Consider the following 113,791-nt stretch of genomic DNA (forward strand, 5'->3'; position numbering starts at 1 on the left):
TAAACGGCTGCTCGTCCACGCTGGGCAATATCGGGCTCGGCTTCGGCCTCGGCGTTGCGGGCACGGTCGGCGGGCTCTATTGCGCGCTTGTCTGCCGCAAAAACTACTGATCTGCTCCCGGTATTCGTCCGGATCACAGGCAGAGTCCGAGGTTAACCATTGCTGAGTTGCCTCATGCGCCAGGGCGAACTGTTCGGGCGTCAAGTCGTCGAGCGAACTACGAGACGCTCGTGCTACGGTCTTCGAGCCCCGCAAATGCGAGGCTTTCCTTCGATCAGAGGCTTGTGTCTTGGGTAAGCGTAGCGTCGACCGCGTCTTGACTGGGAATCTACTTTCCGCCCCAACGATTCCAAGCCATGCGTAAGAGCGTCGCGTTAGCGGCGCGCCGGTCGAACAATTCGGCATCGAAGTCGTGCCCAGCCCAGCGCTTATAGCCATTGGCCTCCTCGCTTTCGGGGTGTGCACGCAGCGTGTCGAGGAACGCCTGATATCCGAACGGACCGCCGACATCTTCGGGTGGGCATGCCCGAGCTCCGGCAATAACGTGTGGACAACCGCTCGGCTCGCCTTCGATGATCTCGACTTTCTCCACAACGATGTCGTGTTCCCAGCCGTCACCGAAGTCGTATTTGTAGACGAACCTCATGCCGGGGTAGGCAGCTTTCTCCAGCTTGGTCTTGCGATCATCGAAGGTGTTGTCCGGGTCCATCGATTCGAGCACGTCGTCGAGCTCGAACATGGCATAGGTCTTGTCGTCGATCTCGAACTCGTGCTGATGCGAGTCGGTCCAGCCGAATGCGGCCTGGAGGGTGTGATGTAGTCTGCGTAGCGAGTCGAATCCCTCGATCTGGATGCGGCGCCAGATGGGTGGGTTGATGTCGCGAATCTGAGCGTGAAGGGTATACAGTCGAAAGGACTTGGCCATGAGGTCAGCGAGAAGCGCAGGGGCGAACGGTATTATCGCCTCACTCCCTTGAACCCTCACGTTCCATGGCAGCAGTTCACCGATGCGATTGATCGGGTGCTCTGCGATGCGCGCAAGCACGTGGCGCAGATACGCCTCGGGGTCGACATCGTTCAGCTTTGCGGTGCCGATTAAGCTATAGATCGCGGCGGCACGTTCACCACCGGAATCGGCACCCGCGAAGAGGTAGTTGCGGCGGCCGATGGCCACGCCGCGCAGGGCACGCTCGACTGGCAAATTATCGATCTCAAGTCGTCCGTCATAGCAATAGCGCGTCAACGCCTCCCAGCGATTGAGCGCATAGAGAATCGCCTTGCTCGTATCAGACTTGCGCGAGAGTGTAGCGAGCACCTCGCTCAGCCAGGCATGGAGCTGATCGAGTAACGGCCTGGCGTGCACCTGGCGATAGGCCCGGCGTTCATCGGGAGGCTTGCCGCGGATGGCCTCTTCGACTTTATAGAGTGCCCCAATTCGCTCAAGCGCTTCGGTGTTGAAGGCGTTTGGCCGAGCCGCGTGAAGTTCGTAGACCTGTCGTCGCGCATGCGCCAGCAGGCCGCCTCGACTACGCGCCCCGTGTCGTATATCGCTTGATATCCGCTATACGCGTCGGCCTGCAGCGTGCCGGCAAATGACTCGAGATGTTGCTGCGGATGAATGCCTTTGCGGTCAGGCGTGTAGGTGAACCATACGGCAGCCGGCGTTGCATCGCCTGATGGCCGATCGTCGCGCACATACACCCATAGTCGTCCGGTCTTGGTCGTGCCGTTGCCGGGGGCGAGCACCGGTACGGGTGTGTCATCGGCGTGCAGTTTCGAGGCCGCCATCACGTGGCGCCGGATCGCTTCGACGAGGGGTTGCAGCAACGCAGCGCTATGGCCAACCCACCTGGCCAGCGTCGAACGCTCGAGCTCGACGCCTTCGCGCGCATAGATGACCGATTGCCGATAGAGCGGCACATGATCGCCGAACTTGGAAACGAGCACATGTGCCAGCAAGCCCGAACCCGCTAGGCCGCGTTCGATGGGGCGGCTCGGCGCGCTCGCCTGCGCGATGTGATCGCAGCACGTGCATGCGAACTTGGGCCGTACATGCCGGATCACCCTGAAGCTTGCCGGCACGTATTCAAGTTGCTCCGAAACGTCTTCGCCGAACTGCTTCATCGTGGCACCGCACTGCACGCACACTTCGGCTGATTCGGGGAGATATGTTCGCGTATCGCGCGGCAGATGTTCAGGTAGTGGTTTGCGTTGCGGTACCTGCGGCGCGCTGCGCGTCGTCTTCGGGATCTCGACGGGAGCGGCGCCTTCGTCGGCCTGCAGGTCCTCCAGGCGTAGCTCAAGTTGCTCGATCTGGCGATCCAACTTCTCCGACTTACGGCCGAACTGCATGCGGCGCAACTTCGCAATCAGCAACTTCAGGTGCTCCACTTCGGCAGCGCGCGAAGCGAGCGCAGCCTTCTGCGAGTCGACCGTCTCTTGCAGCGTGAGCACTTGCGCGTTGCGCTCGCGCAGCACCGCTTCCTGTGCGAGCAGCATGGCCTTCAGAACATCAATGTCGTCGGGAAGTGTGCTCGCGCGGGTCATGTCGGCAGTTTACGTGCCGGCCGAGAAGTTTACAACGCCGATGTGGGGCGTGCTGTCCGTACGGGCTGACGCCAGTCGATGCCTTCGAGCAGCATCGACAGTTGCGCCGGACTCAGACAAACGGTGCCGCTATCGGCTTGGGGCCATATGAAGCGTCCCTTCTCGAGTCGCTTCATCAGCAGGCACATGCCATCGCCACTCCACCACAGCACCTTGAGGAGATCGCCGCGCTTGCCGCGAAACACGAACACGTGGCCACAGAAAGGATCGCGCTCCAGCACCGTCTGGATCTTGGCAGAGAGGCTGTTGAAGCCGGCTCTCATATCCGTCACGCCGGCAGCCAACCAGACGCGCGTTCCGGCGGGCAGGCCAATCACGATGCTGACCGCAACGTCGCCAGCACCGTCCTGAGTACACCTAGGTCGAGCGGCCCGTCGAAGCGAACCCGCACGGCGCCGCACTCGACGATGAGACTTGACGTCACTTGAGCCGGCACGGGCAACTGCACGGGAATGAACGTTTCGGTGGGTTGAACTTGCGTGGTCGATTGGCGGCGCTCGTGCGCGCGACGCCAACGCGCGATCATGTTGGCATTCAAACTGTGCTCGTGCGCTACTTCCGCAATTGAGCGCGCCGGATCGTTCGCTTGCGCAACGACCATTGCCCTGAATTCCTTCGAGTAGTTCTTGGAGCCGCGTCGGCGTCCCGGTGCCTTCTCTTCCATCGTTCTAATTCCCACTAGATCTGGTGGGAATCAGATTGCCGACTTCCGGCCCTCACGAACAGACGGTGATGGCGCAACGCTTACTGTCTTGGCAGGGTGCCACTGCTGACTCAACCGCGCCGTGCATGCCCCTATTTTTGCAATTCAGGCGCCTTCGCCAGCGCCGACTGCAGTTTCGACACCGCATCGGCCGTTGCAAGCTGCCCAGCAAGGCCGAGGTTGTGCTTGAATTCACTAAACTCCGCGTGGCCGGTACCCGTCACGTCTTCGGTGACCAGAGTCTGACCGCTCGGGTCTGCAACGGTGCAGGCGAGCGTGACCGAGAAATCCGTGGGCGGCCACGTGAGGAGGCTAGGGGACGACGACGTCGTCGTGATCGTCGGCGTAACCACGTAATCAAGATGCTTGGCCTGAATCGTTGCTGCGTCAGGTGCACTCTTGAGCTTCGTCACATTCTTGAACACGTGACCGAGGCCGACGTACATCGGCAATTCAAGGTCGTGGTAGGGGTGATAGCTCACCTTGTCGCCTCCCCCGCCGGGAGTAATCACTTCTTTCGACAACTGATCATCCGTGATGACCAGCCCCACCGTCTTGTCGAGTGGCTGTGTCGATAGGGTCGGAATTTTGCTCGCGTCGCCGGTCAGCGAAATTTCGTGCGCGCAGCCTGATAATGCTGCGACTACGCTTGCTGTTGCGATCAATCGAATCACTGCCATGGTGTTTTAGCCCTCGTGGTGTGGTTGGTATGGTTGGTAACGTTATTGAATTGCCTCAAGGAAGGCGGGGTCGGCGTATAGCTCACCGAGTAACTTTTGTACGGCGAGCGGATATTCTTCACGCGCTTTTGGTACAGCAATCATTGCCGCGAACGCCGAATCCCATTGCGTGTGTGCGGATTTGATTTGGTCGTAACGCACGGTGCCGGCTCGCATCACAATGAAGCGTGCCGACAGTCGCGCGGCGCCGTTTGCAACACCGACGTCGATGTCGTTTTCCAATAACGTCGCCTTGATCTCGACATCGCCTTGCGGAGAGAGCTTGCCGGCCATCAGCAATTCCTTCGTCATTGCATCGGCAAGATATGCGCCGAATGAGTCCCCAACCGGGGACTTCATCATATTTGCGCGCAAAGGGACCGGGTACGGATTTTTGGCATCCGCATGGGATTCGAAAGCGCCGATTTTCGCGTGTGCGGTAGTGGCGTTCTTGAGCGATTGAATGTTGTCGACATCAGGGGAATACGGCGGAGCGACCATAGAGCAAGCGGTCAATAGCACAATCGGCGTGATCAGGCCGACTGCGCGAACAACGTTGGGCATATTTTATTTACCTCGTAATTGTTGAAGTCGGCGTCCCCGGGGATCCCGGAAACGATTTCGCCCGGTGCGCGATTGGCGGGGGGCGTAAAGTCTTGTCTGGTGGGGGCCGATTTAGCCTCCATTCGGGATATCGGCACGGAACTTCGAATCTTGAGTCGTGTAGAAACGAGCCACAGGATCTGATGCAGGTTGGCTGTCCGAGGCAGTTTCGGCTCGATGTCAAATCTTTATGCCGAGAAGTTGCGGGCTTGGGAGGCGTTGAGGAAGTGGTTGCCGGTGTAGTTGTGCGACCGCAATCCAAGCTGCGTCGCGGGGAACTCACTTCTGCTGGAGTCGGGCGCGTGCGGCTTCGATCGATTGATGAAGCTTTGCTTGCAGTGTTTCGCGCGGCGGCAGCACGGTCAGATATTCGGCCACAGGGATTTCAGATGCGTCCAGCTCAATTCTCTCCGCACCGCGGAGAGAATTGCTTCGTCGGGAAATACATCCGCCGCGCGCACACAATGCCGCAACTGCTGCTCGCTCCATCCCCGCCCGTACTCCGCCGTCAGTTGCCGCGCGAGCGACGGAATCAGTTGTTGGCCGTACTCGGCTCTGTCGCCGCGCAGCAATTCCTGCCGGATGAGGCGGCCGACGTGTCAGTACAGTAGCGTCAACTCCGCGTTAACCGCGGCGGCCGTCCGCTCCCGCGCTGAATCGATCAGGTGCCGGACTTCAGTCAAGAGGGCGGGTGGGGTTAGTTCAGTCATGCTGTCGGGCTGATGGTAAGCGGGCGAAGCGTCGGCGACATTTGCAGGGGAAACACCTTACAGCAAAAGGACGGGTTCGGGAAAAGGTCGCGCAAGAGCCGCGTTGGATGCCCCTTGAGCCGATTCTCTCCGCAGTGCGGAGACAAAGGGGGGCTGAGCGCACTTCAAGCTTTGGCTTTTGGTGGACAACTAGCCCCGCAACCGCGGCACCGCCCGCAAGCTGCGCAACGTCAACACCGTCAACGTCCCCGTCACGATCGCCGCAAACAAATACAGCCCGCGCGGCCCGACGAGCGCCATCGCCGCCGACGCGAGCGTCGGTCCGCCGCTCGCGCCAAGCGAAAAAATCAGCAGCAACGCCGAACTGACCGGGATGCGTTGATCGGAAGGCGTGCCATCGTTCACATACGACGTGACGACGCCGTAGAGCGAAAACACCACGGCGACGTAGAGATAGTCGATCGCGACCGCGAGCCCCCCTTTTTGCAGCACGAACAGCAGCACGCAGCACGCGGCGGTGAGCGCCGAGACCGCCGCGATCACCGCTCGGCGGTCGACGAGATCCGCCAGGCGCGCCACAGGCCATTGCGGCAACAGGGCGGCGAGCAGCGCAAAACCCATGAAGTGGGACACGTCGACGACCGAATAGTCGAGCCGGCGCATGAAGATCGGCTGCATCGTGTAGAAGCTGCTGTTGAGAAGCCCCGCCGCGAGGCAGCCGAACACGCCGAGCGGTGCCCACCGGTACACGATGCCGAGCCCGGATAGCCCGCGCGCAAGCTTCGACGGGCCGTCCTGCGCGACGGATTCGCCCGACGCCGTAACGGGAGAGTGGGCGGGAGAATGAGCGGCACCATGAGCGGACGCCTGAGCCGGCGCACCGCCCGCCAACGCGACCGGTATCAGCGACGCCGAGAACAGCGCGCTCACGACGCTGAATAGCTCGAAGCCCGCCGGGTCGGCCAGGCCGAGCAGAAACTGCCCGATGCCGACGCCCAGATAGTTCGTGATCAGATAGGCCGAAAACACCCGCCCGCGGTGCGCGTTGCTCGCCACCTGATGCAGCCAGCTCTCGATCACGGTGAAGATGCCGACGAGCGAAAAGCCCATGACGAAGCGCAGCGCGACCCAGACCGGCGCGGCACGCCACACGGCAAAGCCGAGCGCGCAGCAGGCCGAGAAGGCCGCGAACGCGACGAACGCGCGATGGTGTCCGACGCGCCGGATCAGCCCGCCGCCCCACAGCGCGCCGACCATGAAGCCCGCGTAGTACGCCGACTGGACGACGCCGACCACGAGCGCGGGCGTTTGCTGCTCGATCAAGCGCAGCGAGATCAGCGTGCTCAGCAGGCCGTTGCCGGTGATGAGGATCGCGTAGCCGAACAGCAGGATGGCCGTGGCTTGCAGGCTGTGGCGCGGCGTTTCGTGACTGGCCGGCGCGCTCGGCAAGGGTGGCAGGGGTGGCGTTAGCGTGGCGCCCGACAGCGGCGTAAGCGTGGGCAGCGTCGGCTCGAGGGAATCGGCGTCAGCCGCCGCAGTGACTTGAAGCGCGGGGGCTTGGCTGGGCAGCGCGGAAAGCCCGGCTGACTCGCGGGTCCACGGTTCGTTGGCCGATTTCATGGTGAGTGTCGGTGCGGGGTGGCCGGGAAGGCCGTCTCCGGGTGTTGGGTATTGCCGCGTAAGCCATGTTGTAGCATCTCCAACGCTTCGCGCAACGGACTCAATTTACTGAATTGACGTGGCCCGTGCACGGTGAACCGGTCCCGCGCAATGCTATCCTCTCGTTCGCTCAAAAATAGCGCCTCTGGCACGACATCCTGACATGACTGAATTGATCAAACGCGCTTCGGCCGAAGCGCGCGCCTTCCGCAAATCGCGCCGCGACGACGACTCCGCCTCGAAGCAGAAAATCTCGCGCACGAAGGGCACGAAAAAACGCTTCGCCGACGGCGCGGATCTCGACGACGCGCCCGTCATCGAAGCGCCGCGCAAGCCGCGTTTCGCGCCTGTGACGTTCTCGGAAGAGAGCGGGGTGCGCTACCTGCACTTCGGAACCGAGTGGGTGCAAGGCGCGATGCGCATCAACAAGCCGCATCACATCGAGCTCGAATACGCGCAGCAGATGATGGCGTGGCTGCTGTTCCTCGAAACGCCGAAGCGCGTCGTGCAGCTCGGCCTCGGGGCGGCGGCGCTCACCAAGTTCGCGCACCGCTTCCTGAAGCGCGCGCACGTCGAGGCGGTCGAGCTGAACCCGGCGGTCGTCGTCGCCGCGCGAACGATGTTTGAGCTGCCGCACGACGACGCGCGCCTGACCGTGCACGAAACCGACGCGTGGGACTTCGTCAATGACCGCGCCAATCACGGCACGATCGGCGCGCTGCAAATCGATCTCTACGACGCGACGGCACGCGGTCCGGTGCACGACACCCTCGCGTTCTATCGCGCGGTGCGCGCGTGCCTCGCCGATGCCGGCATCGTCACGATCAATCTGTTCGGCGACCACCCGAGCTTCGTGCGCAACATGAAGCACTTGAACGCGGCGTTCGACAACCGCGTGATCGCACTGCCCGAAGTGCATGAGGGCAATCGCGTCGCGCTCGCGTTCTCCGGTCCCGCGCTCGACGTGCCGTTTGCCACGCTGCAGCAGCGCGCGAAGCTGATCGAAGAGAAGCTCGGCTTGCCCGCGCGCAAGTGGCTCAAGGGTCTCGAAGCGTCGCTCGGCGGCAAGCGCGCGCGGTTCACGATCTGAAGTCCGCGGTGTGCTGGCGCCTCTAAGCGCGACCTAGGTACGACCTAAGCGCGACAACACACCGCTCCCTCGCGCAATCAACTTCGGCGAAATCCGCTTGACAGGGCCATCCCGCCTCGGGTTGGCCCCGCTTGACCGCGCCGCTCTCGCTCTTATACTCTTGCGAAGCTTTCGGGGGGTCCGTGGGCTGCCCGGAAGCGGGCGCTCGCCAGTCACGACAACGGGCCACAATTTCAATAAGGTACAAAGGAGACGTCATGGCTCAAGACGCCGACGCCAACCGCGCCGCCAAACGTTGGCTCTGGCTGCTGGTATTGCCCTGGATCGCGATGATCTGGGTGCCGTCCTACAACAAGATCGATCCGCAGCTCTGGGGCTTTCCGTTCTTCTATTGGTATCAGCTGCTGTGGGTGCTGATTAGCGCGGTCATCACGGCGCTCGTCTACTTCAAGACCAAGGCGCGTTCGACGAAGGGTTCGCAAGGAGGCGCACGATGAACGCCACCGCAACCTTCGTTTTCGTCCTCTTCTTTATCGGCGTCACGATTCTCGGTTTCATCGCTGCGCATTGGCGTCGCGGCGACCTCGCGCATCTCGAAGAGTGGGGCCTCGGCGGCCGCCGCTTCGGCACGATCGTCACGTGGTTCCTCTTGGGCGGCGACCTGTACACCGCTTATACGTTCGTCGCGGTGCCGGCGCTCGTGTTCGGCGCGGGCGCGACCGGCTTCTTCGCGCTGCCCTATACGATCCTGATCTATCCGTTCGCGTTCGTCGTGTTCCCGAAGCTGTGGAGCGTCGCGAAGCGCCAGGGCTATGTGACCTCGGCCGACTTCGTCAGCGCGCGCTACGGCAGCCGCATGCTCGCGCTCGCGGTAGCGGTAACGGGCATCGTCGCGACGATGCCGTACATCGCGCTGCAGCTCGTCGGCATCGAAGTGGTGATCGGCGGCCTCGGCTTCGATACGTCCGGCTTCGTCGGCGACCTGCCGCTCATCATCGCGTTCGCGATTCTCGCCGCGTACACGTACACGTCGGGCCTGCGCGCGCCGGCGATGATCGCAGTCGTCAAGGACCTGCTGATCTACATCACGATCGCGGTGGCGATTATCGTGATCCCTGCGCAGATGGGCGGCTTCGGCCACATCTTCAGCGCGGTGCCGCCGGCCAAGCTGCTCCTGAAGGCGCCCGACGCGGCGAGCCTGAACGGCTACAGCGCGTACGCGACGCTCGCGGTCGGCTCGGCGCTCGCGCTGTTCCTGTATCCGCACTCGGTCACGGCGATCCTGTCGTCGTCGTCGGGCAACACGATTCGCCGCAACATGGCGATGCTGCCCGCGTACTCGCTCGTGCTCGGCCTGCTTGCGCTGCTCGGCTACATGGCGCTCGCCTCGGGCGTGAAGGACATGCCCGAGTTCGCACCGTACTTCAAGGCATTCGGCCCGAACTTCGCGGTGCCGGCGCTGTTCCTGCACTTCTTCCCGTCGTGGTTCGTCGGCGTCGCGTTCGCGGCGATCGGCATCGGGGCGCTGGTGCCGGCGGCCATCATGTCGATTGCGGCGGCGAATCTGTACACGCGCAACATCCATCGCGAGTTCGTGAACCGCAACATGTCGCACGAGCAGGAGACCAACGTCGCGAAGCTCGTCTCGCTGATCGTCAAGGTGGGCGCGGTGGCGTTCATCCTCGGCCTGCCGCTCACGTACGCGATCCAGCTGCAGCTGCTCGGCGGGATCTGGATCATCCAGACGCTGCCGGCGATCGTGCTCGGTCTCTACACGCGCAAGCTCGACTACCGGGGCCTGCTCGTCGGCTGGGCGGCCGGTATCGCGCTGGGCACCTGGATGGCGGGGTCGACCGGTTTGAAGAGCTCGATCTATACGATCCATCTCGACGGCATGGCCATTCCGGGCTATGCGGCGCTGTGGTCGCTCGCGATCAACCTCGTCGTGGCGATCGTGGTCAGCTTGATCGTGCGCGTCGCCGGGATGAAGTCGGCCGAGGATCGCACGCGCCCGGAGGACTATCTGGACGTAGTCGAAAGCTGACCGGCGCATGGAGTGGCGTTGCGCTGGGTCAAACCCGGCCCAGCGCAACATCCTTGGTTGACCGGCGAGAGCAAGCCCGCAACGATTGTTGCGGGCTTTTTTCTTGCGCGCGCGATATGCTCCTATCTCGAATTCCCACGCATCCAACTTGACCGCGAGCCTTTCATGGCTTCCACCGAACCGGACCGTCTAGTCTTCGCCAGCAAACGCTTCGCGCGCATCTGGCGCTCGGTCACGTCGCCGTATTACCGGTTCAAGCACGCGCGGATGCTTCACAGCATCCGCGTCGGCCTGGCGATGCTCGCGTCGATCCTGCTCACGACCGGCGTCGACTTTCCGCACGGCATTTGGGCATCGGTGACGGTGCTGGTCGTAATCGGCGGCCTCCAGCATTCGGGCAATATCCGCAAGAAAGCGGCCGAGCGCGCGCTCGGCACGATGCTCGGCGCGCTCATTGGCCTCTTGGTGCTGATTCAGTTGCGTTTCATCGGTTCGTTGCCGCTCACCTATGTGCTGATGTCGGTGGTGGCCGCGATCTGCGGCTACTTCGCGATCGGCAGGCCCGCGTATATCGCGCTGCTGACCGCGATCACGATGTGCATCGTCGCGGGCCATGGCGACAACACGATCGACACCGGACTGTGGCGCACGTTGAACGTGTTGATCGGCATCGCGGTCGCGCTGGCGTTTTCGTTCGCGTTGCCGCTGCACGCGACGTACTCGTGGCGCTACCTCCTCGCGCGCAATCTGCGGGAGTGCGCGCATCTGCTCGGGCGCATCGCAAGGGGCGAGCCGTTCGAACCGGGAGCGCAGATCGCGACGTTCGCGGCGCTCGGCGAGCGGCTCGTGAAGGGGCGTGCGCTGATGCCGTCGGTGGCGAAGGAGATTGGCGTATCGACTCAGCGGATCGAAGCGATCCAGCGCGTGCATCGATCGCTATTGAGCGCGCTCGAACTCATGGCGACAGGCTCGCTCGCGCACGCGAACGCCGAGCAGCGCGCCGAGTTCGCGCGCCGCTGCGGCGTCGATGCGCGGGAGGTTCGCTCCGGGCTGCTTTCGATGTCGCGTGCGTTGCGCTTCGGTTCCTATGTCCGCTTGCTCGCGCCGGTGTGCGCCTGGGAGCCGGGCCAAGCGCCGTCCGTGGCCCCGGCCGATTTGCGCGCCGATCTGCAAGGGCCTTACTGGCTGAGCCAGCGGTTTGCCGAGCAGGTCGAGCAGATGCGGGTGCTGCTGTTGGAGCTCGAGCCGCACTGGAATATCGAGCGTCAGTCGCAAGTGCCGCGCGAAGTATAAGGGCCTGCCACTTGCGTGGTCAGGCCCTGTCGGAACAACGTGCTGCGCGGGCGGCGCGAATGCCGGCCGGCCGCGCAGCAGAGTCGATGAAGTGCTACTGCTGCTGCGGACGTTCGACGTTCACCATCCAATGAACGCCGAACTTGTCGGTCACCATGCCGAAGCCCAGCGCCCAGAACGTCTCCTGCCACGGCATGCCGATTTCGCCGCCTTCCGCCAGGCCCTTGAACAGCTTCTCGCCCGAGGCGACATCGTCCGGCGCAATCGATAGGCTGAAGCCCGAGTACGACGCCGGCTTCGACATATCGCCGTCGCTCGCCATCACGATGCTCGAACCGATCTTGAACGACACGTGCATGATCTTGTCCACGTGCTCGGGCGCGCACGCCGGCATATCCTTGGGCGCGTCGCCAAAACGCATCTTGAACAGCACTTCGGCGCCGAGCTTGCTTTGATAGAACTCGAGCGCTTCGTCGCAGCGTCCGTAGAAAGTCAAATAAGGCTGGACTTGCATCACTACCTCCTGGGTCTCTTTCTCGGGGATTGAGCGCGGCGCACGGGAGTGTGCGCCGCGATTGGCAGCATCAGCGCAGTGCGTCGATCAGCTTTTCGAGTTTCACGGCGTCCGCTGCGAATGCACGAATACCTTCAGCGAGTTTTTCGGTGGCCATGGCTTCGTCGTTGACGAGGAAGCGGAACGACGGTTCGTCGACGGCGATGCGCTCGATCGACTCGTTGGTCACGGCGTCCGGCGACAGCTTGCGTTCGACCGCGGCCGTGCTGTCCTGCAGCTTTTGCAGCAGGTCGGGGCTGATCGTCAGCAGGTCGCAGCCGGCGAGCTCGACGATCTGGCTCGTCGTGCGGAAGCTCGCGCCCATCACTTCGGTCTGATAGCCGAACTTCTTGTAGTAAGCGTAGATGCGGCGCACCGACTGCACGCCCGGATCGTTCGCGCCGCCGTTCTTCACTTCGTCCCAGTCGGCGCCGGCGCTCTTCTTGTACCAGTCGTAGATGCGGCCGACGAACGGCGAGATCAGCTGTGCGCCGGCCTCGGCGCACGCCACGGCCTGCGCGAGCGAGAAGAGCAGCGTCATGTTGCACTTGATGCCTTCCTTCTGCAGCGTTTCTGCCGCGCGGATGCCTTCCCAGGTGGACGCGAGCTTGATCAGCACGCGCTCGCGGCCGATGCCCGCTGCCTCGTAGAGCTTGATGAGTTCGTGCGCTTTGTCGATCGAACCCTTCGTGTCGAACGACAGCCGCGCATCGACTTCGGTCGACACGCGGCCCGGAATGATCTCGAGGATTTCGGTGCCGAACGCGATCAGCAGGTGATCGATGATGTCGCGGACCGGCTTGCTCGCGTGATCGCGCACGGTTTTTTCGAGCAGCGGCTTGTAGTCGTCCTTCTGGACGGCCTTGAGGACGAGCGACGGGTTGGTCGTCGCGTCTCGCGGCTTGTATTGGGCGATTTGCTGGAAGTCGCCGGTGTCGGCGACCACGGTCGTGTACTGCTTCAGTTGATCGAGTGCGGTTGTCATGGCTGATCTTCCAGGCGCCTGAGCGCGGTTGTCCAGAGAAAGGGTGATGCCGCTATTTTATTGCGGATCGAATGACTCGGTTCTGACAAATTCAGTCACGCCATGCGTTCAGCACGACTTGCGTGACGACGCCCGCGACGAGTCCCCAGAACGCCGAGCCGATCGACAGCAGCGTGAGGCCCGACGCGGTGACCATGAACGTGACGAGCGCCGCCTCGCGCTGCGTCAAGTCGTGCATCGCGTTGGTGAGGCCGCCCATGATCGAGCCGAACAGGGCCAGCGCCGCCACCGACACGACGAGCGCCGTCGGCAGGGCTGCGAACAACGCGGCGATCGTCGCGCCGAAGATGCCCGCGATCAAATAGAACGTTCCGCACCAGAGCGCGGCGGTGTAGCGCTTCGTGCGGTCGTCGTGCGCCTCGGGGCCGGTGCAGATCGCCGCGGTGATCGCAGCAAGATTGATGCCGTGCGAGCCGAACGGCGCGAGCACGAGCGACGCGATGCCGGTGGTGGCGATCAGCGGCGCGGAAGGCGTCGTGTAGCCGTCGGCGCGCAGCACGGCGATGCCGGGCACGTTCTGCGACGCCATCGCGACCACGAACAGCGGAATGCCGATGCTGATCGCCGCGGCGAACGAGAAGCTCGGCATCGTGAACACGGGCTTCGCGAGCGCGACGTGAAAATGGCTGAAGTCGAGCAAGCCCAGAGCGCCCGACGCCGCCGTGCCGACGATCAGCGTCGTCACGATCGCATAGCGCGGCGCCGCGCGCTTCGTCACGAGATACGCGGCGAACATCGTGAGCACGAGCGCCGTCTGATACTGCGCGGCGCGAAAGATCTCGATGCCGATCTCGAACAGGATGCCGGCAAGCAGCGCGGCGGCGATGCCGGCGGGGATCTTCTTCATCAGCGTGTCGAACCAGCCGGTCAGCCCGACGATCGTGAGCAGCACCGCGCAGACGATGAACGCGCCGATCGCCTCGGGATAGGCGACGTGCGGCAGCGAAGAGATCAACAGCGCCGCGCCCGGTGTCGACCAGGCAATGACGATCGGCGCGCGATAGCGCAGCGAGAGGCCGATGGTCGTGAGCGCCATGCCGATCGACAGCGCCCAGATCCACGAGGAGATCTGGGCGTCGGTCAAATGCGCGGCACGGCCGGCTTGAAACATCAGCACGAGCGAGCTCGTGTAGCCCGTCATCATGGCGACGAAGCCGGCGACGACCGCGTGCAGCGAAGTATCGGCAAAGGGACGCAGCGCGCCGTTGCGGGCGGCAGGCGACGGGGAAAACTCGGGAGTCGACGGGGGGTTCATGCGTGGAGGGCCTGGGGCAGGGAAGCGCCCAGGCAGGCGTGAATGGTTGTTTAGGTCGTTTGGTCTTCGAGGGAAAGCTGGCGGACTACTTGCTTAGCGTGCGCATCGCGGTTTCGAGCCCGGCGAGCGTGATCGGATACATCCGTCCGCCGAGCACCTGCCGGATCGCCGACACCGATTGCCGGTAGTCCCACAAGCCTTCCGGCTCGGGGTTGAGCCACGCGTAATGCGGGAACTGATCGGCGAGACGCCGCAGCCACACGGCGCCGGCCTCGGCGTTGTTGTATTCGACCGAGCCGCCCGGCTGCAGCACTTCGTAGGGGCTCATCGTCGCGTCGCCGACGAAGATCAGCTTGTAATCGGGCGTGAACTTGTGCAGCACGTCCCAGGTCGGCGTGCGCTCGGCGTGGCGCCGGCGGTTGTTCTTCCACAGGAAGTCGTAAACGCAATTGTGGAAGTAGTAGAACTCGAGGTGCTTGAACTCGGCCTTTGCTGCCGAGAAGAGCTCTTCGGTGCGCTTGATGTGATCGTCCATCGAGCCGCCGACATCGAGCAGCATCAGCACCTTCACATTGTTGTGCCGCTCGGGGACCATCTTGATGTCCAGCCAGCCCGCGTTGGCGGCGGTGCTGCGGATCGTGTCGGGCAAATCGAGCTCTTCGGCCGCGCCTTCGCGCGCGAAACGGCGCAGCCGCCTCAACGCGACCTTGATGTTGCGCGTGCCGATCTCGACCTGGTCGTCGTAGTCCTGATAGGCGCGCGCTTCCCACACTTTCACCGCGGTGCGGTTGCCCGCCGACTCGCCGCCGATCCGAATCCCTTCCGGGTTGTAGCCGCCGTTGCCGAACGGCGACGTGCCGCCCGTGCCGATCCACTTGTTGCCGCCTTCATGACGGCCCTTTTGCTCCTCGAAGAGTGTTTTCAGGCGCTCCATCAGCTTGTCGAGGCCGCCCATCGCCTCGATCTGCGCTTTTTCCTCGGGCGTGAATTCGCGCTCGAGCTTCTTCTTGAGCCAGTCGAGCGGCACGTCGAAGGCGAGCGCCGCCGTGCTTTCGACGCCGTGAAAATACGCGCCGAACGCCTTGTCGAACTTGTCGAAATACTGCTCGTCTTTCACGAGCGTCATGCGCGAAAGATAGTAGAACTCGTCGAGCGACGGGGCGATCACCTGCGCCTTGAGCGCCTCGATCAGCGTGAGGTACTCCTTGACCGAGACCGGCAGCTTCGCGGCGCGCAGCGAATAGAAGAAGTCGATGAGCATGCGGTTTCCTTCGCGGGTTCGGTCGATCGAGCGTGGCCGGCGATCAACGGTTATGGCGATTCATGAAGATGAGCCGCTCGAACAGGTTCACGTCCTGCTCGTTCTTCAGGAGCGCGCCGTGCAAGGGCGGAACGATCTGCTTCTGGTCGGTCGAGCGCAGCGCTTCGGGCGGGATGTCCTCGGCGAGCAGCAGCTTGAGCCAATCGAGCAGTTCCGAAGTCGACGGCTTCTTCTTCAATCCCGACACGTTGCGCAATTCGAAGAAGCTCGTGAGCGCCGCCGACAGCAGCTCCTGCTTGATGCCGGGGTAATGGACCTCGACGATCTGCTGCATCGTGGCCGGTTCCGGGAACTTGATGTAGTGGAAGAAGCAGCGGCGCAGGAACGCGTCGGGCAGCTCCTTCTCGTTGTTCGATGTGATGATGACGAGCGGCCGGTGCTTCGCGCGCACGAGCTCGCGCGTCTCGTACACGTAGAACTCCATGCGGTCGAGCTCGCGGAGCAAGTCGTTCGGGAATTCGATGTCGGCCTTGTCGATTTCGTCGATCAGGAGCACGGTCTGCTGGTCCGATTCGAACGCCTGCCAGAGCACGCCCTTGACGATGTAGTTGGCGATGTCTTTCACGCGCTCGTCGCCGAGCTGCGAATCGCGCAGGCGCGACACCGCGTCGTATTCGTAGAGGCCCTGCTGCGCCTTCGTGGTCGACTTGATGTGCCACTGCAGGAGCGGCATGCCGAGCGCGGCCGCGACTTCCTCGGCGAGCATCGTCTTGCCGGTGCCCGGTTCGCCCTTGATGAGCAGCGGGCGTTTCAGGGTCATCGCGGCGTTGACCGCGAGCTTGAGGTCGTCGGTGGCGACGTACTGCGAGGAGCCTTCGAAACGCATGTCGGACGCTCTTTCAAAAAATTTCAGTATAAGTCAGAAGCCCTTTTGTCTCTTGGGCGGGCGGCGTATCGTGTAGGCCGCTCGCAAGGGAGTGCGGCTTGTGGACGCACCGCGCGGCGACGCGGTACAATTGGGCCGATTTTTTTGGCCTGCGTGGCAACCCTATAAGTAGAACGGCGCAGGCCGTTGCCTTTTTGGGCGCCTGTTTCCCCTCAAGCTAGGTTACAAGAGCTATGAACAAACTCGTCGGCAAACACGTCGTGATCGCAGCGCTGGCCGCGTTCGCGGGCTTCGCGGTGAGCGCGCAGGCAGCGGATGTCGTCGGCAACGCGAAGGCGGGCCGGGGCAAGGTTGCGATGTGCATCGGCTGCCACGGCATTCCCGGCTATCGCACGGCGTTCCCGGAGGTCTACCGGGTACCGATCCTCGGCGGCCAGAACCAGCAATACCTCGAAAACGCACTGCACGCCTACAAGAAGGGCGACCGTCATTTCGACACGATGCACGCGATCACCGCATCGCTCTCCGACCAGGACATCGCCGATATCGCCGCCTACTACGCGGCGCAGACGCCCACCTCGAAGGACAATCCCGACAAGTGATGAAGGCGCGTTGCCAAAGGCATTCGAACCATCACTGAGCTATCTAATTTCGCGGGATAGGAGAATTCATGAACAAGCCTAATCAGGCACTCCGCACGGTGTTCAAGGCTGCGAGCGCAGCGGCCGTGCTCGGCGCTTTCGTCGCGTTCAATCCGGCAGTCGCCGCCGACGCCGGCAACGGCAAGGTGCTTTCCGACGCTCACAACTGCGCCGCATGCCACGGTCCGGGCCTCAACAAGCCGGTGAGCCCGGAGTATCCGAAGCTCGCGGGCCAGCACTCCGACTACATCTTCTTCGCGCTGCGCCAGTATCAGATTGGCACCGGCAACCCGCGCTTCGGCCGCAACAACGCGATCATGGCCGCGCAGGTGCAGAGCCTGTCGCCGAGCGACATGAAGGATATCGCCGCGTACATCGAGTCGCTGCAGGGCGATCTGGTCGAGAAGAAGTAACGCGACCGCAGGAACCGGCAGCGTTGCCGGTCCCGCAGCAAAACACCCCGCCTCGAGCGGGGTGTTTTGTTTGGTGCGCTGGTTTTCGAGCGCTTGCGCTTGATCGCGCTGCCGTTGCGGCGCGCAGTCGGCTGTCAGTCGCGTGACGCGCGCCGTTCGATGCGGGCGAGATACGCGTCCGAATCGGGCGGCGTGTTGTTGCGCTGCGCTTCCCAGATCGTCTCGCCGAGGCATTCCATGATCGCGTGCTGCGCATCGTGGGTCGAGCCGAGGCGCGCGGCAAGGCGCTCGTGCGCGGCGCGGATGCCGGGCGGCTGGTCGATCGAAAGCTGCTCGCTGATCGCAAGGTGCATCGACAGATGCAGGAACGGGTTGGTCTGGCCGCGCTCGGGGGCGTAGTCCGCGGCGGTCGCCGATCCTTCCGTATCCGCCAATGCGTCGTGGTACTCGGGGTGCTCGACGATCCAGTCGGCGGCAATTGCCTCGAGCGGGGTGAGAATCTCGCCGGCGCGCTGCTTGCGCCAGGTGTCGATGAAAAAGCGTCGGACTTCGTCGCGGCTGGGGTTGAACATCGTGTGATTGCGTTTTCGGTGGAGGCGGACGAGCGCCGCGTGAGCAATCCGGCATTTTACGCCGGGCGGGTTAGGGGCGCTTGTTGGGCGCCGCCGTGCCCGGCTAGAATCGCGCGGTTGCGCTTTTTCGTCGCTTCCTCGTTTTTTCCGTCCAACGATGACTTCCCACCCACACCCCCGTGCCGACACCGTGCGCGGCGCCGCGTTTGTCGCGCTGTCGGCGATGGCGTTCGGCGCGATGGCCATCTTCGGGCGCTACACCTATGCGGGCGGAGCCGACGTGCTCGGGCTGCTCATCGTGCGCTTCGCGATCGCCGGGGTTGTGCTGGCGCTGATCGCGATCCGGCGCAGGGTCGTCTGGCCGCGCGCTCGCGCGGTCTGGCCGATCATGGGAATGGGCGGAATCGGTTATGTCGGGCAGGCGTTCTGCTACTTCACGGCGCTCGAGCATGCCCAAGCCAGCCTCGTCGCGCTGCTGCTGTATCTGTACCCGGCGTTCGTCACGCTGCTCGCGGCCTGGTGGCTCGGGGAGCGTCTGACCAAAGTGAAGGTGGCGGCGCTGGTGCTGTGTGTCGCCGGGTCGGCGGTGATGGTCGGCGGCGGTCGTGGCGAGCCGCTCGGGATCGGGCTGGCGCTCGCGGCAGCGGTGATCTACTCGCTCTATATCGTGATCGGTGCGCGCTTTACGCGCGGCGTCGATCCGCTCGCGACGTCGGCCATCGTGTGCCTTTCGGCGACGGCCGTGCTGACCGTGCTCTGCGCGGCGCGCACGCTGGCCGGTGCGCCGCCGCATCTGCCGGGCACGTCCGGCGGCTGGGCCGCGGCGCTCGCGATCGCGCTGATTTCGACGGTCGCCGCGCTGCTCTGCTTCTTCGCGGGGCTCGACAGGCTGGGGGCGGCGCGCACGTCGATGCTGTCGACGCTGGAGCCGGTCGTCACCGTCGCGCTCGCCGCGATCACGCTCGGCGAGGCGCTGACGCCGCTCCAGTGGGCGGGCGGGGCGTCGATCCTGATCGCGGTGTTGTGGCTCGTGCGCGCCGGCGGCGGGGCGCACGACGATGAGGCGGTGGCGCTCGAAGCCAATCAATAGCGCGCCACGCCGCTCACATCTCCGGCGGCGGTGTTTTCGGCTTGAACTCGCAGAGCGGCTCGATCACGCAATGCCAGCATTCCGGGCGCCGTGCCTTGCACACGTAGCGTCCATGCAAAATCAGCCAATGATGCGCGTCTTGGCGGAATTCGGCGGGCGTGAACTTCTCCAGCGCGGCCTCGACCGCGAGCACGTCCTTGCCGGGCGCCAGGCCCGTGCGGTTCGCGACGCGGAAGATGTGGGTATCGACGGCAATCGTCGGATGGCCGAACGCGGTGTTGAGCACGACATTCGCCGTCTTGCGGCCGACGCCCGGCAGACCTTCCAGCGCTTCCCGGTCGGCCGGCACCTCGCCGCCGTACTGGTCGAGCAGGATGCGGCACGTCGCAATCACGTTCTTCGCCTTGGTCCGGTAGAGCCCGATCGTCTTGATGTAGTCGGCGACGCCGGCTTCGCCTAGCTCGAGCACCTTCTGCGGCGTGTTGGCGACCGGGAACATCCGGCGCATCGCCTTGTTCACCGACACGTCCGTCGCCTGCGCCGACAGCATCACCGCGATCAGCAGTTCGAACGGCGTCGAGTATTCGAGCTCGGTGGTCGGATGCGGGTTGAGGCTTTGCAGCGTCTCGTAGATCGCGCGGCGTTTGTTCGCGTTCATGCGGTCGGTTTCAGCGCTTAGGCGTCGTTTGAGGGGAAGGGGCGTCGGGCGCGGGGGGGCCGCTCGCGCCTTCCGGCGCGATGCCGAGCCGGCGGCGGCGCGCCTCGGCCGCATCGATTTGGGCTTGCACATCGTCACTGACCGCATCGACGTTCTTCGGTCCCTGGCCAAGTGCAGCCAGCTCTTCCTTCTTCTTGCGCGCGCGTTCGAGCGCGGCCTGGATGATGGCGCGCTTCTTGGCCTCGGCGTCGTCCACGGCTGGCGCAGTCGATGCAGGGGCGCCCGCGGCAGGGGCGCCCGCGGCGGCCGTGTGGTTCGCCGCCCGCCGCGCCGCGGCGCGCGCTTCGGCCGCTTCGCGTTCGCGCGCAAGACGCGCCGTGTGACGGTCGTGCCGCATGCGCGCGGCGTCGGCCTGCGGCTGTGTCCAAGCGTCCCAGCCCGTTGCCGCGCCAGTGACCGGCACCATGGCGATGCAGTCGACCGGGCAGGGTGCGACGCACAGATCGCAGCCCGTGCACAGCTCGGCGACGATCGTGTGCATTTGCTTCGGGGCCCCGACGATTGCATCGACCGGACACGCCTGCATGCAAAGCGTGCAGCCGATGCAAAGTTGCTCGTCGATGACGGCGAGCGGCCGCGGCCGTTCGACGCCGTTGTCCGGATTGAGCGCGATGACGGGCTTGCCAAGCAGCGCGGCGAGCCGCGCCACGCCTTCCTCGCCGCCGGGCGGACATTGGTTGTAGCCGGCCTCGCCGCTGGCGATGGCCTCGGCATAGGGGCGGCAGCCGGCATAGCCGCACTTCGTGCATTGCGTCTGGGGAAGCAGATCTTCGATGCGGTCTGCGAGGGTCTGGGGATGGGTCACGGTGAGGACGTCTGGGGCGGCTGGCGGTGAGGTCCGCCGCGCTTGTAGTCTTGTTTGCAGCCGGGCCGCTGGCGCTTGAAACGAGCCGGCTCGCGTCTCGGCTTGCCGCTTGGTTTGCGGTTTCGGCGCACGCGGCGCGGATTTAGTCAAAGGCTACATTATCGCCGATTTCCCCGATTGCCATTGACAAACCATGTGCCATAATCGAAGCGCTTTTTCGCACGACCGCAGGAGAGAGTCTCCCAATAACGGCGCGAGCGTCACGACTAGCCGGTGCAGGTCATGCAGTGCCGGCGGCGCGCTTCCGGTAACGCGGTTCAAGAAGCAATTTGCCACCATGAATCAGCCGAAAATCAAAAGAGATCCTGAAGGCACACGGCGCCGAATTCTGCTGGCGGCGGCCGAGGAGTTTGCGAATGGTGGGTTGTTCGGCGCGCGCGTCGATCAGATCGCCCGCCGCGCCGAAACGAACGAGCGCATGCTCTATTACTACTTCGGCAGCAAGGAGCAGCTTTTTACCGCAGTGCTCGAGTACGTGTTCAGCGCGTTGACTGAAGCGGAGCGGGCGCTCGATTTGAACGGCATCGCGCCGGTCGAAGCGATCACGCGGCTCGCGCACTTCGTTTGGGACTACTATCGCGATCACCCCGACTTGCTGCGGCTCGTGAACAACGAGAACCTGCACGAAGCGCGCTACATCCACAAATCGACCCGCATCCGCGAAATGATCTCGCCGATCGTCGCGACGCTTTCGTCGATTCTGGAGCGCGGGCAGCGGGCTGGGCTCTTTCGCTCGAACGTCGATCCGCTGCGCTTTTACGTGGTGCTGTCGGGGCTCGGCTACTACATCGTGTCGAACCGCTTCACGCTCGAGGCGACACTGGGGCGTGATTTCAGCGCGCCCGCCGAGCGCGGCGAGATCGTCCAGATGAACACGGAGCTGTTGCTCGCGTACTTGATGCGGCGTTGAGGCCGCACACGCGTTTTATCACCTAAAACGCAAAGGGCGCATCGCGAACGATGCGCCCTTTGCGTTTCCTGCTTGAATGCCGACCGCGTGCCGGCCGCGCTTACGCTTCGACGGCAGCGCGCTCGGTCTTCGGTTCCCTGTTGTGCGCGAGGATGAAGTCGCGCAACTGCGGATAGATGATCGTGCGCCAGCGTCGACCGGAGAAGATGCCGTAGTGGCCGCACTTCTCCGCCGTGAAATGGCGCTTGTTCTTGGCGGGAATGCCGCTGCACAGATCTTGCGCGGCGCGCGTCTGGCCGTCGCCGGAGATGTCGTCGAGCTCGCCTTCGATCGTGAAAAGCGCGGTCTTCTTGATGTCCTGCGGACGCACCGGTTCGCCGTCGATCACCCAGGTGCCTTCGGCCAGGCGGAATTCCTGGAACACGATGCGGATCGTGTCGAGATAGTATTCGGCGGCCATGTCGAGCACCGCGTTGTATTCGTCGTAGAAGCGGCGGTGTGCTTCGGCATCCTCTTCATCGCCGCGCAAGAGGCTTTGATAGAAGTCCCAGTGCGAGGCCGCGTGCCGTTCCGGATTCATCGCGACGAAGCCCGTGTGCTGCAGGAAGCCCGGATACACGTGGCGGCCGACGCCCGGATAGTTCGACGGCACGATGTGAATCACGTTGTTTTCGAACCACTCGTACGAGTGCTGGACGGCGAGCGAGTTGACCGACGTCGGGCTCTTACGCGCGTCGATCGGGCCGCCCATCATCGTCATCGTGCGCGGGGTGTCTTCACCGCGGCTCGCCAACAGCGAGATTGCCGCGAGTACCGGTACCGTCGGCTGGCAGACCGAGATCACGTGCAGGTTCTTGGCGCCGATGTGGCGGATGAATTCCTGGATGTACGCGACGTAGTCGTTGAGATGGAACTCGCCCTCTTCGAGCGGCACCATGCGCGCGTCGATCCAGTCGGTGATGTAGACCTTGTGGTCCTGCAGCAGCGTGGTCACCGTGTCGCGCAAGAGAGTGGAGTGGTGGCCGGAGAGCGGCGCGCACACCAGCACGACGGGTTCGTCCTTCAGTTGCGACACGGCGCCGCTATCGTCGGCGTAGCGCTTGAAGCGCAGCAGGCGGCAAAACGGCTTTTCGATGATCGTCTGCTCGACGATCGGAATGTTGTGGCCGTCTTTAACGATCTGATGAATGCTGAATTCGGGCTTTTCGTAATCCTTGCCGAGGCGGTACAGCAATTCGTAGGCGGCCGACAGGCGCGTCGCGCCGGGCACGTAGGCGAGCGGGCTCGCCGGGTTTGCAAACGACTTCGACGCCGCCTGAGCCCAGGCCGTCATGGGGCTCAGCAGCGCGCGCTGGAATTCGTGAAACTGGTAAAGCATGGTGGGAGGCTCCCGCGTGTGGGGACGGTTCGCGTGGGGCGGCGCGTGGCGTCGCGGCGTGCCGTGTTAACTCGTTGTTTCCGGGCCGGTCAAACGTGTCGATAATATAGGACAACACCTAATTGTGCAATGCAGCAATTTTGCGTTTTCGGGAGTGTTTTCCCGTATTTAGGATTGCTCCGTCCCTGCCGATGTAAGCCGTTTACAGTTGCCTTTCGATGCGCCGCCGGGTGGCACTGCGCCGCACCAATTTCACCGGCAATCGAGCCTCGGCCGACCCTTCGTCGGCCCGTCACTGGCCCTTTTTCCGCTCACGCGTTTTGGCGTCCCGCTTCCTCGGATTGCGCGCCGTTCTGCGCAGGGTGGCCGGTCGCGCGAGTCATCCCCTGTTCGTGCCGCATCAGGTTCAAGCCGGTATGCACGAGCGCCACGTGCGAGAACGCCTGCGGGAAGTTGCCGACGAGCCGCTTCGTCGCCGGATCGTATTCCTCCGATAAAAGACCGACGTCGTTGGCGAGCGCCAACAAACGCTCGAAGAGCGCGTGTGCATCGTCGAGACGTCCTTGCAGCGCCAGGTTGTCGACCAGCCAGAAGCTGCAGGCGAGGAACGTGCCTTCGCCGGGCGGCAGGCCGTCGTCGACGTCGCCGGTGTGATAGCGCAGGACAAAACCGTCGCGCATCAGGTTCTTTTCGATCGCATCGACCGTGCCCGCGATGCGCGGATCGCTGGGCGGCAGAAAACCCAGCAACGGCATCAGCAGGGTGGATGCATCGAGGTCGTCGCTTCCATAGGCTTGCATGAACGCGTTGCGCGCCGGGTTCCATCCCTTCGCGCAAACGTCGGCGTGAATCTGCTCGCGGACTGCGCGCCAATGCTCGAGCGGCGCGGGCAGGTCGAACTTTTCCGACGAGCGGATCGCGCGATCGAAGGCCACCCACGCCATCACCTTCGAGAACGTGAAGTGCTGGCGGCCGCCGCGCACTTCCCAGATGCCTTCGTCGGGCTGCTGCCAGATCGTCTCGAGATGGTCGAGCATCGCGCATTGCACCGACCACACGGTCTCGTCCGTCTGCAAGCCGCCGACGCGCGCGAGATGCAGCGCGTTCATCACTTCGCCATACACGTCGAGCTGCAGCTGACCGACCGCGTTGTTGCCGATACGCACCGGCTTCGCGCCCTGGTAGCCGGGCAGCCAGTCGATCTCCGATTCCGGCAGCCGGCGCTCGCCGGCCAAGCCGTACATGATCTGCACTTGCGACGGCGAGCCCGCCATCACGCGGCCGAGCCAGGCCCGCCACGCGCGCGCCTCGTCGTAGTAGCCGCCGCGCATCAGCGCGAGCAGCGTGATGGTGGCGTCGCGCAGCCAGCAATAGCGGTAGTCCCAGTTGCGCGTGCCGCCGAGGTGCTCGGGCAGCGATGTGGTCGGCGCCGCGACGATGCCGCCGGTCGGCTCGTAGGCGAGCGCCTTGAGCGTGATCAGCGAACGGCGGATCGGCTCGGCGTAGCGGCCGGTTACCACGCAGCGCGACGACCAGTCGCGCCAATGATTTTCGGTGCGTGCGAGCGACGTATGCGGATCGCGCGCAGGCGGGATGCGCAAGTGCGAAGGCGCGTACGCGAGCGTGAACGGCACGCGCTCTCCCGCCGACACCGTGAACTCGGAGACGGTGCGCATGTTTTGGCCGCGCAACTCGACCGGCGTGCGGAGCACGACGGTGTCCGGCCCGACGATCGCCTTGATGCCGTTGTCGCGCGAAAGGCTCGTGACCCACGGCACCGAAAAGCCGTAGTCGAAGCGCAGCACCAGCTCCATCCGCATGCGCACGGTGCCGCGCTTGCCGACCACGATGCGCGCGAGTTCGGACCAGCCGTTGCCGGGCGGCATGAAGTCGACGACGGTCACGGCGCCCTCGGCCGTTTCGTAGTCGGTTTCGAGGACCAGCGTCTCGCCGCGATAGCGGCGCGTGATCTTCGGCACCTCGTCCGTCACGGGCGCGAGCAGCCAGCGGCCGTGCTCGGGTGCGCCCAGCAGCGCGGCAAAACAGGCGCCGGAATCGAAGCGCGGCCAGCAGAGCCAGTCGACGGAACCGTCGCGGGAGATCAACGCGGCGGTATGGCCGTCGCCGACGAGTGCGTAGTCTTCAATGGGTGCGGGCATGGGCAAGTCGCGGGTAAAAAGTGCTGAAACGTGATCAGGGCAACAGACTAATGGTAAATAATGGTCAAAGACGGCAAGAAGACAGGAGAAACTAATCGGCAATCGGCAGATAACGGCAAAAAGAATGCATCTTTCGTTGCCATGGCCGGATCGGCGTCGCTACAATCAGGCTTCGAACTATGCAGGCCCACGTGCGGTATCCGTCGCGATGCCATACGAATGCGGCCATTGACACGCTCGTGTATTGCACCCTTTGCGAGGATAAGACGCCATGCTGAATCCGTCGAAAGTCGACTGCATCACGATTCTCTCCGCCGCCAGCGAACTTGGCGACGGCGCATTCCTGCCTCTCGAGCATCATCGTCTCGGACTCACGCGCAACGGCCTGGAAACGGCAGCTGTGTTTCTCATCGAACGTGCATGCTTTACGGGCCACCGTCGCGAAGACGATGGCCATTATGCGGTGGGCGGTCTGTCGTTGCAGGGGCGGCTGCGTCTCGAGCAATTCGTGAACGGCTGACGGACCACGGATCGCGCCTGCGCGGCGTAGCGATGAGCCGAACTCGAACCGGCCGGCATTCGTGCCGCCCGGTTGCGCTCGTCACAGGTGATGCGGTCCGCCCGCGCCGAACAGCCCGATCACGCCGATGATGATCAGATACAGCGCGACGATGTAGTTCAAGAGGCGCGGCATCACCAGAATCATGATGCCGGCGATCAGCGCGACGAGCGGTCCCAGGCTCAGTGTGATGTTCATTGTTGGCTCCTTGGGTGGGTGACGTCAGGGGACGGCATCATGTTTCGCAGTCCTTGCGCAATGCGTTCCCGGCACGACGAGCCCGCCGCTTTGGCCCGCGCATCGCGGCAATAAAGGCGGCAGCAATAAAAACGGACCCGCACGACAGAGCGTTCGCGCGGGCCCGAAACTGCCGTCCCACGGGGGGCGGGGGCGGCAGGGAACGAAATCGGCGATTCGGCGATCTCTTGCTTCAAGAGAGCGGCATTGTTCGACGTCCGCGCACTCGGCCCGCCTGCTTTCAAGCAACGCCTATGCCTAGGCTGGCCGCCATGCCGCGCACATCGAGTGCTTCGATCGATCCTCTCCGCTAACGCAGTTTCGTCACGACGCGCTGCGCTCGCGGCCGGCTATCGATCCGGCGTTGCGCGATGACTAACTCTTGCAATCGCCGCGCACGATTTACGCGCGGAGCGTGCCCGGAGAGTCATAAGATGAAATCGGCGCTGGCCCTTATCGGCTTCGCAACGACGCTCGCAGTGTCGGGCGCGATGGCGCCAGCGTAGGGTTTTGAGGGGCATCGCCCCTAGCATCTTTTACGGCCGCCGGCACGCCAGATTGACGGATCGACTCACCCGGCCTGGGCGGCGACGATGAATAACATAGAATCGAAAGCGCATGACCCGGTCCGTCCGGCGATATGCTCGCCTTGTCCGGCAAGGCCGAGCGGTGTGCGGCCCTAGCGTTACACGGAAAGTGTGGAGTGCGCAATTTCTGCGGGGGCGGTAGTGCTCTCTTACAACACATGATTGGCGAAAGCGGTATAGACTCCCACACCGCAACGCCTGAAGAAGCGCAGTTGCATCGAGTACCAGTAGTCACAGTTCGTCCAGCGGTCCCCTTCCTGTGCGACTTCCATAGGGATCGTCGCCAACTATGAAAAAAGGAGAATGTGAATGAAGGCTATTCAGGCAATCAAGCTGGCTAGCGGCGCGCTGATCATCGCGGCATCCGTGAGCGCCTTTGCGCAAGCAAGCGGTACGGACATGGCCTCGGCTCCCGCAGCAGGCATGTCGAAGCATCATCTCAAGATGTCGCCGGCTGAACGCGCATTGAGCAAGAAGGTGCGCGCGGCCCTTGCCAAGGCGAAGGGCGTGTCGGCTGCGAACATCATTGTGCGTGCCCAAAACGATGCCGTGATCCTGGAAGGCTCGGTGCCGGATCAGGGACAATCCGACAAGGCCACCACTGTCGCGCAAGGCGTCGCCGGTGTGGGCTCGGTCAAGAACGACCTGACCGTGAAGGAAGAGGGCCAGTAATTCCGGTCCGCGGCGAGGCCCCCTCCGTTTGCGAGGGGGCTTTGCTTTTTCTGCTTCTGCTTCTGCCATTGATCGGCATCTGCTTCACTTCCCCCCGCTCGTTTCCATTCCCGACTATTCCGCCGGCCCTGGCGCCAGCACTTCGCGGCTGCCGTTGATGCCCATCGACGACACCAGCCCCGCCGCCTCCATCTGCTCGACGAGCCGCGCCGCGCGGTTGTAGCCGATGCGCAACTGACGCTGCACCGACGAGATCGACGCGCGCCGCGTGCGCACGACGAACGCCACGGCTTCGTCATAGAGCGGATCGGCTTCCGGGTCGGGCGCATCGCCGAACAGATCCTGCGCAGCGCCTTCGCTTGCCGGCCCCTCGAGAATGCCTTCCTCGTACTGCGGCTCGCCGAATTGCTTCAGATGGTCGACGATCCGATGCACTTCCTCGTCCGCGACGAACGCGCCGTGCACGCGCTGCGGGTAGCCGGTGCCGGGCGGCAGGAACAGCATGTCACCCTGGCCGAGGAGCGACTCGGCGCCCATCTGATCGAGGATGGTGCGCGAATCGATCTTTGACGACACCTGGAACGCGACGCGGGTCGGAATGTTCGCCTTGATGAGACCGGTGATCACGTCCACCGAGGGACGCTGCGTCGCCAGAATCAGATGGATGCCGGCCGCGCGCGCTTTCTGCGCGAGCCGCGCGATCAATTCTTCGATCTTCTTGCCGGCGACCATCATCAGATCGGCGAGCTCGTCGATCACGACCACGATGAGCGGCAGCGTCGACAGCGGCTCGGGCGCCTCGGGCGTGAGCGAGAACGGATTGGTCAGCTTTTTTTCGGCGCGCTCGGCGTCACGCACCTTCTGGTTGAAGCTCGCCAGATTGCGCACGCCGACCGCCGACATCAGCTTGTAGCGCTTCTCCATTTCGCCGACGCACCAGTTGAGCGCGTTGGCCGCGAGTTTCATGTCCGTGACGACCGGCGCAAGCAGATGCGGGATGCCCTCGTACACGGAAAGCTCGAGCATCTTCGGATCGATCATGATGAGGCGCACGTCCTCGGGCGTCGCCTTGTAGAGCAGCGACACGATCATCGCGTTGATCGCCACCGACTTGCCCGAACCGGTCGTGCCGGCCACGAGCATGTGCGGCGCTTTCGCGAGATCGGTGACGATCGGATGGCCGATGATGTCCTTGCCCATCGCGAGCGTGAGCTGTGACGCCGAGTTCTGGTAGGCACTCGATTCGAGGATCTCCGAGAGGCGGATCGTCTGCCGCTTCGCGTTCGGCAATTCGAGGCCCATGCAGGTCTTGCCGGGGATCGTCTCGACCACGCGGATCGACGTGAGGCCGAGCCCGCGCGAGAGGTCCTTCATCAAGCCGACGATCTGGCTGCCGCGCACGCCGAGAGCGGGCTCGACTTCGAAGCGCGTGATGACAGGGCCGGCGGACGCGCCGACCACCGTCACCGGCACTTTGAATTCCTGCAGGCGCTGTTCGATCAACTGACCGGTTTCGGCGAGACGCTCTTCGGGGATCGTCTCGATGTCGCCGGAAGCGCGCTCGAGCAAATCGAGCGAGGGCAGCTCGACCGACGATGCCTTCGGCGCGTGGAATTCGAACTCGGTCGGCGCATGGCCGCGCAGGGCAGGGCGCGGGGCGGAGGGTTCGGATGTGTCTGCGGCGGCAGGTGCGGCGTTTTCGGCTTGCGCTGCCGGGACCGCAGCGGGTTCGGGCTGCGTTGCGCCGGGGAAGCGGACGACGTTTGATGGCGCGGCGTCGTTGGCGGCCGGCTCGGGGTGCGCGCCGGACTGCAATGCGCTCGCGGGTTGCGATGTGTTCTCCTGCGCCTTCTCGCTAAGGTTGCCGGAGGGTGGCGCCGGTTCTTCCGGTGTCGCTACTGACGATGCCGACGGTTGCATTGCGCCCGTCGCCGCTGTCGGTGCGGCTGGTGCGGTCGCCGGCGCATTGCCGGGGCGCAGCAACGCATCGAACGTGATCGACGCAGCCCAGCGCGGCGCAGGCGCCGCGACAGGGACGGCCACGGGCGGCACCGGTGCCGCCGCGGGCGGATTCGGCGCTTGATGAGACGGTGCGGCAGGCAGCGCCGGTTCGTCGGCTGCAGCCCAGGGCGCAAGCGGCTGGGGCGGTTGGGGCGTTTGCGGCGCTTCCACATCGGCTTCAACGTGGGCGGCAAGCTCAGGCGCGACGGTGGCGGCTGCCTGATTCTCCACGGCGGGTTCATCGGCAACGGCATGCGCATGGGCTATCGGAGCCGATTCGCCAAGCGTTGCCGGTGTCGCATCGTCTGATGGAGAACTCGCCGCTGTGCTGCCGCGGCGGGCGAGGCTCGCGCCTGCAAGCGTCGTCCAGCGCGCGGCGTTTTCCTCGATTGCGCGCAGCGTCTCCTGCACGCTCGCGGACGGCACCGGCGGCGCCGCTTTCGGATAGTCGGGCTGGTGAGGCGTCGTGACCGGATAGCGGCGAGTCACAGGGCGCGGTGCTGCCGGCGCAGGGCGAGACCCGACGGGCGGTCGCGGCGGCGCGGTTCGCCGCGTTGCCTCCGCGGCTTTCGATGCGGTCGACCCGAGCGCAACGGGGCGCGAATTCGATGCGTTCATCGGCGTGCGCGGCACGCCGTTCGCCATCGCGCCGAATCCGGTGGTCGTATCGCCTGGCGCTGCGCTCGTGCCGGCGGCCGAGCCGCGCCTGCCGATCAGCGCATCTGCGTCCAGTACGCCGGCGCCCGGCATATCAGGGCCCAGCGCGCCCGCATTCGCGGATGCCGCCTGATCGCGCAGCCAGCCTGCAGGTGCTACGGGTTCCGCCGGCGCACCGTGGCGCGCGCCGCTGCTGCCGCCACGCGAAACCGCCGGCGGACGCCAGACGGTCGGCCGCGCGTATCGGCCAGTTTGCTTGGGCGCCATCGGATTCGCGCTCGCGCCGGACACAGCAGATGCCGCCGCCGCGCTGGACGCAACCGACGCGGCAGAGGCGCTCGCCGCTTCGGCAACGCGCCGGGCGCGCGGCTCGTCGTCGCGTTTTTTCCCGTCGAGCGGCAAGCCGAGCCCGAACGCGACGTTGGCCCAGCGCAGCACGCTAGTCCAGCGAAAGCCGATGAGCCACGGCACGCTCACGAACATCAGCGAGAGCATCGCGAGCGGCGTGCCGATCCGGCCGAACAGATGCCCAAAGCCGGAGGCGAGCGCGTGGCCGAGCCCGTCGGCGCCGCTCGAAGCGAAGCTCGCCTCGAGCGTGCAGCTTGCGAGCAGCACGCCCGCGAAGCCGAGCCACAGACGGATCGTGCCGGGACCGCGCAGCCCGCTGCCGCCCGGCAGCGCGGACTTCGCAAGGCGCCAGAAAAGAGGAAGGAACCAGACGGCGGAAACGCCGAACCAGCCGAGGACTACCGTATGCAGCATGCTAGAGCCAGAGACTGACGATGGACGGACACGCGCTTTTCGCGCAACCCGCCGAGTTTAACCGGTGAAGCGAGGCGCTTCTACGACAGCGGCGGGCACGCCGGGTGCCCAAAAGAGGCGAGCAAGGGGCTTCGCCGCCGCGCCCGGCAAACCGCCGCGCGCGTTCGATGCGCGCCGGCGTCGCGACGGAACATGGCATGAGCGCTGCGCGCTGCGATCATTGGCCGCGAGGATGCGAAAAAATCAGCGTCTCACCGTTTTCGAACACGATCTGCAATTGCTGAGGCGGCTTCATTTGCACGCCCGCTTTCGCGACGTGCGCGAGCCCGTCGAGATACGCGCCTTCCAGATCCCCCGCCGGAGATTGACACGCCTTGCGCGTGCTGGCGAGCGGGCCGAACGACAAGCTGCCGTTCTTGAGCGTGTAGCTGCCCATATAGCGGTTGCAGCCCGAGAAGCCGCTCACGCGGCGCTGGCCGCCGGCGGTCGAGAAGTCGAGCGTGAGCGCGTCGCCGCTCGCGCCGTTTGTGCCGTTCCCGGCTTGCGGAAGCGCGCGCGTGCTGCCGTCGGCGTTTTTCCACTCCGCCAATTCCCAGCTCGTGTCGTCGAGCAATTGCGTTGCCGCGGGATTGAACGGGTCGCTTGGCGGCGCGGACGAATCGAGGTGCTTCGGCATCGCGCAGGCGGCGGCGAGCGTGGCTAAGGTCAACGCGCTCAATGAGATCCTTGCGCGCGCAAAAACGGTGGCGCGTCGCGGCGCGGTTGACTGATTCGGCATGGCCTCGTTCCTCTTCAAGCTGGCGAAGGCGTAAGGGTAACGCACTCCGCGGCCTCTGCGTCGCGAGTCTGGGGTCTGCCGTTCGGGAGATGTGTCGTGCCGATGCGTAGTGTTAACATCGCGGCTCCATCGCTTCATCTCTTTCGATATTTCGGGAATTCTCATGCAGATCGGTCAACGCTTCGGCACGCCGCTGTCGAAATCGGCCACCCGCGTCATGCTGCTCGGCGCCGGCGAACTGGGCAAGGAAGTCATCATCGCGTTGCAGCGGCTTGGCGTCGAAGTGATCGCCGTCGACCGCTATCCGAACGCGCCCGGCCATCAGGTCGCGCATCGCGCGCACGTCATCGACATGACGGACCGCAACGCGCTCATCGATCTCGTCAAAGCGGAGAAGCCGCATTTGATCGTGCCGGAAATCGAAGCAATCGCCACCGACGCGCTCGCCGAGATCGAAGCCGCCCGCCTCGCCGAAGTCATCCCGACCGCGCGCGCGACGCAGCTCACGATGAACCGTGAAGGCATCCGGCGCCTCGCCGCCGAGGAGCTCGGCCTCGCGGCGTCGCCCTATGCGTTTGCGCAATCGCTCGACGAGTTGAAGGCGGCGATCGCGAAGATCGGCTATCCGTGCGTCGTGAAGCCGGTGATGTCTTCGTCGGGCAAGGGGCAGTCGGTGCTGAAGAGCGAAGCCGATGTCGAGACCGCGTGGCAGTACGCGATGGCGGGCGGCCGCGTGAACCACGGGCGCGTGATCGTCGAGGGCTTCATCGACTTCGACTACGAGATCACCCAGTTGACCGTGCGCGCGATCGATCCCGCAAGCGGCGACACGCAGACGTATTTCTGCGAGCCGGTCGGCCATGTGCAGGTGGCGGGCGACTACGTCGAATCGTGGCAGCCCCAGCCGATGAGCGCGCTCGCGCTCGAACGTTCGCGCGACATCGCGCACAAGGTGACGGCGGCGCTCGGCGGCCGGGGCCTGTTCGGCGTCGAGCTGTTCGTGCGCGGCGACGACGTGTGGTTCTCGGAAGTGAGCCCGCGCCCGCACGACACGGGGCTGGTCACCTTGTGCTCGCAGCGCTTTTCCGAGTTCGAGCTGCATGCGCGCGCGATTCTCGGCCTGCCGGTGGATACCTCGCTGCGCGCGCCGGGCGCGTCGGCGGTGATCTACGGCGGGCTCGAAGAAGCGGGCATTGCGTTCGAAGGCGTGCGCGACGCGCTCGCCGTGCCGTTCACCGACCTGCGTCTGTTCGGCAAGCCCGAGAGCTTCAAGAAGCGCCGCATGGGCGTCGCGCTCGCGACCGGCGGCGACACCGATGAGGCGCGCGAACGCGCGAAGACCGTTGCGGCCAAGGTTCGGCCGGTATCGGCGGGCTGACGGTTCGATCGACGCAAGAGGTTGTGAATGAAACCATCGACCATCGCGCGCGGCGTCGCTGCTGCGCTCGTCGCCTGCGCCGCGGCCGGCGCGAGTTCCGCGGCTTTGGCGGCGTCGCTCACGTTCCCCGAGATTCCGGCGGTCAAGCCCAAGACGTCGACCTATACCTGCTCGGGCGGCAAGACGCTGAAAGTGTCGTACTGGAATACGGCCAACGGGCAGAGCTTTGCGCTTGTCCCGGTCAAAGGGCGCACGCTCTTGTTCGTCAATACCTTCGCGGCGTCCGGCGCGAAGTACCAGGCCGAGAACTACACCTGGTGGACCAAGGGGCCGCAGGCCAATCTCTATGACGAGATGGCGGGCGGGAACGCGCCGCCCATCCTCGCCGGCTGCGTGACGCTGCGCTGAAGCCGCAAGCGGGGCGCTTCGCCCGAAGCGCCCCGAGCACCCGGACCGTACCGCTTCCCCTCCTGCGCAACTCGCTGCGCGTCGCGTCTCAATCCCCTAGAATCAAACTTCGCTTCGCCGTTTTCGGCCCGCTCCCGGCCGCAAAGGCCAAGCGTGCTTCTCCTATCGATGGGCCGCGAACGGCCCGCGTGCGTTGCCTCGCGGCGCACGCGTGGCGTCTTCGTCCGGCGTGGCGGGTCGGCACGCTGCCGACGTCGGGTTTTCCGGTCCGGTTGCGCGGGGCCGTGCTCTGCGCGTAGCGTAGTTCTAAGCGAGGCCGCTCATGAAAGCATCGGATCTATTCGTCAAGGCGCTGGAGGCCGAAAACGTCGAGTACGTGTTCGGGATTCCCGGTGAAGAAAACCTCGATCTGCTCGAATCGCTGCGCCGCTCCAGAATCAAGCTCGTCCTTACGCGCCACGAACAGGCGGCGGGCTTCATGGCCGCCACCTATGGGCGCCTGACCGGCCGCACGGGCGTTTGCTTGTCGACGCTCGGGCCCGGCGCCACCAACTTCGTCACCGCCGCCGCCTACGCGCAGCTGGGCGGCATGCCGATGCTGATGGTCACGGGCCAAAAACCGATCAAATCGAGCAAGCAAGGGCATTTTCAGATCGTCGACGTCGTGCGGATGATGGAGCCGCTGACGAAATACACGCGGCAGATCGTGTCGATCGGCAATATTCCCGCATCCGTGCGCGAGGCGTTCCGGCGCGCGGAGGAAGAGCGTCCGGGGGCCGTGCACCTCGAACTGCCCGAAGACGTCGCGCACGAAGAGGGCGACGGCAAGCCGATTCCGAAGAGCTACAGCCGCCGTCCGGTCGCCGAGGACAAGGCCGTGGCGCGCGCCGTGGACGCCATCCTTGCCGCCAAGCGGCCGCTCCTGATGGTGGGCGCGGGCGGCAACCGCAAGACGACGCGCACCGTGCTCGGCGAATTCGTCGACCAGATCGGCATTCCGTTCTTCACGACGCAGATGGGCAAGGGCGTGATCGACGAATCGCATCCGCTGTGGCTCGGCAACGCGACGCTCTCGGATGGCGATTTCGTCCACCGCGCGATCGATCACGCCGATTGCATCATCAACGTCGGCCACGACGTGATCGAAAAGCCGCCGTTCTTCATGCGCAGCGCCGATGCCGGCGACAAGACCGTGATTCATGTGAACTTTCTCGGCGCGCAGGTCGACCCGGTGTATTTCCCGCAGATCGAGGTGGTCGGGGATATCGCAAACGCGGTCTGGCAAATGAAGGAAAGCCTGAAACCGAAGCGCGAGGCCGCCAAGTGGGACTTCTCGCGCTTCATGGACATCAAGGCGCACTTCGACGCGCATCTCGCGAAAGGCCAGGACGACGCGCGTTTCCCGCTCTATCCGGTGCGGATCGTCCACGACGTGCAGGAGGTGATGCCCGAGGACAGCATCATTTGTCTGGACAACGGCATGTACAAGATCTGGTTCGCGCGCTACTACCGCGCGCACGAGCCGAACTCGCTGCTGCTCGACAATGCGCTAGCGTCGATGGGCGCCGGACTGCCGTCGGCGATCGCGACCAAGATCGTGCATCCGGACCGCAAGGTGATGGCGGTCTGCGGCGACGGCGGCTTCATGATGAACTCGCAGGAACTGGAGACGGCGGTGCGCCTCAAGCTCGATCTCGTGGTCCTGGTCCTGCGCGACGACGCGTTCGGGATGATCCGCTGGAAGCAGGAGAACATGAATTTTCCCGACTACGGCATGACGCTTGCTAACCCGGACTTCGTCGCCTACGCGCAGAGCTACGGCGCGCAAGGGCATCGCGTCGAATCGGCGGACGCGTTCGCGCCCCTGATGCGTGAATGCTTCGCGACGCCCGGCGTCCATCTGATCGACGTGCCGATCGACTACTCCGACAACGAGCGAGTGCTCAACCGCGAGATCAAGCGCTTGAGCGCCGCTTTGACGATTTGAGGCCGGCGCGTGGCTGGGCTCTCACGATGCCCGGCCACGCCTGGTTACGCCCAGTCACGCGCACTGCGCCAAGGAGAACGAGTCATGCTGCAGAAGACTTACCCGTACTACCTCGCGAACCGGCCCGTCGAGGCCAATACGGACCTCGAAGTCACCGACAAATTCAGCGGCGAAGTCGCGACCCGCGTCGCCATGGCCGACGCCAAGGCCATCGACGAAGCGATCGGCCACGCGGTCAGCGCGCAGCATGCGTTGCGCGAATTCCCGCCGTACGCGCGCCAGGCGGTGCTCGAGCACTGCGTGAAGCGCTTTCGCGAGCGCTTCGACGAGTTGGCGATGGCGCTTTGCATCGAGGCCGGCAAGCCGATCAACGACTCGAAAGGCGAAGTGACACGCCTGATCGATACGTTCAAGGTCGCAGCCGAGGAAGCGGTGCGTATCGACGGCGAGATCCTCAATCTGGAGATTTCGCCGCGCGCGCGGGGCTATCACGGCTACGTGAAGCGCGTCCCGATCGGACCGTGCTCGTTCATCTCGCCGTTCAACTTTCCGCTGAATCTCACGGCGCACAAGGTGGCGCCCGCGATCGCGGCCGGCTGCCCGTTCGTGCTGAAGCCCGCGAGCCGCACGCCGATCGGCGCGCTGATCATGGGCGAGATCCTTGCGGAAACCGACTTGCCGGAGGGCGCGTTCTCGATTCTGCCCGCGCATCGCGACGGGGCGGACCTCTTTACCACCGACGAGCGGTTCAAGCTGCTGTCCTTCACGGGGTCGCCCGCGGTCGGCTGGGAACTCAAGAAGAAAGCCGGCAAGAAGAAGGTGATCCTCGAGCTGGGCGGCAACGCGGCAGCGATCGTCGACGGCGATCAGCACGAGCGGCTCGACTATGTGGTCGAACGCCTCGCGTTCGGCGCTTACTATCAGTCGGGGCAGAGCTGCATCGGCGTGCAGCGGATTCTCGTGCACGTCGACATCTACGACGCGCTGCGCGAAAAGCTGATCGCAAAAACGAAGTCGCTCAAGATGGGCGACCCGAAAGACCCGCAGACATTCGTCGGACCCATGATCTCCGAATCCGAATCGAACCGGCTCGCCGGTTGGATGGAGCAGGCCGTGCTCGCGGGTGCGAAGATCGTCGCGGGCGGCAAGGTGGACGGCGCGATGTTCGAGGCAACGCTGCTCGAAGGCGTGCATCGCGATCAGGACCTCTACCGCAAGGAAGCGTTCGGTCCGGTCGCGATCCTCGAGACATTCAGCGATTTCGACCAGGCGCTGATGACGGTCAACGACAGCGATTTTGGCCTGCAGGCCGGCATCTTCACCGATTCGCTCGCGCACGCGCACCGGGCGTGGGACGTGCTCGAAGTGGGCGGTGTGGTGATCAACGATGTGCCGTCGTTCCGCGTCGACAACATGCCGTACGGCGGGGTCAAGGATTCGGGCCTCGGGCGCGAGGGCATCCGCTACGCGATCGAGGACATGACCGAGCCGCGCCTCATGGTGATGCGCGATCTGCGCTAAAGCCGCGCTGTCATGCCGTTGCCGTCTGCCGAGGCTACGCTGGTGGGCGTTTGTGCCGCTGGCGCCAGCGTCTGCGGGCGCTAGCGGCACGGTGATACAATACCGGCCTTTCCGGCGGGGATTGCGCGCCGCTGCGGGCTTGCCCGCGGCGGGCGTCCGCCGGCCCGGAGCCGTCCACACATTCGGTTCGTCACATTGGGCAACCGTGGCTCCGCCTTCATTTCGATGCCTTCGAGCGGCTGTTGCCGCTGCCGTCCGCGCTTCACCGACACGACGCCCCACGGCGCATTTTTAGCGAAAGCCACCATGTCCGATCCAGCTGTCACGCCTGTCCAACCGACCTTCGATCAGTTCGGCCTCGCCGCCGATATCCTGAAAGCCATCGCGGAGCAGGGCTACACGACGCCCACGCCGATCCAGGCGCAGGCGATTCCGGTCGTGCTGTCCGGCCGCGACGTGATGGGCGCGGCGCAAACCGGCACCGGCAAGACGGCGAGCTTCTCGCTGCCGATCATCCAGCGGCTGCTGCCGCAAGCTAGCACGAGCGCGTCGCCGGCGCGCCACCCGGTCCGCGCGCTGATCCTCACGCCGACGCGCGAACTCGCCGACCAGGTTGCCGCGAACGTGCAGTCCTACGCGAAGCACACGCCGCTGCGCAGTGCCGTGGTGTTCGGCGGGGTCGACATGAATCCGCAATCGGCCGAGCTGCGGCGCGGCGTCGAAATCTTGATCGCGACGCCGGGGCGTTTGCTCGATCACGTTCAGCAGAAGACCGCGAATCTCGGCCAAGTGCAGATGCTCGTGCTCGACGAAGCCGACCGCATGCTCGACATGGGCTTCCTGCCCGACTTGCAGCGCATCCTGAACCTGCTGCCGAAAGAGCGCCAGACGCTGCTCTTTTCCGCGACGTTTTCGGGTGAAATCAAGAAGCTCGCGTCGACCTACCTGCGCAACCCGCAGACGATCGAAGTCGCGCGCAGCAATTCGACGGCCACCAACGTGACGCAGATCGTCTACGAAGTGGCCGAAGGCGACAAGCAGCCGGCGGTCGTGCAGTTGATCCGCCAGCGCGGCTTGAAGCAGGTCATCGTGTTCTGCAACAGCAAGATCGGGGCGGGGCGTTTGGCTCGCCAGCTCGAGCGCGACGGCGTCGTGGCGACGGCGATTCACGGCGACAAGTCGCAGCTCGAGCGGATGCAGGCACTCGATGCATTCAAGCGCGGCGAGGTCGAAGCGCTGGTGGCGACCGACGTCGCCGCGCGCGGGCTCGACATCGCCGAGCTGCCGGCCGTCATCAACTTCGATCTGCCGTTCAACGCCGAGGACTACGTGCACCGGATCGGCCGTACCGGCCGCGCGGGGGCGTCGGGCGACGCGCTGTCGCTGTGCAGCCCGAACGAGAAGAAACAGCTCGCGGACATCGAAAAGCTCATCAAGCGGCCGCTCGACGTCGAGCGTTTGACCGTCGATGCGCCGGTGCGCCACCACAGCGAAGCGCGGGGACGCCGCGACCGCGACGACCGCGACGAGCGTTCCAGCCGCCGCCGCACGGGCACCTTCGAGCGCACGCATCATCGTCATGCGCCGATCGACGATTTCTTCCTGAAGCCCTACGAGCCCTCGCCGTCGGCGCTCAAGCGCGACGAGGCGCCGGCGCCCGAGCCCGCAGCCAAGCCGGCGACGAAGCAGCCGCTCGCGGCATTGCTGGGCGGGTTTGGGATGCCCCGCAAGACGACTTCGTCCTGACGCTCAGGCGAAGCGTTTTGCCCATAGCGCCGTCGCTTCCGCGTAGAACGCGTCAAACGAAGTCTCGGCCGAGGCGCCCAGTGCAAGGCCAAGATGGCGCGCCGCGGCGCCGAGCGTCGCCAGCGGATCGCGAGCGTCGAGCGCGGCCGCGCCAGTCTGCTTGCTGAGCTTCTCTCCTTCCTCGTTGACGACCACTGGCACGTGCAGATACGCCGGTGTCGGCACACTCATGCAACGCTGCAAATAAATCTGACGCGCGGTCGAATCGAGCAGATCCGCGCCGCGCACGACATGCGTGATATCGCTGTCGGCATCGTCGACGACGACCGCCAACTGATACGCCCACTGCCCATCCGCACGCTTCAAGACGAAATCACCGACTTCGGTCGCGAGGTTCTGCGTTTGCGCGTGTTGCCAGCGATCGTCGAAGGTCACGATGGCCGCATCACCGTCCGGCACGCGCAGACGCCAGGCGCGCGCGGGCTTGCCGTTCAGGCCGTGGCGGCACGTGCCGGGATAGGCGAGCGTGGTGTTGCGCGTGCGCGCGTTGAGAAGGGAGTCGGCGATTTCCTTGCGTGTGCAGCCGCACGGGTAGATGAAGCCCGCTCGATCGAGCGATTCGAAGGCTTGCTGGTAGCGCGCGGTGCGCGTGCTTTGCCAGATGGGCGGTTCGTCGGCGCGCATGCCGAAACGGGCGAGCGTGGCGAGGATATCTTCCGCGGCGCCGGGCACGTTGCGCGGGCCGTCGATATCTTCGATCCGCACGAGCCAGGCGCCGCGATGGGCGCGTGCATCGAGACAGCTCGCCAATGCGCCCACGAGCGAGCCGAAGTGCAGCGGCCCGGTAGGCGAGGGCGCGAAGCGGCCGCGGTACGGCTTGGACGCGCGCATCGGCCCGTTGTCACGCCGCGCGCGCGGCGTCCTTCTGCGGATGGCACGCGGGGCACGTCTTGCCCGGCGTATAGAGCGGCGACTGCTGATCCTCGGGCGTGACGACTGCACGGCAGCCGAAGCATTGTGCGGTGGCAGTCGGTTCGAGCTGCGGATTGAGCGCGGTGCGGTAGTCGAACACGAAGCATTCGCCGTGATAGTGCGCGCCGCCGACTTCCTCGAAGTACTTGAGAATGCCGCCTTCGAGCTGATAGACGTTCTCGATGCCGACATCCTTCATGTGGATGGCGGCCTTCTCGCAGCGAATCCCGCCCGTGCAGAACGACACCACGGTCTTGCCTTCGAGGTCCGCGCGGTTCTTCTCGATCACGTCCGGAAACTCGCTGAACTTCGTGATCCGGTAGTCGAGCGCGTGGTTGAACGTGCCGACGTCGACTTCGAACGCGTTGCGGGTGTCCAGCATCACGACCGGGCGGCCTTCGTCGTCGTGGCCGCGGTCGAGCCATGTCTTGAGCGTGGGGGCGTCCACAAACGGCGCGCGGCCCAGTTCCGGCTTGATCGCCGGCTTTTTCATGGTGATGATTTCGCGCTTGATCTTGACGAGCATGCGCCGGAACGGCTGCGTTTCCGACACGCTTTGCTTGAACTGCAGGCCGGCGAATTTGCCTTCGAAGAGCGGATCGTGGCGAAGGTAGTCGATGAAGGCTCGCACGTTGTCCGGCGTGCCGGCGATAAACAGGTTGATGCCCTCGGGCGCAAGCAGGATCGTGCCGCGCAGCCCCAGCGCCATGCATTTTTCGGTAACGAGCGGGCGCCATTCCAGAATGGCGTCGAGCGTGGCGAATTGGTAGGCCGAGAGATTGATGATGCTCATGATGGTCGTGCGGAAAAAACGCGTAGCCGAGGCGTCGCGGCGGGCGCGAGGTGGTGTCAGGCGGGCGGCGGCGCGGCAGCGGAAATGACGAAAAACCGTATTATCTCGCAAACGGCCGATCAGCCCGCATTAGGCCGAATGGCTAATCGCCGCAGATCGCTTCCCGGTTTCCGCCGTGCGCCGATACATGCTCCGAGGGAGCCTTGTCCGAACGGCCAACGCAGCGTTTTCGGCGCGTTTCGCTCAAAGGGCGGATGTACGGCGGATGTACAATAGCGCCCATGTCAGATCCCCGCTTCGTCCATCTTCGCGTCCACTCCGAATTCTCGATCGCCGACGGCATCGTGCGCCTTGACGACATCGTCAAAGCCGCCGCCGACGACGGCCAGGGCGCACTCGCACTGACCGACCTCGGCAACGCGTTCGGTCTCGTCCGTTTCTACAAGGAAGCGCGCGGCAACGGGGTCAAACCCATTGCCGGCTGCGACGTCTGGATCACCAATCCCGATGATCGCGACAAGCCTTCGCGTCTGCTCCTGCTCGTCAAAGATCGCCGCGGCTACCTCAATCTGTGCGAGCTGCTCACGAAGGCGTGGCTCACGAACCAGTATCGCGGGCGCGCGGAGATCGAGGCCGAGTGGCTCGAATCCGGCCTCGAACAAGGCTTGCTCGCGATCTCGGGCGCGCAGCAGGGCGATATCGGCTTGGCGCTTGCCGCCGGCAACGAGGAAGCAGCGAAGCGTTGCGCAGCGCGCTGGGTCAAGCGCTTCCCGAACGCGTTCTATATCGAGTTGCAACGCTGCGGTCAGCCGGGCGGCGAGGCATACGTGCAGCAGGCCGTTGCGCTGGCCGCATCGTTGAAGCTGCCGGTGGTGGCGACGCACCCCACCCAATTCATGACGCCCGACGACTTCACCGCGCACGAAGCGCGCGTGTGCATTTCGGAAGGCGACATGCTCGCGAACCCGCGCCGTCAGAAGCGCTTCACGACCGAACAGTTTTTCCGTACGCAGGAGGACATGGCCGCGCTGTTCGCGGACATTCCGTCGGCGCTCGCGAACACCGTCGAAATCGCAAAGCGCTGCAACCTGACGCTCGAACTCGGCAAGCCGAAGCTGCCGCTCTTCCCGACGCCCGACGGCATGTCGCTCGACGACTATCTCGTGCAGTTGTCGAAGGAAGGTCTGGAGGAGCGGCTCGAGCAGCTCTATCCGAACCAGGCCGAGCGCGACCAGCAGCGCGACACGTACTACCAGCGTCTCGACTTCGAGTGCGGCACGATCATCAAGATGGGCTTCCCCGGCTACTTCCTGATCGTGGCGGACTTCATCAACTGGGCGAAGAACAACGGCGTGCCGGTGGGTCCGGGCCGGGGTTCCGGCGCGGGCTCGCTCGTCGCCTACGCGCTCGGGATTACCGATCTCGATCCGCTGCGCTACAACCTGCTGTTCGAGCGTTTCCTGAATCCGGAACGGGTGTCGATGCCCGACTTCGACATCGACTTCTGCCAGCACGGCCGCGATCGCGTGATCCAGTACGTGAAGGAGAAGTACGGCGCGGACGCGGTCTCGCAGATCGCGACGTTCGGCACGATGGCTGCGAAGGCGGCGGTGCGCGATATCGGCCGCGTGCTCGATCTCGGCTACATGTTCACGGATGGCGTCGCGAAGCTGATTCCGTTCAAGCCCGGCAAGCACGTGACGATTGCCGACGCGATGAAGGAAGAGCCGCTCCTGCAGGAGCGCAACGACAACGAGGACGAAGTGCGGCAGCTTCTCGAGCTGGCGCAGCGCGTCGAAGGTCTCACGCGTAACGTCGGCATGCACGCGGGCGGCGTGCTGATCGCGCCCGGCAAGCTCACCGATTTCTGTCCGCTCTATACGCAGGGCGACGACGGCGGCGTCGTAAGCCAGTACGACAAGGACGACGTCGAAGCCGTCGGCCTCGTGAAGTTCGACTTCTTGGGTCTGACCACGCTCACGATTCTCGATTGGGCCGAGCGCTACATTCGCCGGCTCGATCCGTCGAAGCAGGATTGGTCGTTGGCTCAAGTGCCGCTCGACGATCCCGCCTCGTTCTCGATCCTCAAGAAAGCGAATACGGTCGCCGTGTTCCAGCTGGAAAGCCGCGGCATGCAGGGCATGCTGAAGGACGCGCAGCCCGACCGCTTCGAGGACATCATCGCGCTCGTGGCGCTGTACCGCCCAGGCCCGATGGACCTGATTCCGAGCTTCTGCGCGCGCAAGCACGGGCGCGAGGTGGTCGAGTATCCCGATCCTCGCGTCGAACCTGTTCTGAAAGAGACCTACGGCATCATGGTCTATCAGGAGCAGGTGATGCAGATGGCGCAGATCATCGGCGGCTACTCGCTCGGCGGCGCGGACTTGCTGCGCCGCGCGATGGGCAAGAAAAAGCCCGAGGAGATGGCGAAGCACCGCGAGATCTTCGCCGAGGGCGCGGCGAAGAACGGCCTCACGCGCGAGAAAGCCGACGAAACCTTCGACTTGATGGAGAAGTTCGCGGGCTACGGCTTCAACAAGTCGCACGCGGCCGCGTATGCGCTGCTGGCGTACCACACCGCGTGGCTGAAGGCGCACCATCCGGCGGAGTTCATGGCAGCCAACATGAGCTTGGCGATGGACGATACCGACAAGGTCAAGATCCTCTTCGAAGACTGCCTCACGAACGGGATGGCCGTGCTGCCGCCGGACATCAACCGTTCGGCGTACCGCTTCGAGCCGGTGGCCGAAGCCGACGGCAAGCGCTCGCGCACGATCCGCTACGGGCTCGGCGCGGTGAAGGGCAGCGGCCAGAACGCGATCGAGGAAATCCTGCGTGCGCGCGAAGAAGGGGCGTTCCAGGATCTGTTCGATTTCTGCGCGCGTATCGACCGCCGCGTCGTCAATCGCCGGACGGTCGAGGCGCTGATCCGCGCGGGCGCTTTCGATACGCTCCACGACAACCGCGCGCAACTGATCGCCTCGGTGCCGCTCGCGATGGAGGCCGCCGATCAGGCCAGCGCGAACGCGATGCAGGCCGGCTTGTTCGACATGGGCGATGCGCCCTCGCAAGGCCACGAGCTCGTCGCCGAACCCGCGTGGCATGAGAAAAAGAAGCTGCAGGAAGAAAAGAGTGCACTGGGCTTCTATCTGTCCGGTCACTTGTTCGACGCCTACAAGGACGAAGTGCGCCGCTTCGTGCGGCAGAAGCTCGGCGAGCTCAAGGAAGGCCGCGACAAGCTGGTCGCCGGCATCATCTCGTCGCTGCGCACGCAGATGACCCAGCGCGGCAAGATGCTGATCGCGCTGATCGACGACGGTACCGGGGCGTGCGAAGTCACGGTCTTCAACGAGCAGTACGAGGCACATAAGGAGCTGTTCAAGGAAGACGAGCTGCTCGTCGTGTCGGGGCAGGCGCGCAACGATGCGTTCACGGGCGGCATCCGCTTTACGGTCGATACGGTGATGGATCTCCAGCGCGCGCGCAGCCGCTACGCTCAGGCGGTCAAGCTGCAGGTGAACGGCAATGCGGACGCGGTTGCGCTGCGGCGCGTGCTCGAAGCGCATTGCGCGGGCCCGGCTGTGGTGGCCGAACCGGCGGCGGTTTCCGCTCCGGCGCGGCCGGCGCGCGGCGGCGGCCCGGCGGGCCGCGGAGGCCAAGGTGGCGATAGCCGGCAGCGCGCCCCCGTGAATATTCCGAACGGCCTCGCTGTGCAGATCGTCTATCGCAGCGATCACGCAGAGGGTGAGGTGCGCCTCGGCGACGCGTGGCGCGTGAAGCCGACCGACGAATTGCTGGCGGCATTGCGCGGCGAATTTGCGGGAAGCGCGATCGAGATCGTTTATTGAGTCCCCGAACGTGGCCGCATTGTTTTCCTCCTCTCGTCCGCCGCGCAACATTCTCGTCGTCGTCACGCGGCGTATCGGCGACGTGCTGCTGACCACACCGATCGTGCGCTCGCTCAAGGCGCGATGGCCCGACACCCCGATCGACATGCTCGTGTTTCGCGGCACGGAGGGGATCCTCGAGCACAATCCCGACGTGCGGCGCGTGATCGTCGTCGCGCAGCGCGCGCGATTCTCCGAGCGCCTCGCTGATGCGGCGCGCCTTTGGCGTCGTTACGATCTCGCCTGCGCGGCGGTCAGTTCCGACCGGCCGCGCTTTTACACCTGGTTTGCGGGCAAGAAGCGTATCGGACTGGTCGATCCGAACCGCGTCACGTGGCTCGTGCGATTCATGTTGCATGGCATCGCCATCAACCATCACGAATCGGTTCATACCGTGAACAGCACCTTGGCGCTGGCGCCGCTCGTGGGGATCGAGCCGCGCGCCGAGGTCGTCGCTCCCGGCATCGGCGACGACCCTGAGCGTCGCGCGCAGTTCGACGCGCGCATTCACACGCCGCCCGGCGTGCTGCCCGGGCAGCCTTACGTCGTCCTGCATCCGTACCCGATGTTTGCGTACAAGCGCTGGCATATCGAGGGCTGGGTCGAGCTGATCGGATGGTTGCGCGCGCAGGGTTATGCCATCGCGTTGAGCGGCGGGCCGGCTGCGGCCGAGCGGGAGTACGCGGAGCGCGTGGCCGCCGCGGCGGGTGGTCCGGTGCTGAATATGGCGGGGCAGTTGTCGCTCGGCGAAAGCGCGGAAATGATTCGGGGCGCCAAGCTCTACGTGGGGCCCGACACGGGTGCGACGCATATCGCGGCCGCCACCGGCACGCCGACGATCGCGCTCTTCGGCCCGTCCGATCCGGTCCGTTGGGGCCCGTGGCCGTGCGGCTGGCCGGCAGGCGTCGACCCTTGGCCCTTGGTCGGATCAGGGCGCCATGCGAATGTCTATCTCTTGCAAGGGGAAGGCGATTGCGTGCCGTGCAAGGGCGAAGGGTGCGAGCGCCATGTCGAGAGCCACAGCGAGTGTCTGACGACGCTCAGCGGGCGGCGCGTGATTGGCGCCGCGGCGGAAATGCTCGGTTTGCCCACTCCGCCGCTCGAAGCCGAGCATGCTTCACAACCCGCCGAGGCGATCGTCGATACGTCGCTGCTCGGCCGCCAGCGCGGTCAGTGATGCCGCGGCGCTAGGCTTGCCGCGGTGCAGGCGCGGCGCCGCCTTGCGTGGCTTTCACCGCGCTGGGCGCGCGATACCCGCACCCAAGCAGAATGCCGGCGAGCAGGACCAGCAAGTGTCCTTCCGCGAAATCCAGCAGGAGCGAGTTCGCCAGGCAACTGATGGCGAACGCCGTGAGCCAGCCGAGCAGCAATTGTTTGGAGCGCGGATCGAGTGCGAATGCGCCGCGTGCGATCTGCACGAGCAGATTGACGAACAGCGCCAGGCCGATTGCGCCGAGCTGCACCGCCATCAGCAGATATTCGTTGTGCGGATTCGCCGTGAGCAGTCCTTGCGCCTCGGTCTTTCCTGCGCTCAATTTCGCGAATTCGACGCCGAGGCCGCCTGCGCCATAGCCGATCAGCGGCCGTGCGCGAATCAGTTCAAAGCACTTGTGGTACCACTCGAGCCGCAGCCCCGTGGACGTGATCGCGTCGGTCTGCCGGTATTCCTTCACTTCGGTGGCCACCTGCAGCAGGCGTCCGCCCTTCATCGTGCACGCGACGCCCACCAGCATTCCCGCGGCGGCGATCACGGCGCAGACGTAGAGCGCGGCGCGCATGGGCGATTCTTGATGCTTGCGCCATGCGAAGCGCAGCGCCGTGTACAGCATGAAAATCAACGCGATGATTTGCCCGGTGCGACCTTGCAGCATCACGAAAACGTTGACCAGTGCCAGCGCCGCGATCGCGGCGAACAGGATGCGGGCCCGGGCATTGCGCGTCGTCAGCGCGAGGTCGATGGCCTGATGAAACAGCAGGGCGCCGAAGAGGCCCGCCGCGATATGGTTCTTGAACACCCAGGCGCGCGAGAGCGGCAGTTGCGTGGCGTGCGCGGGGCCGATCGCGGTCAGGCCGAGGTAGTTCGTCGTCGACAGCAGCAGGATCACGCACAGTGTCACGAACCAGCTCCAGCGGACGATGCCGTCCCACTTCGAGTTCTTGAACGCGATGACCGCAAGCGGCAGCAGCAGCAATTTGTCGTACTTGCCGACCCACGACCAGGCTTCGTGATTCGGCGCGACCGTATACGCGACGCTCGCCATCAGCGCCGCGAGCAGCAGCAGCGCGGAGACTGCCGCGCCGTGACGAAGAAGCGAAGGCAGATTGCGCCAGAATTCCGGCGCGCTCAGGAGCGCGAGCGCGAAAAGCGCGCAGGCGATATTGGTGAATGCCGTCGAGACGGGCACCATGCACAAGGCCGTGACCGCGAAGACGCGTGCAGCCGTCAAGCGGTGCGAAGCGTTTTGCATGACTGTAGACATTGACGTTCGGTGGGGCGAAGCGTGGGTTGGCGCATCGCTTTACGCTGAGGTAAGCGATGCGTCCCGAAAATCGGCCGGGGCTGCGATCCAGCCGGGGCTGCGGTCCGGAAAGCGCACAAGTATACGCTATGCGGCTGCCCTATCTCGTTTTGCCGATCGACCATCTGCCCCTTTGATGCCGGCGAAGCGCGGTGTTGTGCCGTGTTGTGCCGTGTTGCGCATTAGGCGCGCTAGCTGAACGCGCGCTTGATGCGCGACTTCAGCAGCGCGCGCTTGAGCCGCCCCGTTTGCTCCGGCTCGGCCACCTCGAGCCGCTGATCGACCGGCTGTCCGCGGCGCAGGTAGTAGCGGTCGAAAGTCGCCTGCGTCATGCCCCACTTGTTCAGGAACTGGCGGCGTCCGTCGTTCTTGACGATCTTGCCCGTGCTTTTCTGCTGGAAGTGATAGACGAGACTGTCGCCGACGCCGAGGAACACGCGGCAGCCCGCGTCCCACAGCTTCATCGAAAAATCGTTGTCGCTGCTCATGCCCGGGCTCAGCTCGCTGCTGTACCCGCCCACCTTGTGCCACCAGTCGCGGTGCACGAGCGTCGGCGGCCAAGTGGCGCCGCGCCAGTCGGCGCGTACGAGCTGCGGGGCGGCGGCGACCAGGTCGGCGGCGCGGAACGCGTCCGCGTCGCGTCCGAAGTCCTTCACCACGACGCATGGATTGCCGGTATCGACCGGTTCGATCATCGTGCCCGACAGCAGGAACAGGTCCGATGGCATCTGCTCGATGCGGCGCGCAAGTGCGGCGTCCCAGCCAGGGCAGCAGTACATGTCGTCGTTCATGTAGACGACGTATTCGCGCGTCGCGCGCGCCGCCGCGATATTCACCGCGTGGCAGATGCCGATATTGGCCGGCGACGCCGTGTGTTCGATGCCCTGTTCGCGCACCCAGGCGAGCGTGCCGTCCGAGCCGTCATTGACGTGGACGATGATCTGATGCTCGTGCGTCGAGTTTTGGCGGAGGCTCTGGACGACGCATTGCAGATAGGGAAGGTTGTTCCAGGTCGGGATGATGATTGAGAACATCGAGATCGGGTGTCGGTTGTCGTGGGCGCGTCAATGCGCCGGGGCATCGAGGCGCTGAGCTGCCGGAGCGCCAAAAAAACAGGCTGAATTGTACCGCCCGCCGTCGAGCCGGCTCGTTTGCGGCGAGACTCGGTCGATTCAGGTCGGGTCGTTGCGCTGCCCAGTCAAACCGAGCTTGAGGAACCGGTAGTAGACGGTCTCTGCGTTGAAGACGGCGATCATGAACCCCGCGCGGCCGTCCAGAAAGCCGCGCCGCAGCAGGTAGGTGCGGATGAAGGCCCACGCGCCGCGCCCGAGCGCCTTGCCGAAACCGCCGCGCTGGCCCGCCGTGCGGCGTTGGCGGGCGCCGGCAGTCGAATAAGCGTCGAGCTTGCGCAGCACGGTTTCGAAGTCTTCGTACGAGTAGTGCATCAGCTTGCCGGTCAGGCGCGCGGCCGGTGCCTCGAACACGAGGCGCTCGTGCACGAGGTCGTCGGAGAAGCGCGCCGCGCCGCGCTTGAAGAGGCGCGGCACCCAGTCGGGATACCAGCCGCTGTGGCGCACCCATTGGCCGCAGAAGCTCGAGAGACGATCGACCGCGAAGACCTCGACGCCGGGTGCGCCAGGGGTGCTGATCGCGGCGAGAATCGATGCCGCCAGCTCGGGAGAGACGATTTCGTCGGTGTCGATCGAGAGAATCCAATCCGTCGACAGCGCCGCTACCGCGCGGTTCTTTTGCGGGCCGAAGCCGGGCCAGTCGGGTTCGGCGATCACGCGGGCGCCGTGCGCTTGAGCGATCGATACCGTGTCGTCGGTGCTGCCGCCGTCGATGACGACGACCTCGTCGGCAAAGGCAAGCGCCGCGAGGCATTGCGCAAGCCGCCCCGCCGCATTGTGCGCGATGAGGGCGACGCCGAGGGTCGGGGCGGCGGGGGAGGCGGTGGTCGTTGGCTGCACGTCGGAATCGGGTCGCATCGGGATTGGGTGAGCGCGAGTATACCGGGCGGCCAAGTTCGCCCGGCCACACCGTTTGGCCGCCGGGCGAAGAAGGGCGGGACAGCTATAATGCTTCGATTTTTCGCACTGTCCGAATACCCCCGCTTACCTTCACGAGAAATGGGCGTAAGCGGGAGTTAAAGGGAATTCCTTGGAAACCCAATCCACTCTGAGAAAGCCCGCCGACGCCGCGCGGGCGCCGACGTCCGCGGTGATGAAGCGGCTTTGGCCGTACATCCGGCCGCTCATCGGCGTGCTGCTGCTCGGCATTGTCGCGATGGCGGTCAGCGCCGCGACCGACGCCGGCATTCCCGCGCTCCTGAAGCCGCTGCTCGACCACGGCTTCGGCTCGAACGCGAGCAAGCACTCCGTGTGGTTCGTGCCGATCGCGGTGATCGGCCTCGCGCTCGTGCGCAGCGTCTCGTCGTACGCGTCCAATTACCTGTTGCAGTACGTGTCGAACCGCATCCTGCTGCAAATGCGGCTCGACATGTTCAACCGCATGATCCACACGAGCACCTCGTTCTTCCAGCGCGAAACGGCGAGCACGATCATCAACGCGATCGTGTTCGAGGTGAACCAGATCCTGAACGTTTTGATCAGCGTGCTGATCACGCTCGTGCGCGATTCGCTCACCGTCATCTTCCTGCTCGGCTACCTGTTCATTCTGAATTGGCGCCTGACGCTGATCGTTGCGGTGATCCTGCCCGGCATCGGCTGGATCACGAGCAAGATCAGCCGGCGTCTGCGGCGGCTCGGCCGCGAGCATCAGTCGCTGACCAACGACCTGTCGTACATCGTCGAGGAGACCGTGGGCGGCTACAAGGTCGTGAAAGTGCACAACGGCGAGGACTACGAGACTCGCCGCTTCACGGCGATGAGCAAGCGCCTGCGCGGCTATCAGATGCGGATGACCGTGGCCGGCGGCCTGGCGCAGCCGCTCACGCAGTTCCTCGCATCGATCGCGCTTGCGATCGTCATCACGATCGCGGTCGTGCAGTCGGTGCACGATCAGACGACGGTCGGCGGCTTCGTCGCGTTCGTCACGTCGATGCTGCTGATCATTTCGCCGCTCAAGCACCTGATCGACGTCAATCAGCCGCTGCAGCGCGGGATGACCGCGTGCGAGCTGATCTTCGGCCTGATCGACGAGCCGCTCGAACCGGCCGGCGGCGACCGCAAGCTGGAACACGCGCGCGGCGACATCGAATTCCGCGACGTGTCGTTCAACTATGGCGCGACCGACCGTCCGACGCTCGACCGCGTGTCGTTCACCGTGAAGCCGGGCGAGATGGTCGCGCTTGCCGGGCCGTCGGGCAGCGGCAAGACCACGCTCGTCAATCTGCTGCCGCGCTTCTTCTGGCCGACCGGCGGGGAGATTTTGATCGATGGCGTGCCGATCGACGAGTACGGCGTGCACGACCTGCGCAGCCAAATGGCGATGGTGAGTCAGGATGTCGTGCTGTTCAACGATACGATCGCCGCCAACGTGGCCTACGGGCAGGCGCCGGACCGCGAGCGCGTCGAAGCCGCGTTGCGGGCTGCGAATCTCGCCGATGCGGTCGCGATGATGCCGCAGGGCATCGATACGCTGATCGGCGGCAACGGCATGCGCCTGTCGGGCGGACAGCGCCAGCGTCTGGCGATCGCGCGCGCGATCTACAAGGACGCGCCGATCCTGATTCTCGACGAGGCGACTTCGGCGCTCGATTCGGAATCGGAGCGCCATGTGCAGGCCGCGCTCGAAACGCTGATGAAGGGGCGCACGACGCTCGTCATCGCGCACCGTCTGTCGACGATCGAGCGCGCGAACCGCATTCTCGTCATGGAAAGCGGGCGCATCGTCGAGCAGGGCAGTCACGACGAGCTGCTCCAGCATGGCGGGCTCTATGCGCACCTGCATCGCATTCAGTATCAGCAGCAGGCGGCGTAGCGCGCGGGTCCCCGCTTAGCGTCCGAGCTGGCGCAACCGGACGCCATCATGCAAAGGGCCTCGTGACGAGGCCCTTTGCTTGTGTACCGCTCAGACGCCCCCCGTCACGAGCGGCAGTACGGTCAAATCAGGGTGCGTCCCGTCGACGATGCTGCGCCCGATATGAACGCCCTCGTACAACGCGTCGGCCGCGCTCTTGAACGTCTCTTCGCCGTCGGCATGAAACGGCACCGAATGGCCGGGGAGCTTCGGGTCCGCGCCCGGGTGGCAGACGTAGCCGATGTAGGTATAGCGGTCGCCGGGCTGCGGCGCCTGATTCTCAGGCTGGCCCTTCACAAACGGGGCCACATGGATTTCGAATCCTTCGTATGCTTCCATTTGCCACTGCGCGTGTTCGTCGGACATGCTGGTCTCCGTTCTCAGTCAGTGCCGATGCCACATCCGGTCCCAGAGGCGATGCCCGTCCAGCCGCGAGAGCAGCCGTTCCCTATGATGTTCGCGCCGGTAGTGCGAGGTCACGAGGATCGCGGCCACGATCAGCACGATCAGACCTACCACTGTGCTTTCTATCGATACAGCCATGGCAGCCTCCATCGAAGTCACCTGCATCTAAAAATTCTAGGTGATCCTCGCGGGGAACAAAGGGGGGCGGAGCGGTCAGCCGGGAAGGGGAGATCTGCGCTCGATGCCGCGCCTATCGTCCGACGGAAATAAATATGCCGTTACGCAAGTCACAATTCGCCCTCGAACGGCGGGCCGCCCGTGTCTATCTAATACAAACAACGACTGGGAGAGCGACTATGGGCAGACTTCTGATCGCCGCCGTGCTGCTCGGCGGACTGTCCGGCTGCGTCGTGGCGCCGCCACCGCCGGGCTACGGGTACGCGCCGGGCTACTACTATCCGGGCTACTACTATGGACCGACGGTCAGCGTGGGCATCGTCGGCGGCTGTTGCTGGCATGGCGGCTGGCACCACTGACGCCGCAAGCGTAACCAAATGTAAGAGCGGCGCTGCTCCATGGTCCCATGAGGCAGCGCAGCGGTTCAATCGATCCGTGAACGGATGTCTAGCGGAGCCCTGGCGCCGCACGTTTCATGCATCGACTCACGCATCGAGATAGGCGACTTCCCCGTGCAGTTCGGTATCGAGCCCGCGCTGCGCCGCCTCCGCGCCGACCTTCACGCGCGTCACGCGATCGATCAGCCACAGCATGCCCCAGGTGAACGCGAACGCCCAGATGCCGGAGACGATCACCGCGACGCATTGCTTGAAGAAAAAGTCGGTGCCGCCGAGCAAGAGGCCGTCGGCGCCGTTGGCATTCCACGCCTTCGACGCGAACACGCCAAGCAGGATCGTGCCCGTCAGGCCGCCCACACCGTGCACGCCCCAGACGTCCAGCGCATCGTCGAGACCGAGCTTGTTCTTCAGCGCGACCGCGTAGTAGCAGATGAGCCCGGCGGCCACGCCGATGATCGCGGCGGTGTCGAGCGAGACGTAGCCGGCGGCCGGCGTGATCGTCGCGAGACCCGCGACCGATCCGGTCAGGAGCCCGACGAACTTCGGTTGCCGCGCGTTCAGCCATTCGATCAAGAGCCATGTGACGGCCGCGAACGAGGCGGCGACGTCGGTGTTGAGGAACGACGAAGCGGTCACGGCATCGATGCGCAGTTCGGAGCCCGCGTTGAATCCGTACCAGCCGAACCAGAGCAGGCCCGAGCCGAGCGCGATCAGCGGCACGTTGTGCGGCTTGTGCTCGACGCTATGACGACGCCCGACGTAAAGCACCGAAGCGAGCGCCGCGAAGCCGGCCGTGTTGTGCACGACGATGCCGCCGGCGTAGTCGAGCACGCCCCACTTCGCCAGCAGTCCTTCCGGACTCCATACCATGTGCACGAACGGGAAGTACACGAGCACGAGCCAGCCGGTGAGGAACAGGAAGTACGCCTTGAACGTCACGCGGTTCGTGAAGGCGCCAGTGATCAGCGCCGGCGTGATGATCGCGAACATCATCTGATACGCGACGTGGACGACGAGAGGAATGCCGGCGTCGTTGCCCTGGAACATCGTTTGCAGCGTGATGCCGCGCAGGAACGCGTAGTAGGTCGGATCGCCGACGATGCCGTGCCACGTCGGGCCGAAGCACATCGAATAGCCGAACGCGAACCAGAGTACGGTCGTCCAGGCGAGCGAAATGAAGCTCTGCATCATGATCGCGAGCACGTTCTTGCGCTCGACGAGGCCGCCATAGAAAAACGCGAGCCCCGGCGTCATCAGCATGACCAGGCTCGCGCACAGCAGCATGAAGGCGGTATTGCCGACGTTGATCGGCATCGAAGCGGGTAGCACAGCGCGTCTCCTTAGTTTGTGGGTGACGAAAAATATGCTGTGGAGGGAGGGGGCGCAATACGCCGTGCGTCTATAGTCGGGTTCAGCGCTCGGGTATGGGTCCCGCGCGACAAGGGGAGCGCGCGAGGGCAACGGGTAAACGTGTAGGCGGACGCATCGCCGATCAGCGGCTTCCTGGCCGCTCAGCGCCATGCGCCGACGCCGTTCAGCGATCCTGTCACCGATGTCGCCGATTTGTATCTGATCCCGAGCGCGCCGACGCATGACGAAAAGCTGCTGGCGCTCGCGGGGAGTGCGGCCGCTTATCTGGGGTATGCGGCGGCGTGAGACGAACCTCGGCGGCATGCTGCAAAAAACACGGCATATCGCAGTCAGCCGCCATACCGCCCGCGCCGTTCAACGCGGCTTCAATTCCACTGGCGGATCGGCACGATAGCCGCCGCCCAGCGCCTTCGCCAGCGCGATTTCCTGGCTGAGCCTTTGCCCGTTGATGTCGAGAAGCGCCGCCTGCTCGGCGATGACGGGCAGGCGCGCTTCCATCGCCGTGAAGCGGCTGCCGAGCCCGCGCGCGTAGTGCGCCTCGGCGCTGTCGCGCACGAACGTCACGGCCTGCACCTTTTGCGATTGCAATTGCGCTTCGGTATCGAGATCCTGCAGCCGGTTGCCGGTCTGCGCGACATCGCGCACCGCGTCGAGCACCGCCTGGTTGTATTGCTCGATAAGCGTGTTGCTCACCGCGCGCGTGCCACTCAAATTCGCGTTGAGGCGGCCGCCGTCGAAAATCGGCAGATACAGCCCGGGAATGAAGTTGATCTGCTGGCTCGCATGCGTGAACAGGTCGCCGAGATGCAGCGCATCGACGCCGAAGAACGCCTTGATGTCGAAGCTCGGATAGAACGCGGCTTTGGCGGCGTCGATCCGGTGGAACGACGATTCGACGTACCAGCGCATCGCCTGCAAGTCGGGACGCCGCGCGAGCAAATCGTAGGAGAGCGTCGCCGGCAAGCTCGCTTGCGATTGCTGCGGCAGCGGCACGGGTTCGATATCAGGCAACGTGTCCGGCCCGGCGCCGATCAGCGCGCGCAGCGATTCGCGAAACTGCTTGACCTGCGTCTGCGCCGCAACGATCTGCCGCGTGACGGCAAATTGCTGCGCGCGCGCTTCTTCGACCCGGGTCCGCGGCTCCAGGCCGCGCGTCGCGCGCGCTTCGTGGGTCTCCACCGCGAACGCCGCGACTTGCCGGGATTGATCGAGCAAGTCGATCAGCGCATACGTGGTTTGGATGCCGTAGTAGAGCTGCGCGACATCGGTCGAGATTTCGAGTTCGACCGCCGATTCCTCCGCGAGCCGCGCGTTGTGCTCGCCGAGCGACGCGGCCACCAGCGCGCGCTGCTTGCCCCAGATGTCGACGTTCAGGCTGGCGCCGAGTCCGACGATGCCTTCGGTGTACCAGGGGCCGGAAATGCCGAGCGCCGGGTTGTTCCCCGCGAACGGCCCGATAAAGCCATTGGCCGACACGTGCTCGCGATCGAGCAGGGCGAGCGCGGTCACCTGCAGGCTGGACCCCGCCTTGACCAGTTCGACGTTCGATTTCGCCTGCGCGACCCGTGAGCGCGCGATCACCATCGTCGGCGCATTGGCGAGCGCGCGGTCGATCAGGGCGTCGAGCTGCGGGTCGCCGTAGACCGCCCACCAGCGCGCGGACGGCCAGCCTTCGCGCGCGAGATGGATGTCGTCGGCGAGGCGGATCTGGTCGGGCTGAATCAGCGCGTCGGGCTTGCCGTTCGTGTGGATCAGCGCGCAGCCCGCTAGCGCGCCGAGCAAGCATGCGGTCAATAAGAGGAAGCTCGCAGTCAGTACGCGGCCGCGATAGAACGTAGACCCCCAGGGACGCTGTCGCTTAATCATGTTCGGCGGACTCGCGCAGGGTTGCGGGCGGCGGCGGGGCGAGGTTCCAGTCCGGCAGGCCCGCCACCTCGCGTGCGAGGTGGCGCGCGCCGGTCAGCAGCACGGTCGGAGAAGCGTCGCCCGGTCGCGCGGGAACGTCGATGAGGCGCGGAGCGAGTGCGATGGGCGGGTGCGAGGCCAAGTCGTCTGCGTAGCGGTCGAGCTGCGAAGCCGCCTGCTCCTGAACCGCGCGCACGGTATCGGACATGTCTTGGCTTGCGCGCGCCTCGGGCGTATCGAGCGCATTGTGAAGCGCGTTGCCGGCCAGCATGATTTCGCGCCCTTGAGCGAGCACTGCTTGCGCGCGAAATGTCATCTGCGCCTGCTCGCCTTCCTGCCAGCCCGGCTCGAGCGCGACGCGTGTGAGCGTCGCTTCGCAGTCGGTCAGCACGGCCCAGGTCCGCAATTGCTGCTGCGCATAGGCGAGTTGCTCGGGCGTCCCGGCGCCGGTCACCGGCGCGCGCAACGACGCGGCGATGGGACGCAGCATCGACGCCAGCTTCTGGCGCAGCACGTCGCTTTCGCCTTCCCGCCAGAACGCGACCTGGACGACCGTCGAAACGCCGACGCCCAGCAGAATCCCGACCATCCGGTCGCGGATTTCGGTGAGATTCGTGGTCGGTCCGAACTGCGCGAGCAGCGACAGCGAGAACGTGAAGAGGACCTGAAGGCCCGCGTAGCCGATGCGCTCCGATCCGGCCGCGATCCACGCGGCGAACGCGACGACCGGCAACACGACGAGCAAGAGCCCGACGATGTCGTCGAGATGCGGGATCACGAAGACCACCATGAAAAGCGCAAGCGCACTGCCGCCGAGCGCGCCGCCGATGCGCAGCAGCGCTTTTTGCGTCGACGCCCCGAGGCTCGGCAGCGCGACGATCAGGCAGGTCAGCATGATGGTGTGGATGCCTTGCCAGTCGACCGCGTTGTAGAAGACGTAGCCGATCAGCACGGCGAGCAAGGTCTTTAGCGAAAAGCGCGCGTAGACGGGATTGGTGAACGCGTCCGGGACGACCATCGGCTCTTTCGCGGGCGCATTGCCTGCGGCGTCGCCGCGCGCGCCGAAATCGCCGAACGCACGCAGCGCACGCTGCATTTCGCCTGCGGCGGCGGGCGCGTCCGTGACGTCTTGCGGTTGCTGTGCGGTGGTGGCGGTGATTCGATAGGGGTGGCCAGAGGCGATCGCCTCGTCGAGCGCGCGACACTCCGCGCGCAAGGCGCTCAAGATCCGCAATTGCGCGGCAGGCCTGTCCTGGTGGTCCATCGGCAGCTCGCTCGCGCCGTGATACACGCGCGACACCGTCGCGATGCACGCCAGCTGATAAGCCTGCTCCTCGCGAGACGCGGCACCGCGCATCCCGACGAATTTGAGCAGCTTCTGCAATGTCATCGCGCCTTGCTGGATCGCGAACGGCGTGATGGGCTCGGGCCGCCCGCCACCGTCGATCAGATAGGTGAGGCGCGCATCGACCGCCGCCAGTTGCCGGTGCATGGCCGCCTTCAATTGCTCTGCCGGCTCGGCGGGCAAGAGCAGCGTATTGATCACGAGCGTCACCGCGATCGGATAGTTCACGGCGACCCAGACCCACAGCACGGCGCGGACCAAGAGCTCCGCCTGATCGGTCTGGTCGACGAAGCTCTGCACGTAGATGACGACGATCGCGACGATGAAGAACACGACGCCGATCTTCAGAACCCGCATCAGATAGACGCTGCAGAAGAGCAGCACGCTGGCCACGACGATGCGGATCAGCGGGTAATCGAACGTGAACTTGAGAAGCAGGATCGAGCTGCCGATCGCGAGCGTCGATCCGAGGATGAACATCACGCCCACGAGCTTCGTCAGCACCACATTCGATTGCGTGACGTAAAACACGACCAGGAGCGACAGCGCGACTTCGGGCACTTCGAGCGTCATCGACGCCACGAGCACGATCGCGCTCGTCAACACCGAGCGCAGCATGACGTTCGCGCGCCCGGGAAACGGCGCGAATTCCGCCTGCAGAAACCGGCCTGCATCGAGCACCGGGTCCGGAACGTAGTCGGATAGGTTCATGCCGGCGGCTCAGTGATGGGCGTCGTCGCTGCTTGAACGGTGCAGCACGGCAACGGCCGACGTGCCGACGCGAAACAAGTCCGGGTTCGGATTCTCGACGAGAATCTTGACGGGAAAGCGTTGCGAAACGTGCACCCAGTTGATCGTGCGCTGAATGCGCGGCAGCTCGCCGGGCAGGGCGAGGCCGCCTTCGTCGGACGACACGCCGTAGCTGATCGAGTCGACCGTGCCGCGAAAGCGCTGGTCCGTGTCGCTCATCAAATAGACGGTCGCGGGCGTGCCCGCGTGGACGCCTTTCAATTCGGTCTCGCGAAAATTCGCGACGACGTACCAATGGCGGGTGTCGATCAACGTGAACACCGGCTTGAGCGCGGAAGCGAATTGGCCGGTCGAGGTTTTGAGCGAGACGATGCGGCCGTCGAACGGCGCGCGCACCGTCGAGTATTCGAGGTTGAGCTCGGCAATCGCGATTTCGGCCTCGACGACCGCGCGCTGCGCGACGAGCGCATCCACGCCGCTGACCGCCGCCGCGGCCTGCTGCGCTTGCAGTTGGGCGGCGCTGAGTTCGGCGGCCGCGGCGCGCTGTGCGGTGCGCGCCTGGTCGACGTCTTCGGCGGACACGTAGCCCGGCTTCAAGAGCGGCTCGGTGCGGTGCAGCGTATCGGCCGCCTGGTTGGCGGCCGCTCGCGCGCGCTCGACCGCGGCGCGCACCGATTCGGCGTTGTACTGCTGCGCGTTGACGCTGCGCTGAGTGAGCTCGATTTGCCGGTCGAGCGCGACGAGCGAGGCTTTCGCGCGCGTCAGCGCATCCTGGTACGGGCGCGGGTCGATCTGAAACAGGAGGTCGCCTTGCTTGACCGCCTGATTGTCGTGCACGGCGAGTTCGATGATCTTGCCGTTGACCTCGGGCACGACGTCGATCGTGTCCGCGTAGGCGTAGGCGTCGTCGGTGCGCGGTGCGCGATCCAATAGCCAGATCACGAAGATCAGGAGCGCCAAGGTGACCACGACCAGCACGATGGCCGGCCATGTCTTCTTAGGTGGCTTGCTGACGGTTGTCGCCATCGAATCTGCCCATCACGGGTTCAACGTTGAAAGAAAATCAGCCAGACAACGAGTGCGAGGAAGGTCACGAGGGTTGGGTAGACCACCCCGGGCGGACTCAGCCACTGCGTGTTGCGCGTCCGCGCCAGAACGACATAAAGAATGACCGCAAGCACGACGCTTGCGACGATGCAGAACAGCCAATCAGGAAAGTAAGCGCCGAGCACGCTGATGGACGGCGCATTGGCGCATCCGCCGGTGAGGAGGGCCGTGACGACGACAACCCCGGTCGTCACGGCCGCGCCCCCCGTTCTGAAGAGCCGCATAGATTTGCTCCACAGTCGTCAAGATCGTTCAAATCAGGGCGCGCGTGGCGCAGGGTCGATGAATTCTGCCTGAGTTATTCGGAACGTGACAAAAAAGGTGACGCTGATCTTACATGTGCTTTACATCAGCACAATGTCGTACTGCTCCTGACTCAAATTCGACTCGACTTGCAGCGACACCGGCTTGCCGATGAAGTCGATCAGCATCGCGAGATGCGGTGACTCTTCGTCGAGAAACAAATCGATGACTTGCTGCGAAGCGACCACGCGAAACTCGCGCGGATTGAACTGGCGCGACTCGCGCAGGATTTCGCGCAGCACGTCGTAGCAAACCGTGCGCGCGGTCTTCACTTGGCCTTTGCCCTGGCAAACCGGGCAGGGCTCGCACAGCACATGCGCAAGCGATTCGCGCGTGCGCTTGCGCGTCATCTCGACGAGCCCGAGCTGCGAGAACCCATTCACCGTCACCCGCGTGCGATCGCGAGAGAGCGCCTTCTTCAGCTCCCCAAGCACCGCATCGCGATGCTCGGCGTTTTCCATATCGATGAAGTCGATGATGATGATGCCGCCCAGATTGCGCAGCCGCAGCTGCCGCGCGATCGTGTGCGCGGCCTCGAGGTTGGTCTTGAAGATCGTGTCGTCGAAGTTGCGCGCGCCGACATAGCCGCCCGTATTGACGTCGATCGTCGTCATCGCCTCGGTCTGGTCGATCATCAGGTAGCCGCCCGACTTCAGATCGACGCGCCGTGACAGCGCGCGCTGAATCTCGGCTTCGATGTTGTACAGATCGAAGAGCGGCCGCTCGCCGGTGTAGTGGTGCAGCTTCGAGCTGACGGCGGGCGTGAACTCGGAGGCGAACTCCGCGAGCATCTGATGCGTCTCGCGCGAATCGACCTGGATGCGCGTGGTCTCGTCGTTGACGAAGTCGCGCAGCACGCGCTGCGACAAGTTCAGGTCCTGATACAGCAGGCTGGTCGGCGGCAGGCGCTGCGCTTGCGCCACGATCGTCGTCCAGGTCTTGCGCAAGTAGGCGACATCGGCCGCCAGCTCTTCGCTGGTCGCATCTTCGGCGATCGTCCGCACGATGTAGCCGCCTTTCTCGTCGACGGGCAGCACGGCCGTCAAGCGGGCGCGGATCGCTTCGCGCTCGGCTTCGCTCTCGATCTTCTGCGAGATGCCGATATGCGGCTCCTGCGGCAGATACACGAGCGTGCGGCCCGCGATGCTCACTTGCGTGGATAGCCGCGCGCCCTTCGTGCCGATCGGATCTTTCACGACCTGCACCATCAGCGTCTGTCCTTCGAAGACGATCTTCTCGATCGGCTGATGCGGTGTTTGAGCCTGCGATTCGCCCGCGATGCGCGGATGCCAGATATCGGCGACGTGCAGGAACGCGGCGCGCTCGAGCCCGATGTCGATGAACGCGGACTGCATGCCGGGCAGCACGCGCACGACCTTGCCGAGATACACGTTGCCGACGCGACCGCGCGCGACCGTGCGCTCGACATGAAGCTCTTGCACGGCGCCTTGCTGGATCAGCGCGACGCGCGTTTCCTGCGGGGTGACGTTGATCAGAATCTCTTCGTTCATGTCTGTTAGAACTCGACGCGAGCCGTGCGCAGCAACGCGGCGGTCTCAAAAAGGGGCAGACCCATAATACCTGAATAGGATCCGTCGATACGCTCGATAAACTCGGCTGCGCGGCCTTGAATCCCGTAGGCGCCGGCTTTGCCGAGCGGCTCGCCGCTCTCGGCATAGCGTTGCAGCGCGGCGAGCGGGGCGGCGGCAAAGCGCACCGTCGAGCGCGACAGCGCGGGCGGCAGCAACTCGCCCGTGGCGTCGATCACGGCGAGCGCCGTCAGCACTTCGTGCTCGCGGCCCGCGAGCCGCGCGAGCATGTCGACCGCGTGCTCGACGTCATCGGGCTTGCCGAGGATCGCGCCGTCGATCGTGACGGTTGTGTCCGCAACCAGAATCGGCGCGGCGCGATGGCCGCCCGCGACGAGCCGTGCGCGCGCCGCTTCCGCCTTCGCGACGCACACGCGTAGCACGTAGTGATCGGCGGCTTCGCCGTCCTGCTCGGCTTCGAGCGCTTCGGCGTCTTCATCGGGACGGGGCAGCAGCAGCTCGAAGCGCACGTTGAGCTGCGAGAGCAGTTCCTGGCGGCGCGGGCTTTGCGACGCGAGATAGACGAACGGGTGGCGTGAAAGAGGGGAGTTGTCTTGCGGCATGTGTCGTTCTCATAGGACGCACTGTGGCGCGTTCTATGAGAACGGCGCGTCAGGCGCGGTGGTAGGGGTGATTCTGCGTGATGCTCCACGCGCGGTAAAGCTGTTCGGCGAGCAGCACGCGCACCATCCCGTGCGGCAGGGTGAGACTCGACACGCGCAGCATCAGTTCGGCGCGCGCCTTCACTTGGGGATCGAGGCCGTCCGCGCCGCCGATCACGAACGCGACGTCGCGCCCGTCCTGCTGCCAGCCGGGTAGCGCGTCGGCGAGCTGCATCGTGGTCCAGTCGCGGCCGCGCTCGTCGAGCGCGACGAGACGAGCGTTCTTCGGCAGGGCCGCTTCGATGCGCTGGCGCTCGGCCGCCATCACGCTTTCGGCGGAGCGGCCCGACGAACGCTGCTCGGGCTTGATCTCGCGCAGTTCGATGCGCAGCTCGGGGGGCATGCGCTTCGCATATTCGTCGAAGCCGGTCGAGATCCAGTCGGGCATCTTGTGACCGACGGCCAGGATATGCAGTTTCATCGAATCGAAGCCGTCGATCAGCGGCGGCGGGCCGGCGCCTTGCGCGCCGGCTTCGCGGCGGGGGCCTCGTCTTCGTCTTCCTCGTCGAGCGGCTCGCTCGCGCGTGCGCCGCCGAACGCGCTCGCGTTCGTGAGCTTCACCCGCACGGGCTTGTCGCCCCAGATTTCTTCCAGGTTGTAGTACTGGCGCAGCGCCGGCTGCAGGATATGCACGACCGCGTCGCCGCAGTCGACGAGCACCCATTCGCCGATGTCCTCGCCCTCGGTGCTGACGATGTCGCCGCCGGCTTCCTTCACTTTTTCGCGGACGCTGGAGGCGAGCGCCTTGGTCTGCCGGTTCGACGTGCCGCTCGCGACGATCACGCGATCGAACAACTCGGTCAGATGGGTGGTGTTGAAGACCTTGATGTCTTGCGCTTTGACGTCTTCGAGCCCGTCGACGATCGCGCGTTGCAGTTTGCGGATATCCATAAGTTACCGGTGGTACAGATGATGTTGAAGAATATAGTCCGAGACCGCATCGGGGACCATGTCGGAGAGACGGTCCGCGGCGGCGGCTTCCGTGGGTTGCGCGAGGCGGTCGCGCAACTGGTGACGGATGTCGGTGGCGGAGACGTCGAGGGCCAAAACGGTGTCGATCAGCAGATGGCCGCTCGGTGTGCCTTGCAGCACGTCAGCGTTGGCTTCGCGCGCGGCCAGCGCCTCGCGCAGCTCGGGCGAGGCCGACGCAAGATCGAAGCCAGGGCGCGTCGCCGCGCAGATATGGGCGAAGTCGAAAAGCCGCCGCCACTGATGCCACTTGTCCAGATGCACGAGCTGATCGGCGCCGATCAGGAGCGAGAGCGACACGTCGGCGCCTTCGCGTGCGCGCCAGCGTTCGAGCGTCTCGACCGTGTAGGTCGGGCCCTGGTGCTCGATTTCGTCGGTCGCGACGTTGACCGTCACGCCCGGCAGCACGAGCGAAGCCGACGCCGCTCGCGTCATCGCGAGCCGGTGTTCGGCGGGGGAGACGTCGGCTTTCTGATAAGGCTGGCCGGCGGGAAGCAGCACCAGCTCGGTCAGCCGCAGCACCTCGGCGAAGCGGCGCGCGAGCGCGAGGTGGCCGTTGTGGATCGGGTCGAACGTACCGCCGAGCAGGCCGATGCGCCTTGGCAACGGTGGCAACGGCGCGAGCGGGTCAGCGGGGGAAGGGCGGGCTTTCGGATTCAGATGACAGTCCTTTGCGCGTTGGCAAGCGCGGCGGCGCGATGAGCCTGCGGCGTGCCGCCTCGCGTGATGCGCGTCATATCCAGTCGCGCGGCTTGAGGAAGTCGCTATAGAGGCGCGCCTCCGGCGTATCGGGCTCCGGTTGCCAGTTATAGCGCCAGTTCGCGACGGGCGGCATCGACATCAGGATCGACTCGGTGCGGCCGCCACTTTGCAGCCCGAAGTGCGTGCCGCGGTCGAAAACCAGGTTGAATTCGACATAGCGGCCGCGCCGGTAGGCTTGGAACGACCGTTCCGCTTCGCCATACGGCATCGCGCGGCGTTTTTCGACGATCGGCACGTAGGCGGCGAGAAATGCGTCGCCCACACGCTTCACCATCTCGAACGAGCGATCGAAACCGAGTTCGGCGAAGTCGTCGAAGAAGATGCCGCCGATGCCGCGCGTCTCGTTGCGGTGCTTGAGGAAGAAGTATTCGTCGCACCAGCGCTTGAAGCGCGGGTACAGCTCGGCGCCGAACGGTTCGAGCGCGTCGCGGCAGGTGCGGTGGAAATGCTGGGCGTCTTCTTCGTAGCCGTAGCAAGGCGTGAGGTCCATGCCGCCGCCGAACCAGAAGATCGGCGCTTCGCCCTCCTTGGTCGCCATCAGAAGGCGCACGTTCATGTGCACAGTCGGGCAGTGCGGGTTGCGCGGATGGATCACGAGCGATACGCCCATCGCCTCGAAACCGCGCCCCGCGAGCTGCGGGCGGGCCGCGCTCGCCGAGCCGGGCAGGGCGTCGCCCTGCACGTCGGAAAAGCCGACGCCGCCGCGCTCGAACAGCTCGCCGCCTTCGAGAATGCGTGTCACGCCGCCGCCGCGCAGCGTCTCGCCGGGGCCGCGCTGCCAGGCGTCGGTGGCGAAGGGCGTGCCGTCGAGGGCGCCGAGCGTGTCGGCGATGCGCGTCTGCAAGCCCTGGAAGTAGGCCCGGACGGCTTCTACGTCGTGGATTGGATCGGTCATGGCAACAACGCGCGCGGGCTGCCGCGGCGCGGACAATAAAAGAGTACTGCCGGGCATTCTAGCGAATGCCCGGCAGTTCGATACTCGGCGCCCGCCAAACGAGGCGCTTGGGGCCCGGCGCGCTGCGGCTTCACAGGCGCCGCCTGCCGCTCAGTGCTTGCGGCCGATCGCGCGGTGGCCGATGTCGCGGCGGTACTGCATGCCGTCGAACGAGATCTGATTGACCGTCTCGTAGACGACCGATTGCGCGCCGCGCACCGAATCCGACAGGCCGACCACACACAGCACGCGGCCGCCCGAGGTCAGCAGCTTGCCGTCGGCGAGCGTCGTGCCGGCGTGGAAGGTCACCGCTTCTTCGGTCTCGGGCGGAATGCCGGTGATGCGGTCGCCCTTGCGAGGCGTTTCCGGATAGTTGTGCGCCGCGAGCACGACGCCGAGCGCCGTGCGGCGGTCCCAGGTCAGCTCGACGGTATCGAGCGTGCCGGCGATCGCCTGCTCGCACACTTTCGAGAAGTCGCCCTTCAAGCGCGCCATGATCGGCTGCGTCTCCGGATCGCCCATGCGGCAGTTGAATTCGAGCGTCTTCGGGTTGCCTTGCGCGTCGATCATCAGGCCGGCGTAGAGGAAGCCCGTATAGCGGATGCCGTCGGCTTCCATGCCGCGCACGGTCGGCAGAATGATTTCACGCATCACGCGCGCGTGCAGCTGCGGCGTGACGATCGGAGCGGGCGAGTAAGCGCCCATGCCGCCGGTGTTCGGACCCTGATCGCCGTCGAGCAGGCGCTTGTGATCCTGGCTCGAGGCGAGCGCCAGCACGTGCTTGCCGTCGACCATCACGATGAAGCTCGCTTCCTCGCCTTCGAGGAACTGCTCGATCACGACGCGTGCGCCCGCGTCGCCGAGCTTGTTGTCGGCGAGCATCATGTCGACGGCGGCGTGCGCTTCGTCGAGCGTCTGTGCGACGACGACGCCCTTGCCCGCGGCGAGGCCATCGGCCTTGATGACGATCGGCGCGCGTTTCTGGTCGAGATAGGCGTGCGCGGCGGCGAGCTCGGAGAACGTCTCGTATTCGGCGGTCGGAATGCCGTGGCGCTTCATGAACGCCTTCGCGAAGTCCTTCGAGCTCTCGAGCTGCGCGGCTTCCTTGGTCGGTCCGAAAATCTTCAGGCCGCGCTGGCGGAACAGGTTGACGATGCCGGCCGCGAGCGGCGCTTCCGGACCGACTACCGTGAACGCGACTTGCTCCTTCTCGACGAAATCGGCGAGCGCTTCGGGCTCGGTGATGTCGACATTGAGAAGGCGCTCATCCTGGGCGGTGCCGCCATTGCCGGGCGCGACGTAGACGAGCTGGACCCGCGGCGCTTGCGCGAGCTTCCAGGCGAGCGCATGTTCGCGACCGCCGGAACCGACGACGAGTAACTTCATGTGATTCCCCGAAGGCTAACAAACAGTGACGGCCCGCGAATGCCGCCGGCCGTTGGTAACGTTGCAAGGCGCGCGGCGCGTATTCAGGCGCCGCGCACCCGGCAGATCATGCTTCGGCGATGGAGGCGTTCGTGTACACCTCCTGCACGTCGTCCAGGTTCTCGAGCGCGTCGAGAAGCTTTTGCATCTTCACCGCGTCTTCGCCGGTGAACTCGACTTCCGTCTGCGGCTTCATCGTGACTTCGGCGAGCTCCGCCTTGAAGCCGGCGGCTTCGAGCGCTTCCTTCACCTTCGTGAAATCGTTCGGCGGCGCCAGGACTTCGATGCTGCCGTCGTCGTTCGTGACGACGTCGTCGGCGCCGGCTTCGAGCGCGGCTTCCATGAGCTTGTCTTCGGGCGTGCCGGGCGCGAACAGGAACTGGCCGACGTGATCGAACAGGAACGCGACCGAGCCGTCGGTGCCCATGTTGCCGCCGTACTTCGAGAACGCGTGGCGCACTTCGGCGACCGTGCGGGTGCGGTTGTCGGTCATCGTATCGACGATGACCGCCGCGCCGCCGATGCCGTAGCCTTCGTAGCGGATTTCTTCGTAGTTCGCGCCATCGACGCCGCCGACGCCGCGCTGGATCGCGCGGTTGATGTTGTCCTTCGGCATGTTGGCGTCGTATGCCTTGTCGACGGCCAGGCGCAGGCGCGGATTCGAATCGATCTCGCCGCCGCCCATGCGGGCCGCGACTTGGATTTCCTTGATCAGACGAGTCCAGATCTTGCCGCGTTTGGCGTCGGCCGCGGCTTTCTTATGCTTGATGTTGGCCCATTTGGAATGACCAGCCATACCTTTCTCCGTCGCGTGCGCGTCGTGTCACGCGCACGCATGATGCGTGTTGTTCGTTGCGAATTGGCGATTGATTGCGATTTCGGGCGGCGCGTTGTGCGAGCGGCATGGAGCCGCTGTGTGAGCATATAAGGCAATTCGAGCCGCGCGATGAGCGGAAAGAGATTTTAACATGCCGCCCGCAGCGCTTTTCCTCAGTTCTTAGTCCCGAACAGCCGGTCGCCGGCGTCACCCAGGCCCGGCACGATATAAGCATGCTCGTTCAGATGCGAATCGAGCGAGGCGACGTAGAGCTTCACGTCGGGATGCGCGTCCTGGAACACCGTGACCCCTTCGGGCGCGGCGACGAGCGCGAGGAACAGGATGTTCGCGCCGGCCACGTTGCGGCGCTTGAGCACGTCGACCGCATGCACCGCCGAGTAGCCGGTGGCGACCATCGGGTCGCACAGGATGAAGATCCGGTCTTCGAGGTCCGGCAGCCGCACCAGATACTCGACCGGCCGGTGGTCTTCCGCCCGGTACACGCCGATATGCCCGACGCGCGCCGACGGAATCAGCTCGAGCAGCCCATCCGACATGCCGACACCGGCGCGCAGCACCGGCACGATCGCGAGCTTCTTGCCGGCGATCACGGGCGCGTCGATCTCGACGAGCGGGGTCTCGACGCGCTTGGTCGTGATCGGCAGGTTGCGGGTGATTTCATAGCCCATCAGGAGCGTGATTTCGCGCAGGAGCTCACGGAACGTGCGCGTGGACGTGTCCTTGTCGCGCATATGGGTGAGCTTGTGCTGGATCAGCGGGTGATCGAGGATGAAGAGATTCGGAAAGCGGCTGTCTTGTTTCATGGCGGGTAGGCGCAAGCGGCTAGTGGGGGCGGCGGATGCCATCGGCGGCGCTTGGGCTGAGCGGGACGGCCGGATGACATTGGATCGCGCCAAATGACGGATTACGTCCGCAAGTTTACCGAAAGATCGGCGGATCAAGGCGTGCAAAGTCTTGCCCGCCGCAAAAAGACGCCGCCACGCCCAAACTCGCCGCCGCGATACCGGATATAGCGGGCCTCGCGTACAGCAGCGCCCTGGGGATTCTTCTAGAATCGAAAGTCTTCGCTTTCCGGCACACAAAAAGGAAACCAGCATGGACATGGGAATCGCAGGACGCACCGCGCTCGTATGCGCGGCCAGCAAGGGCCTCGGGCGGGGTTGCGCGGAAGCGCTCGCGGCCGAGGGCGTGAAGCTCGTGATCTGTGCGCGCACGGCAGAGACGCTGGAGGCGACCGCCGCCGACATCCGCGCGAAGACGGGCGCCGACGTGACGGCGATCGCCTGCGACGTCACGACCCCCGAGGGCCGCGCGGCCGTGCTCGCGGCCTGCCCGCAGCCGGACATCCTCGTCAACAACGCAGGCGGCCCGCCGCCGGGCGACTTCCGCAAGTTCACGCACGACGACTGGATCAAGGCGCTCGAAGCGAACATGCTGTCCCCGATCGCGCTGATCCAGGCGACGATCGACGGGATGATCGAGCGCGGCTTCGGCCGCGTCGTCAATATCACGAGTTCGGCCGTGAAGGCGCCGATCGACGTGCTGGGCCTCTCGAACGGCGCGCGCTCGGGGCTGACGGGGTTCGTGGCGGGCGTCGCGCGCAAGGTGGCCGTGCACAACGTGACGATCAACAACCTGCTGCCGGGCCTGTTCGACACCGACCGTATCTCCGCCACGTTCGACGCCCAGGCGAAGGCGGGCAGCATCAGCGTCGAAGAGGCGCGCCGCCAGCGCATGAAGAGCATCCCGGCCGGCCGCTTCGGCACGCGCGACGAGTTCGGCGCGGCCTGCGCGTTCCTGTGCAGCGTCCATGCGGGCTATATCACCGGGCAGAACTGGCTGATCGACGGCGGCGCTTATCCGGGCACGTTCTAAGCAGGCCATTTCCAACCCAGCGCATCAGACAACCCAGTACAGAGCAAAGGACTCTCCGTCATGACCACACGCGTTGCGCTGATCGCGCACGACCACAAGAAAGACGACATCGTCGCGCTTGCCGGCGAATATGCCGATACGCTCGGCCGCTGCAGGCTCGTCGCGACCGGCACGACCGGCGCGCGCATCGCGGCCGTGCACGGGCTGACGGTGGAGCGCATGCTCTCGGGGCCGAACGGCGGCGATTTGCAGATCGGCGCGCAACTGGCCGAGGGCAACGTCGACGTGGTGATCTTCCTGCGCGACCCGATGACGCCGCAGCCGCACGAGCCCGACATCAACGCGCTCGTGCGCGCGTGCGACGTGCACAACGTGCCGTGCGCGACCAATGTCGCGACCGCGCGGATGATTCTCGACACCTTGACGCGGCGCATCGGCCAGCAAGGGTGACGACGCAGATTTTTTTAGCCAGAGGAGACGGCGATGGCCAAGGCAATTCGAATCGACAAAACCGGCGGCCCGGAAGTCATGAAGTGGGTCGATGTGGAAGTGGGCGAGCCGGGCGACGGCGAAGTCCGCATCAAGCAGCATGCGGTGGGCCTCAACTACATCGATATTTATTTCCGCACCGGACTTTATCCGCTGCCGCTGCCGGCCGGGCTCGGGATGGAGGCGGCGGGCGAGGTGATCGAGGTCGGGCCCGGCGTGGAGAACCTGCGGGTAGGGGACCGCGTCGCTTACGTGGCGCGTCCGCCGGGCGCCTATGCGCAAGAGCGGGTGCTGCCCGCGGCGGTGCTCGTCAAGCTGCCCGGCTCGCTCGGCTATGACGAAGCCGCTTCGGTGATGCTGCAGGGCCTCACCGCGCAATATCTGCTGCGCCGGACCTACCGCGTGAAGGCCGGCGACACGATTCTGATCCAGGCGGCCGCGGGCGGCGTCGGCCTGCTCGTGTGCCAATGGGCGAAGGCGCTCGGCGCGACGGTGATCGGCACGGTCGGCTCCGACGAGAAAGCCGAACTCGCGAAGGCGCACGGCTGCGATCACCCGATCGTCTACACGCGCGAGAACTTCACGAAGCGCGTGAAGGAGATCACGAACGGCGCTGGGGTGCCGGTCGTCTACGATTCGATCGGCAAGGACACGTTCCAAGGCTCGCTCGACTGCCTCGCGCCGCTCGGACTCTTCGTGAGCTTCGGCAATGCGTCGGGCCCGCTGCCGCCGATCGACTCGTCCGAGTTCGCCGGCCGCGGCTCGCTCTTTTTCACGCGGCCGACGCTCTTTACCTACATCGGCAAACGCAGCGACTACGACGCGATGGCGGCCGAACTGTTCGAGGTGATCGGCTCGGGCAAGGTCAAGACGATGATCCAACAGCGCTACCCGCTCGCGGAAGTGGCGCAGGCCCACACCGATCTCGAAGCCCGCCGCACCACGGGCTCGACGATTCTCGTGCCCTGACGATCCCGTCCCCTCGTCGACGAAGGCGGCGCATTGCGCCGCCTTTTTTCGTTTACGGCTTTTTTATATCCCCCCGTTGACCTTTGACCAGCCCTTTACGCCCGTTGGCATAACGTTCCGGTTGTCCAAAATCCGTAAATGGAGAACACGAAATGGATGTGGTGTACGTCGGCGGTCTGGTGCTTTTTGCAGCGCTGACCTTTGCGTTGATTGCCGGCTGCGACAAGCTGTTCCAGTCGCGGCGCGGCCAAGGGGAACGGTCATGACCTGGATGCTCTGGTTGGCAGGGGCAGCCACGGCGCTCCTGTTCGTCTATCTCGTCTATGCGCTCTTGTATGCGGAGGATATTGAATGAACTCGAACAATATCCTTCAATCGGCGCTGTTCATCGTCGTCCTGCTCGCCTGTGCGGTACCGGTTTCAAAGTACCTCACGCATGTCATGGACGGCACGTCGCGCGTCGTGCGCCTGTTCAGTCCTGTCGAGCGGCTGCTGTATCGGATCGCAGGGGTCGATCCGCAAGCCGAGATGGGCTGGAAGCACTATGCGATCGTGACGATCGCGTTCAATGTGCTCGGCACCGTGTTCCTCTATGTGCTGCTGCGCGTGCAGGCATTCCTGCCGGGCAACCCGCAGGCGTTCACCGCGATGACGGTCGACGGCGCTTTCAATACGGCGGTCAGCTTCGTGACCAACACGAACTGGCAGGACTACACGCCTGAGCAGGCGGTCAGCTATCTCGCGCAGATGCTCGGCTTCACCGTGCAGAACTTCTTGTCGGCGGCGACCGGCATCGTCGTCGTGATCGCGCTGATCCGCGGCTTTGCGCGCCACACGACGAAGACGATCGGCAACTTCTGGGTCGATATCACGCGCGTCACGATGTACGTGCTGATCCCGATGGCCGCGATCGTCGCCGCGCTCCTGATGAGCCAGGGCGTGATCCAGAACTTCAAGGCATATGAAGACGTGCCGGTTCTGCAGCAGACCACCTACAGCGCGCCGAAGACCGACGCGCAAGGCAACCCGGTCAAGGATGCGAAGGGCAACCCGGTGATGGTCGACACGAAGGTCGAGAAGCAGACCATCGCGATGGGTCCGGTGGCGTCGCAGGAAGCGATCAAGATGCTCGGCACCAACGGTGGCGGCTTCTTCAACGCGAACTCGGCGCACCCGTATGAAAACCCGACGCCGTTCTCGAACTTCCTGCAGATCTTCGCGATTCTGATCATCCCGGCCGCGCTGGCGCTCGTGTTCGGCAACATGGTGCTCGACCGCAAGCAGGGTGTCGCGGTACTGGCGGTGATGACGATCGCGTTCGCGGTTTGCGTGGTCGGTGAAATCAGCGCCGAGCAGGCGGGCAACCCGGTCTTCACGTCGCTGAACGTCGACCAGTCGGCCAGCGCGCTGCAAGCGGGCGGCAACATGGAAGGCAAGGAGACGCGCTTCGGCATCGCGCAGTCGGGCATCTTCACGGTCGCGACGACGGCAGCGTCGTGCGGCGCGGTGGACAACACGCACGATTCGCTCACGCCGCTCGGCGGCCTGATTCCGATGCTCCTGATCCAACTCGGCGAAGTGATCTTCGGCGGTGTCGGCTCCGGGATGTACGGCATGCTCGTGTTCGCGCTGCTCGCCGTGTTCGTCGCGGGCCTGATGATCGGCCGCACGCCCGAATACGTCGGCAAGAAGATCGAGTCGTACGAGATGAAGATGGTGTCGATCGTGATTCTGCTCACGCCGCTGCTCGTGCTCGTGCTCACCTCGATCGCGGTGCTCACCGATGCCGGCAAGGCCGGTATCGCGAACCCCGGTCCGCATGGATTCTCCGAAATCCTCTACGCGTTCAGCTCGGCGGCGAACAACAACGGCAGCGCGTTCGCGGGCCTGTCCGTCAACACGCCGTTCTACAACTGGCTGACGGGTATCGCGATGTGGTTCGGCCGCTTCGGCACGATCGTGCCGGTGCTGGCGATCGCGGGCTCGCTCGCTTCGAAGAAGAAGATCGCCGTGACGAGCGGCACGATGCCCACGCACGGACCGCTCTTCGTGGTGCTGCTCTTCGGCACGGTTCTGCTCGTCGGCGCGCTGACTTATGTGCCTGCGCTGGCGCTCGGCCCGGGTGTCGAACATCTGATGATGATTTCGGGTCACTGATCCCAAATCAACAAGAAGAGTATTTGAGGATTCCATGACTCAACATTCTGCAACGCGGTCCATGTTCGATCCGGCGCTTCTGAAGCCGGCGATCGCGGACTCATTCAAGAAACTGACGCCGCGTCACCAGCTGCGCAATCCGGTGATGTTCTGCGTCTACGTCGGCAGCATTCTCGCGACGATCCTTTGGGTCGCCGCGCTCGCCGGCCAGGCCGAGGCGCCTGCGGGCTTCATCCTCGCGATTGCGCTGTGGCTGTGGTTCACGGTGCTGTTCGCGAACTTCGCCGAGGCGCTCGCGGAAGGCCGCTCGAAGGCCCAGGCCGCATCGCTCAAGAGCGCGAAGCGCGACGTGATGGCGAAGAAGCTCAACGAGCCGCATCCGAAGTCGCCGATCCGCATCACGACGGCAACCGATCTGCGCAAGGGCGACGTCGTGCTCGTCGAGGCAGGCGATACGATTCCGGCCGACGGCGAAGTGGTCGATGGTGTGGCGTCGGTCGACGAATCGGCGATCACGGGCGAATCCGCGCCGGTGATTCGTGAGTCGGGGGGCGACTTTTCGTCGGTGACGGGCGGCACGCGCGTGCTGTCGGACTGGATCGTCGTGAAGGTCACGGCGAATCCGGGTGAGGCGTTCCTCGACCGCATGATCGCGATGGTCGAAGGCGCGAAGCGTCAGAAGACGCCGAACGAAATCGCGCTGACGATTCTGCTCGTCGCATTGACGATCGTGCTCTTGATGGCGACCGCCACGCTCTTGCCGTTCTCGATGTTCTCGGTCGAAGCGGTGAAGGCCGGCCACGTGGTGACGATTACCGCGCTCGTCGCGCTGCTCGTCTGTCTGATTCCGACGACGATCGGCGGCTTGCTGTCGGCGATCGGCGTCGCGGGCATGAGCCGCATGATGCAAGCGAACGTGATCGCCACCTCGGGCCGCGCGGTCGAAGCGGCCGGCGACGTCGATGTGCTGCTGCTCGACAAGACCGGCACGATCACGCTCGGCAATCGCCAAGCTTCGACGTTCATCCCGGCGCCCGGCGTCACCGAAGAAGCGCTCGCCGACTCGGCACAACTGTCGTCGCTGGCCGACGAAACGCCGGAAGGCCGCAGCATCGTCGTGCTCGCGAAGGAACGCTTCAATATTCGCCAGCGCGACATGGCATCGCTCCACGCCGCGTTTATCGGCTTCTCGGCGCAGACCCGCATGAGCGGCGTCGACTTGCCCAATCGCCAGATCCGCAAGGGCGCGGCCGACGCGATCAAGAAGTACGTGGAAGCCAACGGCGGCCGCTTCCCGAGCGAAGTGTCGAACGCGGTGGACGACGTCGCGCGTCGCGGCAGCACGCCGCTCGTGGTCGCCGACAAGGGTGAAGGCGCGGCACGCGTGCTCGGCGTGATCGAGCTGAAGGACATCGTCAAGGGCGGCATCAAGGAGCGTTTCGCCGAGCTGCGCAAGATGGGCATCAAGACCGTGATGGTGACGGGCGACAACCGCCTGACCGCCGCCGCGATCGCAGCCGAAGCGGGCGTCGACGACTTCCTCGCCGAAGCCACGCCGGAAACGAAGCTCAAGACGATTCGCGATCACCAGGCCGAAGGCCGTCTCGTCGCGATGACCGGCGACGGCACCAACGACGCCCCCGCGCTCGCGCAGGCCGACGTCGCAGTAGCGATGAACACCGGCACGCAGGCGGCGAAAGAAGCGGGCAACATGGTCGATCTCGATTCGAACCCGACCAAGCTCATCGAGATCGTCGAAATCGGCAAGCAGATGCTGATGACGCGCGGCTCGCTCACGACGTTCTCGATTGCGAACGACGTCGCGAAGTACTTCGCGATCATCCCGGCCGCATTCGCGACGACGTATCCGCAACTGCGCGTGCTCGACATCATGCATTTGACGTCGCCGTCCTCTGCAATCCTGTCGGCGGTGATCTTCAACGCGCTGATCATCGTGGCGTTGATTCCGCTCGCGCTCAAGGGCGTCAAGTACCGTCCGCTGGGTGCCGCATCGCTGCTGCGTCGCAACCTGCTGATCTACGGCCTCGGCGGCATTCTGTTGCCGTTCCCGTTCATCAAGCTGATCGACATGGTGCTCGCTGCTTGCCATTGGGTTTAATCGGCGACGATTTAAGGAAAGCAAATCATGAAGACATTGTTCCGTCCGATGATCGTGATCTTCGCGGTGCTCGCCGCGATCACCGGACTCATTTATCCCGCCGTGATGACCGCGTTCGGGCAGGCTGTGTTCTCGAGCCAAGCGAACGGCAGCATGCTAGAGAAAGACGGCAAGGTTGTCGGCTCATCGCTGATGGGCCAGCAGTTCGATGCGCCGCAGTACTTCTGGGGCCGTCTGTCCGCTACGACGCCGATGCCGTACAACCCGCTGAACTCGGGCGGCTCGAACACGGGCCCGACCAACCCGGCGCTCGCCGACGAGGTCAAAGGCCGCATCGCCGCGCTGAAGGCGGCGGGCACCGACGTCAGCAAGCCGGTGCCGGTCGACCTCGTGACGTCGTCGGGCAGCGGTCTCGATCCCGAGATCAGCCCGGCCGCGGCGCAGTACCAGATCGCACGCGTTGCCGCGGCGCGCAAGATGCCGGAGGCCGACGTCGCCGCGCTCGTCGACAAATACACGCAGGGCCGTCAGTTCGGTGTGCTCGGCGAGCCGCGTGTGAACGTGCTCGAACTGAATCTGGCGCTCGACCAGGCTCATCAAGGCTGACATCGTTCGCGAGCTAAGTTTGCGAACTAAGGCGGCGCCGCTTGTTTCGCGGCGTCGCCTTTTGCCATTGGTCAGCATTCAGAACACAATGACCGCATTGACACCGCTGTAGCCCATGCTGCAAACCGAATGAACCGACCCAATCCCGATGAGCTGCTCGACAAGCTGCAGCGCGATGAAGAAAAGCGTCAGCGCGGCAAGCTGAAGATTTTCTTCGGCGCGTCTGCCGGCGTCGGCAAGACCTACGCGATGCTGCAGGCCGCGCGCCGGCACAAGGACGAGGGCATCGACGTCGTCGTCGGCATCGTCGAGACGCACAAGCGCCAGGAGACGGAGGCGCTCGTGCAAGGGCTCGACGTCCTGCCGCTGCAGCAGATCGAATACCGCGGGCGCACGCTCGGCGAGTTCGATCTCGACGCGGCGCTCGCGAGAAAGCCGCAGCTCATTCTCGTCGACGAACTCGCGCACTCGAACGTGCAGGGCGCGCGGCACTTGAAGCGCTGGCAGGACGTGCACGAGCTGCTCGACGCGGGCATCGACGTCTATACGACGGTCAATGTCCAGCACCTCGAAAGCCTCAACGACGTGGTCGGGCAGATCACCGGCATCCGCGTCTGGGAGACCGTGCCCGACCGCGTGTTCGACATGGCCGACGAAGTGACGCTCGTCGACTTGCCGGCCGAAGAGCTGCTCGACCGGATGCGCGACGGCAAGGTCTACATGGCGCAGCAGGCCGAGCGCGCCGTGCGCAACTTTTTCCGCAAGGGCAACCTGATCGCGCTGCGCGAACTCGCGCTGCGGCGCACCGCCGACCGCGTCGACGCGCAGATGCGCGAGTACCGCGCCGACCGCTCGATCCAGCGGATCTGGCAGGCGCGCGAGCGCTTGCTCGCGTGCGTCGGTCCCGGCGAAGAAGCGCCCGCGCTCGTGCGCGCGGCCGCGCGTCTCGCCGCGAGCCTCAAGGCGGACTGGATCGCCGTCTATGTCGAAACCCCGAAGCTGCAGAAGCTGCCGGACAAGATTCGCGAGCGCACGCTGAATGCATTGAAGCTCGCCGCCGAACTCGGCGCCGAGACCGCGACGCTCGCGAACAACGATGCCGTCGCCGCGCTCGTCGGCTATGCGCGCGTGCGCAATGTGTCGAAGCTCGTCGCGGGCGGCTCGTCGCGCGTCGGCTTCAACCGCTGGGTGAAGCGTCCGATGGGCGAGAAGATCGCCGAGCACGCGGGCGACCTCGACGTCACGCTGATCCGCGCGTTCACCGAGCGCGAGACGCGAGAGCCGAGCGGCGGCGCAATCGATGCGGCCACGCGCGCCTGGCGCGACGCGCTCGCGGCAGGCGGCGAGCGCCGTTCGCCACCGCGCATGTATGGGTACGCGGCGGTGATCTGCGCGGTCATCACGGGCCTCGCGAGCCTGTTGCACGCTCATATCGACCTGACCAACCTCGCGATGCTGTACTTGCTTGGCGTCGTATTCGCGGCGGTGAAGCTGGGGCGCGGGCCGGGTGTCATGCTGTCGTTTTTGTCGGTGGCCGCATTCGATTTCTTCTTCGTGCCGCCGCGCATGTCGTTCTCGGTCTCCGACACGCAGTACCTGCTGACCTTCTTCGGCATGCTGCTGACTTCGCTCGTGATCAGCCACCTGACGTCGAGCTTCCGCCGCGAAGCGGCCGTCGCGCGGCGCCGCGAGCGGCGCACCGGCGCGATGTACGCGATGGCGCGCGAGCTGGCCGCGGCGCTCACGACCGAGCAGATCGTCGAGATCGGCAGCCGCCACGTGAGCGAAGTGTTCCGCGCGCGTGTCGCGATGCTCTTGCCCGACAGCGTCGACAAGGTGAAGCAGAAGGTCGAGGAGCCGGACGAGAAGATCACGCTGCAAGGCCCTGAACTCGATATCGACGTCGGCCAATGGGTCTATGACCAGCAAAAGCCCGCGGGTCGCGGCACCGATACACTGCCTGCCGCGCAGGCGCTGTATCTGCCGCTGAAGGCGCCGATGCGCACGCGCGGCGTGCTCGCCGTCGTGATGCAGGACATGGGCGAGCTCGAAGTGCCCGAGCAGCATCGCATGCTCGATGCGTTCGTGGGGCAGATCGCGCTGGCGCTCGAACGCGTCCATTACGTCGAGATCGCGCGCGACGCGCTCGTGAACATGGAATCGGAGCGGCTGCGCAACTCGCTCCTGTCGGCGATATCGCACGATCTGCGCACGCCGCTCACGTCGATCGTCGGCTTCTCGTCGATGCTCGCGCAGAACCGCGACGCGCGGGCCGCGCCGCGCCCGGGCGACGATCTCGTCGAAGCGATTCACGAAGAAGCGCTGCGCATGACGGGCATCGTCACGAACCTGCTCGATATGGCGCGCCTGCAGTCGAGCCCCTTGCAGTTGAACCGGCAATGGTCGCTGCTCGAAGAGACGGTCGGTGCGGCGCTCGCCGCGTGCAAGCGCGTGCTCGCTCAGCACCCGGCGCAAGTGAAGCTGCCGGCCGACTTGCCGCTCCTGCAGCTCGACGTCGTGCTGATGGAGCGGCTCTTCTCGAACCTGTTCGAGAACGCCGCGAAGTACACGCCGGCCGGCACGCCGCTTCTGATCGGCGCCGAGCGCATCGAGGAGGACGGCAAGCCCTACGTGCGCGTCACGATCGACGACACCGGCCCCGGCCTGCCCCCCGGCATGGAAGCGCGCGTGTTCGAGAAGTTCACGCGCGGAGAGAAGGAATCGGCGAAGCCCGGCATCGGGCTCGGGCTCGCGATCTGCCGGGCGATCGTCGATGCGCACGGTGGCACGATCGGCGCGTTCAACCGCGTCGCGGGCGACGGCAGCATCGCCGGCGCGCGCTTTTGGTTTACGCTGCCGGTCGAGACGCCGCCGCCCGAGCCGGATGCCTCCGAAGCCGCGGAAGCGGCTGATGCCGCCGACGCCGCCGACGCCGCGCTGCCCGCAGATGCCGATGCCGCTGCCGATGCCGCTGCCGATGCGCACGCCGCCGCGGCCGGCATCGTCAACCCGCCCGACCACAACCCGAACCGCCAGTCATGAGTGAGCCGACCGTCACCGTAGTCTTGATCGAAGACGAAAAGCAGATTCGCCGCTTCGTGCGTGCGTCGCTCGAAGCCGAGGGGATCGCCGTCCACGACGCCGAGACCGGCAAGCAGGGGCTCGTCGAAGCGGCGACGCGCAAGCCCGATCTCGTGATCGTCGACCTGGGCCTGCCCGATACCGACGGGCTCGACGTGATCCGCGAGCTGCGCGGCTGGTCCGAAATGCCGGTGATCGTGCTGTCGGCGCGCACGCAGGAGACCGAGAAGGTCGCCGCGCTCGACGCCGGTGCCGACGATTATCTGACCAAGCCGTTCGGCGTCTCCGAGCTGCTCGCGCGGATTCGAGCGCACCTGAGGCGGCGCAACCAGGGCGGCGCGAGCGAGTCGCCGCAGGTGAAATTCGGCAGCGTGACGGTCGATCTCGCGCTGCGCCAGGTCTGGCGCGACGGCGAGGTGGTCCACCTGACGCCGATCGAATATCGCCTCCTCGCGACGCTCGTGCGCCACGCCGGGCGCGTGCTCACGCACCGGCAGCTGTTGCGCGACGTGTGGGGGCCGTCGCACGTCGAGAGCAATCACTATCTGCGCATCTACATGGCGCATCTGCGGCAGAAGCTCGAGAGCGATCCCGCGCAGCCGGAACACATCGTGACCGAAACAGGGGTCGGCTACCGGCTGGTCGGCGCGGCCTGAGGGCGGCCGGTATCAGTCGGTATACTTGCCGCGCGCGGGGACGACCTCGCGCGCATGCCGAAACGCGCCGAGCTCGGCATCTTTTTTATCGGGGACGACCCCATTCAACGATGGGGTGTCCCAGATGTCCTGGATTCTTCTTTTTATTGCCGGCTTGCTCGAAGTCGCTTGGGCGACCGGTCTCAAGGCTTCCGAAGGCTTCACGCGCGTGGGCTGGTCCGCCTTCACGGTCGTGACCGCCCTGGGCAGCTTCTGGCTGCTCGCGATGGCGATGCGCGAGCTGCCGCTCGGCACGGCCTACGCGGTATGGACGGGGATCGGTGCGGTCGGCGCCTTTATATTCGGCATCGTCATGATGGGCGAGGCCGTGACGCTCGCGCGGGTGGGGAGCGCGGCGCTGATTGTCGTCGGGCTGATCGGGCTCAAGCTGTCGTCGGGACACTAAGCCACGGGGCCGGGGGGAAGGCGGTGCGGCCGTTTGGACCCCCGCGCGAATAGGGTGCGCAGGCGACGTATGCGACTTGTGCGCACGCGAAGCATGCGGATGCCGAAAAGGCGTGGCTATAATGAAGCCGAATCCGTCTTGAAATAGTTCCGCGCATGGCTTGCGCGGGTGGCAGCTACGCCGGCCGAGGCCTGCCGAGCGCGGCGCTGATTGCTGCCGCAGCCGCCTACCGGGACACCCGGTCTACCTAGGCGGCCGGCGGTCACGCAAGGAGGGGGCAATGCTAGACGCACTTTCGCTGGGAGCCGGCCTGTCGTGGGCCAGCGGCCTGCGCCTCTACTTGACTGTCTTGCTCGCCGGCGTTTTGCAGCGCTTCGGCGTCATCCATCTTCCCGATACGTTGGCCGTCCTGTCGTCGCCGTGGGTGATCGGCGCGGCGGCGGTGCTGACGGTGGCCGAATTCCTCGCCGACAAGGTTCCCGCCTTCGATTCGCTGTGGGACGCGGTGCACACGTTCATCCGCATTCCGGCGGGCGCCTTGCTCGCGGCCGGCGCGCTCGGCCATGCGGACCCGGCGCTCTTGACCGTGGCCGCGCTCGCGGGCGGCACGCTGGCCGGCTCGGCGCATCTGGCGAAGGCGGGGACGCGCGCGTTGATCAATCTGTCCCCTGAACCGTTCTCGAACTGGGTTGCGTCGTCGGCCGAGGACGGGCTCGTCTTCATCGGCCTCGCGCTTGCGCTGCTCGTGCCCGTGCTGTTTCTCGCGCTGATGGCCGGCTTCCTGCTCTTCGCGAGCTGGGTGCTGCCGCGGCTGTGGCGCGGCGTGCAGGGCGGCTTCCGCGGCATGGCGACGCATATGGTTTCGCGGCTCGGCTCGTTCGGGAGCAAACACGATTGACCGAGCCGACCGTCGCTTTCACCGCGCGCCGCTTTTCCGTCACCGATCTCTTGCGCCAGGCGGCGCGCATGACCGCGCGCGACTGGCGCGCGGGCGAGCTGACGATGCTGCTGCTGGCGCTCGTGCTGGCGGTGGCGGCGCTGACCAGCGTCGGCTTTCTCGCTGACCGGCTGCATCAAGGGCTCGAACGCGACGCGCGGCGGATGATCGCCTCCGATTTCATCGTGCGCTCCGATCATCCGGTCGATTCCGGGTTCGTCACGAAAGCGAAGGCGCTCGACCTCCGAACGGCGACGACCGTCATTTTCGCCAGCATGATTTCGTCGAAAGGGGGCGCGGCCGGAGAAGCGCAATCGATCGCGCGGCTCGCCGCCGTGAAGGCCGTGTCGAGCGCGTACCCGTTGCGCGGCGCGCTGCGCATCGCGCCGGCGCTCGGCGCGCCCGATCGTCCCGCCAACGCGGTTCCCGCGTCCGGCACCGTGTGGGTCGATGCCCAACTGCTCGATGCGCTGCATGTGCGTGTCGGCGATCCGGTGCAGGTCGGCACGCGCACGTTCACGATTTCCGCCGTCATCACGCGCGAGCTCGATCGCGGCTTCGCGTTCGTCAATTTCGCGCCGCGCCTCATGATGCGCGACGACGAGCTCGCGTCAACGGGATTGATCGGCTACGGCAGCCGCGTGACCTACCGGCTGCTCGTCGCGGGGAGCGACGCGGCGGTCGAGCAGTTCGCGGATTTCGCGCATGGGCGCGTCGACGGCGGCAAGATGCGCGGCGTCGCGCTCGAATCGCTGCAGGACGGCCAGCCGCAAGTCCGGCAGACGCTCGACCGCGCGGGCCATTTCCTCACGCTCGTCGCACTGCTGACCGCGCTGCTCGCGGCCGTCGCGATCGCGATGGCCTCGCATCGCTACATGCGGCGCCATCTCGACGGCTGCGCGGTGATGCGTTGCCTCGGCTTGGGTCAGGCGTCGATGCGCGCGCTCTTCACGCTCGAATTCCTGATGCTCGGCCTCGCGGGCGGCGTGCTCGGCGTCGCGCTCGGCTTTGCGGGACATTGGGCGCTGCTCGCGTGGCTCGGCAACCTGATCGACGTCCAGTTGCCGCTGCCGGGCGTGTGGCCGGCGCTCGAAGGCATCGCGGCCGGGCTCGTGCTGCTGCTCGGCTTCGCCCTGCCGCCGCTCTTGCCGCTCACACGCGTGCCTCCGGTGCGCGTGCTGCGCCGGGAGTGGGGAGAGGCCGGGCGCACCGCGTGGTACGCCTACACGCTCGGGATCGCGCTGTTTGCCGGGCTGCTCGTGCTCGCGGCGGGCGAGCTGAAGCTCGGCGGCATCGTCGCGGGCGGCTTCGCGGCGGGCATGCTCGTGTTCGTCGGCATTTCGCGCGCGGTGCTGTGGGGCGCGGCGCGCATCGCGCGCAGCGAGCGCGTCAATGCGGGGATCGGCTGGCGCTACGCGCTGGCGTCGCTCGAGCGGCGCAGCGCCGCGAGCGCGCTGCAGATCACGGCGCTCGCGATCGGCCTGATGTGCCTGCTGCTGATCGCGATCACGCGCGACGATCTCGTGGCGGGCTGGCGCAAATCGACCCCTCCCGATGCGCCCAATGAATTCATCATCGATATCCAGGCCGACCAGAAGGCCGCTGTCGAAAGGTATCTGGCGGCGCAGGGCATGCGGGACGCGGTGCTCGAACCCATGGTGAAGGGGCGCCTGATCTCGATCAACGGCAAGCCGGTCAATCCCGAGTCGTACAAGAACGACGACGCGAAGCGCCTGGTCGACCGCGAATTCAATCTCTCGTACCGCACGACGCTGCCTGACGACAACCGGATCGTCGGTGGCACGTGGTACGGCGACACGGCCAAGCCGCAGATCTCGATCGAGGAAGGGCTCGCGAAGCTGATCGGCGTGAAGACCGGCGATGTGCTGCGCTTCGACGTGACGGGGCTGCCGATCGACGCGCCGGTCACGAGCGTGCGCAAGCTCGACTGGGGCTCGTTCAAGGTCAACTTCTTCGTGCTGATGCCGCCGGCCGCGCTCGATACGTTCCCGGCGACCTACATCACGAGCTTCCACTTGCCGCCCGAGCGGCGCGCGGTGATCGACGACCTGATCGCCGACTACCCGAGCCTGACCGCCATCGATATCGCGCCGATCCTCGCGCAAATGCAGCGCGTGCTTTCGCAGGTGATCGGCGCGGTGCAGTTCCTGTTTGCGTTCACGCTCGCGGCCGGCGTGCTCGTGCTGTACGCGGCGCTCGCCGGCACGCGCGACGAGCGTATGCGAGAATCCGCGCTGCTGCGCGCGCTCGGTGCGTCGCATCGGCAGGTGCGCGCGGTGCAGGTGGCGGAATTCGTCGCTGTCGGCGCGCTTGCCGGGCTGATGGGCGCGCTCGGCGCGCAGACTCTCGGCTCGGTGCTCGCGACGCGGGTCTTCGAGTTCTATCTCGATTTCGATCCCTGGGTGCTGCCCGTGGGCGTCGCTGCGGGCGTCGCGTGCGCCGGCCTCGGCGGCTGGCTCAGCTTGCGTCACGTGCTGATGCGGCCGGCGGCGCAGTCGCTGCGCGACGCGTGAGCCGTGTGAACCGGGCGAATTTCACCTGCCATTGCCTGCCGCCGAAACCCGCGCGGCGATCCTTCTGACTTATTTGGCTAACCGTATGACCGATGTGAACGACGAAGCCCCGTCGGAGCCGACGGCCTTCGATCTCGTGGGCGGCGAGGCGCGCGTGCGCGAAATCGTCGACCGTTTCTACGACCTGATGGACCTCGAACCCGAATTCGCGGGCATTCGCGCGCTGCATCCGCCGACGCTCGACGGCTCGCGCGACAAGCTATTTTGGTTCCTGTGCGGCTGGCTCGGCGGCCCGGACCACTACATCAGCCGCTTCGGCCACCCGCGGCTGCGCGCGCGGCATTTGCCGTTTGCGATCGCGTCGTCCGAGCGTGATCAGTGGCTGCGCTGCATGGCGTGGGCAATGGACGACGTCGGTCTCGACGAAGCACTGCGCGAGCGGCTCCTGCATTCGTTTTTCGATACCGCCGACTGGATGCGCAATCGGCCGGGTTGAGTGCTGCCTGTGCTTAGGCACGTTAAGCATCCCAAGGAAAGGGGATTGGCCTGGGTGATCTGCCGGTACGGCGCCGCCCGCACTGGCCGATTGGCTGACCTGTCGACGGGGCAGGCGGCTCGGCATAATGTTTTTGCCGCCACGCGGAAATAAAGGAGCCCCCATGACGACGCGCGCACTCTTTCGCGACGACGCCTACCTCACCCGCTGCGACGCGTCGATCACGCGGATCGACGCCGAAGGCATCCATCTCGACCAAACCGTGTTCTATCCGCTCGGCGGCGGCCAGGCGGGCGATGCCGGTACGCTGACCCTCGCGGACGGCGCGCGCATCGAGATCGCCGAGACGCGCAAAGCGAAATTCGAAGGTGCGACGCCCGACGATGCGGTCCACGTGCCGGCTGCCGGTCAGGACGCGCTGCTTGCGCGGCTCGCGGCGGGCGAGCGCGTGAGCGCCGAGATCGACTGGACACGCCGCTACCGGCACATGCGGCTGCATACGGCGAGCCATCTGATGTGCGCGGTGCTGCCGTATCCGGTCGACGGCTGCAGCATCACAGCCGATTACGCGCGGCTCGATTTCGCCACGGTGGAGCCGATCGAGCGCGAGTTCGTCGAGCAGCGGCTCGCGGAACTGGTCGGCGGCGCGCATCGCGTCGCGACCGAATGGATTACGGATGATGAGATGCAGCAGCGTCCCGAACTCGTGCGCACGATGAGCGTCAAGCCGCCGATGGGGCTCGGGCGTGTGCGTCTGTTGCGTATCGACAGCGTCGATTTGCAGCCGTGCGGCGGCACGCACGTGCGCAATACGCAGGAGATCGGCGTGTTGCGGGTCGCGAAGCTCGAGAAGAAGAGTGCGCGCACGCGGCGTCTCGTATTGGAGCTCGCATCATGACGCACGACCTCGACGCCGTACCGGCGGCCGGTTCACCGGACTCCGGCGGCTACGCCACGCTCGACCCGGCCGCGCGAGACGTGCTCGACTTCTGGTTCGGCACGCCCGGATCGGCGGAATTCGGCACCGATCGCAAGCTCTGGTTCAAGCGCGACGCCGCGTTCGATGCCCGCTTGCGCGAGCGCTTCGGCGCGACGCTCGCCACCGCGCTGGCCGGTGGCCACGACGACTGGCAGCGCACGCCGCTCGGCGCGCTCGCGCTCGTCGTCGTGCTCGACCAGTTTTCGCGCAACTGCCATCGCGGCAGTCCGCGCGCTTTCGAGACCGATGCCAAGGCGGTGCAAGTGGCGCGGAGGATGGTCGAGACGGGCGCGGATCGGCGGCTGCCGTCCACTCATCATCGCGCGTTCGCCTATCTGCCGTTCGAGCACGACGAGTCGATCGAAAGCCAGCGCGAGTCGATCCGTCTCTTCGGCGAATTGGAGCGCGAGGCAGGGGACGCCGGTTATCTCGACTACGCACACCGGCACGCGAGGATTATCGAGCGCTTCGGGCGGTTTCCGCATCGCAATGCCGTGCTCGGCCGTCAATCGACCGACGAGGAGATCGCGTTCTTGCGCGAGCCTGGGTCTTCGTTCTGAGGCGCGTCGCGTATGCGGCGGCGCGTGCGGCGGCTGAGCGCCTCACGCGAACCGGCATCGGAAGGCTGGCGCGGCTAACCGCTCAGTGCCGCTCAGTGCCGCTTAGTGCCGCTTAGTGAGCGGAGGCCACCAGGCTGGGCTTGCGCACGAACACCCGCAGCAGTTCGCTGTCGTCGCCCGGCCGCGCGCCTGACCAAAACAGCGTCCAATTGCCGTCGGGCTCGGTCGTATCGGAGCGGAAGCCCTGAGCGATGAGCCACCGGCAGGCGGTGGTCTTGGGCGCGTCGGTCGGCTTGTGCAGAATGCCGGCGAAGTAGTACAGCATCGGCGCTTCCGATTCGCCGAGGTTCACGCTGGCCATGCAGTCGCTATCGTTCCATTCGACGTTCAGGTGTGTGTCGAGGTCGACGAACACCGAGCGATAGCTCTTTGCCGCATCGATCCACGGCAGGAGCAGCGTGAAGACGAGCCCCCACGCGACGATCGCGCCTGTGCACCAGCTGAACGCGCCGCGCCATTTGCCCGTGCGCGCAAAAAGCGGCATCAGGCACAGCCAGCCCAGCGTCAGCACGAGTGCGGCGAGCGTCAGGTTCGGCTTGATCGGCAGGGTCCAGTCGAGCGGCAGCCAGCGGCCGAGCAGCCCGAGACCCGCGTGTGTGCTCGCCGGGTCCGTCATGTCGGACCAGACGACCCAGGCGAGCGCGGCGATCGTGCCGAAGAGGGCGCGGCTCGCGTAGTCCCAGACAACGTGAACGCGTTGCGGCAAGCGTTCGACACCTTGCAGCGCAACGAGCGCAAGCGGCGCGATGAACGGCAGGATGTAGAGTTCGCGCGCCGTCGCCGACATTTGCAGCACGATCATGCCTGTGCCGGAAAACACGACCGGCAACGCGACGCGCGGCTCGCGCCAGCGGCGCCAGGCGCCGCCCGCAAGTGCGATCGCGGCCAGCGGCGCGACCGGAAAGCCCACGGAGAAGAGCGACCGCCAGATAAAGAGCGGCTTGTCGTTCTCCGAGCCGAGCGCCGACACCGAAAAGCCGAAGAAGCGGCCGACGTTGTTATCCCAAAACCAGACCTTGAAAAGCGCCTCCGAGCGCAGATAGAACGCGACCGGCCAGATCAGCGCGAACGGCGCGAACACGAGCGCGGCGGGCACGAGCGAGCGTGCGAACGCGCGGCTGCGGCAGGCGGGGTAGAGCACGGGAAGCGCACAGCATGTCGCGCCGAAGACGAGCGGCACGAAGAGCCCTTTGGTCAAGAACGCAATGCCGACGCCGGCGCCGAGCATCGTTGAGGCTGTCAGCGAGGCTTGCCGGTTGACGGCATCCGGTCTGCGCACGAACGCCGTGACGAGTTCGAACAGGCCGCAAAAGCCGAGCGCGGTGCCGGCCATCAGCGCGACATCGGTCATCATGTCGTGCGAGTGCTTGAGCACGACCAGCGTGCCGGCGAAGACCGCGAGCGTGCCGAGCACGCGGGCGTCGAACCAGCTGCGTGCGCGCGTGGCGGCGCGGGTGAACCGCGCGACGCAGCCGAGCGTCATCGCCATGAAGAGCGCGCTCGCGAGCCGCGCGGCGTCGTGCAGCGGCAAGCAGCGCTCGAAAGCCCAAGCGAGGCCCGTGGCGACCCAGTCGTAGAGCGGCGGCTTTTCGACGAACGGCTGCCCCGCGTTGGTCGGGACGATCCAGTCGCCGGTTTCGAGCATGTGCTGGATGATGCCGAAGGTATAGGTCTCGTCCTGCTTCCATGGGTCGTGGCCGAGCGTGCCCGGAAGCAAGTAGGCGCACAGCACGGCGATCACGGCGAGCGCGACGCGCAGGCCCGACCAGGGCAAGGCGCGCGAGGCGGAGGTCGAGATCGCGGAAGGCGTGGCCGCAGCCGGCGTCATCGAAACGGGGCCGCCGGTCACGAGCGGCACGCCCGCACGGGCACGCCGCGTGGAGGAAAATGAGGAGTCCTGCATGGTCCGGTCCTGATGGCCGAATTCTTCATGGAGTCCGGCCTTGTGAAGCATCGTCACGTGGATCGCTGGCAGACCGACGTGCACGAGCGCGGACTGTCAGGGCTGCGCCATGCTAGCGCTCATTTGTTACCGGGTATTACGAGATTTTGTTGAGAATTGTGTAGTTATGTCGTTCGCATGCGAACACTTGGCGCAAACGATGGGGTCGCGACGAGGGGGAGGAAGGCTCAGAGCCGCGCCCAGCGGGGCGCGCCGGGGCAACGCGCGTGCGGGAAGACTCGGTGAGGATTGAGGACGCGGACTTGAGGGAGGCGGGATCAACGTCCGCCGGCGACGTCGAGCAGCGCGCCGTTCACATACGACGCGGCGTCGCCAAGCAGCCAGACGATCGCTTCGGCGACCTCGTCGGCCGTGCCGGGCCGGCCGGCCGGCGTTTGCGCGCCGAGCACCGCGGCGCGGTCGGGACGCCCGCCGCTCGCGTGGATTTCGGTATCGATGAGGCCCGGGCGCACCGCGTTGACGCGCACGCCCCTTGGGCCGAGTTCCTTGGCGAGGCCGATCGTCATCGTGTCGATCGCGCCTTTCGAGCCGGCGTAGTCGACGTACTCGTTCGGCGAGCCGATCCGCGAGGCGGCCGAAGACACGTTGACGATCGCGCCGCCGTGGCCGCCGCGGTCCGTGGACATGCGCCGCGCCGCCTCGCGCGCGCAGAGATAGGCGCCGAGCACGTTGATGTTGAACATGCGCGCAAGGCGCGCGTAGTCCATCTCGGCGAGCGGCATCCCCGCCGCGACGATGCCCGCGTTGTTGACGAGCGCGTCGATGCGGCCGAATGCGGCCACGACGGCGTCGAACATCGCGATCACCGCCGCTTCGTCGGCCACGTCGCCTTGCACGACGCACGCCTGGCCGCCCGCGCGCACCACTTCGGCGGCGGTGTCGTCGGCGGCGGTGCGGTTGCTCGCATAGTTCACGCCGACCGCCCAGCCTTGCGCACCCAGCAAGCGTGCAGTCGCGCGGCCGATGCCGCGGCTTGCGCCGGTGATCAGGACGGTCCTGGTCATGGCCGTTACACCGTATCCGGCGCGGTTTTAGCCGACCACTTGTCCTTGCCGGGCGGCTGATAGCGCTTGACCTTGTCGATCAGCGCGGCGGCGTCGGTATCGATCTGCAGGATGTCGAGGTAGGTCTGCTGCATGAAGCCTTCCTGCACCGTGTGCTCGAGCATGGTGACGAGCGGATCGTAATAGCCGTCGATGTTGTAGAGCGCGACCGGCTTGTGGTGATAGCCGAGCTGCGCCCACGTGTAGACCTCGAACAGCTCCTCGAGTGTGCCCGCGCCGCCCGGCAGCGCGACGAACGCGTCCGAGAGATCGGCCATCATCTTCTTGCGCTGGTGCATGTCGGGCACGACATGCAGCTCGGAAAGCCCGCGATGCCCGACTTCCTTATTGACGAGCAGCTCGGGGATCACGCCGATCGCGCGGCCGCCGGCGGCGAGCACCTCATCGGCGATCGTGCCCATCAGGCCGACGCGGCCGCCGCCATAGACCAGCGTCAGTCCCGCCTCCACCAGCGCGCGGCCAAACGATTGCGCGGCCTTCGCATAAACCGGCTTCACGCCGAACGAAGAGCCGCAGTACACACATACCGATTTCATTTATCGAGAATCCTTCGAGTCGGCGCGGGCCGCGCCGGGCTCGCGAGGCGGCAGGAAGTCGGCGAACTCGCGCTTGGGAAGCTTGCCGGAGACGAGGTCGTCGAACAGTTGACGCGAGCGGCCGCGCAGGTACGGCGCCATCATCGAGATCACGTGCACGCTCACCTGATGCAGTTCGGCGCGAATCGCGTCCTGTTCGTTGTATTTGCGCGGGTTCATCACGAACTGGTACGACAGCCAGTAGGTCGAGATGACGCCCATGTTGGTCGCGATCACCTGAATCTCTTCCGGCGTGGCGACCATTTCGTTGTCCGCAACGAGCAGCTCGCACATTTCGCGCGCGAAGCGCACCTTGTGGCTGATGATCTGCTTGAAATGGGTTTCGAGCGTGCGATTGCGCGCAAGCAGGTCGTTCAGGTCGCGGTAGAGGAACCGGTACGCCCACATGAACTCGGCCATGTACTGCAGATAGGACCAAGTTTCGTCGATGGTCGGACGATGGTCCTCCGGAAAGCGCAGACGCCGTTCAATAGCCTGCTCGAACTGCGCGAAAATGCTATTGATAATGTCGTCTTTGTTACGGAAATGGTAGTAAAGGTTGCCGGGGCTGATCTCCATTTCCTCGGCGATGGTCGTCGTCGTGACGTTCGGCTCGCCGATTTCGTTGAAGAGTTTCAGCGACAACTCGAGAATGCGCTCACGAGTACGGCGGGGAGGTTTGGCTTCCATTCTCGTCGGCCCTGGTTCCGCCGGGACTCGCGCACTGCAAGGGGTGTGTTGCGGCGTCGACCCGGCTCGGTTTCTGTGATTTTGAGACTGCCGGGCGATTATAAACCGGTCGTTCTCTTATCTAGCCTTGGATTCAGGGTTTTCACTGGTCTATTCCAGACGGTCGCTGCTTTTATCCCTTCCGCACGCACCATTGTGGGGTCCGAACCAATAACGGGCTATGGTCTGATCCAATTTCCGACCCAGCGCACCACGAGCGGTCCGACGATCAGCACCCACGTCATGACGCAGAAAAAAAGCGCCACCATCACCGCCGCGCTGCCGAGGTCCTTCGCGCGCTTGGACAACTCATGACGTTCGAGCGAGATGCGGTCGATGGCGGCCTCGACGCTCGAGTTCAGCAGTTCGACGATCAGCACGAGCATCACCGAGCCGAGCAGCAGCACGTGCGAGACGGCGTCCACCGGCACGAACACGCCGCACGGCACCAGGATCGCCGCGAGCGTCAGCTCCTGACGGAACGCGCTTTCTTCGCGGATCGCCACGCGAAAGCCGTTCAGCGAGTTTTTGAGCGCGTGCCACGCGCGCGTGACGCCGCGATTGCCTTTGTACGGATTGAACGGCAGCGGCGCGAGCGGATCGTCGGGGCCGAGCGGTTCGTGGGTGTCGGCGCTGTCGTGCGAGTCGGAGAGATGAAGGCGCATCGGCGTGACCTGGGGGACGGAGTCGGCAGGGTCGCCATCGGCCGGCGCCGCGGCTCGCGGAGGGCGAGGCGGGTGGGCCGATGGAGCGCCTATTATCGCGCCCGAAGGGGAACGCGTGCTCGCCGGGTGCTTGGCGTGCGGGTCGTCGAACGACATGGTGTCGCCGAACGGCTCGGCGTCGAGCTTGGCGTCGGGTGCGGCGGCGGGTTTGGCGGCGGGTTTGGCAGAATCGGCGGCCGTCCGTTCGGGCGACGCCTGTCCCGCCCGGGACGCCGCCGGTTGCAGTGGCCGCGCGTTCGCGCCTGTCGAGCCGCGCGTCATGCGGCTTGGCTTTCCTCGCTGAACGTCGGGCGCGACAGCGGTTTCAAGTGAGCCGCGAACTGCTCGGAAGCCGCCGTCCACGAGAAGCGCTCAGCCCACGCACGGGCGTGATTGCGATCGATCTTCAGCGCTTCTAGGCACGCTTCGCGCAGGTCTTCGTGCATCGCACCGGCGCCGCCGTCGCCGAGCACGTCGATCGGACCGGTCACCGGGAAAGCTGCCACCGGCGTGCCGCAGGCGAGCGCTTCGAGCAGCACGAGCCCGAACGTGTCGGTGCGGCTCGGGAACACGAACACGTCGGCTGCCGCATAGACTTTCGCGAGCTCGGCCTGCGTCAGCACGCCGAGATAGTTGACCTCGGGATAGCGCGACTTCAATTCGGCGAGCGCCGGACCTTCGCCCGCGACCCACTTCGAGCCGGGCAGGTCGAGCTTCAGGAATGCCTCGACATTCTTCTCCACGGCCACGCGCCCGACATACAGGAAGATCGGCCGCGCCGTGTTGAGGACCTTCGACTCCATCTGATGGAAGATGTCGAGATCGACGCCGCGCGTCCACAGCACGACGTTGGTGAAGCCGTACTTTTCCAGATCGGTCTTGACGACCGGCGTGGGCGCCATCACCGCCAGCGACGGCTTATGGAACCAGTGCAGGAACTTGTAGGTGGCCGACAGCGGAATGCCGAAACGCGCCTGCACGTACTCGGGAAAGCGCGTGTGATAGGCGGTCGTGAACGGCAGCTTGTGCTTGATCGCGTAGGCGCGGGCAGCGAGGCCGAGCGGACCTTCGGTCGCGATGTGCAGCGCGTCCGGCGCGAATTCGTCGATGCGCGCGTTGAGCTTGCGGCGCGGAAACAGCGACAGCCGGATCTCGGGGTAAGTCGGGCACGGAATCGTGTTGAACTCGAGCGGCGTGAGCAGCTCGACGCGATGTCCGAGCGCGGTGAGTTCGCGCGTCGTGTTCTTCAGCGTGCGTACCACGCCGTTGACCTGCGGTTCCCATGCATCTGTGACGATCAGGATTTTCATTGAGGGCGGTCCGATGAGGAGCAGGATTTAAGCGGTGGTGGCTTTGGCTTTACGCGAGCTGACTTCCGGCGATCGCATGACGGTCCAGTAGATCACCTTCAATTCGCCTTCGAGCGTCTCGACGAGCGCCGACAGGCTCTCGACCCAGTCGCCGTCGTTGCAATAGAGCACGCCGTCGATGTCGCGGATCTCGGCCTTGTGGATGTGCCCGCAGACGACGCCGTCGCAGCCGCGGCGGCGCGCTTCGTCGGTCATCACACGCTCGAACGAGGAGATGAAGTTGACAGCGTTCTTGACCTGATGCTTCAGGTACTGCGACAGCGACCAGTACTGGAAGCCGAGCTTGATGCGGATGCGGTTGAACCAGCGGTTCAGGATCAGGATCATCGAGTACGCGGTGTCGCCGAGGTAGGCGAGCCACTTCGCGTGCTGGATCACGCCGTCGAACAGATCGCCGTGCACGATCCACAGGCGCTTGCCCGAGAGCGTCGTATGGAACGCCTCGCCGCGCACGTGGATGTCACCGAACGCGAGGTCGCAGAATTGGCGTGCGCCCTCGTCGTGGTTGCCGGGGATATAGACGACATGCGTGCCTTTTCGCGCCTTGCGCAGGATCTTCTGCACGACGTCGTTGTGGGCCTGCGGCCAGTACCAGCCTTTTTTCAGCTGCCAGCCGTCGATGATGTCGCCCACGAGGTACATGTATTCCGACTCGTTGTGCCGCAGGAAGTCGAGCAGATACGGCGCTTGGCAGCCGCTCGAGCCGAGGTGGATATCCGACAGCCAGATCGTGCGGTAGCGGTGCGAGCCGGCATCGTCATCGTCGTGATGGCTGCTGGCCGATGCTGGCGGAAGACCGGGATCTTGCGGGACTGGCAGCGTGCCGCCTGGGGAGGCGGGCCGGAAGGCGGCGGGGTCGACGCTGGCGCCGATTTGGCGGAAGAGGGAAGTCGCGGACGTTTGTTGGTCCATGGCTCACGCGTCGAGTTTTTGCGATACGCGCATTCCGCCATGGGGCTGTGACTGCTCCGTGACAGTCACGAGAACTTCTTATTACGTGTCGTTTGTACCGTGCCGAGCGTTGCAAAAGCGCATCATCGGGCGGCTCATTGGTCTGCTGATTGCCCCGCTTGGGTGGCGGGTTGGGCGAGATCGACGGTGACGATGCGCGTGCCCGCGATGCGATCGTGCGGGAATTGCCGCTCGCGGTCGAATCGCGCGACCGCGGCCCACGCCACGAACCAGACGGCCGCGATGCCGAGCGTCACCGGCAGGCTCAAATGCAGGAGCGGATGCAAGGCAAGCGGCGGCAGGAACCACAGCCACGCCACGGCATAGCGGACCACCGCTCGCACGACCGGCACCGTGTTGCCGTCGGCGCCGACGATGCGCAGCCGCCACGTCTTCATCGGCAGTGTCTGGCCGCCGTGCGTCCAGAACCAGACGAAGTAGACGCCGACCACGAGGCCGATCCACGCGGCGAGCAGATTGTGATGGGTGAGGCCGTTGCGCTGCTGGGTCAGCGTGCCGAAGAGATAGCCCGCGAAGAACACGACGCCGAACAGGATCACGCCCTCATACGCCATCGATGCGAGGCGGCGGCGCACGGTCGGCGGAGCGCTCGTGCGCACGGCAGAGGGTGCGGGTGTGGTTGCGTCGGCTGGAGACGTAGGGGTGAGCACGGGCGGGGCGGGCGGGTCGCGCGAAATCGCGCTCAGGAGCCTTGATACACCGACGGCGCTTCGGACGGCGACACCGGCACCGGCGTCGCGGGCGTGAAGCTGCCGGGCGCCGGAATCTGCGGCGCGCCGACCGTTGCGGGTTCGCTCGCCGGACTCGGCCGCGGCAAGGCCGCAACGCTGCTGCCCGGCTGTTCGTGCTGGTTCACGAGCCGGTTGATGCCCTTGATTTCGCTTTTGGTGCCGGACGGCGGCGCGCTGACGACCGTCGGCCGGCGCTTGCGCTCGGCCGCCGCGAGCTTCTCTTTCTGCTCCTCGGGCAATTCCTGATACGCCTTCCAGGCGTTCTGGCGCGCCTGCGGCGGCAATTCCTTCGAAACCTGGTAGTTCTCGCGCGCGACGCGCCGTTGCTCCGGCGTCATCTTGGCCCACTCCGTCATGTGGTCATGGAGTCTTTTTTGCGCTTCTGGCGACATCTTCGCGAAACGCGACGCGATCTTGATCCATTTGCGCTTGCGTTCGTCGCTGAACTTGTCCCACTCGGATGCGAAAGGAGCGAGCGCTTCGTGCTGGGCGGGCGTCAGGCGCGCCCACGAGAGCGGATTGTTGTCGATCGGGAGCGACGGCAGATCAACCGTCAGCGACGTGACCGGCGACGACGCGGCAAGCGGCGCGCCGGCAGCCGGCGAGGCCGCCCGCTGCGGATAGAAACGTGGATAAGTGGCGGCGAACGCGACCAGGCCCGCGATCGCGCACCCGAACACAACGGCCAAGCCGCGCTTGTAGCTCACCCCGATGGTCTCCCTGCCGCTTTAACGGGCGCGCGACAGATACGCGTTGAACCCGTGATCGAGATACGCGTTGAGCGGCAGATCGTCGCTCAGCATCGCGGCATCGATATCGGCGAGTTCGGCGGAGCGCTGCACGTCTTCCCAGTAGGCGACGGCAACGACGCCCAGCACGAGGGCCACGAGCGGCCAGACGCGCAAGGCGCGGCGCAGCGGCGAGACGCGGCGCGGCTCGGAGGCGGGAGCGGGCATGCCCGCATTGGCGCCGGCATGGGCGAACACCGGCACGAAAGCGGGTGCGGCGACGGCTTCCGGTTTCTTGCGGGCGAGAGCGGTACGCCGGGCGCCCGCGAGCCTGTCGGCAGCGGAGGCAGACACGTTGGCGGCGTTTTCGTCGAGCGCGCGGCGCACTTTCAGTGCGAATTCGAGTTCTTTTGTATCGGGAGCGGAGCTCATAGCGTGATTCCTTTGGCCTTGAGCGCGGCCGCCAGTGCGTGCGTGGCTCGCGAACAGTGTGTCTTGACACTGCCTTCGGAGCAGCCCATTGCGGCGGCGGTCTCGGCGACATCCATATCTTCCCAGTAACGCATGAGAAACGCCTCCCGTTGACGTGCCGGTAATTTTTGGATCTCCGCGTCGATCAGCGCGAGCACCTGCTCGCGCTCGAGCTGCTGCTCGCTGCTTTCCGCGCCGATGGAGCCTTGCTCGGATTCGAGGGTTTCGAGCGGATCGAATTCGTCGTCTTCCGCGTTGCCGAGCGACGAAAACAGGCTGACCCAAGTATTGCGCACTTTCTGGCGACGAAAATAATCATGCGTCGCATTCTGAAGAATACGCTGAAAGAGAAGGGGAAGCTCAGCTGCCGGACGGTCGCCGTACTTCTCGGCGAGCTTGATCATCGCGTCCTGAACGATATCTAGGGCGGCATCGTCGTCGCGCACGGCGTAGACCGTCTGCTTGAACGCGCGCCTTTCGACGCCCGCCAGAAAATCGGCGAGTTCCTTGTCTGATGCCATCCGTGGGAATCGGCGCAGCGAGTGCGCGCCGTAATCGATTGAAAAATGTCGTAAAACCCGCGGATGCTAACAAACTTTTGCGACGCTGGGGTCGCCCGACGTGCCAAAGGCTGGCAGGAGCGTTGTTTTTACGCGGTTTTTGCAGCGAATTTTGATATGGATGCGCCCCCGGCGTGTTGCATTGCGGGACTTATGACTTGACCGCGCTACGCACAGCGATTATCTTCGACGGTTCGCAACATAAGTGACTGTCTCTTTTGAGGCGAGCCCAAGAAGTTCGCCTGTCAACTGGACGCGCCGCTTGAACCCGAGCCACAAGCCCGGCAGAGAGCACCCGATCAATTTTTTGCCGAAAATTCGAAAGGTGAATGATGAATATGCCCAGCGCGGAATTCTCCACGTCGGATACGACCACCCCTCACGAAACTGACTCCATTGGCGCAACCGTGCTCATGCGCGCGCTCGCCGACGAAGACGTCGAATTCGTCTGGGGCTATCCCGGCGGCTCGGTACTCTACATCTACGACGAGCTGTACAAGCAAGACAAGTTTCAGCACATCCTCGTGCGCCACGAGCAGGCCGCCGTGCACGCCGCCGACGCCTATGCGCGCTCGACGGGCAAGGTCGGCGTGTGTCTCGTGACCTCCGGCCCCGGCGTCACCAATGCGGTGACCGGCATCGCCACGGCCTACATGGATTCGATCCCGCTGGTGATCATCAGCGGCCAGGTGCCGACTGCCGCCATCGGCCAGGATGCGTTCCAGGAGTGCGATACGGTCGGCATCACGCGTCCGTGCGTGAAGCACAACTTCCTCGTGAAGGACGTGCGCGACCTCGCGGCCACCGTCAAGAAAGCGTTCTACATTGCCCGCACCGGTCGTCCCGGCCCCGTGCTGATCGACATTCCGAAGGACGTGTCGAAGACGCCGTGCCAGTACGAGCCGTTGAAGAGCGTGTCGCTGCGCTCGTACAACCCGGTCACCAAGGGCCACTCGGGCCAGATCCGCAAGGCCGTCGCGCTCTTGCTGTCGGCCAAGCGCCCGTACATCTACACCGGCGGCGGCATCATTCTCGCCGACGCGTCGCGCGAGTTGAACCAGTTCGCCGATCTGCTCGGCTACCCCGTCACGAATACGCTGATGGGCCTCGGCGGCTATCGCGCGAGCGACAAGAAGTTCCTCGGCATGCTCGGCATGCACGGCACGTACGAAGCCAACATGGCGATGCAGAACTGCGACGTGCTGATCGCCATCGGCGCACGCTTCGACGATCGCGTGATCGGCGATCCGGCGCACTTCGCCTCGCGTCCGCGCAAGATCATCCATATCGACATCGATCCGTCCTCGATCAGCAAGCGCGTGAAGGTCGACATTCCGATCGTCGGCGACGTGAAGGAAGTGCTGAAGGAATTGATCGAGCAATTGCAGCACGCCGAGCATGGCCCCGACACCGAAGCGCTCGCGCAATGGTGGAAGGACATCGAAGGCTGGCGCTCGAAGAATTGCCTCAAGTACGACCGCGAGAGCGAGATCATCAAGCCGCAATACGTCGTCGAAAAGCTCTGGGAGCTCACCGACGGCAACGCGTTCGTCTGCTCGGACGTCGGCCAGCACCAGATGTGGGCCGCGCAGTTCTATCGCTTCAACAAGCCGCGCCGCTGGATCAACTCGGGCGGCCTCGGCACGATGGGCTTCGGCCTGCCGGCGGCGATGGGCGTCAAGATGGCGCACCCGGATGACGAAGTCGTCTGTATCACGGGCGAAGGCTCGATCCAGATGTGCATCCAGGAGCTCTCGACCTGCAAGCAGTACGAGACGCCGATCAAGATCGTCTCGCTCAACAACCGCTACCTCGGCATGGTCCGCCAGTGGCAGCAGATCGAATACAGCAAGCGCTATTCGCATTCGTACATGGATGCGCTGCCGGATTTCGTGAAGCTCGCCGAGGCGTACGGCCACGTCGGCATGCGCATTGAAAAGACTTCGGATGTCGAGCCGGCGCTCAAGGAAGCGCTGCGTCTGAAGGATCGCACCGTATTTCTCGACTTCCAGACCGATCCGACCGAAAACGTCTGGCCGATGGTTCAGGCCGGCAAGGGCATCACTGAGATGCTGCTCGGATCGGAAGACCTATAAGGACGCTTGCCCGCGCCGGCTTCGGCTCTCGCGCGCCTTCACGAAGGGCGCAACGAAGACGAAGCGGCGGCAACCGTTCGCATCGACATCTGGATAGACTGGGAAATCAACCATGAGACACATTATTTCCGTCCTGCTGGAAAACGAACCGGGCGCGTTATCGCGCGTCGTCGGGCTCTTTTCGGCACGCGGCTACAACATCGAAACCTTGACGGTGGCGCCGACCGAAGACCATTCGCTGTCGCGTCTGACCATCGTTTCCATTGGCTCCGACGACGTGATCGAACAGATCACGAAGCATCTGAACCGCCTGATCGAGGTGGTGAAAGTGGTCGACCTGACCGAGGGCGCCCACATCGAACGCGAGCTGATGCTGATCAAGGTGAGAGCGGTCGGCAAGGAGCGTGAAGAGATGAAACGGATGGCGGATATCTTCCGCGGACGTATCATCGATGTCACCGAAAAAACCTACACGATCGAATTGACGGGCGCGAGCGACAAGCTCGATGCCTTCATCGAAGGGCTCGACGCCGCCGTGATTCTCGAAACGGTCCGCACGGGCAGCTCGGGGATCGGCCGCGGCGAACGTATTCTGAAGGTGTAACGCCGCTTCGGTCGCGCGCCGGGCGAGAGGCCACCACGCCACGCCAACCCGGCGCAACCACGCAACGCATTTGAATTTCACTGATTACGCGAAGGAACAGACATGAAAGTTTTCTACGATAAAGACGCCGACCTCTCCCTCATCAAAGGCAAGCAGGTCACGATCATCGGCTACGGCTCGCAAGGCCATGCGCACGCGCTGAACCTGAAGGACAGCGGCGTGAATGTGACGGTCGGTCTGCGCAAGGGCGGCGCGTCGTGGAGCAAGGCCGAGAACGCGGGCCTCGCCGTGAAGGAAGTGGCGGAAGCGGTGAAGGGCGCCGACGTCGTCATGATGCTTCTGCCCGACGAGCAGATCGCCGAGGTCTACGCGAAGGAAGTGCACGCCAACATCAAGCAGAACGCCGCGCTCGCTTTCGCGCACGGCTTCAACGTCCACTACGGCCAAGTGATTCCGCGTGCCGATCTGGACGTGATCATGATCGCGCCGAAGGCGCCGGGCCACACCGTGCGCGGCACGTACTCGCAAGGCGGCGGCGTGCCGCACCTGATCGCGGTCGCGCAAGACAAGTCGGGCGCGGCGCGCGACATCGCGCTGTCGTACGCAGCGGCTAACGGCGGCGGCCGTGCCGGCATCATCGAAACGAACTTCCGCGAAGAAACCGAAACCGACCTGTTCGGCGAGCAAGCCGTGCTGTGCGGCGGCACGGTCGAGCTGATCAAGGCCGGCTTCGAAACGCTGGTGGAAGCGGGCTACGCGCCGGAAATGGCGTACTTCGAGTGCCTGCACGAGCTGAAGCTGATCGTCGACCTGATCTACGAAGGCGGCATCGCGAACATGAACTACTCGATCTCGAACAACGCCGAATACGGCGAGTACGTGACGGGTCCGCGCGTCATCACCGACGAAACGAAGAAGGTGATGAAGGACGTCCTCAAGGACATCCAGACGGGCGAGTACGCGAAGAGCTTCATCATCGAAAACCGCGCCGGCGCGCCGACGCTGCAATCGCGCCGCCGCCTGACGGCCGAGCACCAGATCGAGCAAGTCGGCTCGAAGCTGCGCGCGATGATGCCGTGGATCGCGAAGAACAAGCTCGTCGATCAGTCGAAGAACTAAATCGCGATGCTTTGCCGCAGCCGGTGCGAAACGCGTGCCGGTTGCACCAAAAAGCCGTCCGGAGTCGCCGTGCGCCGGACGGCTTTTGCTATGCTACGGTTTTACAAAAAGACTGAATCAATCCATGAATTACCCTCACCCGATCATCGCGCGCGAAGGCTGGCCTTTTATTGCGATTGCTGCCGTCGTTGCGTTGCTGATCCATGCCGTCGCGGGGTTCGGCTTTGCGTGGCCGTTCTGGCTGCTGCTGATTTTCGTCGTCCAGTTTTTCCGCGATCCGGCGCGTCCGATCCCGACGCAGGCGAACGCCGTGCTGTGTCCCGCCGACGGGCGTATCGTCGCGGTCGAAACCACGCACGATCCTTACGCCAATCGCGAAGCGCTGAAGATCAGCGTGTTCATGAACGTCTTCAACGTCCACTCGCAGCGCTCGCCGGTGGATGGCGCGATCTCGAAGGTCGAATATTTCCCCGGCGCGTACTTGAACGCCGCCATCGACAAAGCCTCGCTCGAAAACGAGCGCAACGCGGTCGTGATCCAGACCGCAGGCGGCCAGACGGTGACCTCGGTGCAGATCGCCGGCCTCATCGCGCGACGCATTCTCTGCTACGTGCGCGCCGGCGAGCCGCTGACGCGCGGCCAGCGCTACGGCTTCATCCGGTTCGGCTCGCGTGTCGATGTGTATTTGCCGGTGGGCAGCCGTCCGCGCGTCTCGATTGGCGAGAAGGTCTCCGCGTCGTCGACGATTCTCGCTGAACTCTAAGGCGGCACAAGGAGGTATCGATGGCCGCACTCAAACCGCGCCGCCCCCGGACCAACGGCACGCACTTGCCGCGGCCGTTTCGCCGCAACAAGGCGCTGGCCGCGGAGCCGGCGCCGATCGACAGCCGCCGCGCGCAACGCCAGCAGTTCCTGCGCAAGCGCGGGATCTATCTGCTGCCCAACGCATTCACCACCGCAGCGCTGTTCTGCGGTTTCTTCGCGGTCGTGCAGGCGATGAACGTGCGCTTCGAGATCGCGGCGATCGCGATCTTCGTCGCGATGGTGCTCGACGGGATGGACGGCCGCGTCGCGCGCATGACGCACACGCAAAGCGCGTTCGGCGAGCAGTTCGACAGCCTGTCGGACATGGTGTCGTTCGGCGTGGCGCCGGCGCTCGTGATGTACGAATGGGTGCTGAAGGATCTGGGCCGCTGGGGCTGGCTCGCGGCGTTCGTCTACTGTTCGGGGGCGGCGCTGCGTCTCGCGCGCTTCAACACGAACATCGGCGTCGTCGACAAGCGCTTTTTCCAGGGGCTGCCGAGCCCGGCCGCGGCGGCGCTGATCGCGGGCTTCGTCTGGCTCGCGACGGATAACCGCGTGCCGGTCAAGCTGGTATGGCTGCCGTGGGTGGCGTTCGCACTGACCGTGTACGCCGGCGTGACGATGGTGTCGAATGCGCCGTTCTACAGCGGCAAGGCGCTCGACGTGCGGCATCGCGTGCCGTTCGCTGCGATTCTCTTGGTCGTCGTGGCGTTCGTGTTGGTGTCGTCCGATCCGCCGCTCATGCTGTTTGGCCTTTTCGTGCTGTATGGCTTTTCGGGGTACGCTTTCTGGGCGTATATGACGATTCGGGGCAGGGAGAATCCGGCGAGGTCTTCGCCGCACGATCACTGATCCGGCACGATCCGGCCTACGCGGGGTTTTCGAAAACGGCAGCCTGATTGGCTGCCGTTTTTGTTTTGCCGCTCGGGGTGGCCGACCGGCTGGCGGTTCCCGGGAGCGCCAGCCGACGGAAGGCCGCCCCAGGGATGGCCGGCCCCGGGCTCGCCGGCCGACGGATGGCCGCCCCCGGGATCGCCCGCCGACGGATGGCCGCCCCACCCATTTGCACGATTATCCGAATGCCGCTATAGTCACCGGCATGGCAACTTTCACGTTCCCCCTCCTTTCCCTTCTAGCCGGTGCGCCGCTACGCGCGCTAGCTCTAGCGCGCCTGCCGCGCTGATCGTTTCCGCCCTCCGTTTGCCTCGTTCGTTGTTTGGCGTCGCCTGCGGTGGCGCAAACACCTGAATTCCGTTTTGTATCCAATCGAATGAACGAGTCCCCGGAGACCTGAAATGGCAGACAAGCTGATTATTTTCGACACGACGTTGCGCGACGGCGAGCAATCGCCTGGAGCGTCGATGACGAAAGAAGAGAAGATCCGCATCGCGAAGCAATTGGAGCGGATGCGCGTCGACGTGATCGAAGCGGGCTTCGCGGCTAGCTCGAACGGCGATTTCGACGCGATCAACACGATTGCGTCGATCATCAAGGAAAGCACGGTCTGCTCGCTTGCCCGCGCAAACGACAAAGACATTCAACGCGCCGCCGATGCCCTGCGCCCCGCCGAGCGCTTCCGGATTCATACGTTCATCGCGACGTCGCCGCTGCATATGGAAAAGAAGCTGCGGATGACGCCCGAGCAGGTCTACGAGCAGGCGCGCTTGGCTGTCCGCTTCGCGCGCAAGTTCACCGATGACGTCGAGTTCTCGCCGGAAGACGGCAGCCGTTCCGAGATGGACTTCCTGTGCCGCGTGCTGGAAGCGGTGATCGACGAAGGCGCGACGACGATCAACATCGCCGACACCGTCGGCTATGGCGTGCCCGAGCTGTACGGCAATCTCGTGAAGACGCTGCGCGAGCGCATCCCGAACTCGCACAAGGCCGTGTTCTCCGTGCATTGCCACAACGATCTCGGCATGGCGGTCGCGAACTCGCTCGCGGGTGTGCAGATCGGCGGCGCGCGCCAGGTCGAGTGCACGATCAACGGTCTCGGCGAGCGCGCGGGCAACACGTCGCTCGAAGAAATCGTGATGGCCGTGAAGACCCGCAAGGACTACTTTGGCCTCGATCTCGGCATCGACACGACGCAGATCGTGCCGGCATCGAAGCTCGTGTCGCAGATCACCGGCTTCGTGGTGCAGCCGAACAAGGCAGTGGTCGGCGCCAATGCTTTTGCGCACGCGTCGGGCATCCACCAGGACGGCGTGCTCAAGGCGCGCGACACCTACGAAATCATGCGCGCGGAAGACGTGGGCTGGACCGCGAACAAGATCGTGCTCGGCAAGCTGTCGGGCCGCAACGCGTTCAAGCAGCGTCTGCAGGAGTTGAGCATCACGCTCGATAGCGAAGGCGAACTGAACGCCGCGTTTGCGCGCTTCAAGGAACTGGCCGACCGCAAGGCGGAAATTTTCGACGAAGACATTATCGCGATCGTCACCGAGGAATCGGCACAGGCGCAAGAGCGCGAGCACTACAAGTTCGTGGCGCTTCAGCAGCACTCGGAGACCGGCGAGCGGCCGCACGCGCGCGTCGTCTTTTCGGTCGACGGCAAGGAGACGACCGGCGAGGCGAACGGCAACGGGCCGGTCGATGCGACGCTCAATGCGATCGAGAGCGAAGTCGGCAGCGGCTCCGAGCTGCTGCTGTATTCGGTGAATGCGATCACGACCGGCACTCAGGCGCAGGGCGAAGTGACGGTGCGTCTGTCAAAGAGCGGGCGCATCGTGAACGGCGTCGGCACCGATCCGGATATCGTCGCCGCGTCGGCGAAGGCGTATATCTCGGCGCTGAACAAGCTGTACTCGAATGCGGACAAGCTGAACCCGCAGCGTTCCTGATCGGCCGGGGGCGGTGTTGCCAGCCTCGCCGCCTCGATTTCCAGCCGTGCTAGAGCCTGTCCCGCTATTAGCGGGAACAGGCCCCAGAAAGCAACCCCCGCGCTCCGCAAGGCCGCGGGGGTTTTCACATGCGGGCGTCGAGGCGAACTACTCGGCTTCCGGCGAACGTCCGATCCAGACGCGCGGCCACCGCCGAGCCCACGCTCGCAAGGTCTCCTGCTGCGACATCGGCGGCCGCTGCCGGTAATCGACGACGATGCCGCGCCGCGGCGCTTCAGCGACAAAATCGTTGATCAGCGCGCTGACGTCGTAATCGACGAAATCGGCGCGCGTCACATCGACGATCACGGTCGCGCCGTTGGGAATCTGCCGCAGGTAATGCTTGAGCGGCACTTTGCCGAGGAACGACACGTCCTTGCGGAACGAGAGCAGGTAGTGGTCGTCATGCTGCGCGAGCATGATCGGGCTGCGCAGATTGCCGCCGATCGCCATGAGCACGCTGCTGAGGAGGCCGAGCACGATGCCGCTCAGCAGGTCGGTGGCGAATACGCCGGCGAGCGTCACGATGAACGGCGCGAATGCGCAGAAGCCTTGCCGCGCGACGGAGACGAACAGCGACGGCTTCGCGAGCTTGGCGCCGGTCATGATGAGGATGGCGGCGAGGCTCGCGAGCGGGATCAGGTTGATGACGTCCGTCAGGGCGATCACGCTGACCGCCAGCAGCACGCCGTGGATCACCGCCGACAATCGGCTTTGCGCGCCGGCTTGCACATTGGCCGAGCTGCGGACGATCACCGAGGTGATCGGCAGGCCGCCGAGCGCGCCGGCAATCAGGTTGCCGACGCCTTGCGCCTTGAGCTCGCGGTTGGGCGGCGCGGGCCGGCGCTCGGGGTCGATCTGCTCGACCGCTTCGAGGCTCAGCAGCGTTTCGAGGCTAGCGACGATCGCGAGCGTGATCGCGACGCGCCAGACGGCCGGATCGGCGAGCAGGGCGAAGTTCGGGCCGAAGTCCGGAAGCTGGAGCGCGCCTTGCAGCGCTGCGAACGACGCGAGCGAGGGCAGGGCGACGCGATGCTCGGCGGCGGGCGCGAACGCCGGGGCGAAGGCGCCGAGCAGCAGCGTCGCGGCGATGCCGAGCAGCACCACGGCGAGCGGCCCCGGCATCAGGCGCACCAGCGCGAAGCGCCGGAGCGCCTGGGTCTCCCAGGCGAACAGCAATCCAATCGAGAGGAGCGTGAGGGCGCAAGCCCCAAGCGACACATGGCCGAACCATGTCGATACCGTGGCCGCGCCGTGAGCGGCGTGGCCGGCGGCTGAGCCTTCGTCGCCGATGCCGAACGCGACCGGCAGTTGCGTGACGATCAGGAGCAGGCCGATGGCGGCGAGCATGCCCTTGATGACGGGCGTCGGCACGTACGAGGCGAGCCGCCCGGCCTTCAGCATGCCGAAGACGAACTGGATCGCGCCCGACAGCAGCACCGCGAGCAGAAACGTGGAGAAGCTGCCGAGCCGGGCGATGGCGTCGACGACGATCACGACGAGACCGGCCGCAGGGCCGCTCACGCTGAACCGTGACCCGCTCAGCAAGGCGACGACGATGCCGCCGACGATGCCCGACAGCAGGCCGGCGAATGGCGCGACGCCGGATGCCTGGGCGATGCCGAGGCACAGCGGCAGCGAGACGAGAAACACGACGGTGCCCGCGAACAGGTCGCGTGGGAACGAGGGTAGCCGCGAGGTTCGGTTATCTATCATTGAGTAGGACTCCAAAATTTGCTAATAGGACTGCCGTGACGACTCACGGCGCATGCGCTACTTGATCAATCGGGCGGTTGGGCGGAACGGGGCGCGTCTAGGCCGCGACGCCGCTGCGGGCGCCTTCGCGCGAGACCGCGAGAGCCGGGCGGCAGTTGTCGTCGCCGTAGCCCGACGAGAGGACTTTGAGGCGTCCGTCGGCGAGCGAGAAGATCCACCCATGCACGAGCGGAGCCGGCTCGCCGTGGCGCACGATCGGATGAGCGCGCAGCTGGCGCACCTGCTCGAGCACGTTCAATTCGGCGAGGCGGTCGGCGCGGGCGCGATCGGACGGCTGCTGCGCGAGTTCCGCGTCATGGGTGCGGGCCAGTGCGCAAAGCGGCGCGATGCGGCGCGCGACGTGCGGCAGATCGGTCGACGGCGGCAGCAGCGCGGCCCGCACGCCGCCGCAGCCGTCGTGACCGCAGACGATGATGTGGCCCACTTTCAACACCCGCACGGCGTATTCGAGCACGCTCGCGCAGTTGTCGTCGTCGGGCACGAACAGGTTGGCGATGTTGCGATGGACGAACAGGTCGCCAGGCTCGCAATGGGTGATCGTTTCGGCGGGAACGCGGCTGTCGGAGCAGCCCAGCCACAGCACATGAGGGCTCTGGCCCTGCGACAGCTCGTGAAAGAATCGCGGATCGCGAACGGCGGTTTCGTTCGCCCACGCGACATTGGCGACCAGCATGCGTTTGGGGCGTTGCATCTTGCGAAGCTCCTTGGAAGTCGGGGACGTGTGATGGTCGATGCGAGCACCGCACGATGTGTGCGGCGATTGCCTGCTTACGAAACGCTTTCTACAGGAAAGTTCCGATATCGCAAAGCAAACTACATTGCTATGCGATATCGATGCAGATATCGCAAAACAAACAGCATATCTATGCGAAATCGACGCAATTCAGGCATCCAAGGAGTGGGTGATGCGTGTCAGAACACGTTGCGGCGGTCCGGGTCGTGCAGCGGATCGGGGGTTTTCTGCGTCGTGCGCAGAATGCCCTGATCGTCGAAATAGAAGCTGTACAACATGTACCAGACGTTGTCCTCCATATAACGATACGTCCAGACCTCGCGCTTCATCAGCGGGAAGTACGACGTCTCGACCGGGCGGCCGAAATTGACGAGCACGTCCTTCCTGGTCCACGCACCGATTTGCGCGCGATAGAACTCGTTCGGTTGCAGCACCTGCCGCACGTTGATGATCTTGCCGGAAGCGTCGACATCGGCGGCGGTGGTGACTTCGCCCATCGGCTGCGTCGGCCACATCAGGCGCTTGCCGCCGTCGGGCAGGTCGTAGACTTCACGCGGCGGGCCGAGGCGGCTGGTGATCGTCGACTGGTCCGCGCCCGCCTGGAATTGCTGCCAAGGCTGTGCGCAGCCGGCGAGCAGCAGTGCCGCGGCGCAGGTCAGCAGGGGTGTCAGGCGCTTCGTCATGGAGTCCTCCAGTTGATCGAGTGACGGTTTTTATCACGAGGCCACATGATTTTGACAGGCCGCTTGCCAAAAGATTTTTTGAACGGCAGGCGTGTCTCGCGATACGAAGGCGTTCGCGAGTCGTTGCGGGCGATTGACTCGTAATGCCGGTAACGTCGGGCAATCCGTCGTGAACGGAACGCGGCGCATGTGCTTGCGAACGGCCTGCGGGCCAGCCTATGATCCGCGCTTCGAACCACGGAGGCGGAGTAGCGATGACACGAGCATGGACGAGGTGGATGGCGGCGCTTGCCGCCGCCGCATGGGTGGCAGCGGCGCCAATGGCGAAGGCAGCGGCCGGCGCGCCGATTCAGCTCGCGTTGATCGAGGGGATGTCGGGACCGTTCGCCAACGCCGGTGCCGCGGTCGAGCGGAATCTGCGCTTCGGCGTCGAGCGCGTGAATGCGCGGGGCGGCGTCAAGCTCGCTGACGGCGCGCATCCGCTCGAGCTGGTCGTGCTCGACAGCAAAGGCAGCACCGAAGGGGCGCTCTTGCAATTGCGCGCCGCCGCCGACCGGCACATCGGCTACGTGATGCAGGGCAATAGCTCGGCGGTTGCGGCGGCGCTCGTCGCGGCGATCGAAAAGCAAAACGCGCGCGAACCGGACAATCGCGAGCTGTTCCTCAACTATTCGGCCGACGACCCGGCGCTCACGAACGCCAATTGCAGCTTCTGGCACTTCCGTTTCGACGCGCACGCGGGCATGCGGATGGACGCCCTCGCGGACGTGATCCAGCAGGACCGCGCTGTGAAAAAGGTCTATCTGCTGAACCAGGACTACAGCTTCGGGCATGACGTCAGCACGCTCGCGCGCGAGGCGCTGGCGCAAAAGCGGCCGGATATCGCTGTCGTCGGCGACGAGTTCCATCCGATCGGCCGCGTGAAGGACTTCACGCCCTATATCGCCAAAATGCGGGCGAGCGGCGCCGACGCGGTCATCACGGGGAACTGGGGCAACGACCTGACCCTGTTGGTCAAAGCGGCGCGCGAGCAGGGACTCAACGCGAAGTTCTACACCTTCTACGGCAACAGCCTCGACGCGCCCGCGGCGCTCGGCGATGCGGGCGTGAAGCGCGTGATAGCCGTCGCGGACTGGCATCCCAACGCGGGACCGGCGGCCTCCGACGCCTACTACGAGGCTTTTCGCGCGCGCTTTCCGGCGGCCCAGGACGACTACCCGGTGCTGCGCATGGAAGTGATGATCGAGATGCTGGCAGACGCGATGACGCGGGCGGGCACGTCAGATCCGGCCGCCGTGGCAAAGGCGCTCGAAGGAATGAAGTTCGACAACGGTTTTCATCGCGCCTGGATGCGTGCGGAGGACCATCAGTTGATCCAGCCCCTTTATGTCATGGAGATGGACAAGGCAGGCGCGTCGGGCGTGCGCTTCGACAACGAAGGGAGCGGCTACGGCTTTCGCACCGTGCTTGCCTTGCCGCCGGAGCGCACCGTATTGCCGGCGACCTGCCAGATGAAGCGGCCCTGAACGAGCCGGTGCTGGACAGTCTGGCAGATTCCACAGCCTTGCGGAGCGCCTTCCGAGGGCTTCGCGTCGCCCTCGGAAGGCGCTCCGAAACAGGCTCCTTACGGAACCGCTAGTCTCCGAATTCGGCTGTGCTACAATAAGCGTCTTGCTGTACCTCCACGGCACGGCCTTTCTTCCGTGACCGCCTGTCTAGTTATTAAGGAAATCAAATGTCTGTTGCTGATATCAAGAAGTCCGATGTTGTCGCGCAATTCGCGCGTGCTGCCAATGACACCGGCTCCCCTGAAGTGCAAGTCGCGCTGCTGACGACTCGCATCAACGAGTTGACCGCCCACTTCAAGTCCCACTCGAAGGACCATCACAGCCGCCGCGGGCTGCTGCGCATGGTGAGCCGCCGTCGCAAGCTGCTCGACTACCTGAAGGGCAAGGATGCCGACCGCTATCGTTCGCTGATCGAAAAGCTGGGTCTGCGCAAGTAATCGGACTATCGTCTCTTCAACAAGATGCCTGTGTCAGTCTGCTGATACAGGCATTTTGTTTTTGAATGGCGCGCTTCATGTGAAATGCGTCAAAGCGCCAGGCGCCGCGGCTAGGGACACAATGCGGCGCAGGGCTTGCAACACGGCTTGGCTTGGCGGGCAGAGCTTTGTGTCATTCCAGCGATTCACTCGCCGCGAGAAGCGGACCGCTGGAATGGCATAACACTCCTCTTCCCGTGCGGGCAACGGCCGTGACGTCGCCGCGCCATGACAGCAAGGCCGCGGCGAAACGATATCAATGAAACGAGCGAAAAGTGAGAAGGAGTGACTATGTTCAATAAAGTCGTCAAAGAGTTCCAGTGGGGACAACACAAGGTCCGGATGGAAACGGGCGAAATCGCTCGTCAGGCAAGCGGCGCGGTGATCGTCGATGTCGAAGACACCGTGGTGCTCGCGACCGTCGTCGGCGCGAAGTCGGCCAAGCCGGGTCAGGACTTTTTCCCGCTGACGGTCGATTACCTCGAGAAGACCTATTCCGCCGGTAAGATCCCCGGCGGCTTCTTCCGCCGCGAAGGCCGTCCGTCCGAGCATGAAACGCTGACGTCGCGCCTGATCGACCGTCCGCTGCGTCCGCTGTTCCCGGAAGGCTTCTATAACGAAGTGCAGGTCGTCGTGCACGTGATGTCGGTGAATCCGGAAGTCCCGGCCGACATCCCCGCGCTGATCGGCGCTTCGGCCGCCCTCGCGGTGTCGGGCCTGCCGTTCAACGGTCCCGTTGGCGCCGCGCGCGTTGCCTACATCAACAACGAGTACGTGCTGAACCCGACGCGCGCCCAAATCAAGGAATCGCGCCTCGACCTCGTCGTCGCCGGTACCGAGCGTGCCGTGCTGATGGTCGAATCGGAAGCCGACCAGCTGCCGGAAGACGTGATGCTGGGCGCCGTGGTGTTCGGCCACGAGCAGATGCAAACGGCAATCGACGCCATCCACGAGCTCGTGCGTGACGGCGGCAAGCCGGAATGGGACTGGCAGCCGGCGCCGAAGGACGAGGCGCTGATCTCGCGCGTGACGGCACTCGCGCAAGGCGATCTGCTCGCCGCGTATCAGATCCGCGACAAGCAAGCGCGTTCGACGAAGCTGAAGGAAGTCTACGCAGCGGTGTCGGCGAAGCTCGAAGAAGAAGCCGCAGCCGCAGGCACGACGGCGGCCGACAAGGCCACCGTCGGCAACGTCCTGTTCGACATCGAAGCGAAGATCGTCCGCAGCCAGATCCTGAACGGCGAGCCGCGCATTGATGGCCGCGACACGCGCACGGTGCGTCCGATCGAGATTCGCACCGGCGTGCTGCCGCGCACCCACGGTTCGGCGCTCTTCACGCGCGGCGAAACGCAGGCGCTCGTCGTCGCGACGCTCGGCACCAAGGGCGACGAACAGATCATCGACGCGCTCGAAGGCGAGTATCGCGACCGCTTCATGCTCCACTACAACATGCCTCCGTTCGCGACCGGCGAAACGGGCCGCGTCGGTTCGCCGAAGCGCCGTGAAATCGGTCACGGCCGTCTCGCGAAGCGCGCGCTCGTCGCGTGCCTGCCGAGCGCCGACGAATTCGGCTACTCGATCCGCGTCGTGTCGGAGATCACCGAGTCGAACGGTTCGTCGTCGATGGCTTCGGTCTGCGGCGGCTGTCTCGCGCTGATGGACGCCGGCGTGCCGATGAAGGCGCACGTCGCGGGCATCGCGATGGGCCTGATCCTCGAGGGCAACAAGTTCGCGGTGCTGACCGACATCCTCGGCGACGAAGATCACCTCGGCGACATGGACTTCAAGGTGGCCGGTACGGCAGAAGGCGTGACCGCGCTGCAGATGGACATCAAGATCCAGGGCATCACCAAGGAAATCATGCAGGTCGCGCTCGCGCAGGCGAAGGAAGGCCGCATGCACATTCTCGGCAAGATGACCTCCGCCGTGGCCGGCGCGAACACCGAGCTGTCGGAATTCGCACCGCGCATGATCACCATCAAGATCAACCCGGAAAAGATCCGCGACGTGATCGGCAAGGGTGGTTCGGTGATTCGCGCGCTGACCGAAGAAACGGGCACGACGATCGATATCTCCGACGACGGCGTCGTCACCATCGCGAGCACGAGCAGCGAAGGGATGGCCGAGGCGAAGAAGCGCATCGAGAACATCACGGCGGAAATCGAAGTCGGCCAGGTGTACGAAGGCACCGTGCTCAAGCTGCTCGAGTTCGGCGCGATCGTGAACATCCTGCCGGGCAAGGATGGTCTGCTGCACATCTCCGAGATCGTCAACGAGCGCATCAAGGACATCAACGACTACCTGAAGGAAGGCCAGCAGGTTAAAGTCAAGGTGATCCAGACGGACGAGAAGGGCCGTGTGCGTCTGTCCGCGAAGGCGCTGCTGAACGAAGCGGCACAGTCCGAATCGGCGCCGCAGCAGTAACGCGGTAGTGATTGGATGGCGGCCGGCTGCGCGCAAGCGCGCCGGCCGTTTTCTTGAAGCAGGGTGGTTGGCCTTGCGAGCCGCTTCGGCATCGAACGCATGCCAAAACGGCTCGCAAGGCCAACCCGACCTTGGAGGTGACGTAGATGAACGCGATCGAAATTACCGAATTTGGGGCGCCGGAAGTCCTGGTGCTCGGGGAGCGTCCGATGCCCGAGCCGAAGGCGGGCGAAGTGCTCATCAAGGTGGCGGCGTCGGGCATCAATCGGCCGGACGTGTTTCAGCGCAAGGGCGGTTATGCGCCGCCTCCAGGGGCGTCGGACTTGCCGGGATTGGAGGTGGCGGGCGAGATCGTCGGCGGGACGATCGACGAGAAGCGCAATCCGTTCGGCCTCAAGATCGGCGATCGCGTGTGCGCGCTCTTGGCGGGCGGAGGCTACGCCGAATATGCGAGCGCGCCGCTCGCACAGTGCTTGCCGGTGCCGAAGGGGCTGACCGATGTCGAAGCGGCGTCGCTGCCCGAGACGTTTTTCACGGTGTGGAGCAACGTCTTCGAGCGCGCGCAGCTGGGGCGCGGCGAAGGCGGCGAGAACGAAACGCTGCTCGTGCAGGGCGGATCGAGCGGCATCGGCGTGACGGCGATTCAGATTGCGCACGCGCTCGGGTTTCGCGTGTTCGCGACGGCGGGCTCCGCCGACAAATGCCGCGCGTGCGAGGCGCTTGGCGCGGATCGCGCGATCAACTACAAGTCGGAAGATTTTGTCGAGGTCGTGAAGTCGTTGACGAACGATCGCGGCGTCGACGTGATTCTCGACATGGTCGCGGGAAGCTACGTGCCGCGCGAATTGACGGCGCTCGCGGACGGCGGGCGGCTCGTGCTGATCGCGCTGCTCGGCGGCGCGAAGTCGGAGCTCAACTTCAACGAGATTTTGCGCCGGCGCCTGACGGTGACGGGCTCGACGCTGCGCCCGCGTTCCGTCGACTTCAAGGCGAAGATTGCCGCGCAATTGAAAGAGCACGTGTGGCCGCATCTCGAGGAAGGCCGCATCAAGCCGGTCATCTACCGCGTGTTCCCGGCTGCTCAAGCGGCGCAGGCACACGCGCTGATGGAGAGCAGCGAGCATATCGGGAAGATCGTGCTGGACTGGAATCTCCAAGGTTGACACGGTCGGTTTGACCCGCTCCGCCAGCACACAGTAAAATTGCGCGTTTTGCGTACGCCACGTGAAAGAGGGCCGGGACGAAACAATGTCGAGACAACAAGCGAAGCGGGTAGTCGGTAACTGGAAGATGCACGGGCGCCTTGCCGAGAATGCGGCGCTGCTGCAGTCGGTGGCGCAAGGTGCGGCTACGCTGCAAGGCGGTGTGCAAGTCGGCGTGTGCGTGCCGTCTCCCTATCTGGCGCAGGCGCAGACCTTGTTGAGCGGCACGCGAGTCGGCTATGGCGTGCAGGATGTTTCCGCTTACACGCACGGCGCCTATACCGGCGAAGTCGCGGCCGAAATGGCCGTGGAATTCGGCGCGACGCTCGCGATCGTCGGGCACTCGGAGCGCCGCGCCTATCACCGCGAGAGCGCCGAGGTCGTGGCAGCGAAAACGCAGCGTGCGTTGCACGCCCGTTTGACGCCGATCGTCTGTATCGGCGAAACGCTCGAGGAGCGCGAGGCCGGTACGACGGAGCAGGTGATCGGCGCACAGCTCGACGCGGTGCTCGCGGTGTTGTCGGTGGCGGAGTCGGCTCGCATCGTCGTCGCCTATGAGCCTGTCTGGGCAATCGGCACGGGCCGCAGCGCGACGGCGGAGCAGGCGCAGGAAGTCCATGCTTTCCTGCGTGGGCGTCTCGCGGCGAAGGGTGCCGCGGTGGCTGACGTGCCGCTTCTGTATGGCGGCAGCGTGAAGCCGGAAAACGCGGAAGAATTATTCCGCCAAAAGGACATCGACGGCGGCCTGATTGGCGGCGCGTCTTTGAAGAGCACGGATTTCCTCGCGATCTGCGAGGCAGCGCAAGCGGCTATCGCGGCTGCGCATTGAACAGAGCGCCGTCGCATTGCTGCGCCGGCGCGATTGCAGGACACACGTCTGACGCATTTGTGTCGGACGATTAACTCAAACTCGGGTGAGCGCAATGCTGTATTTGAAAACGTTGATCATCGTCGTCCAGTTGCTGTCGGCGCTTGGGGTCATCGGCCTCGTGCTGCTTCAGCACGGCAAGGGTGCCGATATGGGGGCTGCGTTCGGCAGCGGCGCGTCAGGCAGTTTGTTCGGTGCGACGGGTTCGGCGAACTTCTTGTCGCGTACGACGGGTGTTCTCGCGACGATCTTCTTCGTGACGACGCTGGCGCTGACCTACCTCGGTTCGTACAAGTCGAAGCCCTCGGCTGGCGTGCTCGGCGAAGTGCCGACGGCGCCCGTTGCGGCATCGGCTGCTTCGATTCCGGCCGCGGCTTCGCTGCCGGTTGCTGCGTCGCCGGCGTCGGCTCCTGGCCAAAACGTGCCGAAATAAAAATTTCGTTCAAAACGCATTTGTGCGTTGAACAATCTGTTTAGACAGGTTAGAATTTAAGTCTTGAAGCGATTCGCGGTTTAAATAAGTTGTTTTCCCGGATTGCAGGCAGTGCCGACGTGGTGAAATTGGTAGACACGCTATCTTGAGGGGGTAGTGGCGAAAGCTGTGCGAGTTCGAGTCTCGCCGTCGGCACCAAAGTTATCCAATGCCAGCCGCATGCATCGCTTCGGCTGGCATTGTCACTTCTGGCTCCAGCCTTGCGGCTTCCTTGCGATGCTGAGTTGGATGAAGTGATTTCCCGTTAGGGTGTACACTCCCGGCGGAATTCAGAACCAACTAATTGAGGACAGTCTTGAACCTCGCACCCTATTTCCCCGTTTTGTTGTTTCTCCTCGTGGGCACTGGTTTAGGCGTAGCGCTGGTCAGCATTGGTAAGATCCTCGGCCCCAATAAGCCCGACAATCAAAAGAACGCGCCGTACGAATGCGGCTTCGAAGCGTTCGAAGACGCGCGCATGAAGTTCGATGTGCGCTACTACCTCGTTGCAATCCTGTTCATCATTTTCGATCTTGAGACCGCGTTCCTGTTTCCGTGGGGTGTGGCCCTGCGCGACATCGGGTGGCCGGGCTTCGTGGCGATGATGATTTTTCTGCTCGAATTCCTGCTGGGCTTTGCCTATATCTGGAAGAAAGGCGGCCTCGACTGGGAGTGACGGGCTAATCGCCGGTTTGCGTGGGCGGCCACTCTCCGCCGCCCGTCTGGAGTGGAAAGCAAATGAGTATCGAAGGGGTCTTGAAGGAAGGGTTTGTCACCACGACGGCTGACAAGCTGATCAACTGGACGCGCACCGGCTCGCTATGGCCGATGACGTTCGGTCTCGCGTGTTGCGCGGTCGAGATGATGCATGCGGGCGCAGCCCGTTACGACCTTGACCGTTTCGGGGTCGTGTTCCGTCCCAGCCCGCGTCAGTCGGACGTGATGATCGTCGCCGGCACGCTGTGCAACAAGATGGCGCCGGCGCTGCGCAAGGTCTACGACCAGATGGCCGAGCCGCGCTGGGTGATCTCGATGGGCTCGTGCGCCAATGGCGGCGGCTACTATCACTATTCGTACTCGGTGGTGCGCGGTTGCGACCGGATCGTGCCGGTCGACGTCTACGTGCCGGGCTGCCCGCCGACGGCCGAGGCGCTTGTCTACGGTGTGATCCAGCTGCAAGCGAAGATCCGCCGCACCAACACCATCGCCCGTCAATAAGGCCTGAGCCTTCCCTCACAATATGGCAAGCAAACTCGAGACCCTCAAAGCGAACCTCGAGGCGGCTTTTGGCGGCCGCCTTGCGAGCATCACGGAATCGATCGGTGAACTGACGATCGTCGTGAAGGCAAGCGAATACCTCGAAATCGCGAAGCGTCTGCGCGACGACCGCACGCTCGGCTTCGAACAGCTGATCGATCTGTGCGGCGTCGACTATCAAACCTACGGCGATGGCGCCTATGACGGCCCGCGCTTCGCGGCGGTGCTGCATCTGCTGTCGATTTCGAACAACTGGCGTCTGCGCGTGCGCGTGTTCGCGCCGGACGACGAAGTGCCGATCGTCGCATCGGTCGTCGATATCTGGAATTCGGCGAACTGGTACGAGCGCGAAGCGTTCGACCTGTACGGCATCGTCTTCGAAGGCCACCCGGACCTGCGCCGCATCCTGACCGATTACGGCTTTATCGGCCATCCGTTCCGCAAGGATTTCCCGGTCTCCGGCTACGTCGAAATGCGTTACGACCCGGAAGAGAAGCGCGTTGTCTACCAGCCGGTGACGATCGAGCCGCGCGAAATCACGCCGCGCGTGATCCGCGAGGATCGCTATGGCGGTCTGAAACACTAAGAGGGCGCCATGGCAGAAATCAAAAACTACACGCTCAACTTCGGCCCGCAGCACCCGGCAGCGCACGGCGTGCTGCGCCTCGTGCTCGAACTCAACGGCGAAGTGATTCAACGTGCCGATCCGCACATCGGCCTTCTGCACCGCGCGACGGAAAAGCTCGCCGAAACCAAGACGTTCATTCAATCCGTGCCGTACATGGACCGTCTCGACTACGTGTCGATGATGGTGAACGAACACGGTTATGTACTCGCGATCGAAAAGCTGCTCGGCGTCGATGTGCCGATCCGCGCGCAATACATCCGCGTGCTGTTCGACGAAGTCACGCGCGTGCTGAACCACCTGATGTGGATCGGCGCGCACGCGCTCGACGTCGGCGCGATGGCGGTGTTTCTGTATGCGTTCCGTGAGCGTGAAGACCTGATGGACGTGTATGAAGCGGTGTCGGGCGCACGGATGCACGCGGCGTACTACCGTCCGGGTGGCGTCTATCGCGATCTGCCTGACGCGATGCCGCAATACAAGGCGTCCAAAATCCATAACGCGAAGGCGTTGTCGAGGATGAACGAAGCGCGCCAAGGGTCGCTGCTCGACTTCATCGACGACTTCTTCACGCGCTTCCCGACCTGCGTCGACGAATACGAAACGCTCCTGACCGACAACCGGATCTGGAAGCAGCGTCTCGTCGGCATCGGCGTGGTGAGCCCGGAGCGTGCGATGCAACTCGGCCTGACCGGCGCCATGCTGCGCGGCTCGGGCATCGAGTGGGATTTGCGCAAGAAGCAGCCTTATGAAGTGTACGATCGTCTCGATTTCGACATCCCTGTCGGCGTAAATGGCGATTGCTACGACCGTTAT

General features: G+C 64.9%; 106 protein-coding genes, 1 tRNA gene and 3 pseudogenes (2 of these 110 running past the window's edge). 54 read left to right on the top strand and 56 right to left on the bottom strand.

Going from position 1 to position 113,791, the window contains the following annotated elements:
- A protein-coding gene (locus FAZ95_RS39195) for a hypothetical protein (RefSeq protein ID WP_175425525.1) crosses the window boundary here: on the top strand, nt 1-110 show its 3' portion. It extends 58 nt beyond the left edge of the window; the window shows 110 of its 168 coding nt (coding positions 59-168); its start codon lies off the left edge, out of view; it ends in the stop codon at nt 108-110.
- Nucleotides 111-209: 99 nt separating this feature from the next.
- Nucleotides 210-320: pseudogene (locus FAZ95_RS40870) on the top strand (DNA-deoxyinosine glycosylase); the annotation flags it as partial.
- An 8-nt stretch (nt 321-328) separates the two neighbouring features.
- Here the strand turns inward: FAZ95_RS40870 and FAZ95_RS05480 are convergent.
- The 8 genes and pseudogenes from FAZ95_RS05480 to FAZ95_RS05520 all read right to left on the bottom strand — a co-directional run bounded on the left by FAZ95_RS05480 (nt 329) and on the right by FAZ95_RS05520 (nt 6,962).
- A complete protein-coding gene (locus FAZ95_RS05480; RefSeq protein ID WP_137330707.1) occupies nt 329-925 on the bottom strand; it encodes a plasmid pRiA4b ORF-3 family protein in 597 nt (198 codons plus the stop codon).
- A gap of 57 nt (nt 926-982) precedes the next feature.
- A pseudogene (gene tnpC / locus FAZ95_RS05485) lies at nt 983-2,547 on the bottom strand (IS66 family transposase); the annotation flags it as partial.
- A 29-nt stretch (nt 2,548-2,576) separates the two neighbouring features.
- A complete protein-coding gene (gene tnpB, locus FAZ95_RS05490; protein WP_137330709.1) occupies nt 2,577-2,924 on the bottom strand; it encodes an IS66 family insertion sequence element accessory protein TnpB in 348 nt (115 codons plus the stop codon).
- Nucleotides 2,921-3,271, bottom strand: coding sequence for an IS66-like element accessory protein TnpA (tnpA, locus tag FAZ95_RS05495; RefSeq protein ID WP_137330710.1), 351 nt, complete (start codon nt 3,269-3,271; stop codon nt 2,921-2,923). Before tnpA ends, tnpB begins: the two co-directional genes overlap by 4 nt.
- Before the next feature lie 131 nt (nt 3,272-3,402).
- The gene (locus FAZ95_RS05500) at nt 3,403-3,990 is read right to left on the bottom strand and encodes a hypothetical protein (RefSeq protein ID WP_137331526.1); all 588 of its coding nucleotides are present in this window, start codon (nt 3,988-3,990) and stop codon (nt 3,403-3,405) included.
- Between the two features lie 42 nt (nt 3,991-4,032).
- A complete protein-coding gene (locus FAZ95_RS05505) occupies nt 4,033-4,593 on the bottom strand; it encodes a hypothetical protein (protein ID WP_137331527.1) in 561 nt (186 codons plus the stop codon).
- Nucleotides 4,594-5,009: 416 nt separating this feature from the next.
- A pseudogene (locus FAZ95_RS39735) lies at nt 5,010-5,342 on the bottom strand (DUF1016 N-terminal domain-containing protein); the annotation flags it as partial.
- A 189-nt stretch (nt 5,343-5,531) separates the two neighbouring features.
- Entirely contained in the window at nt 5,532-6,962 is a 1,431-nt protein-coding gene (locus FAZ95_RS05520) for an MFS transporter (RefSeq protein ID WP_137331528.1), read from the bottom strand.
- Between the two features lie 202 nt (nt 6,963-7,164).
- On the opposite strand from FAZ95_RS05520, the gene FAZ95_RS05525 reads away from it, so the two are divergent.
- The 4 genes from FAZ95_RS05525 (at nt 7,165) to FAZ95_RS05540 (ending at nt 11,428) form a co-directional block, all read left to right on the top strand.
- Entirely contained in the window at nt 7,165-8,091 is a 927-nt protein-coding gene (locus tag FAZ95_RS05525; RefSeq protein WP_137331529.1) for a class I SAM-dependent methyltransferase, read from the top strand.
- 257 nt (nt 8,092-8,348) lie between these two features.
- Entirely contained in the window at nt 8,349-8,588 is a 240-nt protein-coding gene (locus FAZ95_RS05530; protein WP_137331530.1) for a DUF3311 domain-containing protein, read from the top strand.
- Complete coding sequence (mctP, locus tag FAZ95_RS05535) at nt 8,585-10,135, top strand: monocarboxylate uptake permease MctP (protein ID WP_137331531.1); 1,551 nt, start codon at nt 8,585-8,587, stop codon at nt 10,133-10,135. Before FAZ95_RS05530 ends, mctP begins: the two co-directional genes overlap by 4 nt.
- A gap of 165 nt (nt 10,136-10,300) precedes the next feature.
- Nucleotides 10,301-11,428 carry an FUSC family protein gene (locus FAZ95_RS05540; protein ID WP_137331532.1) on the top strand — a complete coding sequence of 376 codons (1,128 nt, stop codon included), beginning with the start codon at nt 10,301-10,303 and terminating at the stop codon, nt 11,426-11,428.
- Between the two features lie 94 nt (nt 11,429-11,522).
- Here FAZ95_RS05540 and yjdN read toward each other — a convergent pair whose 3' ends face one another.
- From yjdN to FAZ95_RS05565, 5 genes are all read right to left on the bottom strand, one after another.
- The gene (gene yjdN / locus FAZ95_RS05545; protein WP_137331533.1) at nt 11,523-11,942 is read right to left on the bottom strand and encodes a VOC family metalloprotein YjdN; all 420 of its coding nucleotides are present in this window, start codon (nt 11,940-11,942) and stop codon (nt 11,523-11,525) included.
- A gap of 70 nt (nt 11,943-12,012) precedes the next feature.
- On the bottom strand, nt 12,013-12,966 hold the full coding sequence (gene tal, locus FAZ95_RS05550; RefSeq protein WP_137331534.1) for a transaldolase: 954 nt from the start codon (nt 12,964-12,966) through the stop codon (nt 12,013-12,015).
- A gap of 91 nt (nt 12,967-13,057) precedes the next feature.
- Nucleotides 13,058-14,281 carry a benzoate/H(+) symporter BenE family transporter gene (locus FAZ95_RS05555; RefSeq protein ID WP_137331535.1) on the bottom strand — a complete coding sequence of 408 codons (1,224 nt, stop codon included), beginning with the start codon at nt 14,279-14,281 and terminating at the stop codon, nt 13,058-13,060.
- Between the two features lie 85 nt (nt 14,282-14,366).
- Nucleotides 14,367-15,542: a vWA domain-containing protein gene (locus FAZ95_RS05560; protein ID WP_137331536.1), complete on the bottom strand. Its 1,176-nt coding sequence runs from the start codon at nt 15,540-15,542 to the stop codon at nt 14,367-14,369.
- A 43-nt stretch (nt 15,543-15,585) separates the two neighbouring features.
- Entirely contained in the window at nt 15,586-16,428 is an 843-nt protein-coding gene (locus FAZ95_RS05565) for an AAA family ATPase (RefSeq protein ID WP_137331537.1), read from the bottom strand.
- A 233-nt stretch (nt 16,429-16,661) separates the two neighbouring features.
- Here FAZ95_RS05565 and FAZ95_RS05570 point away from each other — a divergent pair, with 233 nt between their 5' ends.
- Together FAZ95_RS05570 and FAZ95_RS05575 are read left to right on the top strand one after the other, a co-directional pair.
- Nucleotides 16,662-17,030 carry a c-type cytochrome gene (locus FAZ95_RS05570; protein WP_137331538.1) on the top strand — a complete coding sequence of 123 codons (369 nt, stop codon included), beginning with the start codon at nt 16,662-16,664 and terminating at the stop codon, nt 17,028-17,030.
- 68 nt (nt 17,031-17,098) lie between these two features.
- A complete protein-coding gene (locus tag FAZ95_RS05575; RefSeq protein WP_137331539.1) occupies nt 17,099-17,482 on the top strand; it encodes a c-type cytochrome in 384 nt (127 codons plus the stop codon).
- A gap of 134 nt (nt 17,483-17,616) precedes the next feature.
- Here the strand turns inward: FAZ95_RS05575 and FAZ95_RS05580 are convergent, their stop codons facing one another.
- Nucleotides 17,617-18,054 carry a DUF1841 family protein gene (locus tag FAZ95_RS05580; RefSeq protein ID WP_137331540.1) on the bottom strand — a complete coding sequence of 146 codons (438 nt, stop codon included), beginning with the start codon at nt 18,052-18,054 and terminating at the stop codon, nt 17,617-17,619.
- 157 nt (nt 18,055-18,211) lie between these two features.
- Here FAZ95_RS05580 and FAZ95_RS05585 point away from each other — a divergent pair, with 157 nt between their 5' ends.
- A complete protein-coding gene (locus FAZ95_RS05585; RefSeq protein ID WP_137331541.1) occupies nt 18,212-19,144 on the top strand; it encodes a DMT family transporter in 933 nt (310 codons plus the stop codon).
- Nucleotides 19,145-19,157: 13 nt separating this feature from the next.
- On the opposite strand, the gene nth is transcribed toward FAZ95_RS05585, so the two are convergent.
- A complete protein-coding gene (gene nth, locus FAZ95_RS05590; RefSeq protein ID WP_137331542.1) occupies nt 19,158-19,802 on the bottom strand; it encodes an endonuclease III in 645 nt (214 codons plus the stop codon).
- Between the two features lie 10 nt (nt 19,803-19,812).
- Nucleotides 19,813-20,667 (bottom strand): electron transport complex subunit RsxB, encoded by an 855-nt coding sequence (gene rsxB / locus FAZ95_RS05595; RefSeq protein ID WP_137331543.1) that lies wholly within the window; start codon nt 20,665-20,667, stop codon nt 19,813-19,815.
- 337 nt (nt 20,668-21,004) lie between these two features.
- Between rsxB and FAZ95_RS05600 the strand changes: the two genes are divergently transcribed.
- Nucleotides 21,005-21,637: a TetR/AcrR family transcriptional regulator gene (locus FAZ95_RS05600; RefSeq protein ID WP_137331544.1), complete on the top strand. Its 633-nt coding sequence runs from the start codon at nt 21,005-21,007 to the stop codon at nt 21,635-21,637.
- A 100-nt stretch (nt 21,638-21,737) separates the two neighbouring features.
- On the opposite strand, the gene FAZ95_RS05605 is transcribed toward FAZ95_RS05600, so the two are convergent.
- Together FAZ95_RS05605 and FAZ95_RS05610 are read right to left on the bottom strand one after the other, a co-directional pair.
- On the bottom strand, nt 21,738-23,015 hold the full coding sequence (locus FAZ95_RS05605; RefSeq protein ID WP_137331545.1) for a polyhydroxyalkanoate depolymerase: 1,278 nt from the start codon (nt 23,013-23,015) through the stop codon (nt 21,738-21,740).
- 311 nt (nt 23,016-23,326) lie between these two features.
- Nucleotides 23,327-25,174 carry a glycoside hydrolase family 15 protein gene (locus FAZ95_RS05610; protein ID WP_137331546.1) on the bottom strand — a complete coding sequence of 616 codons (1,848 nt, stop codon included), beginning with the start codon at nt 25,172-25,174 and terminating at the stop codon, nt 23,327-23,329.
- Nucleotides 25,175-25,445: 271 nt separating this feature from the next.
- Here FAZ95_RS05610 and FAZ95_RS05615 point away from each other — a divergent pair, with 271 nt between their 5' ends.
- Nucleotides 25,446-25,694, top strand: coding sequence for a hypothetical protein (locus FAZ95_RS05615; RefSeq protein WP_137331547.1), 249 nt, complete (start codon nt 25,446-25,448; stop codon nt 25,692-25,694).
- Between the two features lie 81 nt (nt 25,695-25,775).
- On the opposite strand, the gene FAZ95_RS05620 is transcribed toward FAZ95_RS05615, so the two are convergent.
- Entirely contained in the window at nt 25,776-25,931 is a 156-nt protein-coding gene (locus FAZ95_RS05620; RefSeq protein WP_137331548.1) for a DUF3096 domain-containing protein, read from the bottom strand.
- Between the two features lie 935 nt (nt 25,932-26,866).
- Here FAZ95_RS05620 and FAZ95_RS05625 point away from each other — a divergent pair.
- Complete coding sequence (locus FAZ95_RS05625) at nt 26,867-27,229, top strand: BON domain-containing protein (RefSeq protein ID WP_137331549.1); 363 nt, start codon at nt 26,867-26,869, stop codon at nt 27,227-27,229.
- 114 nt (nt 27,230-27,343) lie between these two features.
- Here the strand turns inward: FAZ95_RS05625 and FAZ95_RS40480 are convergent, their stop codons facing one another.
- Together FAZ95_RS40480 and FAZ95_RS05635 are read right to left on the bottom strand one after the other, a co-directional pair.
- On the bottom strand, nt 27,344-30,649 hold the full coding sequence (locus tag FAZ95_RS40480) for an FtsK/SpoIIIE family DNA translocase (protein WP_437437718.1): 3,306 nt from the start codon (nt 30,647-30,649) through the stop codon (nt 27,344-27,346).
- 217 nt (nt 30,650-30,866) lie between these two features.
- Entirely contained in the window at nt 30,867-31,427 is a 561-nt protein-coding gene (locus FAZ95_RS05635; RefSeq protein WP_137331550.1) for an META domain-containing protein, read from the bottom strand.
- Nucleotides 31,428-31,590: 163 nt separating this feature from the next.
- On the opposite strand from FAZ95_RS05635, the gene purT reads away from it, so the two are divergent.
- From purT to FAZ95_RS05660, 5 genes are all read left to right on the top strand, one after another.
- Nucleotides 31,591-32,805 carry a formate-dependent phosphoribosylglycinamide formyltransferase gene (gene purT, locus FAZ95_RS05640; protein WP_137331551.1) on the top strand — a complete coding sequence of 405 codons (1,215 nt, stop codon included), beginning with the start codon at nt 31,591-31,593 and terminating at the stop codon, nt 32,803-32,805.
- A 27-nt stretch (nt 32,806-32,832) separates the two neighbouring features.
- Nucleotides 32,833-33,213 (top strand): MliC family protein, encoded by a 381-nt coding sequence (locus FAZ95_RS05645; protein ID WP_137331552.1) that lies wholly within the window; start codon nt 32,833-32,835, stop codon nt 33,211-33,213.
- A gap of 322 nt (nt 33,214-33,535) precedes the next feature.
- Nucleotides 33,536-35,200: an acetolactate synthase large subunit gene (locus FAZ95_RS05650; protein ID WP_137331553.1), complete on the top strand. Its 1,665-nt coding sequence runs from the start codon at nt 33,536-33,538 to the stop codon at nt 35,198-35,200.
- Between the two features lie 84 nt (nt 35,201-35,284).
- Nucleotides 35,285-36,721, top strand: a complete 1,437-nt coding sequence (locus FAZ95_RS05655) for an aldehyde dehydrogenase family protein (protein WP_137331554.1) — start codon at nt 35,285-35,287, stop codon at nt 36,719-36,721.
- A gap of 306 nt (nt 36,722-37,027) precedes the next feature.
- On the top strand, nt 37,028-38,467 hold the full coding sequence (locus FAZ95_RS05660; RefSeq protein ID WP_137331555.1) for a DEAD/DEAH box helicase: 1,440 nt from the start codon (nt 37,028-37,030) through the stop codon (nt 38,465-38,467).
- A gap of 3 nt (nt 38,468-38,470) precedes the next feature.
- Here the strand turns inward: FAZ95_RS05660 and gluQRS are convergent, their stop codons facing one another.
- Together gluQRS and FAZ95_RS05670 are read right to left on the bottom strand one after the other, a co-directional pair.
- Nucleotides 38,471-39,358, bottom strand: a complete 888-nt coding sequence (gluQRS, locus tag FAZ95_RS05665) for a tRNA glutamyl-Q(34) synthetase GluQRS (RefSeq protein ID WP_137331556.1) — start codon at nt 39,356-39,358, stop codon at nt 38,471-38,473.
- A gap of 10 nt (nt 39,359-39,368) precedes the next feature.
- On the bottom strand, nt 39,369-40,232 hold the full coding sequence (locus FAZ95_RS05670) for a sulfurtransferase (RefSeq protein WP_137331557.1): 864 nt from the start codon (nt 40,230-40,232) through the stop codon (nt 39,369-39,371).
- A 272-nt stretch (nt 40,233-40,504) separates the two neighbouring features.
- Between FAZ95_RS05670 and dnaE the strand changes: the two genes are divergently transcribed.
- Both dnaE and FAZ95_RS05680 read left to right on the top strand, forming a co-directional pair.
- A complete protein-coding gene (gene dnaE / locus FAZ95_RS05675; protein ID WP_137334433.1) occupies nt 40,505-44,080 on the top strand; it encodes a DNA polymerase III subunit alpha in 3,576 nt (1,191 codons plus the stop codon).
- 10 nt (nt 44,081-44,090) lie between these two features.
- Complete coding sequence (locus FAZ95_RS05680; protein ID WP_137331558.1) at nt 44,091-45,296, top strand: glycosyltransferase family 9 protein; 1,206 nt, start codon at nt 44,091-44,093, stop codon at nt 45,294-45,296.
- A 10-nt stretch (nt 45,297-45,306) separates the two neighbouring features.
- Here the strand turns inward: FAZ95_RS05680 and FAZ95_RS05685 are convergent, their stop codons facing one another.
- From FAZ95_RS05685 to FAZ95_RS05695, 3 genes are all read right to left on the bottom strand, one after another.
- Nucleotides 45,307-46,599, bottom strand: coding sequence for an O-antigen ligase family protein (locus FAZ95_RS05685; RefSeq protein WP_437437719.1), 1,293 nt, complete (start codon nt 46,597-46,599; stop codon nt 45,307-45,309).
- Nucleotides 46,600-46,829: 230 nt separating this feature from the next.
- The gene (locus FAZ95_RS05690; RefSeq protein ID WP_137331559.1) at nt 46,830-47,672 is read right to left on the bottom strand and encodes a glycosyltransferase family 2 protein; all 843 of its coding nucleotides are present in this window, start codon (nt 47,670-47,672) and stop codon (nt 46,830-46,832) included.
- Nucleotides 47,673-47,810: 138 nt separating this feature from the next.
- Nucleotides 47,811-48,608, bottom strand: coding sequence for a glycosyltransferase family 2 protein (locus tag FAZ95_RS05695; protein ID WP_254699816.1), 798 nt, complete (start codon nt 48,606-48,608; stop codon nt 47,811-47,813).
- A 190-nt stretch (nt 48,609-48,798) separates the two neighbouring features.
- Between FAZ95_RS05695 and msbA the strand changes: the two genes are divergently transcribed.
- On the top strand, nt 48,799-50,580 hold the full coding sequence (msbA, locus tag FAZ95_RS05700) for a lipid A export permease/ATP-binding protein MsbA (protein WP_137331561.1): 1,782 nt from the start codon (nt 48,799-48,801) through the stop codon (nt 50,578-50,580).
- 90 nt (nt 50,581-50,670) lie between these two features.
- Here msbA and FAZ95_RS05705 read toward each other — a convergent pair whose 3' ends face one another.
- Together FAZ95_RS05705 and FAZ95_RS39200 are read right to left on the bottom strand one after the other, a co-directional pair.
- A complete protein-coding gene (locus FAZ95_RS05705) occupies nt 50,671-50,985 on the bottom strand; it encodes a hypothetical protein (protein ID WP_137331562.1) in 315 nt (104 codons plus the stop codon).
- An 18-nt stretch (nt 50,986-51,003) separates the two neighbouring features.
- Entirely contained in the window at nt 51,004-51,162 is a 159-nt protein-coding gene (locus FAZ95_RS39200; RefSeq protein WP_175425526.1) for a hypothetical protein, read from the bottom strand.
- 218 nt (nt 51,163-51,380) lie between these two features.
- Here FAZ95_RS39200 and FAZ95_RS05710 point away from each other — a divergent pair, with 218 nt between their 5' ends.
- Nucleotides 51,381-51,560: a hypothetical protein gene (locus FAZ95_RS05710; RefSeq protein WP_137331563.1), complete on the top strand. Its 180-nt coding sequence runs from the start codon at nt 51,381-51,383 to the stop codon at nt 51,558-51,560.
- 126 nt (nt 51,561-51,686) lie between these two features.
- On the opposite strand, the gene FAZ95_RS05715 is transcribed toward FAZ95_RS05710, so the two are convergent.
- From FAZ95_RS05715 to upp, 14 genes are all read right to left on the bottom strand, one after another.
- Nucleotides 51,687-52,928: an ammonium transporter gene (locus FAZ95_RS05715; protein ID WP_217497427.1), complete on the bottom strand. Its 1,242-nt coding sequence runs from the start codon at nt 52,926-52,928 to the stop codon at nt 51,687-51,689.
- A gap of 396 nt (nt 52,929-53,324) precedes the next feature.
- Complete coding sequence (locus FAZ95_RS05720; protein ID WP_137331564.1) at nt 53,325-54,836, bottom strand: MdtP family multidrug efflux transporter outer membrane subunit; 1,512 nt, start codon at nt 54,834-54,836, stop codon at nt 53,325-53,327.
- Complete coding sequence (locus FAZ95_RS05725) at nt 54,829-56,931, bottom strand: FUSC family protein (protein ID WP_137331565.1); 2,103 nt, start codon at nt 56,929-56,931, stop codon at nt 54,829-54,831. Before FAZ95_RS05725 ends, FAZ95_RS05720 begins: the two co-directional genes overlap by 8 nt.
- A 9-nt stretch (nt 56,932-56,940) precedes the next feature.
- Nucleotides 56,941-57,996, bottom strand: a complete 1,056-nt coding sequence (mdtN, locus tag FAZ95_RS05730) for a multidrug transporter subunit MdtN (protein ID WP_137331566.1) — start codon at nt 57,994-57,996, stop codon at nt 56,941-56,943.
- 20 nt (nt 57,997-58,016) lie between these two features.
- Nucleotides 58,017-58,301: a YtcA family lipoprotein gene (locus FAZ95_RS05735; protein WP_137331567.1), complete on the bottom strand. Its 285-nt coding sequence runs from the start codon at nt 58,299-58,301 to the stop codon at nt 58,017-58,019.
- A gap of 120 nt (nt 58,302-58,421) precedes the next feature.
- Nucleotides 58,422-59,891 (bottom strand): ribonuclease G, encoded by a 1,470-nt coding sequence (gene rng, locus FAZ95_RS05740; RefSeq protein ID WP_137331568.1) that lies wholly within the window; start codon nt 59,889-59,891, stop codon nt 58,422-58,424.
- 5 nt (nt 59,892-59,896) lie between these two features.
- A complete protein-coding gene (locus FAZ95_RS05745; protein ID WP_137331569.1) occupies nt 59,897-60,532 on the bottom strand; it encodes a Maf family protein in 636 nt (211 codons plus the stop codon).
- Nucleotides 60,533-60,581: 49 nt separating this feature from the next.
- Entirely contained in the window at nt 60,582-61,052 is a 471-nt protein-coding gene (gene rlmH, locus FAZ95_RS05750) for a 23S rRNA (pseudouridine(1915)-N(3))-methyltransferase RlmH (protein WP_137331570.1), read from the bottom strand.
- Between the two features lie 17 nt (nt 61,053-61,069).
- Nucleotides 61,070-61,522, bottom strand: a complete 453-nt coding sequence (gene rsfS / locus FAZ95_RS05755; protein ID WP_137331571.1) for a ribosome silencing factor — start codon at nt 61,520-61,522, stop codon at nt 61,070-61,072.
- Nucleotides 61,523-61,525: 3 nt separating this feature from the next.
- Complete coding sequence (locus tag FAZ95_RS05760) at nt 61,526-62,260, bottom strand: nicotinate-nucleotide adenylyltransferase (protein ID WP_137331572.1); 735 nt, start codon at nt 62,258-62,260, stop codon at nt 61,526-61,528.
- A gap of 73 nt (nt 62,261-62,333) precedes the next feature.
- Nucleotides 62,334-63,257 (bottom strand): oxygen-dependent coproporphyrinogen oxidase, encoded by a 924-nt coding sequence (gene hemF, locus FAZ95_RS05765; protein ID WP_137331573.1) that lies wholly within the window; start codon nt 63,255-63,257, stop codon nt 62,334-62,336.
- 150 nt (nt 63,258-63,407) lie between these two features.
- Entirely contained in the window at nt 63,408-64,682 is a 1,275-nt protein-coding gene (gene purD / locus FAZ95_RS05770; RefSeq protein ID WP_137331574.1) for a phosphoribosylamine--glycine ligase, read from the bottom strand.
- 106 nt (nt 64,683-64,788) lie between these two features.
- Nucleotides 64,789-65,517, bottom strand: coding sequence for a YebC/PmpR family DNA-binding transcriptional regulator (locus FAZ95_RS05775; RefSeq protein WP_137331575.1), 729 nt, complete (start codon nt 65,515-65,517; stop codon nt 64,789-64,791).
- 194 nt (nt 65,518-65,711) lie between these two features.
- Complete coding sequence (gene upp, locus FAZ95_RS05780) at nt 65,712-66,362, bottom strand: uracil phosphoribosyltransferase (protein ID WP_137331576.1); 651 nt, start codon at nt 66,360-66,362, stop codon at nt 65,712-65,714.
- A 292-nt stretch (nt 66,363-66,654) separates the two neighbouring features.
- On the opposite strand from upp, the gene FAZ95_RS05785 reads away from it, so the two are divergent.
- The 16 genes from FAZ95_RS05785 (at nt 66,655) to FAZ95_RS05860 (ending at nt 83,462) form a co-directional block, all read left to right on the top strand.
- Nucleotides 66,655-67,434, top strand: a complete 780-nt coding sequence (locus FAZ95_RS05785) for an SDR family oxidoreductase (RefSeq protein WP_137331577.1) — start codon at nt 66,655-66,657, stop codon at nt 67,432-67,434.
- Nucleotides 67,435-67,494: 60 nt separating this feature from the next.
- On the top strand, nt 67,495-67,884 hold the full coding sequence (locus FAZ95_RS05790) for a methylglyoxal synthase (protein ID WP_137331578.1): 390 nt from the start codon (nt 67,495-67,497) through the stop codon (nt 67,882-67,884).
- A 33-nt stretch (nt 67,885-67,917) separates the two neighbouring features.
- Nucleotides 67,918-68,892 (top strand): quinone oxidoreductase family protein, encoded by a 975-nt coding sequence (locus FAZ95_RS05795; protein WP_137331579.1) that lies wholly within the window; start codon nt 67,918-67,920, stop codon nt 68,890-68,892.
- Between the two features lie 152 nt (nt 68,893-69,044).
- The gene (locus FAZ95_RS05800; RefSeq protein ID WP_137331580.1) at nt 69,045-69,158 is read left to right on the top strand and encodes a potassium ABC transporter ATPase; all 114 of its coding nucleotides are present in this window, start codon (nt 69,045-69,047) and stop codon (nt 69,156-69,158) included.
- Nucleotides 69,155-69,247: a potassium-transporting ATPase subunit F gene (locus FAZ95_RS05805; protein ID WP_137331581.1), complete on the top strand. Its 93-nt coding sequence runs from the start codon at nt 69,155-69,157 to the stop codon at nt 69,245-69,247. Before FAZ95_RS05800 ends, FAZ95_RS05805 begins: the two co-directional genes overlap by 4 nt.
- Nucleotides 69,244-71,049: a potassium-transporting ATPase subunit KdpA gene (gene kdpA / locus FAZ95_RS05810; RefSeq protein WP_137331582.1), complete on the top strand. Its 1,806-nt coding sequence runs from the start codon at nt 69,244-69,246 to the stop codon at nt 71,047-71,049. The genes FAZ95_RS05805 and kdpA overlap by 4 nt, the downstream gene beginning before the upstream one ends.
- 34 nt (nt 71,050-71,083) lie before the next feature.
- Nucleotides 71,084-73,168, top strand: coding sequence for a potassium-transporting ATPase subunit KdpB (gene kdpB, locus FAZ95_RS05815; protein ID WP_137331583.1), 2,085 nt, complete (start codon nt 71,084-71,086; stop codon nt 73,166-73,168).
- 27 nt (nt 73,169-73,195) lie between these two features.
- Complete coding sequence (gene kdpC, locus FAZ95_RS05820; RefSeq protein ID WP_137331584.1) at nt 73,196-73,774, top strand: potassium-transporting ATPase subunit KdpC; 579 nt, start codon at nt 73,196-73,198, stop codon at nt 73,772-73,774.
- A 129-nt stretch (nt 73,775-73,903) separates the two neighbouring features.
- Nucleotides 73,904-76,816, top strand: coding sequence for a DUF4118 domain-containing protein (locus tag FAZ95_RS05825; RefSeq protein WP_137331585.1), 2,913 nt, complete (start codon nt 73,904-73,906; stop codon nt 76,814-76,816).
- Nucleotides 76,813-77,511, top strand: a complete 699-nt coding sequence (kdpE, locus tag FAZ95_RS05830; protein WP_137331586.1) for a two-component system response regulator KdpE — start codon at nt 76,813-76,815, stop codon at nt 77,509-77,511. The genes FAZ95_RS05825 and kdpE overlap by 4 nt, the downstream gene beginning before the upstream one ends.
- Before the next feature lie 124 nt (nt 77,512-77,635).
- A complete protein-coding gene (sugE, locus tag FAZ95_RS05835) occupies nt 77,636-77,956 on the top strand; it encodes a quaternary ammonium compound efflux SMR transporter SugE (RefSeq protein WP_137331587.1) in 321 nt (106 codons plus the stop codon).
- Between the two features lie 280 nt (nt 77,957-78,236).
- A complete protein-coding gene (locus FAZ95_RS05840) occupies nt 78,237-78,854 on the top strand; it encodes a DUF4126 domain-containing protein (RefSeq protein ID WP_137331588.1) in 618 nt (205 codons plus the stop codon).
- A 68-nt stretch (nt 78,855-78,922) separates the two neighbouring features.
- Nucleotides 78,923-81,427: an ABC transporter permease gene (locus tag FAZ95_RS05845; protein WP_137334436.1), complete on the top strand. Its 2,505-nt coding sequence runs from the start codon at nt 78,923-78,925 to the stop codon at nt 81,425-81,427.
- Between the two features lie 85 nt (nt 81,428-81,512).
- On the top strand, nt 81,513-81,923 hold the full coding sequence (locus tag FAZ95_RS05850) for a group II truncated hemoglobin (protein WP_137331589.1): 411 nt from the start codon (nt 81,513-81,515) through the stop codon (nt 81,921-81,923).
- A gap of 163 nt (nt 81,924-82,086) precedes the next feature.
- Nucleotides 82,087-82,821 carry an alanyl-tRNA editing protein gene (locus FAZ95_RS05855; RefSeq protein WP_137331590.1) on the top strand — a complete coding sequence of 245 codons (735 nt, stop codon included), beginning with the start codon at nt 82,087-82,089 and terminating at the stop codon, nt 82,819-82,821.
- Entirely contained in the window at nt 82,818-83,462 is a 645-nt protein-coding gene (locus tag FAZ95_RS05860; RefSeq protein ID WP_137331591.1) for a DUF924 family protein, read from the top strand. The genes FAZ95_RS05855 and FAZ95_RS05860 overlap by 4 nt, the downstream gene beginning before the upstream one ends.
- A 112-nt stretch (nt 83,463-83,574) precedes the next feature.
- On the opposite strand, the gene FAZ95_RS05865 is transcribed toward FAZ95_RS05860, so the two are convergent.
- The 11 genes from FAZ95_RS05865 to FAZ95_RS05915 all read right to left on the bottom strand — a co-directional run bounded on the left by FAZ95_RS05865 (nt 83,575) and on the right by FAZ95_RS05915 (nt 93,350).
- Nucleotides 83,575-85,425 carry an ArnT family glycosyltransferase gene (locus FAZ95_RS05865; RefSeq protein ID WP_137331592.1) on the bottom strand — a complete coding sequence of 617 codons (1,851 nt, stop codon included), beginning with the start codon at nt 85,423-85,425 and terminating at the stop codon, nt 83,575-83,577.
- 317 nt (nt 85,426-85,742) lie between these two features.
- On the bottom strand, nt 85,743-86,489 hold the full coding sequence (locus FAZ95_RS05870; RefSeq protein WP_137331593.1) for an SDR family oxidoreductase: 747 nt from the start codon (nt 86,487-86,489) through the stop codon (nt 85,743-85,745).
- 5 nt (nt 86,490-86,494) lie between these two features.
- The gene (locus FAZ95_RS05875; RefSeq protein ID WP_137331594.1) at nt 86,495-87,085 is read right to left on the bottom strand and encodes an LOG family protein; all 591 of its coding nucleotides are present in this window, start codon (nt 87,083-87,085) and stop codon (nt 86,495-86,497) included.
- Nucleotides 87,086-87,814, bottom strand: coding sequence for a TetR/AcrR family transcriptional regulator (locus FAZ95_RS05880; protein WP_137331595.1), 729 nt, complete (start codon nt 87,812-87,814; stop codon nt 87,086-87,088).
- Between the two features lie 218 nt (nt 87,815-88,032).
- Nucleotides 88,033-88,839, bottom strand: coding sequence for a diacylglycerol kinase (locus FAZ95_RS05885; RefSeq protein WP_254699817.1), 807 nt, complete (start codon nt 88,837-88,839; stop codon nt 88,033-88,035).
- Nucleotides 88,836-89,867 carry a glycosyltransferase family 4 protein gene (locus FAZ95_RS05890; protein ID WP_137331596.1) on the bottom strand — a complete coding sequence of 344 codons (1,032 nt, stop codon included), beginning with the start codon at nt 89,865-89,867 and terminating at the stop codon, nt 88,836-88,838. Before FAZ95_RS05890 ends, FAZ95_RS05885 begins: the two co-directional genes overlap by 4 nt.
- Before the next feature lie 27 nt (nt 89,868-89,894).
- Nucleotides 89,895-90,839 carry a UDP-2,3-diacylglucosamine diphosphatase gene (locus tag FAZ95_RS05895; protein WP_137331597.1) on the bottom strand — a complete coding sequence of 315 codons (945 nt, stop codon included), beginning with the start codon at nt 90,837-90,839 and terminating at the stop codon, nt 89,895-89,897.
- Nucleotides 90,840-90,973: 134 nt separating this feature from the next.
- Nucleotides 90,974-91,498, bottom strand: coding sequence for an RDD family protein (locus FAZ95_RS05900; RefSeq protein ID WP_254699818.1), 525 nt, complete (start codon nt 91,496-91,498; stop codon nt 90,974-90,976).
- An 83-nt stretch (nt 91,499-91,581) separates the two neighbouring features.
- Entirely contained in the window at nt 91,582-92,337 is a 756-nt protein-coding gene (locus FAZ95_RS05905; protein WP_137331598.1) for a DUF3106 domain-containing protein, read from the bottom strand.
- A 21-nt stretch (nt 92,338-92,358) separates the two neighbouring features.
- Nucleotides 92,359-92,790, bottom strand: coding sequence for a DUF3619 family protein (locus FAZ95_RS05910; RefSeq protein ID WP_137331599.1), 432 nt, complete (start codon nt 92,788-92,790; stop codon nt 92,359-92,361).
- Nucleotides 92,787-93,350 carry an RNA polymerase sigma factor gene (locus FAZ95_RS05915; RefSeq protein WP_137331600.1) on the bottom strand — a complete coding sequence of 188 codons (564 nt, stop codon included), beginning with the start codon at nt 93,348-93,350 and terminating at the stop codon, nt 92,787-92,789. The genes FAZ95_RS05910 and FAZ95_RS05915 overlap by 4 nt, the downstream gene beginning before the upstream one ends.
- 371 nt (nt 93,351-93,721) lie before the next feature.
- On the opposite strand from FAZ95_RS05915, the gene FAZ95_RS05920 reads away from it, so the two are divergent.
- The 6 genes from FAZ95_RS05920 to FAZ95_RS05945 all read left to right on the top strand — a co-directional run bounded on the left by FAZ95_RS05920 (nt 93,722) and on the right by FAZ95_RS05945 (nt 100,852).
- Entirely contained in the window at nt 93,722-95,485 is a 1,764-nt protein-coding gene (locus tag FAZ95_RS05920; RefSeq protein WP_137334439.1) for an acetolactate synthase 3 catalytic subunit, read from the top strand.
- Between the two features lie 112 nt (nt 95,486-95,597).
- Complete coding sequence (ilvN, locus tag FAZ95_RS05925; protein ID WP_136898714.1) at nt 95,598-96,089, top strand: acetolactate synthase small subunit; 492 nt, start codon at nt 95,598-95,600, stop codon at nt 96,087-96,089.
- Between the two features lie 102 nt (nt 96,090-96,191).
- A complete protein-coding gene (gene ilvC, locus FAZ95_RS05930; RefSeq protein WP_137331601.1) occupies nt 96,192-97,208 on the top strand; it encodes a ketol-acid reductoisomerase in 1,017 nt (338 codons plus the stop codon).
- A gap of 124 nt (nt 97,209-97,332) precedes the next feature.
- Nucleotides 97,333-97,971 (top strand): phosphatidylserine decarboxylase, encoded by a 639-nt coding sequence (locus FAZ95_RS05935; RefSeq protein ID WP_137331602.1) that lies wholly within the window; start codon nt 97,333-97,335, stop codon nt 97,969-97,971.
- A gap of 20 nt (nt 97,972-97,991) precedes the next feature.
- Nucleotides 97,992-98,864, top strand: a complete 873-nt coding sequence (gene pssA, locus FAZ95_RS05940) for a CDP-diacylglycerol--serine O-phosphatidyltransferase (RefSeq protein ID WP_137331603.1) — start codon at nt 97,992-97,994, stop codon at nt 98,862-98,864.
- Between the two features lie 443 nt (nt 98,865-99,307).
- A complete protein-coding gene (locus FAZ95_RS05945; RefSeq protein WP_137331604.1) occupies nt 99,308-100,852 on the top strand; it encodes a 2-isopropylmalate synthase in 1,545 nt (514 codons plus the stop codon).
- Nucleotides 100,853-100,999: 147 nt separating this feature from the next.
- Here FAZ95_RS05945 and FAZ95_RS05950 read toward each other — a convergent pair whose 3' ends face one another.
- From FAZ95_RS05950 to FAZ95_RS05960, 3 genes are all read right to left on the bottom strand, one after another.
- Nucleotides 101,000-102,607, bottom strand: coding sequence for a SulP family inorganic anion transporter (locus tag FAZ95_RS05950; protein WP_137331605.1), 1,608 nt, complete (start codon nt 102,605-102,607; stop codon nt 101,000-101,002).
- Between the two features lie 97 nt (nt 102,608-102,704).
- Complete coding sequence (locus FAZ95_RS05955) at nt 102,705-103,358, bottom strand: carbonic anhydrase (protein WP_137331606.1); 654 nt, start codon at nt 103,356-103,358, stop codon at nt 102,705-102,707.
- 221 nt (nt 103,359-103,579) lie between these two features.
- Nucleotides 103,580-104,083, bottom strand: coding sequence for a hypothetical protein (locus FAZ95_RS05960; protein WP_137331607.1), 504 nt, complete (start codon nt 104,081-104,083; stop codon nt 103,580-103,582).
- 278 nt (nt 104,084-104,361) lie between these two features.
- Between FAZ95_RS05960 and FAZ95_RS05965 the strand changes: the two genes are divergently transcribed.
- The 11 genes from FAZ95_RS05965 to FAZ95_RS06015 all read left to right on the top strand — a co-directional run.
- Nucleotides 104,362-105,609 (top strand): branched-chain amino acid ABC transporter substrate-binding protein, encoded by a 1,248-nt coding sequence (locus tag FAZ95_RS05965; RefSeq protein WP_137334440.1) that lies wholly within the window; start codon nt 104,362-104,364, stop codon nt 105,607-105,609.
- A gap of 209 nt (nt 105,610-105,818) precedes the next feature.
- Nucleotides 105,819-106,088, top strand: coding sequence for a 30S ribosomal protein S15 (gene rpsO, locus FAZ95_RS05970; RefSeq protein ID WP_137331608.1), 270 nt, complete (start codon nt 105,819-105,821; stop codon nt 106,086-106,088).
- Nucleotides 106,089-106,412: 324 nt separating this feature from the next.
- Nucleotides 106,413-108,551 carry a polyribonucleotide nucleotidyltransferase gene (gene pnp / locus FAZ95_RS05975; protein WP_137331609.1) on the top strand — a complete coding sequence of 713 codons (2,139 nt, stop codon included), beginning with the start codon at nt 106,413-106,415 and terminating at the stop codon, nt 108,549-108,551.
- 146 nt (nt 108,552-108,697) lie between these two features.
- Nucleotides 108,698-109,714 (top strand): NAD(P)H-quinone oxidoreductase, encoded by a 1,017-nt coding sequence (locus FAZ95_RS05980; protein WP_137331610.1) that lies wholly within the window; start codon nt 108,698-108,700, stop codon nt 109,712-109,714.
- An 85-nt stretch (nt 109,715-109,799) separates the two neighbouring features.
- Nucleotides 109,800-110,582: a triose-phosphate isomerase gene (gene tpiA, locus FAZ95_RS05985; RefSeq protein ID WP_137331611.1), complete on the top strand. Its 783-nt coding sequence runs from the start codon at nt 109,800-109,802 to the stop codon at nt 110,580-110,582.
- A 94-nt stretch (nt 110,583-110,676) separates the two neighbouring features.
- Nucleotides 110,677-111,054, top strand: coding sequence for a preprotein translocase subunit SecG (gene secG / locus FAZ95_RS05990; protein ID WP_137331612.1), 378 nt, complete (start codon nt 110,677-110,679; stop codon nt 111,052-111,054).
- A 113-nt stretch (nt 111,055-111,167) separates the two neighbouring features.
- Nucleotides 111,168-111,252, top strand: a tRNA-Leu gene (locus FAZ95_RS05995).
- Nucleotides 111,253-111,409: 157 nt separating this feature from the next.
- On the top strand, nt 111,410-111,769 hold the full coding sequence (locus tag FAZ95_RS06000; protein WP_137331613.1) for an NADH-quinone oxidoreductase subunit A: 360 nt from the start codon (nt 111,410-111,412) through the stop codon (nt 111,767-111,769).
- Nucleotides 111,770-111,831: 62 nt separating this feature from the next.
- Nucleotides 111,832-112,311, top strand: a complete 480-nt coding sequence (locus FAZ95_RS06005) for a NuoB/complex I 20 kDa subunit family protein (RefSeq protein ID WP_006052903.1) — start codon at nt 111,832-111,834, stop codon at nt 112,309-112,311.
- A 22-nt stretch (nt 112,312-112,333) separates the two neighbouring features.
- The gene (locus FAZ95_RS06010) at nt 112,334-112,936 is read left to right on the top strand and encodes an NADH-quinone oxidoreductase subunit C (RefSeq protein WP_137331614.1); all 603 of its coding nucleotides are present in this window, start codon (nt 112,334-112,336) and stop codon (nt 112,934-112,936) included.
- 9 nt (nt 112,937-112,945) lie between these two features.
- Nucleotides 112,946-113,791: the 5' portion of an NADH-quinone oxidoreductase subunit D gene (locus tag FAZ95_RS06015; protein ID WP_137331615.1), read on the top strand. 408 nt of this gene lie beyond the right edge of the window; only the first 846 of its 1,254 coding nucleotides appear in the window; the start codon lies at nt 112,946-112,948; its stop codon lies beyond the right edge, outside the window.

This window comes from Trinickia violacea (genome assembly GCF_005280735.1).
Classification (GTDB): Bacteria; Pseudomonadota; Gammaproteobacteria; order Burkholderiales; family Burkholderiaceae; genus Trinickia_A; species Trinickia_A violacea.

Bases quoted from the DNA above. Each gene is read 5' to 3' on its own strand.
- FAZ95_RS05505 (WP_137331527.1), bottom strand. From the start codon at position 4,593: ATGCCCAACGTTGTTCGCGCAGTCGGCCTGATCACGCCGATTGTGCTA.
- FAZ95_RS05855 (WP_137331590.1), top strand. From the start codon at position 82,087: ATGACGACGCGCGCACTCTTTCGCGACGACGCCTACCTCACCCGCTGC.
- rpsO (WP_137331608.1), top strand. From the start codon at position 105,819: ATGTCTGTTGCTGATATCAAGAAGTCCGATGTTGTCGCGCAATTCGCG.
- FAZ95_RS05685 (WP_437437719.1), bottom strand. From the start codon at position 46,599: ATGTCTACAGTCATGCAAAACGCTTCGCACCGCTTGACGGCTGCACGC.
- FAZ95_RS05710 (WP_137331563.1), top strand. From the start codon at position 51,381: ATGGGCAGACTTCTGATCGCCGCCGTGCTGCTCGGCGGACTGTCCGGC.
- FAZ95_RS05525 (WP_137331529.1), top strand. From the start codon at position 7,165: ATGACTGAATTGATCAAACGCGCTTCGGCCGAAGCGCGCGCCTTCCGC.
- tnpA (WP_137330710.1), bottom strand. From the start codon at position 3,271: ATGGAAGAGAAGGCACCGGGACGCCGACGCGGCTCCAAGAACTACTCG.
- FAZ95_RS05935 (WP_137331602.1), top strand. From the start codon at position 97,333: ATGAATTACCCTCACCCGATCATCGCGCGCGAAGGCTGGCCTTTTATT.
- FAZ95_RS05735 (WP_137331567.1), bottom strand. From the start codon at position 58,301: ATGCGGCTCTTCAGAACGGGGGGCGCGGCCGTGACGACCGGGGTTGTC.
- FAZ95_RS05600 (WP_137331544.1), top strand. From the start codon at position 21,005: ATGAATCAGCCGAAAATCAAAAGAGATCCTGAAGGCACACGGCGCCGA.
- rlmH (WP_137331570.1), bottom strand. From the start codon at position 61,052: ATGAAACTGCATATCCTGGCCGTCGGTCACAAGATGCCCGACTGGATC.
- kdpB (WP_137331583.1), top strand. From the start codon at position 71,084: ATGACTCAACATTCTGCAACGCGGTCCATGTTCGATCCGGCGCTTCTG.
- FAZ95_RS05585 (WP_137331541.1), top strand. From the start codon at position 18,212: ATGACTTCCCACCCACACCCCCGTGCCGACACCGTGCGCGGCGCCGCG.
- gluQRS (WP_137331556.1), bottom strand. From the start codon at position 39,358: ATGCGCGCGTCCAAGCCGTACCGCGGCCGCTTCGCGCCCTCGCCTACC.
- FAZ95_RS05655 (WP_137331554.1), top strand. From the start codon at position 35,285: ATGCTGCAGAAGACTTACCCGTACTACCTCGCGAACCGGCCCGTCGAG.
- FAZ95_RS05650 (WP_137331553.1), top strand. From the start codon at position 33,536: ATGAAAGCATCGGATCTATTCGTCAAGGCGCTGGAGGCCGAAAACGTC.
- FAZ95_RS05645 (WP_137331552.1), top strand. From the start codon at position 32,833: ATGAAACCATCGACCATCGCGCGCGGCGTCGCTGCTGCGCTCGTCGCC.
- FAZ95_RS05790 (WP_137331578.1), top strand. From the start codon at position 67,495: ATGACCACACGCGTTGCGCTGATCGCGCACGACCACAAGAAAGACGAC.
- FAZ95_RS05530 (WP_137331530.1), top strand. From the start codon at position 8,349: ATGGCTCAAGACGCCGACGCCAACCGCGCCGCCAAACGTTGGCTCTGG.
- FAZ95_RS40480 (WP_437437718.1), bottom strand. From the start codon at position 30,649: ATGCTGCATACGGTAGTCCTCGGCTGGTTCGGCGTTTCCGCCGTCTGG.
- FAZ95_RS05870 (WP_137331593.1), bottom strand. From the start codon at position 86,489: ATGACCAGGACCGTCCTGATCACCGGCGCAAGCCGCGGCATCGGCCGC.
- FAZ95_RS05705 (WP_137331562.1), bottom strand. From the start codon at position 50,985: ATGTCCGACGAACACGCGCAGTGGCAAATGGAAGCATACGAAGGATTC.
- FAZ95_RS05610 (WP_137331546.1), bottom strand. From the start codon at position 25,174: ATGCCCGCACCCATTGAAGACTACGCACTCGTCGGCGACGGCCATACC.
- FAZ95_RS05635 (WP_137331550.1), bottom strand. From the start codon at position 31,427: ATGCCGAATCAGTCAACCGCGCCGCGACGCGCCACCGTTTTTGCGCGC.
- FAZ95_RS05850 (WP_137331589.1), top strand. From the start codon at position 81,513: ATGACCGATGTGAACGACGAAGCCCCGTCGGAGCCGACGGCCTTCGAT.
- FAZ95_RS05575 (WP_137331539.1), top strand. From the start codon at position 17,099: ATGAACAAGCCTAATCAGGCACTCCGCACGGTGTTCAAGGCTGCGAGC.
- FAZ95_RS05860 (WP_137331591.1), top strand. From the start codon at position 82,818: ATGACGCACGACCTCGACGCCGTACCGGCGGCCGGTTCACCGGACTCC.
- secG (WP_137331612.1), top strand. From the start codon at position 110,677: ATGCTGTATTTGAAAACGTTGATCATCGTCGTCCAGTTGCTGTCGGCG.
- upp (WP_137331576.1), bottom strand. From the start codon at position 66,362: ATGAAACAAGACAGCCGCTTTCCGAATCTCTTCATCCTCGATCACCCG.
- FAZ95_RS05745 (WP_137331569.1), bottom strand. From the start codon at position 60,532: ATGCCGCAAGACAACTCCCCTCTTTCACGCCACCCGTTCGTCTATCTC.
- kdpC (WP_137331584.1), top strand. From the start codon at position 73,196: ATGAAGACATTGTTCCGTCCGATGATCGTGATCTTCGCGGTGCTCGCC.
- FAZ95_RS05500 (WP_137331526.1), bottom strand. From the start codon at position 3,990: ATGGCAGTGATTCGATTGATCGCAACAGCAAGCGTAGTCGCAGCATTA.
- FAZ95_RS05910 (WP_137331599.1), bottom strand. From the start codon at position 92,790: ATGAGCTCCGCTCCCGATACAAAAGAACTCGAATTCGCACTGAAAGTG.
- FAZ95_RS05480 (WP_137330707.1), bottom strand. From the start codon at position 925: ATGGCCAAGTCCTTTCGACTGTATACCCTTCACGCTCAGATTCGCGAC.
- FAZ95_RS06010 (WP_137331614.1), top strand. From the start codon at position 112,334: ATGGCAAGCAAACTCGAGACCCTCAAAGCGAACCTCGAGGCGGCTTTT.
- FAZ95_RS05895 (WP_137331597.1), bottom strand. From the start codon at position 90,839: ATGGACCAACAAACGTCCGCGACTTCCCTCTTCCGCCAAATCGGCGCC.
- nth (WP_137331542.1), bottom strand. From the start codon at position 19,802: ATGAACGCGAACAAACGCCGCGCGATCTACGAGACGCTGCAAAGCCTC.
- purT (WP_137331551.1), top strand. From the start codon at position 31,591: ATGCAGATCGGTCAACGCTTCGGCACGCCGCTGTCGAAATCGGCCACC.
- FAZ95_RS05965 (WP_137334440.1), top strand. From the start codon at position 104,362: ATGGCGGCGCTTGCCGCCGCCGCATGGGTGGCAGCGGCGCCAATGGCG.
- rsfS (WP_137331571.1), bottom strand. From the start codon at position 61,522: ATGGATATCCGCAAACTGCAACGCGCGATCGTCGACGGGCTCGAAGAC.
- FAZ95_RS05890 (WP_137331596.1), bottom strand. From the start codon at position 89,867: ATGAAAATCCTGATCGTCACAGATGCATGGGAACCGCAGGTCAACGGC.
- FAZ95_RS05520 (WP_137331528.1), bottom strand. From the start codon at position 6,962: ATGAAATCGGCCAACGAACCGTGGACCCGCGAGTCAGCCGGGCTTTCC.
- FAZ95_RS39200 (WP_175425526.1), bottom strand. From the start codon at position 51,162: ATGGCTGTATCGATAGAAAGCACAGTGGTAGGTCTGATCGTGCTGATC.
- ilvN (WP_136898714.1), top strand. From the start codon at position 95,598: ATGAGACACATTATTTCCGTCCTGCTGGAAAACGAACCGGGCGCGTTA.
- mdtN (WP_137331566.1), bottom strand. From the start codon at position 57,996: ATGGCGACAACCGTCAGCAAGCCACCTAAGAAGACATGGCCGGCCATC.
- FAZ95_RS05670 (WP_137331557.1), bottom strand. From the start codon at position 40,232: ATGAGCATCATCAATCTCTCGGCCTACCAATTCGCCACGCTCGACGCC.
- FAZ95_RS05605 (WP_137331545.1), bottom strand. From the start codon at position 23,015: ATGCTTTACCAGTTTCACGAATTCCAGCGCGCGCTGCTGAGCCCCATG.
- tal (WP_137331534.1), bottom strand. From the start codon at position 12,966: ATGACAACCGCACTCGATCAACTGAAGCAGTACACGACCGTGGTCGCC.
- FAZ95_RS05955 (WP_137331606.1), bottom strand. From the start codon at position 103,358: ATGCAACGCCCCAAACGCATGCTGGTCGCCAATGTCGCGTGGGCGAAC.
- pssA (WP_137331603.1), top strand. From the start codon at position 97,992: ATGGCCGCACTCAAACCGCGCCGCCCCCGGACCAACGGCACGCACTTG.
- FAZ95_RS05785 (WP_137331577.1), top strand. From the start codon at position 66,655: ATGGACATGGGAATCGCAGGACGCACCGCGCTCGTATGCGCGGCCAGC.
- FAZ95_RS05915 (WP_137331600.1), bottom strand. From the start codon at position 93,350: ATGGCATCAGACAAGGAACTCGCCGATTTTCTGGCGGGCGTCGAAAGG.
- FAZ95_RS05580 (WP_137331540.1), bottom strand. From the start codon at position 18,054: ATGTTCAACCCCAGCCGCGACGAAGTCCGACGCTTTTTCATCGACACC.
- purD (WP_137331574.1), bottom strand. From the start codon at position 64,682: ATGAAGTTACTCGTCGTCGGTTCCGGCGGTCGCGAACATGCGCTCGCC.
- tpiA (WP_137331611.1), top strand. From the start codon at position 109,800: ATGTCGAGACAACAAGCGAAGCGGGTAGTCGGTAACTGGAAGATGCAC.
- FAZ95_RS05775 (WP_137331575.1), bottom strand. From the start codon at position 65,517: ATGGCTGGTCATTCCAAATGGGCCAACATCAAGCATAAGAAAGCCGCG.
- FAZ95_RS05555 (WP_137331535.1), bottom strand. From the start codon at position 14,281: ATGAACCCCCCGTCGACTCCCGAGTTTTCCCCGTCGCCTGCCGCCCGC.
- FAZ95_RS05620 (WP_137331548.1), bottom strand. From the start codon at position 25,931: ATGAACATCACACTGAGCCTGGGACCGCTCGTCGCGCTGATCGCCGGC.
- FAZ95_RS05720 (WP_137331564.1), bottom strand. From the start codon at position 54,836: ATGATTAAGCGACAGCGTCCCTGGGGGTCTACGTTCTATCGCGGCCGC.
- FAZ95_RS05615 (WP_137331547.1), top strand. From the start codon at position 25,446: ATGCTGAATCCGTCGAAAGTCGACTGCATCACGATTCTCTCCGCCGCC.
- FAZ95_RS05840 (WP_137331588.1), top strand. From the start codon at position 78,237: ATGCTAGACGCACTTTCGCTGGGAGCCGGCCTGTCGTGGGCCAGCGGC.
- FAZ95_RS05950 (WP_137331605.1), bottom strand. From the start codon at position 102,607: ATGATAGATAACCGAACCTCGCGGCTACCCTCGTTCCCACGCGACCTG.
- FAZ95_RS05825 (WP_137331585.1), top strand. From the start codon at position 73,904: ATGAACCGACCCAATCCCGATGAGCTGCTCGACAAGCTGCAGCGCGAT.
- yjdN (WP_137331533.1), bottom strand. From the start codon at position 11,942: ATGCAAGTCCAGCCTTATTTGACTTTCTACGGACGCTGCGACGAAGCG.
- FAZ95_RS05845 (WP_137334436.1), top strand. From the start codon at position 78,923: ATGACCGCGCGCGACTGGCGCGCGGGCGAGCTGACGATGCTGCTGCTG.
- FAZ95_RS05980 (WP_137331610.1), top strand. From the start codon at position 108,698: ATGAACGCGATCGAAATTACCGAATTTGGGGCGCCGGAAGTCCTGGTG.
- FAZ95_RS05725 (WP_137331565.1), bottom strand. From the start codon at position 56,931: ATGAACCTATCCGACTACGTTCCGGACCCGGTGCTCGATGCAGGCCGG.
- FAZ95_RS05795 (WP_137331579.1), top strand. From the start codon at position 67,918: ATGGCCAAGGCAATTCGAATCGACAAAACCGGCGGCCCGGAAGTCATG.
- hemF (WP_137331573.1), bottom strand. From the start codon at position 63,257: ATGACCGATCCAATCCACGACGTAGAAGCCGTCCGGGCCTACTTCCAG.
- rng (WP_137331568.1), bottom strand. From the start codon at position 59,891: ATGAACGAAGAGATTCTGATCAACGTCACCCCGCAGGAAACGCGCGTC.
- ilvC (WP_137331601.1), top strand. From the start codon at position 96,192: ATGAAAGTTTTCTACGATAAAGACGCCGACCTCTCCCTCATCAAAGGC.
- FAZ95_RS05885 (WP_254699817.1), bottom strand. From the start codon at position 88,839: ATGACGCGCGGCTCGACAGGCGCGAACGCGCGGCCACTGCAACCGGCG.
- FAZ95_RS05960 (WP_137331607.1), bottom strand. From the start codon at position 104,083: ATGACGAAGCGCCTGACACCCCTGCTGACCTGCGCCGCGGCACTGCTG.
- FAZ95_RS05625 (WP_137331549.1), top strand. From the start codon at position 26,867: ATGAAGGCTATTCAGGCAATCAAGCTGGCTAGCGGCGCGCTGATCATC.
- FAZ95_RS05800 (WP_137331580.1), top strand. From the start codon at position 69,045: ATGGATGTGGTGTACGTCGGCGGTCTGGTGCTTTTTGCAGCGCTGACC.
- FAZ95_RS05565 (WP_137331537.1), bottom strand. From the start codon at position 16,428: ATGCGTTTCGAAGGCTCCTCGCAGTACGTCGCCACCGACGACCTCAAG.
- FAZ95_RS05560 (WP_137331536.1), bottom strand. From the start codon at position 15,542: ATGCTCATCGACTTCTTCTATTCGCTGCGCGCCGCGAAGCTGCCGGTC.
- mctP (WP_137331531.1), top strand. From the start codon at position 8,585: ATGAACGCCACCGCAACCTTCGTTTTCGTCCTCTTCTTTATCGGCGTC.
- FAZ95_RS05570 (WP_137331538.1), top strand. From the start codon at position 16,662: ATGAACAAACTCGTCGGCAAACACGTCGTGATCGCAGCGCTGGCCGCG.
- FAZ95_RS05945 (WP_137331604.1), top strand. From the start codon at position 99,308: ATGGCAGACAAGCTGATTATTTTCGACACGACGTTGCGCGACGGCGAG.
- FAZ95_RS05880 (WP_137331595.1), bottom strand. From the start codon at position 87,814: ATGGAAGCCAAACCTCCCCGCCGTACTCGTGAGCGCATTCTCGAGTTG.
- sugE (WP_137331587.1), top strand. From the start codon at position 77,636: ATGTCCTGGATTCTTCTTTTTATTGCCGGCTTGCTCGAAGTCGCTTGG.
- kdpE (WP_137331586.1), top strand. From the start codon at position 76,813: ATGAGTGAGCCGACCGTCACCGTAGTCTTGATCGAAGACGAAAAGCAG.
- FAZ95_RS06005 (WP_006052903.1), top strand. From the start codon at position 111,832: ATGAGTATCGAAGGGGTCTTGAAGGAAGGGTTTGTCACCACGACGGCT.
- FAZ95_RS05690 (WP_137331559.1), bottom strand. From the start codon at position 47,672: ATGTTCTCAATCATCATCCCGACCTGGAACAACCTTCCCTATCTGCAA.
- FAZ95_RS05805 (WP_137331581.1), top strand. From the start codon at position 69,155: ATGACCTGGATGCTCTGGTTGGCAGGGGCAGCCACGGCGCTCCTGTTC.
- FAZ95_RS05660 (WP_137331555.1), top strand. From the start codon at position 37,028: ATGTCCGATCCAGCTGTCACGCCTGTCCAACCGACCTTCGATCAGTTC.
- FAZ95_RS05865 (WP_137331592.1), bottom strand. From the start codon at position 85,425: ATGCAGGACTCCTCATTTTCCTCCACGCGGCGTGCCCGTGCGGGCGTG.
- kdpA (WP_137331582.1), top strand. From the start codon at position 69,244: ATGAACTCGAACAATATCCTTCAATCGGCGCTGTTCATCGTCGTCCTG.
- FAZ95_RS05540 (WP_137331532.1), top strand. From the start codon at position 10,301: ATGGCTTCCACCGAACCGGACCGTCTAGTCTTCGCCAGCAAACGCTTC.
- FAZ95_RS05875 (WP_137331594.1), bottom strand. From the start codon at position 87,085: ATGAAATCGGTATGTGTGTACTGCGGCTCTTCGTTCGGCGTGAAGCCG.
- FAZ95_RS05920 (WP_137334439.1), top strand. From the start codon at position 93,722: ATGAATATGCCCAGCGCGGAATTCTCCACGTCGGATACGACCACCCCT.